This window comes from Dactylosporangium sp. NPDC000521 (assembly GCF_042898305.1).
Classification (GTDB): domain Bacteria; phylum Actinomycetota; class Actinomycetes; order Mycobacteriales; family Micromonosporaceae; genus Dactylosporangium.
Genome location: NZ_JBIAYW010000008.1, coordinates 259,768 through 375,110, shown reverse-complemented (window position 1 = coordinate 375,110; position 115,343 = coordinate 259,768). Strand labels below are relative to the sequence as shown.

Here is a 115,343-nt window from a genome sequence, read left to right as displayed (position 1 = left end):
CCGGACGTCGACGCCGCATGGTTGGTGCAACTCGCCGACGTCGCGCCTGCCGCCGAGCTCGTTTCGGAGTACACCCGCATCGTGCTGCAGGCGTCGTTCGACCGGGACGTCGCCGGCTTCGCCCAGCCGTATTACGACGCCGCTGCCCTCACCGCCGACGAGGCCGGCCGCGATGTGCTGACCCGGCTCGGGCAGGCCCTCGATGCGCAAGCCGCCGCGTTCTCGACGGCCGCGACCGTGGACGTCACTGCCGACGCGCGAGTGAGCGTCGACCTCGTCCTCGCCCGGACAGACGTCCGCGTCGAGTTGCACCGCGAGGACCTGATCATCGCTGACATCGTCCAGCACCCCGAACAGGCCGTCGAGGTCGCCGCCTGGCTCGACCCGGCCGTGTTCACCACCGGCCAGCGCAGACTCACCTTCGAACTGGCCGTTTCCCTGGCCTACGACGGCGACCTGTTCGACACCGTCACCCTCGCCTGGCACGTGCAACGCGCCCGCGACTTCGCCAGCTACGACGCATCCGTCACCGCGCTCCCCTCGGGCGACGGGGTGGAGTTCGGTGCGGGGCTGTACCTGGCCGAGCCGCCGGCCGAGCCGGATTTCGTCTACCTCACCCGGCTGCACGCGGTCACCGTCACCACCGGCACCGCGGTCGTCATCGGCCGGGAACTGCTCACCGAACACGTCCACACGACGCTCGCGCTCAGCGCGACCGCGGTGGCCGAACGCGCCACCACCAGTGACGCTGCTTCCCACACCACCGCACCACCGGCGCGGCGCATCACCGCCAGTCCGCCACCGGTGACGTCGGAGACGGCAGCCCCAATCCGCCCCATCGAGCTGTGAACGCGGGACCAGCCATGAACGAGCAGACCCAGCCGATCACCGCCACGAGCGACCCGGCGCCCGGCCCGGTGCCGCGGACCATCACCCACCCAGACATGCGGGCGCACCTGGACAGCCAGACCGCCACCGTCCTGTCCGCCAGCGACCGGCACCGCATCTTCGTGCGCTACGACAACGTCTGGTGGGTCAGCGACGGCGACGGCTTCATCGAAATCATCGACGCCAACCAGAACACCCGCCTCGACCGCTGGCATCAGCGGCTCAACCACGGCGCGCTCTGGCAGTGACAGCGACCGGGTACGGGTGGCCCAGGTGCGCCCTGACCCGCGTTCCCGTCCTGTGTCGGCGCCGCGCTGTGCCGGGGGTTACAGTCCCCGGCCCCGACCGCCGGAGGTCGACGGACGCGCCGTGCATCAGAACAGGCGCTGCTGAACCACGTCGGCAGTCGTTGGCGCCGGCGGCGTCCGGCGGACACCGGGCAGGACAGCACGTCGTTGCCCGGGGTCGGTGCATCTGAGATTGTCGACGTGGACGCGGTAGCGCGGCCCGCCGTCGGTGGCGCCGCGGCGGGGCTGCGGTTTGATGATCGCGTAGGGCCAGCAGACCGCGAGGACGACACAGCGGGGCTGCCGGTAGCAGATCGTCGGGGCGGTCATCGTTCGCGGCGTCGGCCACACGATCGAATACAGCCCGATGTCGCCGGGATGGACGCGACGGGTCAACAGCCGGTGCTCCTTCCTGGACGGGCCGGGCAGCGGACGACAATGCGGTGCTGAACACGAAGCGGCCGAACCTATGGCGGAGGCTCGCCGCCGCCGCGACGAACCGCGTACAGCAGTGCACGGGCAGGACGCGATGGACTACCAGGTGATGTGGGTTCCGGGCTGGGGTTGCTGCTGTTCCATGGGTGCGGTGGAGCGGATCTGCCGGACGATGTGCGGGGCCGGCGGTGGCGGCGCGGGCGGGGTCGGCAACGGCTCGGTGATCGCGTGCAGGTGGCGGCGGTGGACGAGTTCGGTGTGCAGGTGGGTGGCGTAGATGGGCGCGGTGAGCAGGGTGTCGGCGTCGCCGTGGCGGGGGCCGAGCCAGTCGTTGCCGAGCCGTTCGGCGACGGCGCGGGTGATGGCGTCGCGTTCGGTGTCGGGCAGGGCGAGGTAGATGTCGGCGGCGACCCGCGCGGTGGTCGGGTCGGTTGCCGGGGCGTGTGGGTGCCGGGCGGCGAGGACGGCGTTGGCGGCGTGCAGGTAGGCGCGGTGTGCGGCGGTGTCGGCGGCTGGGTACGCCCCGAGCGGCTGGGTCGGGTCGTTGGTGCTGATCTGGTGCTGGTCGCGGTAGGCGGCGACGGTGCCGGCGTGGCGCAGCCAGGTGGTGAGTTCGGGGGCGGTGGTGGGCATGTGTCCGAGGCCGGCGAGCCACGCGGGGCGAGTGCCGATCGCGGTGGTGGACAGGTGTTGGACGCGGTGGTGCACGAGGTCGCCGGTGGCGTCCATGTAGGCGGCCAGTTCGGCGTTCGGGGTGGCCGGGTTCGCCGCCAGCCACGGCAGTACACCAGTGGCGGGCCGGGGGCGGGTGTAGGTGTGGATCTGCTGGCGGACGCCGTCGAGGTCGCTGCCGGCCCGGACCGGGGCGAGGAGGAGTTCGGCGGGCTGACCGTGGTGTTCGGCAGCTTTGAGGGTCCAGGCCAGGGCACGCCACGCGTCGCCGGTGTCCGGTTCGGTGGGTGCTGGGGTGTTGGCGAGGTGGTCGTTGATGCGCCAGGCAAGGACCTGCGAGGTTGACCGGGCGCCGGTCAGCGGCCGGGACAGTGCGGCGGTGGCGACGGCGGTGAGTGGGTGGTGGCCGGTGTGTTCGGCGCGGCGGATCGCGGCGCGCAGCGCCGGCCACGCCGTCTCCTGGGCGGCTGTGGCGGCGGTGGTGTCGCCGAGGACGAGGGCGAGGAGCCGCTGCGGGTCGGTGTCGCCGGTGATCGGGTCGGTGTGCAGCAGCCGCGGTGCCTTGACGGCTTCGGCGGGGTCGAGGGGTTCGATGTCGCCGATCGCGGCGTGCAGCAGCGCGGCGTATCGGGTGGCGTCGTGGAGGGTTGGTTGGGCGAGCGGTGCGGGCGGGGTCCGGCCGTCGATGTGTTCGTTGATGCGCCAGGTGAGGAGCTGGGCTGGGGAGTCGCCGCGGGTGAGCGGGCCTCGGCGGGCGGTGCCGGCGAGGACCTGCGGCAGGTCCCAGCCGTCGCCTTCGATGCTGCGCAACGTCCGGACGACGGTCGGCCAGGCGGGGTCGCGTTGCACGGCGCGGGCGTCGTCGCCGAGGGCCGTGCTGACGATCGCGCGGAGGCGTAGGTCGTCGGCCTTTTCGGCGGCGTAGCGCAGGCGGGGCAGCAGGGTGGCGAGGCTGCGGGCGTCGTCGTGCGCCTTCGCGATGGCCTCGGTCGCCGAAGGTTGGGCGCCTTCGCGGGCCAGGACGGTCTCGAGGACTTCCTGGGCGGCGCGGGCGTGCCGGTCGTAGACGGTGCGGTCGAGGCGGGCGTCTTCGTCTTGGGGCAGGATGCGGTGGGTGACCGTGTAGAGGATGGTGCGCAGCCGGGCGCGGGTGGCGGCGACGTACAGGGTTTCGCGGGTCATGTCGTCGCTGATCAGGGCGTGGGCGGTGTCGACGGTGGCGCCTTGGGCGCGGTGCACGGTGGTGGCGTAGAGCAGTTCGACGTGCGCGGCGACGTAGGCGGCGGGCAGGGTGATGGTGCCGCCGTGTTGCTGGTGGCGGACCTTGAGGGCGCCGTCGCGGCTGCGGCCGGTGACGGTCCAGGCGTCGCCGTTGCGGACCCAGTCCTTGCCGCGGTTGCAGGTCATGGTGCGGTCGTTGACGCGGGTGACGATCCAGTCCCCGCGGCCGGCGCGGTTGCCGTCGTGCAGGTCGACGCCGTCGGGTTCGACCTGTCCGGCGGCGACGCGGTCGGCGCGGGCACGCGCGGACAGGGCGGTGACCCCGGTACCGGTGGCGGCGAGCATGAGGGTGCGGGAGCCGGCGGTCATGTCGGCGTGCCAGCCGGTGTATGCCTGCTCGATCATCGCCTCGGCGGAACCGCCGAGGACGCGCCGGTGCTGCAGGTAGTAATCGAGTGCGGTCGCGTCGCCGTCGCGCAGGCGGCGGGTGACGTCGGCCTCGGCCGGGCTGGCGAAACGGTGCAGCTGGGTGAGTTCGACCGCACCGGCCTCGGTGGCGAGCAGGCGCAGCGCACCGCCGGACTCGACGGCCGACAGCTGCCGGTGATCACCGAGCAACCGCACCGTCGCCCCGTACCGAGCGGCGATGTCGCGCAGGGTGTCGAGGTTGCGGGTGCCGGCCAGCCCCGCCTCGTCGACGAGAATGACGTCCCCGGAACGGACGTGGAAGAACGCCTTCTTCGGCGGGGCGGCGCGGTCGGCGCGAGGCTCAGCCTGGTCATCGGTGAGGTGTTCGTAGACGAACTTGTGCACGTTCTCCGCGGCCACACCGAGGTCGGCGGCGAGGACGGCCGCCGCCGCGGCCGATGTCGCCAGGGGGATGAGCCGCCGCCCGGACGCAGATAGCACGTGCTGGTAGGCGTGCATCGTGGTGGTCTTCCCGGCGCCGGCCGGGCCGAGCCCGACGCTGATCAGGTACGGGTCGGTGACGAACGCGACGACCATCGCCCGCTGTCCGGCGTCGAGGGTCTTACCGTGCAGCGCTTCGTACCCGTCCAGCAGCGCCTCGACGCTGAGCGTGGACGGTGGTGGGGTGGAGGCCGGGGTCTGGGCGGCGGTGAGGAGGCGCTGTTCGGCGGCCAGGATGCCGCGGCTGGTGTAGCGGGTCGCGGCGTGTTCAGCGAAGACGGAGACACCGTCCGCGCGGCGCAGCAGCGCCGGTTCCTTCACCAGCGGGGCGACGGTGACCGGCTCGCAGTCCGCCTGCACCGCCGCCGCGACGACCTGTTCCAGCACACGGGTGCGCTCGCCGGGGCTGTCGAAGCGCAGCCCGTGCGGGAACAGCCCGGCCGGTGGTTGCCGCAGCAGCCGGTCGGCCTCGGCGCGCAGGTTCCACACCGTCCAGGTCGACCGTGACCCCTCCGCATGCCCGACGGTGAGCTCGCCCAGCGCCGTGATCTGGGCGACGGACAGCGTGGTGGACGGCTGCGGCTGCACGTCCTCGGCGCGGGCGGCGGTGACGACAGCGGCGAGGACCCTCCGGGCGCGGCGGCCGTGGACGTCGGTCAACCGGGTCGCCCATTCCGCGCGCAGCGCGGCCAGGCCACGCGGTGCCGGTTTGGGTCCGCGGGTGTCCAGGTTGGCCTGTTCGGCGAGGCCGAACGCCGCGAGCTGGTCCGGGTCGCGGCCGTGGAGACGCCGGTACTGCACGATCAGGTCCTCGTAGCGGGCCTCGATCTGCGTCCGCCGGGACGAGAACGACCGGATGTACTCCAGGGGGATGCCGGCGACCTCCCGGACAGGGTGCCGTTTGCCGACGGTGTCGGGCCGGACCTCGAAGTCGACGCCAAGCAGCTGCCCGGCGAGGGTCTCGACGGTGGAGTTGTAGTGCTCCGACGCGGCGACCGCGATCCGGTACAACGCCCGCCCATCCAGGGCCCGCCAGCCGCCGTCGACGCCGCGGATCTTGTTGGCGATCGCGACGTGAGTGTGCAGGTTCGGGTCGCCGTCGCGGGAGTCGAAGTGGTCGAACATCGCATACACGAGGCCCTTCGTGGACAGCTGCGCCTGCCCGACGTCCCCGGCCCGGGTGTACGCCGCATGCTGCTCCAGCAGCGCGAGCGCCGAGTCGCGGGCCTGCTCGTGCGCGGCGAGGACCGCATCACGGACCCACTGCCGCTCATCGAGCGCCCACAGCAGCACCAAAGATTTGACCGGCGTGAACACAAGGTCGTACCCGGCCACCCCACCACGGGGACGGCGGGCCTCGTCGGCGCGGACCTTCCCGACCTCCGCCTGCGTCGGTTCCCGCCCGGTCTCGGCCCGGATCACCTGCAACCGCTGCGCAACCCGGGCGTCGAAGTGCTCCAACGTCTCATACACGGGGAACCGGCGGCCGAGCGTGGCGGCCCGCAGCGCGGTCTGCATCACCGCGTCGAGTTGCTCGTCGGTCATCCCCGCCTTGGTGTGCCGGTGCAGGTACTCAGCGATGATCCGGTCGGCGTCCGGGTGCATCCCGGACCCGAACAGGTGCCGCATCTGCGCCTCGTCGACCTGACCGGCAAGCCCGAGCTCGGACGCGCCGAGCCCGCCCCACCGGCCCGGCGGGGTGCCGTGCGCGGTGTAGTAGTCGACCGGGTCCTGGCCCGTCTCCCGGTCGCAGTCGCCACCGGCGACGTGCCGGGTGAGGTAGGTGTAGCCGTCGCCGACGCTGAGTTTGTGCAGCGTCATCACGACGGTTTCACCTCCATTCCAACGGCGCGGCGATGCCCGCGGATCAACGATCCACGGGCAGCTTTCGGCGGCTGCTAACCATAGCTTTTCGCGGTCGTTTTTCCAACGCTTTCATCCATGGCCAGAGCATCTGCAAGAGGTGTGTCGGTGTTCTTCTCGCCACCGATGAGGTTGCTGTTTTGGCTGCTGGGAGGTGGTATTGTGTCGTTTTGGCCTGCTGCTGTTTTCGGTTATCTGCGGTTATCTGAATGTGGCTTGATTATTGGACATGACCTTGAGCTGGATGGTTTCTCCCCGTTATGTTTTGCGGCATGACGAAGCGTGTTTCGGGTGCAGGTGTGAATCGTTCGGCGGCCCGGCGGGCGGCGGAAGTGGCGGCGCTGCGGCAGGCGCGTCTGGCGGCGCATGAGGCGGCGGTGACCGAGCAGGTGGCGGCGTTCTTCGACCGGTCCGGCCGTGCTGGCGCGCTCCGTGAGGAGGCGCGGGTGAAGGCGCAGCGGGTCCTCGACGACGCCGACCGTGCGGCGCGGGACCTGGAGGACGCGGCGGACGCCGCGCTGGATCGGCTGCGCCGGTTGGACGAGCCGGTAGCGGAGATCGCGGCGATGACCGACCAGTCGGTGGGCACGGTCCGGGCGGCCCTGGCACGGGCAGCCGGTCGCAGCGCACCGCCCGGCGGCGCCGGCGCCGGCGCCGGCGCCGATAACCGGGGCGAACCACCCGCACCGCAACGACCAGGGGCGTTGACCGACGCTGCACCAGCGGTGGCCGACGGGTGAGTGAGCACGACGAACGGCCGGACCCATGGCGGGCCCGGCCGTTCGTTGCTTCGTGGCGGCTGGCGGGCCGCTGGTGGCGCGTGGGCTGAGCGTGCCGGTTGGACCGCACCGCCTTGACGAGGCGGCCCTCCGGCGGTGCGGGTGGGTCAGCGCTGCCGGTAGCCCAGGACGGTGCGGTACTCGGCGGCGTCGGCGGGGTCGTTCCAGTTGTAGACCTCCTTCTCGCCGACGGCGACGTACGGGGTGATGCCGCTGCCGCGGCGGGAGGGGAGGCTGCTGCGCGGGGCTTCGGCGAGGTCAAGGTGGTGGATCATGGCGGGCCTCCAGCGTCTCGGGTCGTGGGTGCGGCACCCGGTCCGGATTCGGTTGCGGGTGTCGCGCTGACAGGACTGGGGAGGGACCGGCCGAGCCGCAGCGGTGGGCAAGCAGGCCGAAGGCCAGCCCGGACCCGGGTGGCAGCGCAGCGGACGGCGACGCGAAGCGAGCCGGGCCGGCCGGGTGCGGGCGGTGCTTGCCGCCGCAGGCTGGTCGGTCATCTTCACGGACTGGCGAGCGCGGCCCCCGGCAACCGAGACCCGGCCGACGCCCACGACCCGGCTGAAGGCCCGCCGGGCCGCCACCGCAGACCCGCCGGAGCCACAGCAGCCGACCCGACCGCTGCGGCCAGCACTCTCACCGACGCTCGCCCGGCGTGAAGGACCGCGTGGAGGTCTGCGACTGGCGGCGCCGCCACGCGTCGTAAGCAACGGCCGGGGGCGGACGCGATGACGGCCGTGACGTCGAACAGGTGCGGCTCGTGGCGGTGCGGGCCGTACCGGTCGAAGCCGGTGACCAGGTACCAGACGCCGGGTACGGCGTGTACGCCGCGGAACCACACGTCCTGCACTGTGGTGGCGCCGTGCCAGCACACGGACGCCTTCGTCCCCGTGCAGGCACGCTGGTGCACGGCCACGACCTGCCCGAGCCGGGCGTCCGGCAGCCGGTCCGCGGTGGTGATGATCCGTTCCCAGGACTCGGCGGCACGGCGGCGGCGTGCACGGCGACGGGCGAGCCACAGCGCGAGCGCGGCCGGCGGCCCGGTCGCGGCGATCCACGAGCCATACGTCGCGCAGTTGGTGGGGTCCATGTTGGGCTGCCTTCCGGTATCGAGTCGGGGGTGCGGCGGAACATGCGACGAGCCCGACCCGGCTCGCGGAGGAAGGCTCCGCCAGCCGGACCGGGCTGGGACGTGCGACAGAACGGTTCGGCGCGACGGCCGGTGGTCGCCGCCGCGTAGCCGGTCACGTGGCGGCGCGACCGGCCGGTGTGCGGCCTGTGTGCGGTTGGTCAGTGGTGCAGCAGTTCGCGGTCGGGTGATGGCGTCGGGGTAGGCGTCGGCGGCGAACTGGTCGCCGTCGGGGGTGGTGATGATGTCGCCGCGGCGGCTGCGGGTGTTCGGGCCGGCGTGCGCTTCGGTGAACCGCATCGAGACGGACACGTTGCGGGCGCTGAGCTTGAGGGTGGGCAGGTCGGATTCGTTGAGGTACGGCAGCAGCTGCCCGGCCTCGACGAGGACCTGATCGCCGCGGTTGAGGTGGCGGACGCGGGAGGCGAGGTCGCCCCAGCACAGCACGTCGAACCACATGGCCTTGGCGTCCTTCCACTGACCGGTGTGGTCGCGGTACCGGTCGCGGTGCACGATCGGGAACTGGACGTACTCGCGGCCTTCACGGGTGCGCCCGGTGGTCGGAGATGCGGTGAGGCGGCCTTCGATGACAACGTTGAACAACATGACGGTGAGCTCCAAGCTTCGACGAGGGTGAGGGGTGCGACTGGGCCGGCCCAGGGGGTGGGCCGGCCCGAAGCGGGTGGCTAGAGCGCGGGCTCGAGTGCGCCGGCGAGCGCCGGGTCGGTCTGCCACGGGTCGTCGAAGTTGCCGCTGGCGGTGGTGTTGGTGGCGTCGATGGCGGTGGCGGCGTTGAAGCGCATGCTCAGCGCGACGTTGGAGGCGGTGACCTGCAGCTGGCCGGCGGGCTTGTCGGTGTGCTGGTTGTGGTACGCCCACACGGACAGGTCGTCCCTGCAGTCGACGATCACGGTGTCGCCCGTGCGCAGGTGCTCCGCGACCCGCTCGGCGAGGTCCTCCCAGACCGTGACGGTCACCCACATCGTGGGGCCGTTGACCCATTCGCCGGCGGTGTTGCGGCGGCGGGTGTTGTGCCCGACCCGCATCTTCGCCACGGCCTTGCCCGACGGGGTAAACCGCAGCTCGGGCGCTTCGGCGAGGTTGCCTTCGAAAGAGAAGTTGAACAGCATGACGGTGGCTCCCGTTTCGGTGACCTGTGGTGCGGCACCGGATGGGTGGGGCCGGATCGGGTGATCCGGGCGTCCGGGGTGCCGCGCTGACGGGCCGGTCGGAGCCCGCCCGGGATCGGGGGTGCAAGCCACCGGGACCGGCATGTTGGCGTCGAGCGCAGCGAGACACGGTTGCCAAGATGCCGGGCACGGGCGGCTTAGCGACCTCGGTCCGGGTGGGCTGACCATCGGGTCCTTCAGCAGCGACGCCCCGGCCCGCCCACGGATCGCCAGCAGCCGGCAACCCTGCTGCTGTGACTGAGCACGCTTGATGGCGGTTGGGCATACTTGTTGGCGGCGATGGCAGTAGCGCGGTCGGCTGCGCCCAAGTGCGTTCGGCGACCGACGCGGATCGTTCGTTAACCGCGGCTGAGTTGGCTGGCAAACTGGGTTCGTGATTGAGGTAAACCCGGGTGCTGTGATGCGCAGGCATGTGGATGCCTTCAACGCGCGGGATCTTGACGCCTTGATGACCGGTTTCACTGAGGACGCTGTGTGGATCACCGGATCGAGCATCGCTCGAGGGATCGGTGAGCTCACTGAGCTCTTTGCTGGTGCGATGACGGGGTTGCTGCCGACGTTGGTGGTCCACGATTTGCTCGCCGACGGGGATCGGGCCGCCTGTCAGATGATCGAGACACTGACGGTGGCCGGTGAAGAGCGGACGTTCTTTATCGCGGGGTTCTATCGACTCCGTGGCGAACGCATCGCGTGGGCAAAGATTTATCGTGAGGGCAGCGCTGAGATCTCGTGAGCGGTTCTGCTGCTGTGGACAGTGCAGCAGCGTTGGCCTTCGTCGACGTGTGGCGAACGGGTCAGTCTTGTCCTCAGCGCGGTGGATGAGCACGGACTGCGATAGCCAGCTGCTCGCGGTTGCGTACGCAACCGCCAACTGCCGTGCCCAGCAACCGTCATCTACGCCGCCCACACCAGCGGAATCACCTGCTGACACCAACCCCGACCGCCAACATGGCTGCTCAGTCATAGCTGCCCGGACCACTCCCGCCACCGGATCGGCCGGGCACGATGCTGTTCGCCGCCTACCGCAGTACGGCAAGCCGGCTGGGTCGCGCGACGCGACATACGCGCGGGGCGCTTGCCGGCGGGATGCGGTGGTTAGCCGCCGATGACGACGGTGTCGATGTAGAAGATGCCGACACGCGGGTCGGCCTGGTCGTGGTTGACGGCCTCCCAGACCGCGAGCGCCTCGTCGGGGCCGGCGGGGGGCGGCTCCTCTGGGTAGCCGTTATAGCAGCTGACCTTGTCCCAGTACTCGCGGATGAGCTGGTCACGCAGGTCGGCCGCGCCACGCCGACTGGCTCGTACGTAGCTGTGGGTGCCGTCCTCGCCGCGCTCCCAGATCAGCACGTGCACGGTCCGGCCGGTCAGCCCGTCGTCGGGCAGCAGCGGGGTGTCGGCGGCGACGCGGACGCGCTGCTCGGCCTCGAAGGTCAGGCCGTGGCGGCGCGCCCAGGCGATCGCGGCGTCCAGGTCGTAGCCGCCGTGCAGATGCTTCGGCATGTCTGCCGCCCACTCCTTGAACCGGCCGAGCGAATAGCGGCGCAACCCGAGCGCGGCTTCGAGGTCACGCCACATCGCTTCGGTGGTGATCCCCTCGATGCTGACCGTGCGCTCGACAAGCTGCCCCGCCGGGAGCGGAAGATGCCACACCGCGCTCCCAGCGGCGGACACCGGCCCGCACACTGGTCCGGATGCCGGTGCGGGCAGCGCGTCGATGGTGGCGTTGACGCGGGCGGCGACGGCCGCCAGGGCCTGGACCGCAGCGTCGTGCCCACTGGCCCGGACGGTGCCGGTCCGCTCGTGGTACCGCTGCGGAATGAGGTCTTCAGCGGTCAGGTCCCGGCGCTGAGGTCGACGCCGCCGTACCGGATGGTGATGACCGCGCCGCCGTCACCGGCGGCGGACGCTTCGGGGTCGGTGGTGGGCCAGACGTTCACCGCGGCGACCCCCGTGCCGAGCTTCCACACGCCGCCGGGCAGGTCGTGATCGAGCAGCAGCTGCACGCGCAGCCCGGCGCCGTCGTCTGGGTCCGCGCTGTCGTAGCGGCCGGTGACGCTGCCGGGCAGCGTCTGCTGGGTCGGCGGTGCGGTGAACCAGTCGGTGAACGCGTCCGAATTGAACGTGACGCCGGCCCCGGTCACCGGCTCGACGGCCGCGAGACGGCTGGCGGTGCGCTCGTGGACCGGCAGCCACACGACGGGTTCGGCGTCGTCGGCGTTGTCTGGGTCGTCGCTGGCGGAGATGTACAGGTGCGTGTCGGCGACGTCCCCGTCGACCGATGGGCACAGGTACACGTACCGGGTGCCGTGCAGCCCGGCGAGGCGCCAGCCGACGCTGTGCCCGTCCGTCCACGGCCACGCCGTGACCGGACCCGGCAGGTCCACTGTCGCGGTGGACGTGACGGCGTCGTCGGGGTCGTCCTCGGCGGTGGTGTCCGGGCGGCTGTGCGCGGTGACGACGAGCGGCGGGCCGTTGCCCGGGTCGTGCGGCGCTGCGAGGTAGACGAGGTCGGTCAGGCCGTCGCGGACGGCACGGAACCCGACCCGGCTGACCTGCTCAATCTGTCCGGCCGGGTCGTGCCTTGCCGGGTCGTAGAAGGGGGTGAAGGTGACGCCCCACCCGGTGGTGAGCTGCTGGTCGGCGGGGAACGCCTGGTTGCTGGTGGTCACGGTGCGATGTCCTCCGGGGGGTGCGGTTTGGCGGCGGGGTGGTTATCGGTTGTGGTGCCGTCGCTGCGGTGACGGCCGGCGTGGGTGGCGCAGTCCGGCCCGCCATCCGGAGGCGATGGTGCGGCGGGTTTCGGCGGGGCCGAGGCCGATGTCGAGGGCGGCGTCGGTGAGCCGCGGCCAGACGGCGGCGCGGTCGAGCAGCCCGGCGGCGGCGAGCTGCCCGAGCCGGAACGCAGCCCGGACAAGGGCGTTGTTCCGACCGCCGCCGCTGACACGTTGCCCGTGCCGCACGAGCGGGCGCGGCGCCGAACGCAGCCGGGCGATCTCGCCGTCAACCGCGGCGGCGGCGTACCGGTCCAGGCCAGCGATGCCATCGGCGATGTCACCGGCCCGCGCCACCACCACGGTCGGCGGTGGTGGCGGAGGCAGGACGAGCCGGCGCAGGGTCGGCGGGCACCCGGGCAGGGCGGCGCCGACATTCCACGGTTGCTGGAATCGGTAGCGGACGCCGGATGCGTGCAGCGACGGAGGGGCGACGGCTGAACCGCCTCGGCCGCGCCAGTCGACGCCGGGCACGAACCCGATCCGGCTGGGCAGCTGGGACGCGGCGAACCACAGGTGCCAGCCGAGTCCGGTCCGCACGAGCGGTCCGGCGGGCCGGACGACGTCGAGCACGTCGAGGACCAGGTGCAGGCCGTCGTTGGTGTCGACGTCACAGACGTCCAGGACGGTGCCGGTGACCACGCCGATGTTCGCCGTCGGCCATCGTCGCCACCAGCCACGGATCAGCGCCGGTGCGGTGGACGCGCCGTGGATGCCGTGCTCCAGCCGGGGGTGTTTGCCGGGTGACGCGCAGGCGCTGTGCTCGCGGCAGCTGCACCCGTCGAGGTGTGGGGTGTGCAACGGGTGCACTGGGATGCCGGCGGCGGCGTACCGCAGCGCTGCGGCGACGAGGACGCACGGGTCGGCTGGCTGCCCCGCGGGCGGCGGCGACGCCTCGCCGGGCCGGTGTGGGTGGCGTGCGGGAGGCGTCATCGCGGGTCACCGGGTCCCGCCGGTCAGGTGGGCGAAGGCGGCGAGGAGCCGGTCGCGGTCGACCTCGGTCACCCACGCGCGGGCGACGCGGGGCCAGAACTTGAAGTTGTCGCCGCCGAGGACGGCGACCTTGACGGTGGGTCCGTTGTCGGCGAGCACGACGTAGGGTCCGCTGTTGCCGCGCCATTGCGCGTCGGCGATGGTGACGACCGCACCGACGGTCAGTGGCGGGGGCGGCGGCGCCACCGTCACGAGTGTCACCGAGGCGCCATCGCCGGTGGGGGCGGGCAGCAGCAGCGACGGTCGGATCCGCAGCCTCGGTCCACCGGCGACGGGTGCGAGTGCGACGTTGACGCGGTCGACGCGCTCCACGGTGTAGACGGTGCCGTGAAACCTCGCCGGCGTCGTGGCGGGGTCGCAGATCACTCGGTCGCCGACGGCGACGGTGTGTTCGGACATGACGTGGAAGCCCTTCCGGTACGAGGAATGGAACGAAACCGGCCCGCACCCCGGGATGGGGTGTGGGCTGGCGAGGTGCGGTGCGGGTGCCGGTCAGCAGGGTGGGCAGCAGTGCACTGCGAGCCATTGGCTGGTCCTCAGTTCGCGGCTGGTGCCGTCGGTGAGGGCGACGGTGACCCAGTCCCCGGCCTCCCGGCGGCGGTCGATGCCGCTGACCGTGGCGACGGGCCCGGCGAAGTGCGGCCACAGCCGGCGCCCGTCGTAACCGCGGTCCCAGATCCCGGCGATGATGTCCCCAGGGTGCAGGTCCTGCGGGTGCCGGTCGACCGGGTCACCGGCGGGCATCCGCCACACCGGCGGCCGCTCATCGACGGTCAGCGACGCGGCGATGTCCGGCACCGTCTCCCCGGCTTCGAGACGCTCGAACACCGCGAGGGACGCAGCGGCCAGCCGCCGCCGGTCCGCGAGAGTTGCGGGATCGTCCGGGTCAGGTCGGAACGCCGCGACCTCGGCGTCGGACGCCGTCAGGGACAGGCCGTGGACGAGCCGCTGCGCATAGCCGACGTGCCGGGCCGGGGTCCGCGCCGGTTCGTCATAGCCGGCCGCCGCCGCAGTGCGCAGGTACCGGTGCCAGCGTGCGACCGCGACCGCGAGCTCGACCGGCCACGGCTCGCCGTTGGGGGTGTCCCACTGCTGGCCGTCGCGGCGGCGGCCGAACAGCTCGTCGAAGGTGATCCGCTGCGGCCACTGGTCGTTGTCCAGGCTGACCGTCTTGCGGTTGACGCGGGTGACCCGGTACCAGCCGTGCCCACCGACCTTGACCAGGTCACCTTTGGCGACGTTGGCGGAGCTCCACGCGACGAACGCGCCCGTCGCGGCGGCGGCGCCGAGTTTCGCCTGCTGGTGGACGATGTCCTCGCCGAGCCGGTCGAGCTCCCGCTGCGCGCGCTGCCGATAAGCGTCTCCGGCGCCCGGGTGGTCGTGTTCGCGCTGCCACCGCCGCTGGTCGGCCTGCAGCCGCTCGATGCGGCGCATCACCGCGCGCGGGTTCTCCTTCGCGGCGTCGTGGGCGCGGACCGCGTCAGCGCGGCCGGCCAGCAGGCCGGCGGTGCGGTCTTCGACGAGCGCCTGATCCAGGTTGTTCCAGGCGCGTTCGCGGCGGCGCCGGTCGGCGGGGTAGGAGTGGTGGCCGGGCAACTCCGGCTGCCCGGCGGGGATACCGTCCAGGACCCGGTCGGCGGCGGCCTGCCGGGCATCACGCCGCCCGACCGCCGCGCCGGCGCGGTCGTCGAGCCGGTCGGCGCGTTCCTCGGCCCGCTCGCTGCGCGCGGCTTCCCGATCGGCGGCGGGCCGCCACACGTCGTCGATATCGACGGTGACCTCGTGCCCGCGCTCGCGCAGTGCTGCGGCGGCGGCGTCGATCCGCCACCGCTGCGCGTCCTTGTCCCGGCTGCCCCGGATATGGATACCGACCTGCGACGAGTACCGGAACCCATGCAGTTTGACGATGTCGTAGACGCCGTCGCCTCTGCGGGAACCGGACAGGATGGTGCCCTCGGCGTGGGTGTGCGAAATGACGATCACAGCGGGTACTCCCTTGGACGGGGTCGTGCGATGGGCATGCCGAACGCCCGACCCCGCAGACGGCGGGGCCGGGCTTGGCGGTGATGCGGTTGATCCCGGTCACGTCCGGGTGTGCCGCTACGCCGGGCGGCCGAGTGCCGGAACCCGACGTGAGCGGCCGTTCAGTGCCCGCCCGGCTCGGCGATGACACCACCGCAACGGCGGCGACCCGCTTCAGGCGGCTAGGGTCGCGGGGGTCGCTGGGGTTTGGGTGCGGCGGAACACGGCGATGCGGTGGTCGGGCAGGTTGACGTCGTGGGCGCCGCCGTCGAACAGGTGGTGGGTGAACGCCGGCAGGTCGAAGAACCGGCTGTCGATCCCAGCCGCTTCGAGGAGGGCGGTCCAGCCGCGCCGGTCCCGTTCCGCCGTCGCGTACGTGTGCCGGCTGGCGTGGATGCCGTCGAACGCGGCGCTGAACGCGGCCCGCACCTCGGATGGTGTCGGTGCGCGGTGGCTGGCGCCTTCCAGGTGCAGCCATTCCCCGACGGCCGTGGCGGGCAGCTGCGCGGCGGCGGCGAGGTCCTCGATCGTGCACAGCAGGTCCAGGTCGAGGACGTCGGTGTGCAGCCCGTACCGGCCGTACCCGACGACGTCGACCAGCAGCACCCGGCCGGCGGCGCCGGTGACGCGGCGTAAGTGCTCGGCAGAGGCGGCCGGGTCGGCGCTGATCCGGGTCCACCAGGTGCGGGTGACCGCCGCCGGGTCCGCGGCCAGGACCGAGGTGTCCGGCCCGTCGACAGGCGGGTGCCCGGTCCCGCCGTCGGCGCGGTCGTGGGCGGTGTCATGCCGCTGGGCGAGGGTGCGCACCGCCCGCCGGTGCAGGTTCGACAGCGCCTGCACGGCGCGGGGCTGCTGGCGCAGCTGGGCCGTGGTGAGGTCGGCGGCCGGGGTGACCACGGTGCCGTCTGTCTCCAGCCACGCCACCGGCGTGCGGTCGTAGGCGACCACGAAGCAGACGGTGTGCGGGGCCGGTGGGGCGCCGGGTTCGGGGTAGGCGCTGACCCGCAACCGTTCGGCCGCGCCCGGATGCAGGCCCGCGTAGGACAGCGGGGCGCCGTAGCGGTTGCCGACCGACTGGCCGCGCAGCCGACCGGCGTTGACGTCCCGGAGCCGCCGGAACGCCTCGAAGGCTTCGGCCTGCGTGGACTGGCTCACCAGGCCACCCGCCGGGTCCCTGCCGCGTCCGCGATGAACACGGCCGCGCCGGCGGTGTGATCGGCGGTGCCGGAGACGGTGCGGCCGGCGAGGTCGTCAGCGAGGACGCTGAGCTCGAACCCCGCACCGCGCAGCACGCCGATCGCAACGCCGATCGGGTCTAGGCCCGCAATTGGCACGCCGTCCATCAGCGGGCACCGCCCGGCGCAGTCTGCGGCGCCACGCCCGGACCGGCCTCGCCCGGAGCAGCCTCGGCGGCCGGGCTGGCGTCGCGCTCGGCGGCGAACTGCAGGTCGGTGATGGCGATCCACACCGTGCGGGCGAGTTGCCGGTCCACGTCGCGGTACGTGTACGGCTCGAACGGCAGCCGCTGCCCGTCGAGGTGGATCGCGTAGGCGGGCATAGTCCCGCGGCGCAGCGGGTGCGTCGCTTCGAAGCAGGTGATCACCACCTGGTGGCCGGCGGCGGTGAACGTGTACTCCTGCGCGGTCGGGCAGGGCCGCCGGTCGGTGGGGTTGCACCGGTAGCTCGGCGGGTCGACCGGTGTGCCGAGCAGCCGCTGCAGGCCGCTGGTGATCTGCCGGCCGAACGTGTGCGCGCCGTACTCGGCCGACGCCGGCTCAGGGGTGATCTGCTGCTGGTAGGCGTCCGGCTCCAGCTGTGGAGGCTCAGGGGTAGACAGCACGCGGGAACGTTCCTTTCGATCGAGACAGCAATGTCGGGCGGTCTGCGGCATCCGTCCGTTCAGGCACGGCCGCGGAACAGTTGTCGGCGGGTTTCTTCGGTGAGTTGCAGATCGGACGGGACGGTGCTGCGCCAGGTGCAGGTCATCGGGTCCAGGACCGGCCGGCCGTCGACGGTGATCGCGAGGCCGAAGTCGTCGGCTTCGGCTGGGTCGTCGTGGCTGCGCACGTCGATTCGCAGCTCACCGCTGTCGTCGGTGGGCTGCGTGACCCGGATGGTGTAGGGGCCGGCGGTGATCGTGGCGGTGAGCAGCCCGTGCCGGTCCTCGGTCACGTCGGCGGTGAAGTCCCACGTCTCGGACAGCAGCGGCCGGCCGCTGCGGCGGATCAGCGTCCACAGCAGCTCGATCACGTCCGCGCCGGACGGCTCGTGGGTGCCGTTGAGGTACGCGGTGACCTCGTCCACGAGTACCGTGTCCGGATGCCGCTTGCCGGTCGCGCCATCACCGCCGTTGCCGCCGAGGGTCATGCTCATACGGCGGCGCCGACGAGGTCACGGTTGCGCCGCTCGCCGCTGAGGATCCGGAACGTTGGAGTCTGGCCGGAGATGGCTTCGACGAGCGCGGCGATCAGGTCCCTCGCGGCGGGTGGGGTGACCGCGTTGCCGGCCTGCCGAACGCGTTCGCGGCGGGTGCCGAGGATCTGGTAGTCCGGCGCGAACGCCATCCCGGCGGCGATCTCGGCGGGTTCGAGCATCCGGAACAGGCAGTCCAGCAGATCGACCCGCAACGCCGCATTGACATCCACGGCGGCGGAACCGATCACCGTGTCGATGTCGGGGTCGACGACGGCGTACCGGTCGCGGGTGCTGAGGGTGCCCATCGGCTCCTCGAGCGGGCGGGCGCGGCCGGTGCTGTAGTACGGCACGAGCAGCCCGTGGTGGTTCCCGGCGGCGGTGACCGCCGGGAGCGGTTCGGTGTGGGCGGAGCGGGCGACGCCGTGGTTGCGCAGCGGGACGACGAGGGCGTCCTGGTGCCGGCCGGTCAGCCCGCGCAGCGGCTGGTCGACCGGCCGCACGTGCGCGACCGTCGCGCGGCCTTCCAGCGCGACCACCAGCGGCGGCTGCCCGACCTGGGCCCAGCCATCCGCGCCGCTCGGCTCCCCGGCTGCAGCTGCGGGGCTGGGGACGGCGAGGGCGTCGTTCTCGCGGGTGGTCCGGGCCGGCATCGGCAGGTCCAGGGGTGTGGCGTCGGTGCGCCAGGTGCCGCCGGTCGGGACCATCATCGGCCGGGCGTAGCGGGTCAGGCCAGCCTCGATGCGCTGCATCGTCTTCGCCGCGAGCGGCTGGGCCCGGTCACCGATACGGGTCCCGGGCAGCGTCCAGTCGATCGCCACGGCCGCGGGCAACACTGCAGGGTAGACGCGGTTGCCGCGGCACGCGGTGGTGGCGCAGCGCCACACGTACTGGCCGTGGTCGCCGTAGCGCCCCCACGCCTTGTCCGGCTGCTTCCACGCCTGGATCGGTCGTTGGGTGCGTCCGCACCGGTCACAGGTAGCGTCCGGTCGCGCCCAGCGGCGCAGGTCCGGGCACCGGCCGAGCCGCTCCAGGTGGCCGATGGTGTACCAGCGGTCCCTCGACTGCGGCGCCCCATCCCCGCCCGCCTGCGCATGCATCGAGTTGAGGAAGACAGTGTGCAGGCAGTACCTCAAGGACCGCAGCGCCATTCGCCAGGCCGGGTATGGCAGCCACTTCTCGACCTCGATGACGTTCTCGACGATCACCCCGAGGTACGGACGCCCGGCCAGGATCTTCGCCTCGAGGAACCGGGGGACGTCCCACATCGTCGCCCTGGAGCGTTCGGCGGCGTCGTCGGGCAGGACCTCGTCGAACAGGTCCGGGATGCGGTCGGCAAGCCGGACGCCCTTGGCCTGGGAGTGATTGGTGCACTCGGGCGAGGCCCACAACAGGTCGCTGGCGGGATAGCGGCGCGGGTCGACCTGGGAGATGTCAGCGCAGTCGTGCGCGGCGTGCGTGAGGTTGTGCGCGTGGGTATCCACGGCTCGCCGCCAGTGGTTGACGGCCATGACAGTGGTGACGCCGTCGACGAGTTCGGCGCCGGACGATGAGCCGCCGGCGCCGCAGAACAGATCGGTCAGGGTGTAGCCCACCCGGAATCTCCTCCAGAAACGCAAACAGCGGCGGGAACCCGGGCACGGCGTGCATGCTGGGGGTTCCCGCCGCTGCGAAGGGCAGAAGCAGGCCAGAAAGGTGAGGGTCAGAGAAGGCGGTGGGTCAGCCGGTCGTCAGCGACTCGGCCTCGGTCAGCGCCGCGAGTTCCTTGTCGAGATCGCCAGGACCGGAGCCAGTGGCGTCGGCGCCGCGTTCCTCGTCGAGCTCTGCCAGAAGCTGGCGGCGGTCCTCGTCGTCGACCTCACCATCGAGGTCCTCGTCCACATCTACGTCAGCCTCAGCCTCTGTCTCGGCTTCGCTGTCGGGGTCGGCGGGGTTGAGCTGCTGGTGGAGGGTGGTTTCGGCGGGTGAGAGCTGGTAGCCGTCGGCGACGAGCCGGTTCAGCCAGGCCAGGGCTGCGGTGTCGTCGAAGCCGCTGTACGGCTGGATGGCGAGGGTGAGGTTGTGCTCGTGGGCGCAGATCCACTGCGCGACCATGCAGCGGCGCAGCCGGTCCTCACCGGCCGTGGCGATCACGGCGCCGTCGACGCCGCCGAGCGCGGTGTACAGGGCGATGTCCTCGGTGGCGAACCGGTCGGGGCAGCGACCGGTGACCAGGTCCCGCAGCACGTCGGCGTTCAGCTGTTTCGCCGCCTTCGCCGTGCTGTACGTGGCGCGGTAGAACTGCTGCCGCACCGTGGCCGCGACGGTCAGGCCGTCGATGTACTCCTGCCGTGCCTGTTCGCGGGCTTCCCGCTCGGCCTGCTCGGCTTCGGACAGCACCGCCGGCACGGCCGGGTTACGGGCGCCGGTGTTGCGGGTGTAGCCGTACTTGGCCGGGTCGGTGCAGTACACGACCACCCTCGGCTCGTCGCCGATCTTCTCGATGAACGCCGCGAACCCGGGCCATGCGCGAACCTGCTGCAGGTCGAGGCGCTCACCGTCGGCGTCGCACAGCTGGCGGGCCTCGACCTCGACGCTGCCCCACCCGAACTGCTTGGGCTTGCCGGTCACCTTGACCCCGGCCAGGATCAGCTCGGCCCGCGCCCGCTCCTTCGCCGCCGCGAACTTCCGCTTGGCCCGCTCGCCGATCACCGCGTGCTGCATCCCCCACGTCGAGCTGGCGGAGGCGACGAGACGTTCCACGACCGCGGGTTCGTCGGCAAACTCCTTGAGCTCCGCCAAGGCGACGAGGTCCACGGTGCCGGCGTCAGCGACGGTCCTCGCGGCCTGCGGCAGCTCGCGCAGCAGCAGCGTCTGCTGGACCTTCGCCGCGGGCACGGCCCGGAACCCCGCGATCCGCTCCGGCGTCCAGTCCAGCAGGGTCAGCTGGTGGTACAGCTCGGCTTCCTCGGTCAGGGCCAACCCGACCCGGTGCCCGTTCTCGGCCAGCTGCGCCAGGATCTGCGCGGCGGCGTCCTCATCGGCCGCGACCCAGCACGGCACCAGATCCAGGCCGAGGTCGATCGCGGCCTGCTTCCTGCGGTGGCCGATGACGATCTGGAACCGCTCGACCTCCACCTGCGTCTGCACCTCGATCTCGACGCCGTCGACGAGGACCGTGTCGGTGACGGTCTCGGTGACGGTGACCGGGACGACGATCAGCGGGCAGAGGATGCCGACCTGCGTAATCGACGCCTTGAGGTCCTCGACGTCGTACGGCTTGACCCGCGCGTTGCGCGGGTTGTCCACCAGATCCCGCGGGTCCAGATCGACGTCCCGGGATCGCCGACTCGGCACGGTCACCGACCCGGCGGCGTCCAAGACGTCACCGGCGAAGACGGACGCGTCCACGGTTTCGGGTTCGGCGGGCAGGAGTGCTGTGGTCATGGCAGGTCCTCTTTTCAAGCCGGATCTCGATCACCGACCCGGTCCGGCGCGGGTGGCCGGATGAGCGGTGCTGGCCCGATCCGTCCGGCCGGCCGATCGGCGCAGCGCGCAAGACCCACCCGCACCCGTCACTACGCACTCAGCACGCGGGTGACCGGGTGGGTCTTGCGCAGCAAGCCGCGGTCGGTCAGGATCACGGGCCTAGCAACCGCCTCCGGCACTCGCACCGGCCATCACCAACCCCATCCACTCCGTGCCGCAGCGGGTTCGAGACCGGTCGTAGCTACGCCCCGTACCGCCGCGCAGGGATGCATCGGATCTCGCGTGGACGCGTGACACCCGCCGTACGGCTCGGCCTGGATCAGGCGCTTGGAGGCTGCGATGGCGGGCTACGATGGGCTGTTCGCCTCTGGCCCGTTGGGAGCCGTCATGCAGCTGTCGGTGAGTGAGTCACGCGGCACGGCGGTGGTGTCGGTGTCCGGGGAACTGGATGTCGCCACGACTCCTGAGCTGCGGCAGTTTCTGCATGCCTGCATCGACAACGGCGCCTCGGTACTGATCGTTGATCTGACCGCAGTGGCGTTTCTAGATTCCACCGCGCTGAGCGTGTTCGTGGGCGTGCACAAGCGTCTGCGGGACGAGCCCGGGGGCCTGACCCTGGTCAGCCCGTACGAGCGGCTGCTTCGTATCTTCCGGATGACGGGCCTGGATCGCGTGTTCACCATCGTTGCCGAGCTGCCGGACGCCCCCGCGACCGAGCAAGCTGCCCGTCCGGCGAATCCAAACTGACCAAACTGACCGAGCTGACCGAGCTGACCGAGCTGACTAGGCTGACCGGGCTGACCCTCCAAGGTTCCTGTTGCGGTATCAGCGACAGGTCACCCGCCCGGCATCGTGTTTGCCGTGATGGCGTTGTCGCAGTCTCGGTTCAGCGATCGCGGACAAGTAGTGGACGGCACAGCTAGCCCATAATCAAATGACGGCGGGTGGAATTGCCGCCACAGCTATGATCACCATTTTGTCTGTTGCTGCGCATTGTTCCTGCGAAGGGATTCCGATGGCAAAACGCGTCATCCATGAACTCATCGACGACCTCGACGGCAAGCCAGCAGATGAGACCGTGACCTTTGGCGTCGATGGCGTCGAGTATCGGATTGACTTGTCCGCATCCAACGCATCGAGACTGCGTGACGTGTTATCGCCGTTTGTTTCGGCCGGCACCCGAGTCCGTGCTGATGGTCCCGGATCCGCACGTGCCAGGTCCCAGCCGGCGAAGCCGAGCGAGCCCCTTCGCGCCGAACGTGCCCGTAATCAGGCGATCCGTGAATGGGCGGCAGCAAACGGTATCTTCGTTTCCCCTCGCGGACGCATCGCCCAGCAGGTCATCGATCAATACCGAGCGGAGAACCCGAAGTAGCCGGCTGATGAGGACACCCTGGATCATGGGCGCAGACGTTCCGGTGCGTTGCATCCCCCGACATCTCTGCGTTCATCCGTGCGCTCGTCTCTGCGGTGCGGCCGGCCGCCGGCAACCGGGGGTGAACGAGCCGGCACTGGCGCAAGCCCTGGATGCTGGCGATCAATGGATGCGGTTGCTGCCGCGATGTGCACGATGCTCCAACAGGACGAGCCGATGCGTCGCCGCCGTGTCACCGGGTACCGGCTGCCGGTCGGCGTGGCGGCGGGGTGGCATCCGCCGGAGCCACTGCCTACCGCAGCACGGCAGCCGCCGCGCCGACCAACAAGCCAACACGTGACGCCTGCATACAGCTCGCGGCTTGGAGCGTCGAGCGGTGAGCCGACATCGACATCGCCGGACAACCCGGCGGGCGCGAGTTCCGGCTCGCGCCCGCCGGCATCCGTACATCAGTGCTGGCAACACTGCGTGGGCAGAGCTGTGGATGGCGTGATCTCGGCCCGGTGCGGCAGATCCCTGGTCGTCAGGACGACATGGGTCAGCGTTTCGCCTGCCGTGACAGCAGATGGGGCACGTAGGCCACAGTCAGGATGGCGAAGTGCCCGCCGTCGGCGTCCGGTTCCAGCGTCAGCTCGTAGGTCCGTGAGCACAGCCGGCACACCGCGACGGCGTTGACCGTGTGCCGGCTGGCGGTGACGACCTGTCGTTCATGGCACGGCATCGGCACCCGGACCGTCGAGGTGCTGGTGTCGGTCCAGCGTTCGATGATCCGGCCCGGGGTGAGGTCGGCGACCGTGACATGTTCACCGGCCCCGATCGCTCGCGGTGCAGCCGGATCGTCGTGGCTGTCGCTGGTTCTCGGCTCCGCCATCAGTGCCGCGTCACCAGGTCGCACGCGCCGGGGGTCCGGGCGGCGGCGGCCGTGCCGTGCGCTGGGGTGGACCAGTGGGTGCGGGCGCGGGTCAGGCCGGCGGTGTACAGGTCGCCGTCGTTGCCGCACCGGCAGCACAGCCCGACCTGCGGGCCGGCCTGGTCGTAGTCGTGGGGGTCGAGGCTGAACCCGACGGTGAAGTCGCCGAGGATGCCGCGGGGGTCGTTCTCGCCGTCATCAGCCCCCCACAACAGCCAACCGCAGCCGATGCATCGGCCGTGGAAGCGCAGGATCCGGTCCCGGGAGCGCCATCCGTCCCACCACACCTGCACCGGCGTCCCGGCCGCCGCCGCCCCCGTGAACACCGGGTCATCCACCCGGACCGGCGCACCGTCGGCAGGTTGCAGGAAGTGGTCCGGGCCGCCGGCGCGGACCGGCTTGCTGAGCTGGACGCGGCGGGTGGCGAACATCGTCCCGGACCCCGCGAACGCGTCCGGAGGCAGCGAGGCGTGGCTGCCGTGGTGTTCCACGAACTGCCGCACCGCCCGGTGGCTGTCGCTGCCGCGGTAGGCCAGGCCGGCCGGGGCGACCGCTACGAGCCGGCTGCCGGGGCGCAGCAGATGCCACGCCAGCCGCAGGTGCTCGACCCACGGTTCCGGGTCGGTAGGCAGCGCGAACGGCGGGTTCATCACGATCCCGTCGAACAGCGTCCTCGCGCGGATCGCGGTCGCCGCGTACTGCTCGAACGTGCCGACGTGGACCTCGACGCGGGCGCCGATGTCGCGGATGCGGTCGGCGCGGGCCTGGTTCGGTTCGACCGCGACGATGCCGACGTGCGGGTTGATCCGCCCGATCGCGGCGACGAGCGCACCGTCCCCGGCGGACGGCTCCAGGACCGTCGCGCCAGCGGGAAGCCACCGCAGGTCGCTGTACGGGTAGTCGCACAGATCGTCGGCGAGGCCGCGTGGGGTGCGGACGAACCCTTCGCCGGTCCGCGGGGGTAGCGGGATGACGCCGGCGGTGAGCACGTCGGCGATCTGCCCGGCAGGGTCGCTGTAGGGCGGGAACACGAACGCCCGCTCGGCGGCCCGCCACTGGGCGCCGAGCGCGGTCAGGACCGCCCCGACGGGCTCGAACGCGGCCGGGGTGAGCTGCTCGGCCAGCCGCAGCCGCCGCCCGTCGGGGCCGACTTCGGCGGTGGACAGGATGTCGCGGGTCGTGTCGTCGAGCAGACGTGGGGCGGACAGGACGGTACTGCGCATACGGCGTCTCAACTCCGGAGCTGGTGCCAGGACAGACACGGCGACGGCCGCCCCCGGCGCGGCACCGCGAATAGGCTGCGGTGACCGGCCGGGGACGGCCGTGATGGAGCAAGCCGACATGGAGCAGGTCGGCGCTGCGATGCGTGGACGGTCAGTCGTCGTCGCTGATCTCGTCGGCGCCGTCGATGGTGACGTCGAAGTCTTCGGAGTCCTCGACGACGTCGTCGACGCGGCTCAGGTCGATGCCGGCGTAGCTGCCGTCGCGGATGATGTCGCGTTCGCTGTCGCCGCGGACGAGGTAGCTGCCGGTGATCGTGAACCGGACCCGGAACGTCGGCTCGTACGGGGCCAGGTTGAACTCGGCCAGGAACTTGTCGAGGCCGTCGCGGCAGATGTCGTCGCCGCGGTGGCGTTCGATGGCGTAGGCGCGGATCTCCGCCAGGACCCGGCCGTGTTCCCGCCGCTCGTGCCCGAGCCGATGCTGGTCGAGCCGGGACCGTTCAGCGATGGCCCCGAGGGCGCTGCGCAGCAGACCGGCCTGCCGGGCCGGGTCGGTGACCGCGACCGCAGGCTGGTCAAGGGTCTCGGTGCGGGTGATCCCGGCGAACGCGATCTCGGCGGTCATGGTGGTCCGGCCCATGACGATGCCCTCGGCGCCGCTGCCGGTCAGGCGGACCGCCGGGAACGCCGCAGTGCCGGCGTCGGCGAGGACGTCGCCAAGCGTGCGCTGCGGTTCCGGCTGGTCGTCAGCCGGGGTGTCGGTCGTCGGCTCGCCCGACACCACGTCGGCGGAGGGGGTGAGGATTGCAGTGAGGGTGTCCATGGTGCGGGCCTTTCGAACGTACGGTTGGACATGGGGCATCGGCTCGGCGGCAGGCCGGGCTGATGAGGTCAGGAAGGACCAGCTGCTTGCACCGGCCGGATGTCACGGGGCTCGGCGGCGACGGCGCGCCGCACCGTGCGATGCGTCCTGTGTGGACGGTTGTGCGGTTACAGGCGCACGACGGCGGGTGTGCCGCCGACGTGATCCAGGACCTGACGCAGCAGATCAGCCCGGTTGTGGTCGCTGTGCCAGCTCCCGGCGGCTCGTCCGTCGCGGATGGCGTGGACCACCCACCCGTACGACTCGGCCAGGATCAGGTGCACGCAGCCCGTGTAGCCGTCGCCGCCGCCGATGACCACGACCGGCCGCTGCGCCTGGCGCAGCAACGCGCCGCTGACGGCCTCAGCCAGTTCGCCGCGGGCCGCACCCGCCGACCGGGCGGTGGCCGTGTAGGGCGCTGACCGGGCCAGGTCCAGGTCGAGGCTCGCCCGCCACCACCCACCACGGCCACTGGGGCTGACCCGGTCGACGGCGACCGGTAGCCGGATCGCTGCGACCCGGCCGGCACCGCCGCTCGTGCCGGTGCTCATTCCGGGCCCCGGTCGCGGCGGACAGCGGCGCGCAGCCGTCGTTGCTCGGCGAGCAGCCGATGCGCGAACGCGGGCACGAGCCGGTCCAGCGGCCATCGGATCCGGCGCAGGTCGTGCTCGGGCATCGCCTCGGTGCCCTCGACGGTCTGCCACCACAGCAGGTCCTGCGTGTCCTGGTCGAGGGCATCCCAGACTGCCCGCGCCCGCGGGCCGAGCATGGCGGCGACGTCGGCGGCGACCCACTGCCGCCACGAGTCGACCATCTCGTCCTCCCACACGGTGGACAGTTCGTCCTCGTCGAACACCAGGTGTTGCTGCGCGAGGCGGCACAACACGTCCACGACGTTCGGTGGCAGGTCGGCGGCGAACGCGCCGAGCCCGCGCCCGTTGCTGTAGACGAGGTCGGTGAACACATCCGGGAACGCGCGGCGCAGGGCGCGGTAGTTGGACCGCTGCACGGTCGTGGACTGCCCGGCCGTGCAGGCACCGCGAGCGACGGCGGACAGGTCGACGAACACGTGCGGATACGCCCCGTCCTGGCGGTCGCGCCAGTCCTGGCGCCATACCGCGTCGAACTGCGTCGCGGTGCTGCGGTCGGCGTAGCCGATGGTGTAGCCCGCCGCCCGCAACCGGTCCAGCGACGCACGGCCGTGCCGGCGCAGCCGCGCGACGAGGTGATCCCGGCCGGTCGGCAACGCCACCACGCTCGACGCGGCAACCGCGTCAGCGACCGCGAGGAGCGAGCGGTCGACGCGGTGGCCGGCGCTGACCACGATCGTCACACCACGGCGGCGCGGTCGCCGGTACCGGTGCGCCGCGTTGGCGGCGTCGACGCCGAGGACCAGCAGCTGCGCGTCCGTCCACGCCCGGTGGGCCTGCACGGCACTGGCATAGCAGGGCAGGTGCAGCCCGGCCCGCGAGGCGGCGTCGGCCAGCAGCTCGCGTAACCTCGGGTCTGCGGTGACGGCGAGGACCTCGCTCACGGGCGGTCCCGCTCGGCCTGCGGCGCCGCTGCAGGCGACCGCATCGCGAGGAACTCCGTCGCCGGGATGTGGGCCGCGACCGCGGTGCCGATCAGCCCGGCCAGGCGGTACCGCGGGTCCGCTTGCAGGGCTCGGCGCACCGCCGCCATGGCGAGGACCTCGTCACCGCGCATCCACGCGCACCAGGCCACCAGCGACGCCGGCGCCGCCACGTGCCCGTCCGGGACGCGGCGGGTGACGTCGAGCCACAGGTCCCGCTGCCACATCAACCCCGTCGTCGCCTCAATGGCCACGTCCCGCACCTGGACGTCATGCAGCACCAGCGCGAGGCGGGCGAGCTCCGGCACCGACAACCGGTGCCCGTCCGCCGACCTGTCCAGCACCTCCCGGACCACCGCCGCGCCGTCCCCGCGGACATACGGCGCCGCCGCCGTCACCGCCGCCGCGATGGCCGCGGAGACGGCGGCCTGGTCGGCCTCGTCGGGGTCGAGCAGCGCCAGGACCGATGCCCGGTCCGGCAGCGCCACCATCCCCGACACCGTCGCCCGCGCCGCGGACACGGTCGTAGCAGGATCGAACGGCTCACCAGCCATGGCCAGGCAGCGGCAGCCGAGGCAGAACCACCGGCCCTCGCCGACCAGCAGCACGTCAAGCACCTCGGTGTGCTCGCTCAACGCCGCAGCGACCGCCGTGACCCGGCTGCGGACGGTGGGCGTGCCGTAGCCGACCACGACGACCGCGGTGACTTCGCGGTGCGCGGCGACCCGCTGCAACGCCGCCACCGTCACGACCGTCGGCGCCTCCAGGTCGTGCCGCAGCATGGCAGCGACCCGCCGATCCGGACCGACGAACGCCGTCACGAGACTGCCCTCGGCCGGGTGGAACCCCAGCAGATACGGGACCATCCCGAGCAGGTCGCGGCGGGACGGCACCGCCATCCGGACGTGATGTGCACACATGACGCAACAGCTCCTTCACGCAAGCAAATTGACAGCGATGATCGCCGCTGCGGCCGGGTGGCCGCAGCGGCGCAAGGGGGTGCTCACCTGCCGCCCCGGGCTTGGAGGCGGCAGGTGAGCACCCGAGCGATGGTTACGCGGAAGCCCGCAGGGCGGTCAGCCGCTCATACACGGCGGCAGCGGTACCACGCGGACCGCTGCGGGAGAACGGTTCGGCGATCGGCCGCCACTCGTTGCGGTCACAGGCCAGCCAGACATCGGCGGTGCCGTCGGGGCCGTCGGTGTCGTTGCGGACGTGGATGACGTCGCCGACGGACAGCGACCGGCACCCCAGCAGCCGGTACACGCACGCGGCCAGAAACAGCACCTCGCGGTCGTCGCCGCCACGCCGTGGTTCGAGGAACTCCAGGTCCGCGTTGAAGAACTGGAAGGCGTCCTCAGCGACGCCCTGCGGGCCCAGCTCGGCGCCGCAGGCCAGCCGGTAGGACAGCACCAGCAGCAGCGGCTGCCCCTCCTGGTACGGCTCGAACCGGCCCTCGACGTTGTGATAGATCGTGACCGCCACCATGGGCATGTGCTCCTTCGCGGCATCTGGGTTCGCACCGGAGACGAAGCGGTCGACGCCCGTCGCCGGCCCACCCGGTGGATGAGCGGCCCCGGGGTGGCGGGTGCCGTCCCGGGCCGTGCTGACCCGATGCGCGGACCGTCCCGAAGGCCGAGGGCAGGCACAGGCCGCCGAACCCGCCACCGCACGCGAGGCGCAGATCAGCAGCTGACGGCAGCATCGATCAGCGGCGGCCCGGCGTGCCTTGCCGGGCAAGGCCGGGACGGTACAAGCGCAGCAGGGCAGCCGAGCCCGGACGGTCCTGCCAGGTACCCGGCCAGGTGCCGTCCCGGTCAGGCGGGAAGCGGCGCCAAGGGCCGGGGTAGGCTCTCACGCCCGGCTACTGCAGGTCACGGACCTTGAACACTGCCGCGGCGCAGCCGAGGAGGTTCCACGCACAGCAGATCGATTCGGGTCATCGACGTCGGTGTCATGGGTACCGTGCCGACGTGCTGTCGCGCGTTCCTGCGACGAGTGCGTGTGCCTGCGTGTATGCCCGTGTGGGAAGGCCAGACGGGGTCGCCGACGTGGTGCTGTCGCCGTAGCGTGGCGTCATGACTGCCGAACACATTGACGGCGCGCCGATCGGTGCGGGCACCGTCGACATGGACGCCGAGCAGGTGCAGGTCACGGTCCACGGTGCACCCGACGACTCAGCGGACGGTGCGGCGCGGGTCAGCGGCCGGGCGGCCGTGATGCGCGTGCTGGAGGCGTTCAGCAACCGGCCATTCGTCGGCTCGGCGCGGATCATGATGGATCGCGGCGCCGACCGGCCCGCGCAGCACGCCACCCTGTACCGGCCGGCGCACGGCAATGCAGTGGTCGTCGTCGGTGGCGGCACACTTGCCGCCGCCGTCCGCGGCCTGTTCCCGCACCAGGGCTGGCACGTGCGTGCCGAACCGTCACCAGGCACCGACCTCGCCACGATCCGAGGCGCGCTCGGCCCGCGGGTCTACAACACGCTCGTGCGTGACGGCATCACCACGGTCGAAGACCTCGCCGCCATCCCTGACATGGGGCTGCTCGACCTACGGCTGATGGGCCCTGGCTCGATCGAACGCATCCGTACCGCCGTCGTCCTGCACACCAGTACCCCAGCCAATTCCTCAGCCGGCAGTGCCGGTCCGGTCACGCTGACCCCTGGCCAGGCCCGTGAGGCCCGTACGCTACTGGGCGTCCTGGCCGTCATGAGCCAGGCACGGGGCGACGACGCGACCGCTGTGCGGGCCGACGCGGTTTGCGCAGCCCTCGATACGTCCGGCGCCGACGCCGCCACCGGACACTGAAGCACGGCCAGCATCTGCGGGAGCTGGCACGCGGCACGTTCCTGACCGCGCAACGGGACGCGGACAGTGCCCCGCATCCGTTCGCGGCCAACATCGGCAGATGCGGCAGGCCGGTGCGATCACCGGCCACGCCGGGTGGCGGCGGTGGCGGTCAGGAACGTGGCGTACGTCGTGCACACGACGTCAGCGACCGTGCTGAGCACGTCGACGGCGACCTGCCTGCCGGAGCCGCCGAACCGCTGCCGCACGATCTGGGGCGAGGCGAGCAGGAGCTGCCCGTGGCGCACGACGATTAGGAACCCGCCGTCGCTGCGCTTACGCACGGTCGTCGGCTCGATGACCACATCGTCCAGCGGCGCGGCCAGCCGGAGCACGTCCAGCGCGAAACAGATGGACACCAGGTCGGCGACGTTGGCGCCGAAGTCCCGTGCACGCGGACCCAGGACGTACAGGACGTCCGCCAAACTCGTCAATGAGTTCGTCGGATGCCGGCACCGCCGCCGACCGCGCAGCGTCCTCATGAGCGAGACCAGCGACGTGGGTGAACCGGCTGGCTATGACGGAGCTGGTCGGCCCCACCAATACGGAGGTCCCCGGATCTGTCCGTTGCCAACGAAGTCTGTCCACGTGTCAGTGAACTTTGTTCGCGGCGACTCGCAGGAGTGACAGCACGGACATCGGTACCCGGCACGCGAAGGCGCTGCGTCCGTTCCTATCGTCTCTTGCAACTCCTCCGGGCGGTGCCGGTTGGCCTCATGTCCCGTTGCTGCTGCCTGACCGGGAGGCGTTCGGCGACTACGTCGTGGAGGCGTCCAAGGGTCAGCGTCGCGATCAGGTGTTGGTTCGCGGATCCGACGGCCGGGAAGCATCGATGACTTGTCGGGAGGTAATCGACTCCACGAACCAGTACATGTCGCCGGGTGCGGCAGGTCCGGGTGCGGCTCCCGTGATGCGGTTGGGGTCTTCGCCGCGCTTTGGCAGGCGGGGGACGAGACCGTCTGGTGCGGGGTCGGTCGTCTGAGAGCGCCGGTAGGAGGTGGCGGTCAGACACATACCGGCGTTGTTGTACAGCGGTCCGAGCCGAGCGTTGTCGCGTATCGAGTTCTCCGGGTGGGGCCAGTACGGCTCGCCGTATGAGATGACCAAGTCGATATCGGCTGCACCGTTGGGAGGCAGCTGGTGCGAGAGACGTGCGCCGGAGCGGTTGTCGGTGATATCCGGTATCCGGCTGGTGTTGGCGGCGGCGCTTCGGTACTTGGGACGTTGCAGATCCCAGTTCCACCGGATGCGGGCGACCCGAAAGACACCAGGTGCAAGTTCCGTCCCGTCGAACGCGAACCCCTCCGAAGGCACGTCGTGGACAAAGAAGTCGCCGCGCCGGTCCGCAGCGGCAGCTGCCCGGCCGTCGACCTTGACGTGGAAACGGTGACCGGCGGGGAATCGGCTGTTCGGACCGTGTACAGAAAGGTGGAAGGCCCTTTGCGGGTTCGTTGGTTCAAGGTAGAAGTCGGTGCTCTTGGCGGTAATGCGCCAAATGTTGCCAAGCGACCGACTGTCACTGGTGCTGAACGCGACCAAAATCTGCTCTACCACGCTGTCAGCGTAGGAGCACCCGGCCCGGAACGAGACAGCATTTCCCACGCCGGCCACCTCGTAGTCCCTCGTTAGACGTGCAGTTGGCAAGGAACCGCTACGCGGTCATCGGCATGTCCGAATTCAGCGAGGCGGCCCCAACGTGACTCCGAGTCGCTAGAAGTGCAGCGGGGCGAGCGCCGCCATCCCTGGCGGACACACGACGCTTGGCGGTGTTGGTCCGGTCCGAGCGAGGACGGCCCACATCTGCTCGCAGCTGCCTGTGGCGAGGGTGCGGACGGCGCGCATGGCCCAGTTCGGGGCGAGGCAGGCGCGCCGAACCTTCTACACGGCCCAGCGGGCGGTGGCGAGCCGGCGCCTGACGATCGTGAGCGGCTCGTTGAGGCCGTGCTCGGCGGCCAGGTCGCACGCCGCGGTGGCACCGAACAGCCGCGCCCGCGGGTTCAGGGCGAGGTTATGTGGCGGATTTGAAGGCGTTCAGTGGTCAAATTCTAGCCTGCGATTCGAGATGGTGTCGGCGTACGGCGTACAGGTAGTTCCAGTGCAGAATCAGGTACGCGAAATGTGCAAGCTCCGGACGGGAGCGCACGGGACGCAGCGACGGCGGCCAGCCGAACAGCCTGCATCCGACGCTCACGCTCAGTAGTTGACGAGCGTGGGGCCGGGCGCTCGGATCGCGACAAAAGAGCGCCGATCGAGAACTGCTGCCCGTACGATTGGCGGATGGGCAGCGTCATCCTAGTAAGCAACTTAGAGTCCCAGCCGGGGCCAGCCCCAAGGAGCACTGGATGAATACGTTGGCAGCGCCGGAACAGCTGTTTCGCTGGATCCGGGAAGCTCAATTTGGCGACTACTCGAAAAACTCCTCGTCCTGGGTGCGCAGCTTTCACCAGAAGCTTTGGGCGACCGCGAGCCTCACACGTCCTACTGCATCCATCTCGTGGCCGAAGGAGCTTCGGGCGGAGAATTTGGCCGGCAGCGACAAGGCTACAGGCGAATTTTTGCGAAGATCGCGAGAGGTCGAGGCAATGGCGCGAGGAGTAACGGAGGCTTTAGCTCAGATAAAATTGACTGAAAATCTGCTTGTTGGCTCGCTCGCCGAGGACGTCGTACAGGAATTCACCAGGAGGCGAAACTCGTCTAGCGGAACTGGTTTCCTCGACTGCCGGGTGGAGGCGAACAACGACATTGACCTGGTCGCAGCCGTCGCCTGCGTAGCGGCAGTCTTAATCATAGTTCGGCGCTGCCAGCACGATGGCGAACAACCCCCCACCGGATTCGGCGATATGCTCGACAGTCAAGGACTTGCAGGCATCGCGGCCGACGTCGATGAGCTATTGACGACTTCTATCTACGGCTACGGCGAGGCGTTATCAGCGTGTCACAAGGCCCACCTTAAGGCCAAACGAGCCGCGGCGGTCGGGTTCCATGAGTTCGAGCAAAACCTCTGGTTACGCGTCCTTATCGTGGTCCGCAATCAGATTGAGTACGTGCGCCAGAAGGATTTTACCTTCACGTCCGTGCTTGTCGAAGGAGACCTCGACTACGCCAGCCATGACGACAGCGCGGAAATGGAATTTTACAGCCTTCCCGTGGATGAGCAGGAATTGGAGGAAAATTCCCCCAAGATTACGCTTCAGCAGTACTGCGATGGACATGATGCCCGGCTTCGAGGTTTAAAGGGGCCGCATGGGGCCGCAAGGTTCCGCTTCGACTTCATGCTCGTCTCAATGGGCTGGCAGAACCGCATTTACTTGATCGAGTTCAAGAGCACACAGTCGAAGACGTGCCAAGGGGAATGGCCCAATATGATCAGGTATGAGAACTTCCTCAAACGCTTCGCCAGTCGGGACCACGGAACGGCGGAGTTGCGTCATGTGAGTTCACTCGTTACTCCATCCGACGTCGTTTGCAAATGTCGACGCCTGTGGCACTGATGAGCTCGCTCGGGCTGGCTGAGACACCGTAGGGCGCTCAGTACAAGGAACGCACCATCGTACGCACTGCTGCCGCCCACCAAAGGCAACAGCGACGCACTGTTCTCAGATCCGGGCGCTGGCGGAGAGGGCACCCATCACCCTGGGTAGCTGAGGACTCTGGCGGCGCCTCGGCCGCCAGCTTTGCTGCCCGGCCTTACGGATGTCGATGGCTACTGTGTACTCGACGGCGTACACGGCTCTGCACTGCGACTGGAACCCGCACGTCGCCGGATGGCCGAAACGCCGGCCCGCTCTTCAATGAAGTCTCGCAAGCGCTTGTTTTCTGTGGTCAACATGCGTAGCTGTTCCTCGTAGATTTCGAGGTGGCGGCGGAGGTCTTCGTTCTTCCTTCGTAGGCGGCGGAGGGCCTGCTCGGGCGCGGTGGTCTGGCGCGGCGGGCGGCGACGCTTCGGGCCGTCGGTGTGTTGTTGGCCTGCGGCGTCGAGCACGGCGTCAGTGATCGCGGCGAAGTGCCGGTAGAAGGTTGTTCGGTTGACGCTGAACTGGTTGGCGAGCGCGGTGACGCTGGGGAAGGCGCCGCCGCTCCGATGGTCGGTGAGTAGTTGCTCCGCTGCCGTCCGGACCTCGTCGTCGGCAGGCAGCGCGGGACGGTTCATCGGTTCTCCGGTAATGGTGGCTGGTGTCCGGCGCCGACAGCAGGGTGAGCAGGTCCTGGCGCTGCTGATTGAGGCGGTCGACGACGTAGGGGGCGATCGCGTCGGCGTTGCTGAGCAACTCATCGAGTCTTCCGAGCCGGTCGACGAGAGCTTGCCGATTTTCGGCGGTGAGCGCGACGTTGCGGCAACGCAACGGCTGGCAGTTGTTCAGGTCGGGACCCTCGGGCCTGAGTTGTCGCCGGCGGAGCGCTCGGTCGGGGTTAAAGACGCAGGTCACGAACTTCCCGAGGTAGACGTTCGGGTCGTTGCGGCGCATGATCAGCGCGAGCCGCTTCGGGTCGGTGACCACGCTGCCGACATAGGCAACCTTGCGTTCGAAGTTCGCGAGTCGGCTTGCTACTTCCTCGGCGGCGGGCCGCGTAGGTCGTGGTGCTGGTGTCTCTCGGTCATGGTGAGCAGTCGCTCGCCGCGCTCCAGCAGCAACGCGTCCGCGGCTGAAGTGGGGGGTGCGTTCCAGCGGGCGGTCCAGGCGGCTCGTCCGGCCCGGAAGCCGGGCGCTGATATCCCGGGTCCAGTTCCACCAGTGCAGCGGGTAGTCGGGGCGGCGGCCGTGCCGGTCGATGGCCCGGTCGCGGTCGATGCGGCGTTGCTCGTTGGCCGCGAACCCCAGCACATGGCTGGTACCCGGCCGGGATGTGCTCGGCGATCCACGCATCAATCGGCTCACCCTTCCAACGAAGGCTGCTTCTCTGCACCAGATGGAACCGGTAGCTCAAGGTGAGTTCGACTCGTTTCCTTGGTAGGAGAGGGGAATGTTTCGTATGGATGCGCTGCGAGAGCGGCTAATGAACGGCCGAATGGACCTGCCGCGGATCGGATTGGTCGAGCCAGGCCTAGGCACCTTGCCGCCGTACGTGGTGATCGACGATTCGGGCATCGAATTGGAGCCCGTGACTCGGTACCTGCGGGACCTGGCGTTGACAGGGCCGGTGGCACGCCGGCCGGGATGGTGAATCTGCGGACGGGCAGCCGGCATTGGGCTCACGGGTTTCCTCGCTGGTCTGCTGATCTCGATCGTCGGCGTGTCCGGTGCCGTGTTCCTGTTCCTGTTCCTGTTCCCAGTGCAGCTCAGCGTCTTGCACGTGCCCAGCCCGGCCGTCACGCCAACCAACCTGCTGTTCAACGTCGTCTCCGGCCCCGGCGCGCTCGCCCGTAAGTTAGTAGATGCCTTCGATCCGCCAATGAGCCGGATTAGGTGACCTCACCGGCGGTGCGGATCGCGCTGTCGGCGAGGTAGCCAGGATTATCAGCCAACGCTTCGTACATGGCGCGCTGCCAGCAGTTGACTGACGTTGCGGCCCAGCTGGACGCGGCGTCGCGGAGATGTTCCCGGAGTGCATCTGGGCCACCATGCTGGCGCAGCTTGATCAGCCACTCTCGCTCACCGTTGACCTGCCGTGACGCCTGGGTGCCGTACAGCGTAGCGAGATGGAACTGTGTGAACTGATGCCGGATCCGCGCTTGCATTGTCGCGCTGAATGTCGGGTCCGGTTCGGCGAAGAAGGCGAAGGCAACGGGATCGAGCGACACGACCCGCGCGAACAACCACCGGCCGCGATCCGCATGTTCGAAGTACGGATGCAGGGTCTGTGTGCTGGTGCTGGTCGCGACCATGTCGTTCTTGCGGTGGTTGCAGACCGAGCAGGCGGGGACAAGGTTGTCGGGAACGACGGCCAGCAGCGGATAGGACGCCTTCGGTAGCTGGTGGTCGAGGGTGTCCACGTCCCGGTGTCCGCAGAACGGGCAACGGCCATCCGGGGCCCGGCTGAGAAGCTCGTTGTAGCGTCGCCTACCGACCTCGTTCTGGACCAAGCCCCCGTTGTATGCCCATAGCAGTGCTGACCGGACGGCTTCGTCATCCGGTTTGTCCTTGAGATCCTTCAGCAGGTGCAACTCGCCGAAGAGAGCTGCTCGCTCATAACGCTCGGCGACCTCAAGAACAACCATGTTGAGCCGAGAGAGCCGGTCGAGTCGGTCTTTCGAGCGGGAACTGCAGATAACGTCCACGTAGAAGGTCAAGACCTCCCAGCCGGCATACAGAGGGCGCGGGACAGGCCACATCAGGGCTCTCCGCCGCTGTCCCGCACCGCGATCAGTGTCCGTGCGATGGCCTTCGCTTCCGTGCCGAGCTGGCCGCCAAATTCGCCCAGCACTGCCTCGTACGACATGCCGTCGCGCACGGCGGCGCGGATCATCCGGTGGTAGCCGGAGTCGGTTACTTCCAGGGAAAAGACCTCATGGGTCAGAATGCCGACGTTCTCCCCGAAGGTCTGCAACGAGGGCCGTTGCGCAACAACGACCGTGCCATGGCGACGGATCAGCCACACGCAGGACGAGGGCACCTCCTGCAACACGACCGGCGAGTGGGTAGCGACGATCGCGACACCGTTGCGGTCTAGCAGCAGGTCGGACAGCGCCCGCACGAAAGCGGCAAGCAGCGGCGGGTGTAGATGCGCTTCCGGCTCGTCCAGGACTACGAGGGTGCGTTCGTGAACCCGCTCGACAAGGCTGGTGATTGTGAGCAGGACGATTGCGTGGCCCGAGCTCAAGGACGCGAAAAGGCCCGTGGCCATCGTGCGGCGCTGTTCGGCTGATGCGCCGCCAAACTCGGCCGTCCAGGAGTCATCCTCTAGGAACCCGGAGCCCGAGTATCGCAGCGTGGCCACGGCTGTTCTCCACCGTTCGGCAGCCGGGCCTGTCAGGCATGCTTCCAGGCTGAGGGAGAACATGTCGGCCAGCTGGTGTCGGTCGAGACGAGCCGAACGATAGTCTCCTTCAGGCCAGTGCGCCCCGATATGAACATAGGGCACGGCCTGGTGCTCCGTTGGAATGGATACGAACTCGTCGAAGGCGCTGAAAGAGACGGCGACTACGCCGCGGAAGGTGGCTCCGGATGTGGTGCCACGCTCGATGATCCGTCCGACCTCGGTCGGATCTGCGCGGCGGTCAGCGACCGCGCGGACCACATTTCGCAGCAGATACGACTTGCCGGCGGCATTGCGGCCGATGAGTACGTGAGTGTTCGTCGGTGGCTGCTGGCCAGGAAGCACGGTGAACTCGAGGCTCCGCTCCCATGTCGGGCTCACATTGAATGATCGCTCGGCGGGCTGATACTCGAACTCGTAGGGCGTCACCCGGGCTCCGCCGCGCGCGATACGGCTGAACTGATTCTGCACAACGCTCACCGGAACACCGCGCAGCAGAGACGTGGTGGTCACATCGAGAGTTTCGGCACGCCGCAACAGCGCCGGGTAATAGGCCAGGTCACGCAAAGCCGTGAGTACCTCGACCCGGATGGCCGGTCCGAGGTCGTTCAGATTCTCGTAGTAGGTGTCGTCCACACCGAGGGTGAAGTAACTGCCGTCGAGGATCTCGAACTGAGACGGCAGGTCAGACCAGGCGGTCCAGCCCTCCGGCACGCCGAACCCGCCGACCTTGAGGTTGCCGATAGCGTGCCAGGTACCGGCGTCATCGACAATCTGCAGTTGGAACATCGTGACGTACCCGTAGTCGTTCCACCCGTCTCGCACCAGGAACGCCTGCCGGGGAGATCGCGGCGGATGGACCTGTCCGCGGACGATCTGGGTGAACAGCATGCGGCCTCCAAGGGGCTGCCGTCAGGGAGAATAGGTGGGTCAGGGGCCCGTGATTGCGGGCGTTCCAAGATATCCCGGCACGGCGTAGCCATTCGGAGCACGGCGCGGCACCGGGCCCGACCGGCCTCCGCTGCCGCGACGCACCATCCTCATCCTCGCCATGGGCACCGCGGGGCGCGACATCGCGCCCCGCACTGGGTACCCGGGCAGCTTCACCGCCGCCGCGATCGGCTCCACATTCACCGCCGCCTACTGCTTTGCGGAGCCGGCCGCCGTGAGCCAATTCTGATCAGTTCGTGTATCCGCTTGCGTACGCTTGGTGCAGTCAACTATGCACCGCCGGTTCGACACCTGCGTGACGGTCCCCGTCGCGGCGAGTTCGTCGGAGAGCCGGACCGGCCCGGACCGCACCAGCCGGGTCGGGGATGCGGTGTCGTCGAGCACGAGATAGCGGCGGCCACCCCCGGTGCGCAGCGCCGGCCGTGCGAGTTGCACGGTGCGGACCCGGTTCGCCTTCAGCAGGGGCAGCAGCACCTGCTCAGTGTCGCTGTAGGTGTCCGGGTACTCGTCACCGACCTTGGCGATCGCGACAGTTAGCGCGGACAGCGGGAACGTGCGGCTGGACGCATCGGTCAGCCACCGCACCACCAGCGCGGTCGAGTCCACGCCGGCGCCGACACTCGCCACCACCGGCCCAGTCATGTGGCCGCGTCCGCGTTCGTGCTGGCCGCTGCCGCGGCGTCGCGGAGCAGCTCAAGCGCCCGCCCGGCACCGTACCCGGTGCCGTAGAAGCCCCAGTACGCGTCAAGGTCGCACCACCGTTCCGGTTCGCTGTGCCCGCACACCAGGCAGTGAAGGGCCGGAACGCGCTGCTGGACGAGGACGCCGTAGACGTCGCCGTCGAGCCAGGCCCGCCACTCGGTCTGCTCGGCGGTCAGGTCACAGCCTCCGGTGACGCCGATGTGCGTGCGGTACGCGGCGGTATCGAAGACGAGCACGGTGCAGTCCGGGCCGGTGATCACCGCGACGGTGCTGGTGCCGTGGTGGATGCGCAGGTACCGCGCGAACCGGTCGACGTCGGCGAAGTGCTCGTAGGCGGTCTCGATGCGGTGGCCGTGGGCCGGTTGGTAGACCTCGGCGGCGAGGTGGGCGCGGCCGTCGCGGTCGATCAGCAGCGTCGGGGCGAATGCGTCGCCCCACGGCTGTCCGGCGTCGATGTCGGTGACCAGGACGGCCCGCCATCCGTCGTGGCGCGGGTCGGTGACGATGTCGAGGATGGCGTTCACCGGCCACCGCCGGTCGTGGCGCTGGACGCGGTGTGCAGGATGCTGACGGTGCTGTCGGGCATGCCAGAGCGCCGCAGGGCGGCCGGGAGGGGCGCCGCGTTGCGGTGTTCGAGCACGGACGCCGCTGTCTGGCCGAGTCGGGCGAGCACGTGCTGGCGCGCCTCGACTGCTCCGGTTGCGGCGCACCTGGCTGTGCCGGTGCCGCCACCACCGCTGGCGATACCGCGAAGTGTGCGGTTACTCTGTCGCCGCGGCCACCGCGAACCCGTGCCGGTCGTCGCGGCCGTCATCGTAGCGGACATGGTGTTCACCAGATCGGCGACGACGTCGAGGACCTGCCCGGCGGCGCGCGCGCCTGCGCCGGTGAACCGGTCGGACGCGATCCGGGCGGACGCGAGCGTCACCGGCCCCTGGTGCACCAGCAGCAGAACCCCGCCGTCGCGGGACTCGCCCACGGATGTCGGCTCGACCGTGACTGCCAGGACAGGCGCACGCAGCCGGAGCGCGACGCAGGCCGGCACCAGGACGGCAGCGTCGGTGCCGAAGTCCCGGGCGCCCGGGTCAAGGACCGCAAGAATGCTGGCGAGCTGGTCAAGGTCGTCGGACAGCAGCAGCGTCTCAGGCACGTCGGGGTCCTGCGCCACAAGCTCGCAGAGCTGTCCGAACGTCTCCCGATCCACCGCAGCGACCTCCGCCGTTGCCGTGTCGGGGACACGGGGGCGGCGGGGTCTGCGGGGGTCGTGCGGTCCAACCGCGCCGCCAGCGCGGCGAGCACGACGACCTGCGCGACATCGACCGCAACGACCAGGGCGATGGTGATGGCGATGGTGATGGCAATGCACATGGACAGCTCCAGAAACGGAAGAAGGCCCCACCAGATGGCGGGGGGCGAAGGAGACGAGCACGGACCCGCGAGAGCGGGGCTGGCGATGTTCGGGTCAGGTGGTGGACGAGACTTCGAGGGCTTCGTACGCGCCGGTCGGGTCGAGCAGGCCGGCGGTGAGGGTGTCGCCGCTGGGATACGGCCGAGCCGCGAACACCACCTCGTAGGCGGTGTCCGCGGCAGCGTGGTGGCTGTCGGCGGTGACGTAGAAGACGGGCACCCGGCGGGTCCGCCAGTGGCCGTCGTCCCACGACGCGGTCGCGGTGATCTGGTACAGCCCGGCGACGCGCGCCGTGCCGTGCGGCACGTCGGACGGCAGGTCAGGCGCAAGGGTCAGGATGTCGTCGGCTGACGCGACGAGCCGGGCGCCTTGGGTGGCGATGAGGTCGTGGCAGCCGGCCGACAGCGCCGAGGTGACCGGACCGGGCACCGCGCCGACGGTCCGGCCGGTCTCCGCCGCGGCCCGCGCGACCGTAAGGGTGCCGCCGTGCCGGGCCGCTTCCACGATCACCACCGCCGGGGTGAGCGTGCCGAGCAGCCGCCGCGCCACCGCGGTCCGCGGCAGGGTCGGCTGCGCGCCGGACGGGAACGGCGACACGATCGCGCCGCGGCCGGCGGGCGCGTCCAGGAGCGGGTGCACGGCCGGGTCAGTCCGTTCGGTCGACTCGTCGAGTCCGCGCCCGGCGACCGCCAGCAGCCGCCCGCCTGCCGCGAAGGCTGCCCGTGCGGCGTGGTCGTCGATCCCGAACGGCGATGTGCTGGTCACGACCACTCGCCCGGCTTCGGCTAGGTCGTGTGTCGAAGTCGGGCGTGGGTCTGAGCTGGCCGGACGTGATCGGCCGCGTGTCGGAGATCGACAATGGACGAGGTCTCCGGTAGTTGGTTCATCGACCAAGAAGAACCTGCACCGGAGACCTCGTGGACACCTTAGCGGTGACACGACGGCATGACCTGACCGACGCGCAATGGGCGGCGCTGGAGCCGTTGCTGCCCAAGCCGAAGCGGTCGGGTCGGCCGTCGTTGTTCAGTAAGCGGCAGTTGATCGATGGGATCCGGTGGAGAGTCCGGGTCGGCGCGCCGTGGCGGGACGTGCCGCCCTGTTACGGCTCGTGGCCGGCGGTGGCCGGGCTGTTCCGGCGGTGGCAGCGGGCTGGGGTCTGGGCGCGGCTGCTGACTGCGTTGCAGGCCCTCGCTGATGAGGCCGGGCAGATCACCTGGGACGTGTCGGTGGACTCCACGACCGCTCGGGCGCATCAGCACGCCGCCGGAGCCAGGAAAAGGGGGATCTGCAGGCCGAACCGCCCGGCGGTGTCCGCGACGAGCCAGCCGACCATGCGCTGGGCCGGTCTCGTGGTGGGCTGACCACGAAGGTTCACCTCGGGTGTGAACAGGGGCAGAAACCGCTGTCGCTGGTGTTGACCGCCGGGCAGCGCGGCGACAGCCCGCAGTTCACGGTGGTCCTGGACGGCATCCGGGTACCCAGGTTGCACGGCGGGCGCCCGCGGACCCGCCCGGACCGGGTCCTGGCCGACAAGGCGTACACGTCCCGGGGGAATCGCCGCTACCTGCGCCGCCGCGGGATCAAGGCATGCATCCCGTCCAAGACCGACCAGGACGCCAACCGGCGCAAGCTCGGGTCGAAGGGCGGCCGACCACCGACCTTCGACCCCGAGACCTACAAACAACGCCACGCCGTGGAATGCGGCATCAACCGCCTCAAACGCAACCGCGGCGTCGCCACCAGGTACGACAAGCTCGCCGTGCGATACGAAGCCACCCTCCACATCGCCGCGATCAACGAGTGGCTATGACTTCGACACACGACCTAGCTCCCGGGTCTGCTTCCCATGCGGACCGCCAGGTTTGCGGTACGCCCGCCCGCCCCGGCCGCCGAGCCTCGCGGCCCGGGGCTATTCGCTGTCCAGCACTCATGCCGAACGACCTCGCCGACGACTGCCACTTGCCGGGAGGGTCCAGAATGGGGCCATGACGTCCCAGGATCCCGGCCCGGTGTTGTCACAGCACAGCGGCATGGTCGCCGCATCGGCCGGCCGGGTGCGCGAGCTCGTCCTTGCGGTCCCGACCGGCGAGTTCAGCGGCGCTGAGGTGCCGCTGGTCATCGGCGGGCAGGGTGATCGCCGGGTGCTGATCACCGGCGGACCCGAGGTGTTCCGCGCGATCCTCACCGGCATCCCGATGACGATCGAAGTCGACCAGGACGCCGGCTGGGTGCAGGCCCGCGGCGAGTGGTGGTGGTGCGGCCGGTTCAGCGTGGAGGAGGACAGCTCCGGCCACACCCTTGTGCGCCAGCAGACCTTCAACTGCGCCGCCGGCCTAGCCGGCAGGCTCGTGCCGTTCACGGTCGGGCGTGGACACCGGCAGGCCGGCGAGCAGGCCCTGCGCCGCCTGCTCGACGACCTAGCCCAGCGTCTGGACTGCAAGACCTGGCTGCTGCCGGACCGCTGACCGGAGACCTCGCCCTTTATCGATCAATGACGTGCGTGACTTCTACCGCCGCTGACGACTTCGATACACGCTCTAGGGCGGCGGCGATTTCGGCGGCGAGGTGGGCGCCGTACGCGGTGCAGGCCCGCGCGCCGGTCACGGTCGTCGCCCGCCGCAGCAGCGACGCGACATCCCGGTCGCCGCGTACCCACAGGCACGGCACGTCGACCGCGCCCGTCCCTGCCGGCCATCCGGCATCTCCGGGGACCAGCATGCTCAGCCCTGAGCGGTGCGCGGCATCACGGATCTGCCGCCCGGCGGCGACCGCATCTTCTGGCACCGGGCCGTGCCCGTCTTCGGCGGCCGGGGTGTCATCCTCCCGGCGGGGGAAGACCCAGCTGTCGTCGGGTATGCCGTTGGCGAGTGCGGCACCGCGCAGCTCAATTGGGAGTTCGCCGCCCACGTACCGCGACAGCAACGCCCGCACCGAACGGACCTCATCTTCGACGGCAGAGTCGGGCATCAGGAACCTCCGCAGGGTTGATACGACGGGCTCGCACCGCGCTGGGGCGGTCCGGGCCGGGGACGGTCACGTGGTGCCTGGGCGGGCGCCGACCGGGGTCAAGCCAGGTCGGCAGCCCCCGCGCCGAGGATCGGCGCACGGAGCGCAGCGTTTCCGGCGCTGCGCTGCACGCCGGACGGGTCCGCCGAGCCGGGCGCGGGGCGCCCGCCGGGCGGCTTGACGACGGCAAGACCGGGCAGGACCGTGCCGGCTCCCCGGTCCGGCCGCGACGGTGGTGGGAACGGTCAGGTCGCCGGACCTCCCGGCGGCTCGGCGTTCAGGATGGCGAGCAGGGCCCCGGCCCGGTTCGTGGCGATCGGCACGCCGGCGTCGCGTAAGCGACTGCTGAGGGCAGCTCTGGACACGGCGATGCCATGCTCGGCGAGTTCGTCGCGGATCTGCCGCCCGACTGGCAGCAGGTCCGACACGTCCAGGTCCGCGGCACGGCGCCGACGCCCGTGCGGCCGGTCCACCGGGGGCACGGTCCGCATGCCGTCGGATGGGCGGTCCGAGGTCGCGGCCTTTGGCCCGGCGGGAGGACCGTACTGGTCCGGCTGGCCGCCGGGGAGGTCCAGTGGTGCGTGGTCGACCTCGTCCGCGCTCTGGTCCGGCTGATGCGGCGGCTGCGGTGTCCGGTCCGGGTCCGATCCGGACATCCCGCTGGTCACGCAGGCGGCTGACCGAGGCGCGGTGAGGTCACGGCCGGCAGCCGCGACGGCAGCGGCGGGCGATGGAGCGCCAGTCGCCGGTCCGTTCCCACGGTCGGCGGGGTCCCGGTCCGCCGGCAGCGGGCGGACGGGTCGGGGGCTGCCGTGTTGGGCTAACCAGGTCAGTGAGGTCAGAGCCGCGCCGGTGTCACCGCGTCGGACCGCGGCCCGGACGGCGCGGCGAGCCAGTCGGCGGACCTCGGCCTGGACCGCGGCCCGGTCGCCGGCGAGGCCCCGTTCGGTCCGTTCGGTTTCAGCGAGGTCCAACAGGTGGCGGCTGCGGGGACTGACCCGGTCGCGGATGTCGAGGGACCAGGCTGCGGCGGTCGAGCGCGGGTAGCGCAGCCAGCGCCGCCAACCGAAGGTGGCGGGAGGGTCGGGCAGCAGTTGCCGGGCGCGGAGCTCGGCGCGGTGCTTCGCGCCGGACCGGATCTCCCACACGACGATCCCGGCGGCGGACAGCACGGCGAGGAGCGCGGCGCCGGTGCGGGTGGTGTGCGCATGCCCGGCGTAGTTGATGCCGGCGGCGAGCCCGGCGCAGGCCCAGGTGAGGGCTCGTGGGGTGCGGGCCGCCTCGCCGTGCAGGCGTAGCCGCTGCGCGGTCAGCGCCATGACGAGGGCCAGCCCTTCGATCGCCGCGGCGATGACGATCCCGACCGGCAGCGGCCAGCCCCGGCTCGTCGCTGCGGTGACCTGCCCGTACACCGCGCCGCCGACGGCGAGGGCGTAGATGCCTGCGGCGTACACGGCGTCGCCGTGTGTGCGGGCGTAGCGAGCCGTGGTGCTGACGCGCTGCAGGACGGCGGCACGGCGTTGCCGGCGCGTGTCGCGGCGAGCGTCGCGGCGGGCACGGGCTTCGTCGGCGGTGCGAAGCCGGTCGGTCCGGGCCTGGGCGGCGAGGCGCTGCCGCTGCTCGGCCAGGTGCAGCTCGCGGGCGGCAGCGGCGTCGGCGGCCTCGATCTGGGCCAGGGTCGCGGCGCGGTTCTGTTCGGCAGCGGCGAGCATGCGCGCCGCCCGTGGGTCGTGTGCCAGGTGGGTCGCCGCATCGGCGTGGCTGGTGGTGGGGCTCACGCGGCCCCACTCGTGCGGTGTGATGCCGCGGCGGCAGCGCCGCGGTGGGGATGGTGGGACATTCGTTCTCCTGACATGCAAAAACGCCCGCTGAATGGCGGGCGTCGGTGGTCGTCTGGACGGCGGTGGCCGGGCAACGCGGGTGGGTTCATGCGTCGTCGTCCGGATGTGCGACGTTGCGGAAGAGCACCGCGAGCGTGGTGGGGCCGGCGTCGGCGTCCAACGCGCGGCCGAGTTCGCGGAGCGGGGCGATTGAGCGGTGGTGCGCGGGCCGTCCGGCATTTCCGGCAGACGGCACGGGCACGGAGGTGGGTGCCCGGTACTGCGTGGCGCGACGGCGCTGGGCGGTACGCAGGCCGGTGATGAACGCCTCGGCGTGCTGGCGGGTGCGGAACGTCTGGCGGTGGCGGCGTTGCCGCGAATCGGTCCAGGTGACCGTGCTGCGGCCGTCGGGGCGGATGCGGCAGGTGGGACCGGGCATGATCGAGGTCCTTTCCGGGGTGATGGTGTTCAGGAGGTTCCGAGACGGTGACGGTGGCGGCGGCGCTGCGTGCTACGGTCGGGGTGCGGACCTGCCCCACGCCTGTGGATCGGCAGGTCCGGCCATGTTTCAGGCGGCTTCCGGCCACACCGACTCGTCAGCTGCCGGAACATCGGCTGCCGCAGCGGCGGCGGGCTCAGTGGGCGCGGCGGGCTCGGCGTCGCCGCCGGTGGCCGTACGTTTCGTTCGGGTTTTGAGCGGGCTCATGGCGATGTCGATGGCGGTCCGGCCGCGGTCCGGGGCGTCGGGCATGAGGTGGCGGTAGTACTCATAGGTGACCTCGACGTTGCCGTGGCCGAGCCATTCACACACGTCGGTGATCGGCACACCGTTGCTGAGCATGGATGAGGCGAAGAAGTGCCGCAGGGCGTGCGTCTTGGCCAGGACGAGGACGAGGTTGGCCTGCTGCAGGGCGGGCAGCCACACCCGGTTGCGGAAGTAGTACTGGTACAGCAGCCCGGTGCGGGTGTGGTTGGGGAACAGCAGTTGGTCCGGCCCGCACGTGCCGTGGGTCTTGAGGTGCCAGCGGAGCACGTCGGCGACGATCTTCGGGAGCGGCGCAGTTCGGCCCGGGGACTCCGGGTCGCGGTGTTTGGTGTAGCGCTTGAGCTGGACGCGGGCGTTCTTGCCGCTGTCGGTTTCACCGTCCTCGGTGATCTGCCGGTCGACGTGCAGCAGCTTCTTGCGGAAGTCGATCTGGTCCAGGCACAGGCCCATCGCTTCGCCGATGCGCAGGCCGCAGCCGGCCATCAGCCAGATCATCGCGACGTAGCGGGGGTCGAACGCGTCGATGAGCGCCTCGACCTCGGCCAGGGAGGGCACGACGACCTTCTCCTTGACCCGGCGGCGGACGTTGGCGCGCCGGCCGGGCAGTTTGGCGCCCTTGGCGGGGTTGCGGCCGAGTTCCTGGTTGGCGACCGCCCACTGCAACGCCGAGGACAGGAACCCGAACCGGGTCTGGATGGTCTGCGGTTTGTAGTGCTTGGTGTCCTGCATCCACAGGATCCATTCCTGGATCTGGGCGAGTTTGAGCGATCCGATCGTGCGGTCCTGGAAGAACGGCAGGATTGCCTGGTTGAGCATGCTGCGGTACGTCCGAACGCTGGAGTTCTCCAGGCCGCGGCTGGTCGCCCACCGTTCGAACAACGCCGCGACCGTCTCGGCGCCGCGTTCGGCCTCGATGTAGACACCGGTGAGCAGGTCTCGTTCGATCTTGGCGCGGAACACGTCGGCGTCACGTTTGAGGCGGAAGGTCCGCTGCCGCTGCCGCTTGCTGGGGTCACGCCAGAAACAGGTGAAGCCGGGACCGTCGCTGCTGGGTTTGACCCATGCACGTGCCATGCGTTGCTCCTTGCTGTACCGCCGGGCACCGGGCCGAGGCGCGTGTCATCGCCCCGGCACGCCGGGGCGGCGGCCGGGTCGCGGACAGGGGTGATCGCCCCGGCTGCCGGACACGGCAGCGGGTTACGGGTATGGGGTATCGGCCGCGGACGCCACTCGGCGCCCCGGTGGATGGATACGAGGTATCGGCTCGCGTGCCGGTCCGGCGTCACGAGCTGGGTGTTGATCGGTCTAGCAAGGGGTCAGCGCGGACGGCTGGCCGCGCTGCGGTTCGTGGCTATTCCAGGCGGCTGAGGAAGCCGTCGATCGTGGCGAGCAGGTCCTGCGTCGACGCGCCCGAGGTGATGGCGTCACGGACTTCACCGAGGACGTCGTGGACCTGCTTGCGGGTCTTGCGATGGATCTCTTCGCTGTCGGCGAAGAACCCGTCGAACGCCGCCGTGGCTTTCGCCAGGAACTCCGCTCGCAGCTGCTGCGACAGCGGCCGTTCGCCACCTCCCGGGATCTCGGCGGCGACGGCGGCGTAGTGGTGCCCGTCAGTGCCCTCGAGAGCCTCCTGGCCGCGCATCCAGCGCAGGAACCGCGCCGGGTCGACCACGACACCGGGCGCCACCTGGACCGGGCCGGACGCGGCGACCAGCAGCGCCTCCGGCGGCACGTCGAGGACGTAGGCGAGCCGGATGAGCTCGTCGACGGTGGTCGCGGTCTGCCGGCGCCCGGCCTCGATATTCATCAGCACCGTCGCCGACATCGCTGGGTCGTCGTACAGCTCAGCGGTCCGGGTCGGGTTGAGCTTGCGGCGCTTGCGCAGCTCCTTCAGCCGCTCCCGGACCACCTCGCCCAGCGTCCGCGGCGCACCCTCCACCTGCCCACTTGTCATGTTCGTAAGTTTTACTCGCGCCCTTGACAAAGATCAAGCCCTCCAGCCACGCTCGCTTTCCACAGACGTAAGCAAGTGCGAATCACTTGCTGAATCAGAAAGTAGGCGACTTGGCGGACGAGGTGAAGGGGTTGTGGTCGCACGAACAGGCTGCGGCCTACCTCGGCATCACCGAACAGACCCTGCACTACATGAACTACAAGGGCGAAGGCCCCAAGTCGTACAAGGTCGGTAAATACCGCCGGTACCGGCAGCGCGAGATTGACGCGTGGCTGGAGACCCGCAGCAGCCAACGGTGACCTGCACCACATCACATCCCATTTGTCCAGAACGTACGACCAGTTGGAGCACACCCCCCGGTCATGGTCACCACATGTAACTTCGCCGTGTTCTACGTCGACGACTCCGGCAGCGAAAACGCCGGCTACACCACGTTCACCTGGATCCGGGTCAACCCCGCCCACTGGGCTGCGGCGACCAGTCGGTGGCTGGGCTTCCGCGCAACACTTCGCCAGCGCCACGGCATCCCGGCCTCGGTCCGGCTACACGCCACCGAACTCGCCGGCGGTCGTGGCCGCACCGCCCACGAGCACGCCTGGCGCCCCGGCAGAACCGGCCTGGCCATCATCCGCGCCGGCCTCGACGCGATCGCCACGCTGCCCGGGATCACGATCGGCACCGCCTACCGGCGCACCACCGCCCGCGGCCGTGCCTTCGAAGCCGACAAGCAGAGCCTGTACCAGCGGTTGACCGCCACGCTCAACACCGCCCTGGACGACGAGGACGCCTACGGCACCGTCGTGATGGACGGCGACGGCACCAACACCGGCTACACCCAAGGACACCGCAGCCTCCCCCGCCAGGGGCGCCGCCTCATTGAGGACCCGTTCTTCCGCCACGCCAGTGCCAGCCAATGGGTCCAAATCGCCGACTTCGCCGCCTGGAGCGCCTACCGCTCCCTGAACGCCACCGAGCGCCGGGCCAGAACCGCGTCCTGGTACGAGCAGATCCTCGGCCGCCTCGACGTCAACGGCGGCCCGATCCCACTGTGAACAGCGCTCGCTCATCGTCCAGCGGCCCGACGGCGGCACCGCCAGGCAGCGCGGCCGGCCCGGACCTGACTTTGCATCTGCCCCCGTCCCCCAGCCCGTCGCGCGCGTAACGCTCGTCGGCCCGCAGCACGCCGAGCCGTCGATGCGAACTCGCGCGACATGATGCTGGTGCTGTGCGACCACTCGGGGCGACGACCCGAATCGATCACTTCGCCAGGTGGGCAATGTCTGGCGCCAAGGATGATCCGGGCAATCCACCCCACCCGGTCGTCCATCGCCACCCCCAGATCTGCTCGTCAGACAGGACCGGCGCCATCGAGGCCGGTTCCGTCAACAGGTCCCAACGCTCCGCGTATGGCTTCCAGACACGCACGTTAACCCAGGGCTGCTCGACAGGCGTGTTGCGCTGCCCGACCGGAATGCTCGGATCGGTCAGCCAGTCCTGATGCACGATCCACACGACCGCAGCGACATGTTCGCGAGCAACGATAAGGGTACGCGGCGCCGCCCACGGCTCAGTTGCCGGAAGCTCCACGAACGAAAACCACTCCCGCTCTGGCACCGCAATCTGCTGCGCCATCGTGTTGACCAGCTAGTTCGTTACCGCGCTCCGGCGGGTCGCAATCTTGACCTGCAACTCGACCATCCAGCGAGGCGGCTGCATCTGCACTGCCAGCACATTGGTGCGTTTCAGACCGTCCCTGGTCAACGCCGCCGCCCAACCCAGCCGGTCAAGGACCGCGCACGCCCAATGCTCACCGGCTGACTTTTGGCATCTTCGGTATCGGTTACCGCGTCACCATGCTCAACGCAACGGCAACGGACAACCCCGCACGGCCGCCCCACAGAACCAGCAGACCGACGTCGGCTCCGTGTCTCACCCCTCGGCCGCCGCCTTCATGGCCCGGCGCCCAGTCGGGCTTATGCGAGTACGGCCCCCATGCTGGGTGAGCACGGTGTTGCAGCGCTCACCGGGAACGACCTGGTGAGCGCTGCAGGTGTTTGCCGCGAGACACATGACTTCGACCACCGCATCGATCAGCGCTGGTGACCGACCATCAGCAAGGTACACGACCCGGAAGACCGCGATCGTGACGCTGCCTGCCGATGCTGCGAGATTCACTGGCGCCGGACGCAGCTAGAACACGACAACGACGGGCTGGCCGCCGACGTGATCAAGGACTTGGCGCATGACCCTGTCCCGCTCGTGGCTGCTCGACCAACTGGTTGCGTACCGCCCGTCGCGTACGACGCGGACCACCCAGCCGTGCGACTCTGGAAGGATCAGGTGAACGCAGTTCGCGTAGTAGTCGCTACCACCGATTACCACGACCGGGCCCTGGCCCATCCGGGCAAGAGCCGCTGTCAGCAACTGGGCGAGCGCGCGCCTGGCCTCAGCCGCGTTCTCGCCCTGCACCCGCCATGCGCCGTGGACGTCGGCGGGGCCGACATCGAGTTCGGCGTGCCACGGCGCCAATCGCCGGGACGGACGGGTGAGCAGAATCGGCAGCCGGACGGTGGACTGTTGTTGACGGTCGCCGTTCACACCTTCACCCGCCCGATCCGCACCCGCCCGATCCGGCCTTTCGCTGTCGGGTGGCCTACGCGGCCGACCATGTCGCCCTGTGGACCCGACGGGCGGGGAATCACCATCCGTGATCTGACAGTGACCGCTCTACCTCCGACCATCTGGATGGGATGAAGATCGCTGCTGAGCATGCTGGATGTTCTCCTCACTATGGATGGCATCGCGTCAGCGCACGCAGGGCTGCGATACTGGCCTGCGCCTGCAGGCGTACCGAGGGTGGTGAAGTAGCCGGGGGGCGTGTCACCGTCGGCCGCGCTGACCGCGCCGCCAACCGACCCACGCCCGCAGCCGGGCAAGGGAACGCAGCCGGCATGAGCTGTCCTTGCCACGGCAACGGTCTGCAGAGGCGGCACCGGCAGGGCGGCGGGGCGGCGCGCCCTTGCCGGACCAGGGCGGGGCCGGTACAAGGCGCAGAAGGCAGCGCGGCCGGCGAGACGGCCGAGACTCGAACCCACTCGACCGCCGACATGCGGCAGAACTACATGCCGCTGCCTGCAACCGTTCGGGACCAAAGGGTCCGCACAGGGGCATGTCCGGGCCGGTCCACCCGGAAATGTCGGTGGGTCCCGGTAAGCTTCTGCAGGCTATCGAGGTGGAGGTAGTCGATGCGGCTTGAAGATCTTGCGTCCGGCGTCCGGGTCGCCGGCGTGGTGCCGGGCGAGACGGTCTCCGTGGTCGCCGTGCAATGGCACGGCTCCGACGCCTTGGAGCTCACGTACAAGACGCTCGGGGGCAAGCTGCGTCAGCAGGTCTTGTTCCGGGCCGACGAAGACCGTCTGGACCTGTCCGACGCGGGCAGCCGGCCGTTCGACGGCGACGCTGCACAGTTCCGGCTGGTTGCCGAGGCGCAACGGATCTCGCTGGCCGGCTTGTTCGACCCGATGCTCGCCGCGGCCACCAGTGACGTCCGCCCGCTGCCGCATCAGATCAGGGCCGTCTACGGTGAGATGCTCGATCGGACACCACTGCGGTTCCTGCTCGCCGACGACCCGGGCGCGGGGAAAACCATCATGGCGGGCCTCTACATCAAGGAGCTCCTGCTTCGCGACGACGTCAGGCGATGCCTGATCGTTGCCCCCGGGGGCCTGGTCGAGCAGTGGCAGGACGAGTTGTTCTTCAAGTTCGGGCTGCGCTTCGAGATCCTCGCCACGTCGATGGTGGAGGCAGCACTTGGAGCAACCGTCTTTGAGCGGCATCCGCTGCTGATCGCCCGGATGGACCAGATGGCGCGCAACGCGGACCTGCTGGCGCAGCTCGGCGATGCCGAGTTCGACCTGGTGGTCGTGGACGAGGCGCACCGGATGGGAGCGCGCTACTTCGGTAACAAGGTCACCAAGACGCGTCGCTTCCAGCTCGGTGAGACATTACGGGATCGCACGCGGCATTTCCTGCTCATGACCGCGACCCCGCACGCAGGCAAGGAGGAAGACTTCCAGCTGTTCCTGACGTTGCTCGACCGGGATGGCTTTGAAGGCCGACTGCGGGCAGGAGGGCAACGACCGGACACAACCGGGCTGATGCGCCGCATGGTGAAGGAGGATCTGCTCACCTTCGACGGCAAGCCGCTGTTTCCGGAGCGCATCGCACAAACCGTGCCCTACGACCTGACCGCTGAGGAACAGCGCCTCTACGAGCGGGTGACCGCATACGTCCGGGATGGCATGAACCGGGCTGAGCGGCTTGATGACAAACGCCGCAACACGGTCGGGTTCGCCTTGACAGTGCTACAGCGACGTCTGGCCTCCAGCCCTGAGGCGATCTACCAGTCACTCGTCCGCCGCGCCGAACGCCTCCGCGGCCGACGCGACGACCTGGTCCTGGGCCGTGGCGTCACCGATGAACCGGCCCCGATCGACCCGGACGCGTGGGACGACGACGAGCACAGCGCGGAGGAGGTCGAGCGGATCGAAGAGGAGTTGCTCGACGCGGCAACGGCGGCCCGGACGGTCGAGGAACTCACCGCAGAGCTGGCCGACCTCGACCGGCTCATCGAGGTCGCCCGGCGGGTCCGCAACCTCGACACCGACCGCAAGTGGGTCGAGCTGCGACAAATCCTGGAAGACAACGACCTCATCGGCTCCGCGGCCGAGAACCCACGCAAGCTGATCATCTTCACCGAGCACCGCGACACCCTCAACTACCTGGCCCGCAAGATCCGGTCGCTATTCGGCAGACAGCAGACGGTGCAGACGATCCACGGCGGGGTCCGCCGCAACGACCGGCGAGCCGTCACTGAGGAGTTCACGAAGAACCCGGTATGCCAGATCCTGCTGGCCACCGACGCTGCCGGTGAAGGCCTCAACCTCCAGGTCGCCCATCTGATGGTCAACTACGACCTGCCGTGGAACCCGAACCGCATCGAGCAGCGGTTCGGGCGGATTCACCGCATCGGGCAGACGGAAGTGTGTCGGCTGTGGAACCTGGTGGCGGCGAACACCAGGGAAGGCGAGGTGTTCACGCAGCTGTTGTTCAAGGTCGAAGAGCAGCGCAAGGCGTACGGCGGCAAGGTCTTCGACGTCCTTGGTGCCGCCTTCGACGAGACACCGCTGCGCGACCTGCTGATCGAAGCCATCCGCTATGGCGACCTGCCCGAAACCCGGGCCAGGATGCAGAAGGTCATCGACGAGTCCGTCGCCCACGGGCTCAAGGAACTGCTCGAGGAGCGGGCACTGGCCCACGACACCATGTCGCAGGCCGACCTAGCCCGCATCCAGCGGCTCATGGAGGAAGCCCGGGCCCGCCGGCTGCAGCCGCACTACATCGAATGGGCGTTCCGCCACGCCTTCCAGCGGCTAGGCGGCCGCCTTGCGCGCCGCGAACGCGGACGCCAGGAGATCACGCACGTCCCCGCCGCGATCCGCGCTGTCACGAAGTTCGGACCGATCGCGACTCGTTATGAACGGGTCTGCTTCGATCTTCGGCACGTCGAACTCGACGGCAGGCCACGAGCGGACCTGCTCGCCCCCGGGCACCCGTTGCACGACGCTGTCGCCGAGCTGACCATCAGCCAGTTACGACCTGTCCTCGAGCGTGGAACCGTGCTCGTGTCGCCGAACGTCGAAGCGCCCACCCTGCTCGTCGGCGTGGTCGAAGACGTCGTCGACGGTACGGGCGCCTCAGTCGCGCGGCGGTTCGGGTACGCCTACGTCGATCCGGCCGGCCAGGTCAGACCTGCCGGTCCCGCCCCGTACCTCGATTGCGTCGCCGCACCACGCGCGACCGCTGCGGCTGCCGCAACCAGGCTAGCGTGGCTCAATGACGCCGAGGCGCGGGCGCGCACCTGGATCATCGGTCATCAGTTGCAGGAGTACCTCGCCGAGGTCGGACCCCGCAGGATTGCGGAGGTCGAACGGATTCGTAACCGTGTCGACCAGCGCCTGGCGACCGAATCGAACCGGCTCATCGGTGAGGCGATGGCGGCACAGGAAAAGGAACGCGCAGGGACGAAGCCGAGGGAGAGCTCGGACAGTCTTACCCGCAAGGCCGAGGATCTCATGGCCCGGCGCACGAGCCGGCTCGCGGTCCTCGCCCAGCAGGCGCAGCTCGCCACGAAACCGCCAAGGATCATGACGGCCGCGCTGGTGCTTCCACTGACCGCGGTCGGTGACAAGCTCGCGCCGGACGCACCGATGCACGCCAAGGAGACGAAAGAGGTCGAACGGCGAGGCATTGACCTCGTGCTGGCGACCGAACATGCGCTCGGCCGGGACGCCCAAGAGCAGGCCTTCAACAATCCCGGCTACGACGTGCTGTCCATTCCCGCCGACGGTGGCCCGTCTATCCGTATCGAGGTCAAGGCACGCATCGAGGGATCCGACGACTTCTACGCCACTCACAACGAGGTCATCACCGGTAAGAACGCCGTGCCGCACTACCGGCTCGCCCTCGTCACGGTCAGTAAGGCCGGCCCCGAACATGACGAGGTACGGTACGTTGCCGACCCGTTCGCCGGCGTTGAGTTCGGTGACCTCGCCACGACCGGCGTGCGCGCCAACTGGGCGAGAACGTGGGCCGCCGGCACCGCACCCTTCTGAACCAGAGGCAAGAGGAAGTTGATGAAGCGCAAGCTGATCGAGGTCGCGCTCCCGCTGGAAGCGATCAACCGAGAGTCGGCGAGGGAGAAGTCGATCCGTCACGGCCACCCGTCCACCCTGCATCTGTGGTGGGCACGCCGGCCGCTGGCCGCAGCGCGCGCAGTCCTCTTCGCCCAGCTTGTCGACGACCCGTCAGCACATCCGGACAGGTTCCCGACCGATCAGGAGCAGCGCGCGGAGCGCGAGCGGCTGCACCGGATCATCGAGCGTCTGGTGGTGTGGGAAGACATCCGGGACGAAGATCTGTTGCGCGACGCGCACGCCGAGATCATGCAATCCTGCGACGGAGAACCTCCGGCGATCCTCGACCCGTTCGCCGGTGGCGCCACCATCCCGCTCGAGGCGCAACGGCTGGGCCTTAAGGCACGCGCCTCCGACCTCAACCCTGTCGCTGTGCTGATCAACAAGGCGCTCATCGAGTTGCCTCCGAAATTCCGTGACCGGAAACCCGTGTTCCCCGGCCTTGCGGAGTCGCAGCTCCGACCGTGGATGCGAGCGCAGGGCTTGGCGGCGGACGTTCAGGCGTACGGAACATGGATACGGAACGAGGCCGAGAAGCGGATCGGCCACCTGTACCCGAAGGTCGTGTCGTCAGAGGGCGTCACGGCGACGGCGATTGCGTGGATCTGGGCGCGCACCATCACGTGCACCAACCCGGCATGTGGCATTACCATGCCACTGGTCCGTACATGGTGGCTGGGTAAGAAGCAGGGCAAAGAGGCGTACATCGTCCCTTCGGTCGTCAAGGACGATGCGCATCCCTCTGGTCTGCGCGTTCGGTTCGGCGTGGTTCATGACAAGCGGCAGGCGCCGACGGCGAGCAATGACGGCACCGTGTCCGGACGGGCAGGAGCGGTCTGCGTGTCCTGCGACGCTTTGGCGCCGATGGCGTACATCCGTAAGGAGTTCAAGGAAGGCCGGGGCGGTGCCACCCTGATGGCCGTGGTCGCCGAAGGCCACCGCCGACGCATCTACAACGCTCCGGATGTCACGCACGCGGCCGCCGCCCAGATCGACCCACCGGACGATGTTCCTGATGGCGTGATCGCGAGCAATCCTCGCTGGTTCTCCCCGCCTGCGTACGGGTTGACGCACTTCTCTGATCTGTTCACCAACCGGCAACTCGTCGCGCTTACCACGTTCAGCGATCTTGTCGTTGAGGCCCGCCAGCTGGTGCTTCAGGACGCGATGGCGGGAGGTATGCAGGAAGGCGATCGCCTGGAGTCCGGCGGTGTCGACGCTGCCGCTTATGCCGACGCCGTCGCGACGTATCTGGGCTGCGCCGTCAGCAGGGTGGCGGATTACGGTTCCACGATCGCAACGTGGATGCCGGACCCGAAGAACGAGGGGCTTCGCAACACGTTCGCTCGGCAGGCGCTGCCTATGACGTGGGACTTCGCGGAGGCAAACCCCTTCTCCGACGCTTCGGGCAACTTCAACTTCATGCTCCGCGGCGTCGTGCGGGTGATTGAACGGCTGGACGGCGCCATCCCGGCTGTCGTGCATCAGGCGGACGCCGTCGAGGCGGTCTCACAGCCCGCGGTGATCTCAACCGATCCCCCGTACTACGACAACATCGGGTATTCGGACCTGTCGGACTACTTCTACGTATGGCTGCGCCGCTCGCTGCGAGCGATCCACCCGAGGCTGCTGAGCACGATGCTGGTGCCGAAGGCGAAGGAGCTGGTGGCCAACCCGTACCGGCAGGACGGCAAGGACGGCGCGAAGAAGTTCTTCGAGGACGGATTCCGTAGTGTTTTCGCCAATGCGCGGGTTAACGCGCATGCGGACTTCCCGATCACCGTGTGGTATGCATTCAAACAGTCCGACGTGTCGGATGAGGGCACCGTCTCCTCGGGGTGGGAGACGCTGCTCGACGGCATGGTCAGCGGCGGCTGGACGATCACCGCGACGTGGCCGAGCAGAAGCGAGCGCGGCGGCAGGATGATCAGTATCGGCACGAACGCCCTGGCATCCTCAATCGTGCTGGCGCTGCGCCCCAGGCCTGCGAACGCACCCACCACGGATCGGCGCGGCTTCACCGCCGCGCTGCAGCGGGAGCTGCCCGACGCCCTACGCAAGCTTCAGCAGGGCGCAATCGCCCCGGTCGACTTCCCACAGGCGGCGATCGGGCCAGGCATGGCCGTGTTCAGCCGGTACGCGAAGGTGCTCGAGCCGGACGGTTCGCCGATGGCGGTACGGTCGGCGTTGGCCCGAATCAACGAAATCCTGGACCAGGTGCTGAACGAGCAGGAGGGCGACTTCGACGCGACGACCCGGTTCGCGATCGCCTGGTACCGGCAGTATGGCTACACAACGGGAGGATTCGGCGACGCGGACAATCTCGCACGCGCCCGCAACACGTCCGTTGAGCGGATGGACCGTGCCGGCATCCTGATCAGCCGGGCCGGAAAGGTCGCGCTCATCAAGCCAGCCGACACACCCGAGGACTACGACGTGGTCGGCGACGAACATCCATCGGTGTGGGAGAGCCTGCACCACACGATTCGGACCCTGGAGTCGGAGGGCGTCCCGGCGGCTGGCGCGTTCCTGTCTGCTGCGCAGCGCCGCGCCGACGGCACCGTGGACCCGGACCTCATCAAGGAGCTGGCGTTCCTGCTGTTCTCCATCGCTGAACGGAACGGCTGGGCTAAAGACGCCATCGCGTTCAACACAGTCGCGCAGTCGTGGGGCGACGTGGTCGACGCGGCGAGGACGGCACCAGCTCCACACGTGCAGGGTGAACTTGACTTCACCGACGCCGAGCTGTGATGTCGTCACGTACGGATACACTCCTGCCGCGATCGGTGACAAGACCGGCATCATTGAACTCTCGTTGAACACCCGGGCAGATCAAGGAGAAAGCAACGCTCATGGCGACCAGTAACCGCGATCGCATCGGAGAGATGTTCGACGTCCTCGCTCCAGCGCTGAACCGGTTCATCGCCCGGGCCGTCGAACCCGAGCTGCCGGATGGCGCCGGATGGGTGCGGATCGTCGCCGCAGTCGACAACACGATGGACCGTGAGCACAATCCAGACGACCCGTATCTGCAGTTGAAGCTGCTGTCCCAGAACTACACCGGGCGGTTCAAGAAGGGCTGGTACCCGTTCCGGGGACAGCTGAATCGGCTCCACGAGGCCTATGCGGGCGAGTTGTTCGACGTCCGTAACGCGTGGGCGCACATGAAGTCGTTCACCGATGATGACGCCTACCGCGCGCTGGACACGGCCGAGCGTCTCGCGAACGCGATCGGCGCTGGAGACGCCGCGGTGCGGATCGAGCGCATCAGGCTCAACCTGCGCCGCGTCACCGCTGATAAGGACGACCGCAGGACCCTCAAGACCGCCGCCGAGACGGCAGAGTCGACGGGGCTGAAACCGTGGCGTGAAGTGCTCCGGCCACACGACGACGTCGCAACGGGCAATTTCCAAGCTTCGGAGTTCGCCGCTGACCTGTTCAAGGTGGCGCAGGGCGCAGCTGCCAACGACTACGCCGACCCAGTGCAGTTCTTCGCCCGTACGTATCTCACGGAAGGGTTGCGGGACCTCGTCCAGCGTGCCGTGCGACGGCTCCGCGGCGACGACAACGCCTCACCAGTAATCAACCTGCAGACCAACTTCGGCGGCGGCAAGACCCACTCCATGCTGGCCCTGTGGCATCTCGCGGGCGGCACCGAACTGACAGCGCTGCCACAGGAGACGCAGGACCTGCTCGGCCCGCTTGGCTATGAGCAGATCACCAACGCCAGACGGGTCGCGATCGTCGGCAACCACTTCGCCCCGACCGGCGAGGTCAAGACGGACGGCACGATCGTTCGCACGCTGTGGGGCGAACTCGCGTGGCAGCTCGGCGGGGCACCGTCGTACGCGCTCGTCGCCGACGCCGACCGGGCCGGCACCAACCCCGGTCGAGCGCTGCACGACCTCCTCGCCGCCCACGCCCCGGCCGTGATCCTCATCGACGAGTGGGTGGCGTACGCCCGGCAACTGCCCGACGATCCCGACGACGCCGCGGCAGCGGGCATCACCGGCGGCACCTTCGACACTCAGTTCACGTTCGCCCAGTCCCTGACCGAGGCAGCGAAGTCGACCAAGGGCGTGCTGCTGGCGATCTCTATCCCGGCGGCAGAGACCGGCGACGACCCCGACGAGCCGGTCGCCGGCAATGTCGAAGAGGTCGGCGGCCGCCGAGGGCTGGACGCACTGCAGAGGTTGCAGAACGTCGTACGCCGGGTCGCTGACCAGTGGCGGCCCGCCTCATCGGACGAGGCATACCACATCGTCCGGCAGCGCCTATTCGTCACGCCGGACGCGGCGGCGCTGGCATCGATCCGAGCGGCCGCCCGAGCGTTCGTCGAGTTCTACCGCAGATATGCCGACGAGTTCCCGCGAGAGGCCCGAGACTCAGACTACGAGGACCGGATCAAGCGGACGTTCCCGATCCATCCCGAACTGTTCGACCGGCTCTACGAGGACTGGTCCAGCCTCGAGCGGTTCCAGCGGACCCGCGGCGTCCTGCGTCTGATGAACACTGTGATCCATGCCCTGTGGGTCGGCGAGGACAGCGGCCCGCTGATCATGCCGGGCTCGATACCGATCGCAGCGTCGTCGGTGAACTCGGAACTGACGCAGTATCTGCAGGACTCCTGGAAAGCGGTCATCGACGCCGACGTCGACGGCCCGAACGCAGAACCCACCAAGATCGACCATGAGAAGCCGTTGCTGCAGAGCCGCCGGGTCACCAAACGGCTGGCCCGAACCGTCTTCTTCGGCGCCGCCCCGACTCTCGGCTCAGCACACAAGGGCCTGGAACGGCAGCGCGTGTTCCTCGGCACCGCCATACCCGGTGACATCCCAGGCAACTTCCACTCCGCCCTCGCCGCCCTCACCGACCGCGCCACCTACTTCTACTCCGGCGCAGGGAAATACTGGTACGACCTGCAAGCCAATATCACCCGGCGCGCCAGGGACCAGGCGGAACGCCTGCACGACGAAGACGTCTGGGCGGAAATCTGCGCCAGACTCGTCGTCCAGGAAAAACACCCGGGCGACTTCGCCGCCGTCCACATCTGCCCCGACGACAGCGGAGACATCTCCAACATCGATGAGGCACGGCTGGTCATCCTGCATCCAAAGGCCGTCTACAAAAAAGCAGAATCCGAGTCGAAAGCGATGACGTTCGCGCAGGCGGCTCTGGAATACTACGGCGCCAAGCACCGGACACGGCGCAACATGTTGGTGTTCCTCGCTCCTGACGTCAACCGCATGGAAGAACTCGATTCGGCTGTCCGCGACTATCTGGCGTGGTCCCGGGTCCTGGACGACGCCGATGAACTTGACCTGACCCAGAATCAGAAGAACCAGGCGGCAGAGCGGAAAGCGTCGGCGAACGACACCGTGCACAGTCGACTTCTCGGGACCTACCACTGGGCACTTGTGCCCAGAGCGTCAGACCCAGCTGCAGCGTCGGTAATCGAGCCCGTCAAGGCGGAGGGGCAGTCACCGTGGCTTGCTGAACGCGTGTCGAAGCGCCTCGCCGCCGACGGGGACCTTGCCACCCAGCAAGCCGCTGCAGCGATCTCGCACTGGCTGATGCGGCTGCCGCGGCTCTGGGAAGCCGGGCATGTCAGGGTCGGTGACCTTTGGGAACAGTACGCGACCTATCCCTACATGCCGCGCCTGCGAGACCGGTCGGTGCTGATCCAGGGCATCGCAGAACAGCCACTGCTTTGGGAGAACGAGGGTTTCGCGGTGGCACTGGCATTCGACGGCGAACGCTACGAAGGCCTCCGACTGCCATCCGACGGAAGGTTCGGCCAGGTCACCGACTCGATGCTCCTGGTCAAGCCCAGCGTTGCCGTCGAACAGCGGCGACGCGAGCTGGCAGAAAGGACCGATTTCGGCGGCGAGGGAAGCCCAAATGCCGACCGCAGCGCCGGAACCGGCGACGAAGAGCGGGAGGGACACGGCACGGACTCCGCCCCCGGATGTGACCCGGGGTCCGGCGCGGGATCCGCACCGAACCCGAAGGTCGACTATTTCTTCGGGAGCAAGACGCTCGACCCCGCGCACTATGGGCTTGACTTCAAGCGGTTGATGGACGAGGTGATTCAGCACCTCGCAGGCACGCCGGGCGTCGACCTCAAAGTTCGCGTTGAAATCGAGGCAACCACCTCGCTCGGATTCTCGGAGTTCCGAGTTCGCACCATATCCGAGAACAGTAGCGCACTGAAATTCGATCAGGCCGGCTTCGAAGAGGGAACGCTGGGTGGAGCAGGCTAAAAGAATTCGTACGTAACAGTGACAAAACATAGGTTCGACCGCGCCACCGTCTACGCCCGGCTACGGCCCCATGCGCTACCCGGCGGTGGATGCCGCGCCGGCGCTGGTGGCGGAGGCTGGTTGCCGTGGCACCCGGCGACTGACGGCTGGTTGAACAGATACGGGGCACCATCCAGCTGGCTCTCCGGTCACTTTCGGTGACACCCCCGAAAGTCAACGAGCCTAGCAATGATCGAAAGTCTTCGAGCTACACAGGTCGCAAGGTCGTGGTCCACCCTTGCAGCGCCCTTTGCGGACACAGCGAGTCCAGCAAGAAGGCCGGATCCGAACTCACAAGAGTTCTGGGCAAATGCTGGGCCAGCCGGTCGATCAGGAAGGTTTTCGCAGCTCAGAGCTAATTCAACCCGAGATCACCCAGATCTACGAGGGCACCAACCAGGTCCAGCGCATTGTCATGGCCCGCCAGCTGCTCAACGGCTAGATCGGTCACATTGTCGCAGATGAATGGCGCAATCAGTAAAAAACGATTCTTCCGGTCGACTTCGGACGATTCCGGCCGGCTCGGCTGGCTGCTCCGCAATGATGCCGTTGCGTCCGTTCGTGGCGTTCTAGCAGGCCGAGCCCGTGACCGGCGGGGTCCGGCAGGGCCGCGATGCGCGACGCTGCCGGACCCGCCGGCTCAGGTCAGCGCACCTCCTCGGTGGACTCGTGGCCCTCGTTGTAGCCGAGAATGATCATCGGACTGGTCTCCCACGCGACCCGCCCGGTGTACCCCTCGATCACCCTGATCCGCCGGGCGACGCAGTGCTGCAGGGTGAGCTTGTACGTCTCGCCGGGGTTGAGCTCGGCGACCTGCTCCAACGGCCAGCCGTCGCGGTCGTAGTACCAGACGTACATCTTGTTCGTCCTGTTGGTGTTCTTGAACTCGATGCTCTTGTACAGCGGCAGGCTGGTCGTCCGGGCGACGGTGACGGTCTTCGTCGTCGTGCGGCCGTCCGGGCCGTAAGCGGTCAGCGTGTAGGTGACGTTGCCGTCGTGGGTGCCGCCCCCGACCTCGTCCGACCACTGGAACAGGTCCCTGGTCTGGTCGTACAGGACGGTGCCGCCCCGCGAGACCACGACCCGGCTCGCGCCGGAGGTCTGCCACTTCAGGGTGACCGAACGCGGTGCACACGCCTCGACCGACCCAGTCGACGAGGTGAACGTGTCGACCACCGGCGGCCCGCTCGTGCCCCCGGTGCCCGACACGGTGTCACCGTTGTCGTAGCCGGCCTTGACCGGGAGCACGTAGAACCGGTACCCGGTCAGGGCCGGCAGGCCGGTGATCGTGTACGTCATCTCGCCGCCGGTGCCCGGACGAGCCGGCACGGTCGCGGTGCTGGTCGCGCCGGAGTCGGTGGAGCGGCCCCACCCGACCAGGTAGTGGTCCTCGCCGTCGGCGTTGTCGGTCCACCGGAAGGTGATGCTGTTGTCGGTCCGGCCGGCCATCGTCACGCCGGTCGGGCGGGGCAGCGCCGGGAACTTGGTGGTCGCGCAGACCTCGGCCGCCGCCTCGCTGATGTCGTTGAACGCGATGACCCGGTAGCAGTACCGCGTGTTCGGCGTGACGGCATTGTCGGCGTACGTCCGTCTGACGTTGCGGTCGTCCCGCCAGATCTCCTGCCATGGCCCGCCGGCCACCGACCGCTCGATGCGGTGACCGGTCTCGCTGGTCGAGTTGTCCGTCCACTCCAGATCGACCAGTTTGGACGTCAGGTCCCACTCCTGGAAGGGCAGGATCGTCGGGGCCACGACCGGCGCCGGCACGTTGTAGGTGCGGCATCCCAGCTGGGTGTTGTTGCTGCCGTACGAGCGGTTGATGGCGTACGCGCAGACCGAGTGGTCGCCCGCCGTCATGCGCACCGGCAGGGTCAGGTCGTAGCCGTGCGCCGGCCCGTACTCGCCGGGCAGGTCCGTCCGGTTCCCGTTCGCGGTCACCGAGCCGACGAAGACACCGCTGTCGTAGAAGTGCACGTCGGTCGGGGTGCGCGGCTCGTCCGGGTCGACCGACCAGCCCCATACGCGCAGCTTGTCCCCGGTGCGGGTCACGCCGTCGAGCGCGCCGAACGGGTCGTGCTTCACGGTGTACTGCCGGCAGCCCAGCAGCGTGTTCATACTGCCCGCCCCGACGTTGATGGCGTAGAGGCAGATCGTGTGCGCCCCGTCGCCCGGCCGCTCCGGAGTCCGGACCGTGTAGCCGTGCGCGGTGCCGTAGTTGGGGTAGCCGACCGGCGGCGAGGCCAGCGGCCCGTCGGCCCGGGCCGTGCCGGCGAAGGCCCCGTCGTGGTACAGGTGCAGGTCCACCGCGCCTGTCGTGTCGCCGTCGATCGCCCAGCCCTTGAGGACCAGGTCGGTCCCGGACCGTTCGAACGAGTCGAGCCCGCCGACCGGGTTGAGCGCGACGGCCAGGCTGACACAGCCGAGGTGGGTGCTCCCGCCGGCCGGGCTGGTGGTGACCGCCAGGGCGCACACGTTCGCGCCGGCCCACGCCGGCACAGTACCGGAGAAGCTCCCGCTCCGGGCCGCGTCCAGCGTGCCGACGATGATGTTGTCGATCATGACGCTGACCCGGACCAGATAGCCGCCCGGATCAGTGGCCCAGCCGACCACCGCCACCCCGCCCGGCACCCGGGTCGCACTGGTCAGCACGCCCTCCGGATCGACCGGCTCGGTCGGGTTACAGCGCGGGGGCGGCTTCGGCACATCGCAGTTCAGTGCCGCCTGCGCCGGACTCCCCGGCACCACCAGCCCCACCCCCAGGGCCAGCAGCGCCGCGAGCGCGGCATGCAATAGTCGTCTCAATCGAAGCTCCTCGAAGTGTCGGGTCCACACTGCCGCTTGCGCCGACAGCGTGACCCCGCCCACATTCAGAAGCCGTGCATTCCGCGTGCAACCGATCCACGCCCAGCTATGGGGGCGGTCCCGGCGGCCAGAGTGACGGCGGCATGGCGCCGGAGACGCGCCCTTGGCCTTGCCCAGCCAGCCGGGGCGGTGGGGCCGACGGGTCGCGCCGGCCCCACCGCGTGCAATTCGCGTCAGGCGTCGTCGTCGACGACCGTCAGCCAGGCGAAGCCGTCGCCGATCACGACACCGGTGGGGGCCGAGATCGTGATCTTGTATCGCAGCGACGCCGTGTTGGCGACCGTGTTGCCGTTGAGCGGCACCTGGATCGTCGCCTCGCTCGCGCCCTTGGGGATGGTGACCGGGAACGACAGCAGCGGCACCTGCCCGGCCGACGAGGACCCGCTTGCCGCCGTCTGCACCTGCACGGTCGCCGCCTCCTGGAGCTTTCCGCTCAGCGACAGCCGCATCGCCGCGGTGCCGGGTCCGTTGCCTTCGGACACCGTCACGTCGGCGATGCTGGCGTGCACCGCCGAGGTGGCGCCGCCGCCGCCGACACCCGGGGTGTCGAAGGCGATGTCGGACAGGTAGGCGCCGCCGGCCGGGGTGGCCGGCCGCACGATCACGGAACGGATGCCGGTCAGGTCCACCCCGGACATCGAGGTGATCGGCAGCCGGACCGTGCGCAGCCAGGTCTTGCCCAGCCTGCTGATCCCGTTGGCCGTGTTCGTCGACGCCGGGAACGGCGTGAGCGCCGGACTGACGTCGCCGACCCGGACGGTCGCGGTGCCGCCCGCTTTGTCGACGAGCGTGACCTCGAGCTCGACGTCGCCGACCGCCGTCTCGTCCCGTGCCACCCGGAAGGTGAGCGCGTCGTACTTCTTGACGTTCCACTCACCCGGCCCGAGCGCCACCCGTACCTCCGGCGACACCGACGCCGCGCTCCACTGCAGCCGCAGGACCGGGCTGACCGGCACCGACGGGGCGAACGTCGCCGGCGTCCAGTGCGGGATCTTCGAGGTCGCGGTGGTCGCCGAGCACGGGGTGTCCCCGGGGAGCACCCGCGCGGTCACGCTGTAGCAGTACGCGCCCAGGTCGAAGCCGGAGACTGAGACGTTGCCGGCCGGGCGCTCCAGCGGTGCGAGATCCAGCCGGCGCGACCCGGGCTGCTGGGCCTGGGCGTGGACGACGGCCCGGCCGGCCGACGGCACCGTGCCGTTCGTGCCGTCGAACAGCGGGAGGAACACCGTCTCGCCGCCCTGCACGAGCCGGAAGAAGCCGGCCATGTACGCGGTGCCGACGGCACGCTGCTCGGCGCTGGTCAGCCGGGTCGGGCTGGCGCTGCCGCACACCTCGTCGTTGGCCGGCGACCAGTCGTCGCTGGACGGCGCTACGGACACGCCGGGCGTCCACTCGGTGTTGAAGAAGTTGTGGTCGGCTCCCATGATCATGAGGGACGACCGCAGCACGTTGTCCCGCACCGAATACCGGGTGTCGTCGAAGAAGTGCTGCCCCTGCTGGTTGGAGACGTCGCCGTCGCAGTACGGCAGCAGCACCGCCATCGGCACGTCCGGCAGCGTCGGCCGGCCGAAGTCGACCGGGGCGAGCGGCAGGACCGCCTTGACGCCGAACGGGTGCTGCCGTTCGGCGTTGAGCAGCGCGGCTTCGACCACGCCTTCGCCACCGCGCGAGTGGCCCATCAGCCCGACGTTCGACATGTCCAGCCGGCCGGCGAGCGGGTGACCCGCGGTCCTGGTCCACTGCGCCAGCAGGTCCAGGTGGTCCATGACCAACTGCCCGCGGGCCAGGGCCCCGTTGTCGTCGGTGAAACTGGCGTCCTTGGCGTTGATGCCGTTGGCGCTGATCGACACGACCACGTACCCGTGGGTGGCCAGGGCCTCCGCGGTCTCGGTGTACCCGAGATAGCTGTCGATCGGAACGAACCCGGCCGCGCACGGCCAGTTGGTGTTGTTCGTCGCCCGGCTGGTCGGGTTGTAGCAGGCCGAGTGGCGGCCGTGCAGGAAGATCACGACCGGGCGGGCGCCCTTCGCGCCGGCCGGTGCGTAGACCGCGGCCCGGATCTCGGCCGGCAGGTCGCTCAGGCCGGACAGCGTCGTCGCCGTGTCACCGAGGTCGTAGTCGACCCGCTCGACCCGGAACGGACCGGGCTGCGCCGGGTCCGTGTACAGCTGCTTCTTGAGCAGGCCTTTGGGCGTGGTGGGGGCGGCCGCGGACTTCGGCGGCGCCGCCTTGGATCCGGGCACCACGCCGTTCCAGGCGACGTCGACGCGTTGCGCGCCGGCGACGGTGGCGTCGGTGGTCTCCACGGTGAGACTCAGCCCGTCAGCCGATTCCTTCGCCGCCCCGATGACGCGCCCGTCGACAGCGAGCTCCGGCACGGCGTCGCGGACCGGCAGCGGCTCGTCGAGACGCAGCGTCACCCGCGTGCCGCCGTCCGGCAAGGTGTCGACGGTGAAGCCGTTGGAAACGACCGGTTCGCCGGGATCCGCGGCGGCGGAGGGTACGAAAAGGCCGGCTGCGGCGATGCAGCCGGCGAGTATCGCGGACGGAAGACGGACTCGCCCCCGGAGGGGTGCCAAACGGACCATGTGCTGCTCTCCCTGTTTCGCATTGAAAGCTTCAATGCGAAATGGAAGATAGGAACGGCCTGTTCCAGCGGGACGCCGATGAAGAATCGGTCCGGTTACCGCACGGCACAGCATTGTTTCGACGGTCACGATTGATATCAGGCAATGAGCCATATTTCGATGTGCTCGGTGGCTGATACGCATTCGGAGGAAGGCGGCGCCCGCGGCCCGGCGAGGGCCTGCCTCGGGTGGCCCCGCGAGCGCGCTCGCGGGGCCACCACCCGGGCGTCATCCGGGCGTCATCCGAACAGCCGGCCGACGAATCCTGAGACGGTGTTGCCCGGGTCCCAGGTCATGCCGGTGAGGTCCTCGCGTTTGCCGGGCAGGAACCCGCCGACGCCGCCCGCGGCGACGGCGTTGCCGAAGTTGGCCTTCATGACCGAACCGTAGAACTTCGCCCCGACGCCCATGGCTGGGCCTTTGGCGCCCCGGGTCACCAGGCGGGACAGCCCCGCCGCCACGATCTTGGTGCCCTCCTTGGCGGCCGTGGGTGTGGAGAGGACGTCGGTGAAGAACTGCTTCGTCGTCGTGACCGCGGCCGCGGTCCCCTGGCTCATGCCCTGCTTGATCGCCGTGCCGCCGAACGCGCCCTTGAAGAAGCCGGCGACGCCTTGCGTGGCCGCCCGGTTGGTTCCCTTCAAGGCCATCCATCCGACGGTCTTGGCGGCGAACGTCCCGCCGGCACCACCGACGGCGCCACCGGCGATGCCCAGCAGGCCGCCGATGCCGGCGTCGAGCGCCACCTCGCCCCAGCTGTTGCCCTTGAGCTTCGAGGTCAGCCCGGCCCCGACCGCGCCGGCCAGCGCGCCGCACGCCAGGGCACCGACACCCATGGTCAGCGCGGAACACCCGAGCGTCAGGCCGATGCCGACGAGCGTGCCGATGCCTTCGGGGCTCTTCACCCACCGGACGCTCGCGTCGACCGCGCCCTTGGCCTTGTTCTTGGCCTTGCACAGCCAGCTGTCGCAGGAGCTCTTCTTCTTCGGCGGCGGGCCGCCGGCCGGCGGGGTCCACGTCTTCGGGGGCTTCGTCCAGCCGTTGGCGGCGTTGTTCGTCGCGTTCTCGGTGGCCGTGTCGGACCGGTCGACGTTGGCGGGCCCGCAGTTGTAGATGCGGCAGGGTGTGGACAGGTCGTAGGAGTTGGTGCCCTCCGGGTCGGACCGGTTGACGGGGTCGTTGCCGGCGTAGCTGTAGCCGCCGAGCTGGTTGGGGTCGGCCGTGTTCAGGACCGGGTCGACGCTGGCGAACCGGCCGCTCACCGGGTCGTAGTGCCGGGCCCCGAGCACCGTGTACCCGGTCGTGGCGTCGGTGGGCTTGCCGAGGTATCCGTGCGTGTCGGGCCAGGTGGCCGGCTGGGTGCCGCGCGGCGCGCCGAATGGGGTGTAGGCCCGCCAGCTCGGGTTCTGGCCCCGGTAGTCCAGCGTCATCGTGGCCGTGCCGAGCTTGTCGTTGAACAGGTAGCTGTAGGCGGTCGACGTCGTGGCGGAGCGGACGCACAGGGTGCCGTCGGTGGCGGCGTAGTACCGCTTGCCGGAGACGGTGTTCGTCGACGTGTTGAGCGTCAGCTCCTGGCCCGGCAGGTACAGCGTGGTGGTGTTCGCGCTCGGGTTGCGCTGCAGCAGCAGGTCACCGTCGGCGTCGTACACGTACTGCGCGTTGACGGTCGTGCCGGTCTTCACGGTGTCGAGGCGGCCGCCGCCGTCCCAGGTCAGGGTCTGTGTGCCCCGCTCGGGTGTGGTCCGGCCGACCGTGTTGCCGTCGGTGTCGTACTGGAACGTCCGGGTCCGCGTGCCGCCCGGGCCGGTGACGGTCTCCGCCGAGACGGTGTGCGGCTGGGCGTTCCCGGCGCCCGGGTACGTGTACGTGGTCGTGGTGTCCGCGACGCCGGCGAGGCCGTGCTGCACCTCCTTGGTCCGGTCGCCGATGGTGTTGTACGTCCAGCTGGTCCAGTACGGGTTGATGCCGCCGACGGTGGCGTCGCTGCCGCCGCCGCCCAGGTTGACGGCGCACTGGTCGGTGGCCGTCCACGCGGTGGTCAACCGGCCGAGCAGGTCGTAGGTGAAGCACTGCGTCTCGGTGGCCGCGCCGCTGTTGCGCGCGCTGCCGATCTTCTCGATCTTGCCGAAGGCGTCGTACGTGTAGGTGAGGTCGTTGATCCGGGACGCGCCGGTGCCGCTGCGGTCGATGTACGTGTTGAGCAGCTTGCCGTCGTGCTCGTCATAGATGTAGGTCGCCCAGGACACGTTCGTCGTGCCGAAGCCGAACTTGGTCTGCGACACCTGCCCGAACGGGGTGTAGCGGGTCGAGTCGACGTACGGGCCGAGCGCGCTGCCGATGCCGGACGGCAGGTCGGTCGCCGTGTACGTGCGGTTGACGGTCTCCGCGGGCAGGCCGCCACCGGACGGGAAGAGCGTCTTCTGCAGCAGCTCGTTCGTGGCCGTGTACTGGCTGGTGAAGGTGTACGTGCCAGCGAGCGACCCGTTGGCGGGCGTGGCCGGGATGACGACGGTCGTGCCGGTCGGGTTGCCGCGCACGGTGTACCCCGTGGTCCGGGTCTCGTACACCGCCCCCGTCCCGTCGTAGCTGAACTGCGCCGACAGGCGGCCGATGCCGTTGGGGACCGTGACCGAGTCGTACGTCCAGCGGGCCGACAGCGGCGAGGACGTCGTCGGCCCGTCGTACTCGGCGACCTTGCGGGCCAGCTTGTCGTAGACGGACGTGGTCGTGTTGCCGCGCGAGTCGGTCGACGAGGTGACGTTGCCGTGCTCGTCGTACCTGGTGTAGGACGTGCCCGCGTCCGGGTCGATCTTCTGCACCGCCCGGCCCCGGATGTCGAACACGGTCCGCCAGCTGTTGCCCTGGTTGTCGGTGATCCGGTCCTGGTTGCCCCGCCGGTCGTAGCCGTAGGTCATCTGGACCGGGTTGCCGCCGCTGACGACCGGGCCGTTGACCGTGGGCATCGACGTGTAGTGCAGCAGCTGGGTGGTCCGGCCACGCGCGTCGCTGACGGTGGTGGTCGGGGTGCCGCCGGTCGGCGGGATGCTGGTGACCCGGTCACCGCCGTGGACGTTGCGCGTCACGTCGCGGACCTGGCCCTTGTACAGCGCGGTCACCTGGACCTTGCGGCCCAGCCCGTCGAAGGTGGTCAGCTCCTGGCTGGGCACCTGCTGGTCCTTGCCGACCATGTCGAGCATCGTGGTCGTCGGCTCGCTGGACGCGTCGTAGTAGGCGGCGTTGGTCTTGACCACCCAGCCGTGCGAGTCGTAGAAGGAGTCGGTCACCGTCCGCCCGCCGACCGGCGTCGCCGTCTGCGTCTGCCGGGGCCGGGTCCGCGCGTCGAAGAACTCGACCTGCAGCCGGTAGGAGCCGTCGTCGTTGAGGTTCCACGTGCTGACGGTGAGCGGTGCGGTCTTGCTGACGCCGTACGCGTACTTCTCGTTCGCGCCGAGGTTGAGCGCGCGGCCGGGCACCCACACGCCGGTCCGCCGGCCGAGCGCGTCGTAGGCCTGCGTGGTGGTCTGGTTGTTGACGTCGGTGTCCTGGACGGTCAGGCCCCGGGTCGGTTCGAGCGTGCCGCGGACCGTCTGGTTCAGCGGGTTCGTCGTCGCCACGCCGGTCGTGAGGCCGTTCGTCATCGTGTACGCGGTCGTCGTGCGGTTGCCGAGCGCGTCGTCGACCTGCACCGGCCGGCCGTACTCGTCGTACAGCGTCTTGGCGATCGTGGTGAACCCGAACGTGCCGTCGGTGTCGGTCGCCTGCTGCGACATGCTCAGGTCACCGACCGCCGCCGGGCCCGGCGGCCAGGTGGCCGAGAACGCCGGGTCGTCGTAGAAGGACCGCGTGCTGCTGATGACGTCGGCCGGGCGGTTCACGGCCGCCGGTGCGGTGAGGCCGTTCGCGCCGGAGCCGCCGCAGGGCAGGGCGAGCCGCTCGGTGCTCGCGGTCAGGCCGACGAGGTGGACGCTCGTGTTCGCCGGCACGTACGTGGTGACCATGCAGGTCGCCTGGCTCGGCTGCGTCACGTCGCCGTAGTCGTACACGACGGTGGGCAGGCCGGTCGCCGGGTCGAACGTGGTGTCCGTCCGCGTCGTGCGCCACGTGGCCGGGCTGGTCGAGGTGATCGCCGAGGTGGTCCGGGACGAGACCGTGCGCACGATCCGTGCGGTCAGGTCACCGACCTCCGGGCGGGCCCGGGTCGCGGTCGGCGGGCTCACCCAGTAGTCGCTGACGGTGGCGTTGTCGGCGGGGCCGCCGTCCACGGTGTACGTGACGGTCTGCCGCACCGAGCCGGCCAGCTCCTCCACGTCGGGCACCGTGACGATGGCGCCCGGGACCGGCACGGCCGAGGACAGCGTCACCGACGCGCTCCGGCGTGCGCCGCCGGGCAGCTTGTCGCCGTCCATGCCCCGGTAGTAGATCGTCTCGGACAGGGTCTTGAGGTCGGTGCCGGAGCCTTCGCGGATCCGGACCCGGCCGAAGCCGCGCCACTGCCCGTACGTGCGGTGTTTGGCCTTGACCAGCTCACTGTCGTCGAAGTGCCAGGCGCCGCCGTCGAGGTACTCGTAGCGGGTGGTCTCCGGTGGCGAGCCGCCGGTCGGGTCCTGCTCGGTGACCTCGGTGACGACGTACTTGTGGAACCAGTCCAGCGTCGGGTCGGTGAAGCCTTCCCGGGTCCAGTACACCGGATAGCACAGGCTGGTGTTGGTGGCCGGGTCGAGCGAGACCGGCGCGGCACACTCGGTCCGGTAGCCGACGCCGATGACGGATCCGGTCTCGGTGCTGATCGTGGAGATCCGGTTGTGGTTCATCGCCGGGGCGTTGTCGATCCCGTCGGCGCGGTTGGCCAGCTTCGTCGGCTCGAACGTGACCGGCGGCAGGGTGATGGCCGAGGCGCCGGTGCCGCCGGTGTGCTGGATCGACTGGAGCCACAGGGCGGGCGTGGTGCCGTCACCGGGCGCCGGGAACGTGTGCGTCAGCGCCCAGCTGTCCACGGTGGAGTACCCGGAGCCGTTGTTGATCTGGGTCGCGATGCCGGTCAGGCGCAGCCGGGTCCAGAACGTCACCGCGTGGTTGTTGCAGGTGGCGCCCACGTCGCAGTTCAGGTCGTACGGCGTGTCGGGCCAGCGGGTGGGCGCGGACGCGATGTTGCCGGGCGCGCAGGCGCTCGCCGACTCGATGCAGCGCTCGCCGTAGCTGAACTGCACGCGGGCCGGCGCGCGGCCGTTGTACGGGTTCGGGTCACGCAGGCCGTAGTCGACGTGGTCGAGCCAGCCGCCGCGCACGAACTGCACACCCGTGGTGCCCTTGTTCGCGCCGTACCGGTTGAGTTCCTTGCCGTAGTAGAACGCGACGGCATTGTGGTGGGTGTCGACGATGTAGTCGAGGTTCCATTTCCACGCCATGTCGCAATGCGAGGACGAGAAGCCGGCCGCGTTGTAGCACGGGTCGCTCGTGCGCGGGCTGTACACGCGCTGGGTCCAGGCGGAATTGGTCTCGGGGTTCCCACTGGCGAAACCGGGCAGCTTGTTCAGGCCGAAGAAGTATTGCGTGCCGTTCTGGGTGGTGATCTTCCAGTACTCACCGTTCTTCGTGCCGTTGTCGGCACCGGTGAGCAGTTCGACGCGGGCACCCTCGTCGTTGGAGATCTTCCATTTCGTCGGGGTGCTCGGGTCGTTCACCAGATCACCCGAGCCGGCGATCGACGAGATGCTGGCGATCTGCCCGGCCCAGCAGGAGTCGTTGACCTTCGGCGCCGTGCCGGTGGGGTCGTCCGCGCAGGTGCGGTAGGTGCGCTGGATGAAGCCGGCGGCGTAGTTCCAGCCGTCGCCGATCGCGGACGTCTGGTTGTTCGTCGACACCTGCTGGCCGTCGACGGACTGCGCGGAGTACGACAGCGAGACCGACGGCTCCAGGCCGCCCGGCACCGGCGGCGTGTCGATCGGGTAGCTGTAGCCGAAGTCGCCGGAGTGCCCGCCGGCCGTCCACGAGCCGACCGGCTTGAACGGCGTGGCGCTGTAGTCGCCGGTGGAGCCGCTCGGCGCCGCCGCGACCGCGAACGCGGCGCCGCTCGCACCCGCCGCGCCGAGGTCGAGCACCGTGCTCAGCTCCGCGCCGGACCGGGTGGTGGGCAGCGGCGTCTGGGCCTGGCATTCGGCCAGCTCAGGGGTGCGCAGGGCACAGCCGGGCAGCGAGACGAGGCGCAGCCGGTTGGGCCAGTCACCGCCGTACGCGCCCAGGATGCCCGACGGGTCGACCCAGACCCGCATCCGGCCGCGGGCCTCGAGCCCTGCCCCTGCGGTGGCCTGCAGCAGCAGGCCGTTGACGCCGGCGCGCTGCGCGGCGGGCCGGTCGGCGAGCGTGACGCGGACCTGCGCTGGCGCGTCGGCGGTCTCCTTGGCGGCGGACACCGGCAGCCTCCCGGCCGGCGCCCGGCGGGTCGCGCCACTGCGCAGGTCCCGCTGCGTCGGGTCGCCCATGACGGCGGGGAGATCGACGAGGGCGGTGCCGCCGGCCGGCCAGGACACCGGCGGGGCGGCCCACGGGTCGCCGCCGGACAGGGCCGGCGCCTGCACCGGCTTGGCCGGCGCCCCGCTCACGCCCGGCCACTGCTGGGTCGGCGGTGGCGTCGTCCGGGGCCTTTCGGTCGCCGGGAGCACGACGCCGGCGAGCGCTGTCAGCATGAGGACGGCGATCGGCAGAGCAAACCGTTGCCGCGCCATGGAACGAATCCGGACAGATTTGTGCACGACAATTCTCACGGCGCTCGACCCCCGTATGATCGCCTCCGCTGTCGACCGGACCATACACCGAAAAAAGTCGATGTGGAACTCTCGATTTTCGTCGTTCGGAGGCCTTATGGTGCGCCCGCGGAGGCTCGCTGAATTGATCATCACGCGATGATCAATGTCATTGCGTGATTCGCAACGAACGGGGGATGTCAATGCGAAGTACACGTATGTCCAAATCACGCCTGATTCGCGCCGTCGCTGCCGGTTGCTGTGCGGTGTCCGCCGGCACGGTGCTCAGCGCGACCGCGTCACCGGCGCTGGCGGACCCGGTCCGTGACCCCGCGCCGGCGCGGCCGGGGAGCGCCGCGGGCGACATGGCACAGGCGGCCGCGCGGGCCCGGCTCACCGGGCGGCCGGTCGAGATCACGTCGGTGACGACGCCGACCCAGCGGACGCTCGCCAACGCCGACGGCACGCTCACCATGGAGCTCAACCCGCAGCCGGTGCGCGTCAAGCACGACGGCGCGTGGGTCCCGCTCGACGCCACGCTGCGGCGCAACGCCGACGGCACCTTCAGTCCCGCCGCCTCGGCCGCCCCGCTGGTGCTGTCCGGCGGCGGCGACGCCGCGTTCGCCACGATGACCAACGGCGCCAGCCGGCTCGGGCTGCGCTGGCCGGGCCGGCTGCCCTCACCCACGGTCTCCGGCGCCACCGCCACCTACGCCGGCGTGCTGCCCGGCGTCGACCTGATGGTCACCGCCACCGTGCAGGGCGGCTTCTCGCACGTGCTGGTGATCCACGACGCGACGGCCGCCGCCCAGCCCGCCCTGGCCGAGCTGACGCTGCCGATCGTCGCCCAGGACGCCACGCCGAAGGTCAACCCGGGCGGCGACATGGTCGTCGTCGACCGGCAGGGCCGCAGCGTGTTCACCGCGCCGCCCGCGCAGGTGTGGGACTCGTCCGAGCCGGTCGAGGGCGCCGGCGCGGCGGCACTGACCGGCGCGGCCGTGCCCGCCCGCAACGCCGCTGGTGAGCCGCGCGTGTCCACCGCGCACGAGCCGGGCTACGCCGCGAAGCGAGCCGGTGTCGGGGTGCGCGTGTCCGGCGGCGGCCTGACCCTCACCCCCGGTGCGGGCGCGCTCAAGGGCCCGGGCGTCAAGTACCCCGTCTTCCTGGACCCGTCGTGGAACCCCAACTCGACCTCGACGTCCCGCAACGCCTGGGCCTACGTCAACAGCAACCACTCGACCACCCCGTACTTCAACAGCGGCGACGTGGCCCGGGCCGGCTACGCCGGCTGGGAGACGCCGTACTACAGGGCCCGGTCGTTCTTCCAGTTCCCGATCCCGTCGGGGCTGTGGGGCGCCTCCATCATCAGCGCCACCCTGCAGACGAAGTCGGTGTGGTCGGCGACGAACACCGCCTACTCGTTCGCGATCCACCACACCTGCGGCATCAGCAGCAGCACGACGTGGGACAGCCAGCCGTGCAAGGACTACTTCATCGACCGGCGGACGCTGCCCGGCAACTGGCGCAGCAACGGCAGCTACAACCCGATGCAGCACGACTTCGACGTCACCGGCGAGATCCGTAACGCCGCCGCGGGCCGCTGGTCGGCCACCACCATGGGCCTGTACAACGACACCGAGACCGACCGCAACGCGTGGCGCAAGTTCGAGAACAACCCGAGCATCGCGGTCACGTTCAACTCCACTCCCAACACCCCGGACCGGGCCGTCACCAGCCCGTCGGCGCCGTGCACGGGCGGGCAGATCGGCAACACCGCGGTCACGTTCTCGGCGCACCTGTCCGACCCGGACGGCACGCAGGGCCTGCTCGAGGGGCAGTTCACGATCGTGGACCAGACGGCCGGCACGACGCTCGCCACGCCGGCGGTGACGGTCAGCAACAACCAGACCGCCTCGACGAGCCTCGCCGCGGCGCAGTTCGCCGACGGCCACACGTACGCCTGGAGCGTCCGTGCCACCGACGGGCGGGACACCGGCCCGGCGACGCCGACGTGCACGTTCACCGTCAACAAGCGCCAGCCGGCACCGCCGGTCGTCACGTCCGCGACCTACCCGGACGGGCTGACCGGCGCGCCGGTCGGCACCGCCGGCACGTTCACCTTCAAGCCGCCGACCGGCTCCGACCTGCCGATCAGCTACGTGTACAGCCTCAACGTCGCCCCACCGGCGACGGTGCCCGGGCAGTACGGCCCGTTCCGGGGCGGCACGCTGCTCATCGCCGAGGCCGGGGGCGCACCGACGGCGGTGTCGCTGACCCCGCGGCGGTTCGGCCCGAACATCCTGTACGTCTACTCGATCAACGCGGCGGGCAACCCCAGCCCGGTGACCGTGTACCGGTTCACCACCGACGCGCCCGCCCGTCCCGCCGTGGCCGGCGACGTGACCGGCGACGGCGTTCCCGACCACATCGAGGCCGGCACCGCCGCCCGGCCGGGCGCCTGGCTGTACCCCGGCACCGACAAGGCCGGGCACCTCGGCGCGCCCGTGCAGGTCGGCGCCCTCAGCACCGGCGGCGCGGGCGGCACCGGCGGCGCGGGCGGCACCGGCGGCGCGGGCGGCACCGGCGGGCTCACCGACTGGACCGGCACGACCGTCGGCACGACCGACCTCACCGGTGACGGTGCGCTCGACCTCGTGGTGAAGCTGCCGGTCGGCACCGCCGAAGGCAACGTGACGGTGATCCCGGGCCCCGGTGACGGGTCCGGCTTCGACCCGGTCGACCGGATCCAGATCCGGCTGCCGAAGGTCGACGGCTCGGCCGGCAACCAGGTCACCGACCAGGTCGTCGCGTCACCGAACCCGAGCGTCACCGGTTCGCCGATGCCCGACCTGTACGTCGTCGTCGGCGCCAGCCTGTACCTGTACCCGCCGGGCTTCCCGCCCGGGGCGTACGAGACGCCGATCCTGCTCAGCGGCGGCTGGGCCGGCAAGACCCTCACCGCCGCGGCCGTCGGGGCGGACCCGGCGCTGTTCGCCCGCACCGCGAGCACCGGCAAGCTGGAGCTCTTCACGGGCAACACCGCCACCGGGACCCCGGCCGGCACCGGCACGCCGGTGGTCTACGCGGCCTCGGGCTTCGAGGCGGCGTCGGCACCGGCGATCGCGGGCGCCGACATCAACGTCGACGGCAGGCCGGACCTGTGGGTCAACCGCGGCAACGTCGCCGTGCACGCGCACCTGAACACCGGCGCGAACGCGCTCGGCGCGGCGGTCGCCAACGCCAGCGGCAACCAGGGCCTGCTCCGCTCCGACAACGCCGGCTTCTGCCTGGACGACTCGCTCGGCCGTGACGTCGACGGCAACGTCATCTGGGCATGGAGCTGCAACGCCGGCTCGAGGTCGCAGATGTTCACGATGCCCGGCGACGGCACCATCCGGATCAACGGCAAGTGCGTCGACGTCCTCAGCAGCGGGCTCGCCAACGGCACCAAGGTGCAGCTGTGGACCTGCAACAACGGCGGCGCACAGCAGTGGCGGCCGGGCCCGAACAAGTCACTGGTCAACCCGCAGTCCGGCCGCTGCCTCGACGTGCCGATGCCGATGGGCAACCAGGCGCAGGCGACGATCTTCGACTGCAACGGCGGCGTGAACCAGACGTGGACGCTCGACGCGACCGGTATCGGCCTGGTGCGGTCGGCGTTCCCCGGCAAGTGCCTGGACAACAACACGGGCGGGCTCGCCAACGGCAACCAGATCCAGATCTGGGACTGCAACGGCGGGGTCAACTCCCAGCTCTGGGCGATCCTCGGCGACGGCACCGTCCAGATCGCCGCGTACTGCCTCGACGTGACCAGCGGCGGCACGGCCACCGGCACCCCGGTGCAGCTGTGGACCTGCAACGGCGGCGGCGCGCAGCAGTGGGTCGTCGGGCCGTACCAGTCGCTGATGAACCCCCAGTCGGGCAAGTGCCTCGACGTCCCCAACTCGAACTCCGCCAACGGCACGCGGCTGCAGATCTGGGACTGCAACCAGGGCGCGGCGCAGCGCTGGACCCTGCCGTGACAGTCCTGACCTGACGATCGCACCGCACGGCCGGTGGTGCTCCTGCCGCGGAGCACCACCGGCACGGTCAGTTCGCCGGGACGACGTCCGTGGGGCGGTCCACGTGGACGGGAACGCCGTAGTCGGACAGCTCCAGCGTGGTGAAGGACTGACCGGACATGACGGTCCGCTTGATCGTCGACTGCCACCAGTCCTGCATCGTCACCTTCGCGATCCGCCCGTCGGCGTTGAGGGTGACGTCACCGGAGACCCTCGTCTCCAGGGTCGGATCGCCCGGGGCGCCGTGGGTCGAGTACTCGAAGTGCAGGGTCCCGTCGGGGTACTGCGTGACCGCCGCGTTCACCCCCTGCAGCGCCTTGAACAGCGTCGCCGGGTCCGGCCCGGCCGAGCCGAGGGCCCCCATGCCGTTGCCGGCCAGGGACAGGCGGTCGAACCTGCCCGGATACTGGCCGTAGCGCCCGTACACCTCGCCGCCCGGCGTCTTGTCCGGCGGCAGCGGCGCGAGGGGCGGTTCGGCGCCCATGTACCGGACCCCGTCGATGAGCAGCTCCACCATCACCGAGTCGTCCTGCGGGCGGCGGATGTAGCCGGTGGCCGTCATCGGATCGAACGCCCCCTCCGACTCGCCGACCGTCTTCCCGTCCGCGCTGCGCATCGTCAGCTTCATCCGGTAGCTGATGTTGTCGCTGGCCGCGGCCGCCTTCGACAGCTTGAGGGACGCCGGCGGCTCCGCCTGCACGACCGGCGACTGCCGCCCGTCCTGCTCGCCACCGCCCGCGCCGGTCGTCAGGCCGACGGCCAGGGCACCGGCGAGGCCCGCGACGCCCAGCGCGTACCCCGTGCGGATCACCGCGGTGCGACGCCGGTGGCGTCTCGTCGCCCGCGCCAGGACGTCCCCGCCGCCGGTGATCCCGGCGACGTGCGCCCGCATGCCGGCCGCGAGCTGCTCCGCGAGGTCTTCAGGCTTCTCGATGTCGATGCTCATCGCCGCGCTCCATTCGGGACGGGAAACGGTTGAAGGTCCCAGTTGGCGGTCAGCTCGCGAAGGCGGGACAGACCCCGCGAGGCGGTGGACTTGACCGTGCCGACGGAGCAGCCGAGCACGTCGGCGGCCTCGGCCTCGCTGAGCTGCTCCCAGTACCGCAGCACCAGCACGGCCCGCTGCCGCGGCGGCAACTGCGCGAGCGCCTGCAGCAACGCCTGCCGCAGCGCCACGGCGTCCGCACCGTCCGGCTCCCCCGGCGGCTCCGCGAACAGCGCCACCTCCGACCGCCGCCGCCGCAACCGCCACTGGTCGACGGCCAGGTGGTACATCGTGCGCCGTAGATACCGTTCGGGGTCCTCGCGCACCCTTCCCCACGAGCGCATCAACCGCTCCAGCGCCCCCTGCAGCAGGTCCTCGCCCGCCACCTTGCTGCCCGTGAGCAGCACCGCCGTGGCGAGCAAGGCACTGCCACGCTCCGCGACGAGGGCATCCAGCCCGTCGAAGCCGCGTTTCCAGAACACAGGCTCTCCTTTCGTCGCGGTCAAGACGACCCCGCCGCCCGAAAGGTTGAGCCGCCCCGCGCGAAATCCCGTCGCACCCGTCAGGTAAGGTTGAGAAACCGACGCGGGGTGGAGCAGCTCGGTAGCTCGCTGGGCTCATAACCCAGAGGTCGCAGGTTCAAATCCTGTCCCCGCTACAACCTTGGCGGCCCCTGCTTCGCGGCGGGGGCCGCTTGCCGTTCAGGTTTCCGCATTCCCCGCGCGAGCGGAGCTCGCTCCCCACAGGGGGAGCTTCGCTCCACCCTCGCCCCCTCAAGACCGTGGCCGCGTGCTCTGGTTGCGGAGATGCTCACCGTTGGTCTCGGCTGAGCCGCATCGCTTCGCTTGCGGTTTGTAGGGGGCTTCGCCCCCTTCCCCCCGATTGTGCCGACGTGCGTTACGAAGGGCGGCGCGGCATCGTCCGTGGGGTCGGTGCTGCGACCGACGCATGGATCCGGCTTTCCTGCGTCGGTCGTGAGGTTCGTGGCGCTGCCACGTCTTGTCGTGCCTGACCACGGGGGTGGCGATGGTTGTGGTGCTGGGCCTGGTCGGGGAGGAATTCGGCGATCGCTTGGATCGGGCTTGAGCGGCTCGGTTTCGGCAACGTGTAGTTCCCTGGCTTCGGAAGTCCGCTGGCTGTGCTGGTGCAGGGCTGCTCGGGGTCGGTGCGAGGCCGCCCGGTGTCGGAACGAGGCTGCCCGGCGTCGGTGCGAGGCTGCCCGGTGTCGGTGCGAGGCTGCTCGGCGTCGGTGCGAGGCTGCCCGGTGTCGGTGCGAGGCTGCTCGGGGACACGGTGGTGTCTGCGCGGCCGACGGCAGCGTCGGTGTGGGGCGCCGTCGGCGTTGGTGGGACCTGCTCGGCGTCAGTGTGCGAGCCATGGCGGCGTGGAGACAGGGGCGATGGCGACGAGCGACCTGGAGCGATGGCCGCGCCATGGTGCGAGCGACGGCGGCGTGGAGGTAGGGGCGATGGCGACGTGTGCGCTGGAGCGATGGCTGCGCCGGGGTGCGAGCGACGGGGCGTCGGGATGAAAGCCGTGGAGACGGGGCGATGGCGACGCGTGTGCTGGAGCGATGGCGGCGGCGGGGTGGGGCGGGCTTGAGTGGTGAGTTGGGCGCGGTGGCGGGGTGGCCGGGGGTGCACCGCGGTGTGGGTGGGTTGGTGGTGTCGGGGGGGTGGGTGCTTGGTTGTCATTGCTCGTTGATGACTGTTACGGCGCCGGGGGCGATCGTGACGCCCTGTACGTCGGCGGGGGTTTCTCCGTGGTTGATCGCGAACAGGAAGGGTGGGCGGCGCACCACCTCCAGGGTGTCCGGAAGGTCCTGCAGCTGGGTCAAAAGTGGGGTCAGGCCCGCTGCGTCGTACGCCTGGTGCAGCAGCCATCCGAGGTCGGCCGGGCGGGTGGAGACATACCAGGCGACGCCCCGACCGTGCCGGTGGCGGGTGACGGCCGGGCCGCCCGGTGCGGGTCCGTCCACATAGGACAGGATGGTGTCCGCGCCCGAAGGGATCACGTGCTCGGCCCAGACGTCGGCGGTGGAGCCGTCGCTCAGGGTGACCCGCTCGCCGGCGCGCAGGGGCAGGAACTCCTCGACGGTGAGGCCGAGCAGGTCGCGCAGCGCGCCCGGGTACGGCCCGTCGGGCACGGTGTCGTTGGTGTCGACGATGCCGGAGAAGTACGACACGACGAGCGTCCCGCCGCCGGACACGTACCGGTCGAGGTTCGCCGCCGCGGCAGGGGTCGTCAGGTACAGCGACGGCACCACGACCAGCGGGTATCCGTCGAGGTCGGCGGTGGGGTGCACGAAGTCGACGGTCAGGTGGTCGCGCCACAGCCGGCCGTAGAAGGCCTCGACCCGCTCGCGGAACGCGAGGTCCACCGACGGCCGCCACTCCAGCTCGAGCGCCCACCACGACTCCCAGTCCCAGACGACGGCGACGTCCGCCGCGACCCGGGTGCCGCGCACCGCGCCCAGGCCGGCGAGGCGCCCGCCGAGCTCGGTGACCTCGCGCCAGATCCTGGTGCCGGTGCCGCCCTGCGGCAGCATCGCGGAGTGGAACTTCTCGGCGCCGGACCGCGACGCCCGCCACTGGAAGAAGAGCACCCCGTCGGCGCCGCGGGCGACGTGCGCCAGGCTGTTGCGGGCCAGCTCGCCCGGGCGCTTGGCGATATTGCGCGGCTGCCAGTTGACGGCGCCGGTCGAGTGCTCCATGAGCAGCCACGGCGCGCCACCGGCGAGGCTGCGGGTCAGGTCTGCGCACATGGCCAGCTCGACGTGCCGGTCGTCGCGCTCGGCGGTCAGGTAGTGGTCGTTGGCGACGACGTCGACCTCACGCGCCCACTTCCAGTAGTCCAGCCACTTGCAGTTGGCGATCATGAAGTTCGTGGTGACCGGGACGCCGGGCGAGTGCCGCTTCAGCGCGTCGCGCTCCCGCCGGTAGTTGGCGAGGTGCGTGTCGGAGCAGAACCGCAGGAAGTCCAGCTGCTGAGCGGGGTTGACGGCGGTCGGCGCGAGCCGCGGCAGGTCGATCTCCTCCCAGTCGCCATACCGCTGCCCCCAGAACGCGGTGCCCCACGCGGTGTTCAACGCGGGCAGGTCGCCGTGCCGGTCGCGCAGCCACTCGCGGAACGCCGCCGCGCACGTGTCGCAGTAGCAGTGGGCGTTGACCCCGGCGTACTCGTTGTGGACGTGCCACAGCGCGAGCGCCGGATGCCCGCCATAGCGCTGGGCGAGCCGCTCGGCGATCGCCCGCGACGCCCGGGCGTAGTCGGGAGAGCTGGGGCAGAAGCTCTGCCGGCCGCCCTGCCCCAGCACGTGCCCGGCCCGGTCGACGAGCCGCGCGCCCGGGTGCTGCCGGATGAACCACGGCGGCGGCACGGCGGTCGGCGTCCCCAGGTCGACCCGTATCCCGGCGGCGTGCAGCAGGTCCAGCACGCGATCGAGCCATTCGAACGTGTGCCGCCCCTCGGCCGGCTCGACCAGCGCCCAGTTGAACATGCCGACGCTGACGAGGTTGACGCCGGCGACACGCATCAGCTCGACGTCCTGCGCCCAGACCTCTTCGGGCCACTGCTCAGGCGTGTAGTCGCCCCCGTACGCGAGCATCTAACGCTCCAGGATCCTCGCCAGGGCGTCGAGGTCGGCCTGGACCGCAGCGCAGTCCCGGTCGAACTCCTCGTCCGTCATGCCCGGCTGCCGGCGCACGCTGAACACGACCTCGCTGCCCTCCCCATTGGCGGTGACCCGCATCGGGTTGTAGAACGTCTCGCCGGACGGCACCGTCACGTGGTGGTCCATGACGCCGAACGGGTTGTCCGGCGCCCAGTCGAGCAGGATCCGCCCCATGTCCGAGTCGGCGACCCACTGCCCGTCGACCCACTCGACGGACTTCAGCAGCCCGGGCGCCCAGGCCGGCAGGTTCGCCGGGTTCGACGCGTATGCGTAGACGTCCCCGGCGGATCGGTTGATGCTGCGGCTGACGTGTCGGGACTCCATCATGGGTCCGATTCTGCCCGGCGGGTACGACAGTTTCGCGGCCACGCCGCCGACTGCCACACCGTCGCGATCCGCCGCGCCCCGAGCCGGTCGAAGTACGCGATGAACTCGTCGAGCCACTGTCACAGCCGCGATCATCGATACGCCACCCCGGCAGCCGGCGCGGCATAGGGTTGGGGCATGGCCAACCGTCTCGCCGACGCGACCTCGCCGTACCTGCAGCAGCACAAGGACAACCCGGTCGACTGGTGGCAGTGGTCGCCGGAGGCGTTCGAGGAGGCGCGGAGGCGGGACGTTCCCGTCCTCATCTCCGTCGGCTATGCCGCCTGCCACTGGTGTCATGTGATGGCGCACGAGTCGTTCGAGCACGAGGGCGTCGCGGCGCTGGTCAACGAGCTGACGGTGCCGGTGAAGGTGGACCGGGAGGAGCGGCCGGACGTCGACGCGGTGTACATGACGGCCACGCAGGCGATGACCGGGCAGGGCGGCTGGCCGATGACGGTGTTCGCCACGCCCGACGGGGAGCCGTTCTACTGCGGCACCTACTTCCCGCGGGACGCGTTCCAGCGGCTCGTCCACGCCGTGTCGGACGCGTGGAGGACCCAGCGCGACGCGGTGCTCACACAGAGCGCCGCGGTGGTCGACGCGATCAGGCAGGTCGCCGCGAAGCCGCCGGCCGGCCCGATGCACGAGGGCGTCCTCGACGCGGCCGCGCAGAGCCTGGTGAAGGCCTACGACAAGGAGCACGGCGGGTTCGGCGGGGCGCCCAAGTTCCCACCGCACATGAACCTGCTGTTCCTGCTGCGGCACTACCAGCGCACCCGCGACGACGAGGTGCTGGGCATCGTGCGGTACACCGCCGAGCGGATGGCCCGGGGCGGCATGTACGACCAGCTCGCCGGCGGCTTCGCGCGCTACTCGGTGGACGAGACGTGGACGGTGCCGCACTTCGAGAAGATGCTCTACGACAACGCGCTGCTGCTGCGGATGTACGTGCAGCTCGACCGCATCGCCGGCGGCGGCACCGCGCGGCGGGTGGCCGGGGAGGTCGCCGACTTCCTGCGCCGCGACCTGCACGACGGCCACGGGTTCATCTCGGCGCTGGACGCCGACACCGACGGCGTCGAGGGCCTCACGTACGTGTGGACGCCGAAGCAGATCGACGAGGTCCTCGGCGAGATCGACGGCGCCTGGGCGCGCTACCTGCTGGAGGTGACCGCCGACGGCACGTTCGAGCACGGCGCCTCCGTGCTGCAGCTGCCGGAGGACCCGCTCAACCTGGAGCGCTGGCTCGACATCAAGCGGCGCCTGCGGGAGGCCAGGGACGCCCGGCCGCAGCCCAGCCGCGACGGCAAGATCGTCGCGGCGTGGAACGGGCTGGCGATCACCGCGCTGGTCGAGTTCGGCCAGGTGTACGGCGACCGGCAGGCCGTCCAGCTGGCCGTGGACACCGCGCGGTACCTGGCGGAGACCCACCTCGTCGACGGCCGCCTGCGCCGGGTGTCCCGCGACGGCGTCGCCGGCGCTCCGGCCGGCGTCCTGGAGGACTACGGCGCCGTCGCGGAGGCGTTCTGCGCGGTGCACCAGGCGACCGGCGACGGCGAGTGGCTGACCCTCGCGGGCCGGCTCCTCGACGTGGCGCTGGAGCGGTTCGCCGACCCGGCCGGCGGCTTCTTCGACACGGCCGACGACGCGGAGCAGCTGGTCAGCCGCCCCGCCGACGTGACCGACAACGCGACCCCGTCCGGCCTGTCCGCGATCGCGGCGGCGCTCGTCGCCTACTCGGCGCTGACGGCGGACGTCGCGAAACGGGAGGCGGCGGAGCGCGCCCTGGCCACGGTCGCCATGGTGGCGGCCACCCACGGCCGGTTCACCGGCTACGCGTGCGCGGTCGGCGAGGCGCTGCTGTCCGGCCCGTACGAGATCGCGATCGCCACCCACGACCGCCACGACCCACTCGTCACCGCCGCCTGGTGGCACGCCCCGCCCGGCGCCGTGGTCGTCGCCGGCCCGCCGGACACGCCGGGGGCGCCGCTGCTGGAGGGCCGGGGCCTGCGCGACGGCCGGCCCACGGCGTACGTCTGCCGCGACTTCGTGTGCGACGCGCCGGTCACCGAGCTGGAGGACCTGGTCTCAGGCCTCGGCTAGCGGCGCCGTTCTCCTCTGGGCGAACACGCCCTCCTTTGGCATGCTCTTGTAACGGTGTAATCATGTAATCAGCGTTGCAGGAGCAAGCAAGTAAGGGAGTAAGCAGATGCGACGAGGAGAATGGGGCCGCGCCGGCGGTCCGCGCAGCGAGCCCCCGCCCGCCAACGACGCGCCCGCCTGGATCGGCGGCGCGCTGCCCGACGGCTGGTTCACCGGACCCGCCGAGATCACCATCGACCGCGACGAGATCACCATCGTCGGCCGGCTCAGCGACCCGGCCCTCCCCGACGACGCGACCGACGCCGACCGGTCCGCCGCCGAGCAGGGCCGCATCGCCGGGTTCCGGGAGACCACCCGCGACCAGCGGATCGGCATCGCCCAGCAGCTGGAGCGGCGCTACCAGCGCAAGGTCGCGTGGGGCGTGCGGGTCGGCGAGACCCGGGAGCTGTTCACCACGTTCTCCGCACCGGTCATGACCCGGCTGCGGCAGGCCGAGCGGCAGGTCCTGGACACCCTCGTGGACTCCGGCGTGGCCCGGTCCCGCTCGGAGGCGCTCGCCTGGTGCGTCGCCCTCGTCGGCCAGCACGCCGAGTCGTGGCTGGCCGAGCTCCGCCAGGCAATGACCCAGGTCGACGAGCTCCGCAAGCAGGGCCCGTCGGTGTGATCCGCACCGGCGACCGGTGCCACGCGACGCGGCAGGACCCGTCGGTGTGATCCGCATCGGCGGCCGGTGCCACGCGACGCGGCAGGGCCCGTCGGTGTGATCCGTGCCGGTCGCGGTGCCCGGGGCTCGGGTGCCGCGGCCGGAAAACGCTAGGCTCACCAGCCTATGGACTCGCGAACCGGACTCCCCGTCGTGGGCATGGTGGGCGGCGGCCAGCTGGCCCGCATGACCCACCAGGCCGCCATCGCCCTCGGCCAGTCGCTGCGGGTGCTCGCCGTCTCCGCCGACGACGGGGCCGCGCTCGTCGCCGCCGACGTCGTCATCGGCCGGCATGACGACATCGACGCGGTGCGAGCGTTCGCGAAGGGGTGCGACGTGGTCACCTTCGACCACGAGCACGTGCCCGGCGACCTCATCCGCACGCTCGCCGCGGAGGGCGTCACGCTGCTGCCGGGGGCCGACGCCCTCCGGTACGCGCAGAACAAGCGCGACATGCGCACGCACCTCGCGGAGCTCGGCTTCCCCGTGCCCCGCTGGACGGACGGTGACCTGCAGCGGTTCGGCGACGAGGTCGGCTGGCCGATCATCGTCAAGACCGCCACGGGTGGCTACGACGGCCGCGGCGTCTTCGTCGCCCACTCGGTCGCCGACATCCCGGCCGTGGACGGGCTGATCGGCGAGGAGCGCGTCCAGCTCAAGCGGGAGCTCGCCGCCGTCGTCGCCAGGTCGCCGCTCGGCCAGGTGGCCGCCTACCCGGTCGTCGAGACCGTGCAGAAGGACGGCATCTGCGTCGAGGTGCTCGCGCCGGCGCCCGGGCTCGACGACGAGGTGGCGGTCGAGGCGCAGCGGCTCGCCATCGACATCGCCACCCGGCTCGGCGTGGTCGGCGTGCTCGCCGTGGAGCTGTTCGAGACGACGACCGGGAAGATCCTGGTCAACGAGCTGGCGATGCGCCCGCACAACTCCGCGCACTGGACGATCGAGGGCGCCAGGACGTCGCAGTTCGAGCAGCACCTGCGGGCCGTGCTCGACTACCCGATGGGCGACACCAGGCTCACCGCCCCCGCGGTCGTGATGGCCAACGTGCTCGGCGGCGCGCCCGGCGGGATGCCGATCGACGAGCGGCTGCACCACCTGTTCGCCGAGGAGCCGGGTGCCAAGGTCCACCTGTACGGCAAGCAGGTCCGGCCCGGGCGCAAGATCGGCCACGTGACGGTCCTCGGCGACGACATGGAAGACTGCCGCCGGCGCGCCGCGCGGGCCGCCCGGATCCTCGAAGAAGGGTATGAGCATTGACCGACGTCGGCATCATCATGGGCAGCGACTCCGACTGGCCCGTGATGCGGCTCGCCGCCGAGGCGCTGGACGAGTTCGGCGTCTCCCATGAGGTACGGGTCGTCTCCGCCCACCGCACGCCGCACCTGATGCTCGACTACGCCGGCGAGGCCGTCGCCCGTGGCTTGAAGGTCATCATCGCCGGGGCGGGCGGCGCGGCGCACCTGCCGGGCATGGTCGCCTCCGCCACTCCCCTGCCGGTCATCGGGGTGCCCGTACCGCTGAAGTACCTCGACGGCATGGACTCGCTGATGTCGATCGTGCAGATGCCGGCCGGCATCCCGGTCGCCACCATGGCGATCGGTGGCGCCCGCAACGCCGGGCTGATGGCCGCCCGGATCCTCGCCGTCGCCGACCCCGCGCTGCTGGCGAAGGTCCGCGACTTCCAGGAGTCGCTGCGCGCGATGGTGGCGGAGAAGGACGCCGCCCTCTCCGCCACGATCGCGGGACTGAACGCTTAGGGCCTTACGGGGCCCACGGTGCGGCCAGGTTCCAGCTGCTGTCGGCGCTGAGCGCCTGCGGCCGCTGGAACCCGGTGCCGTTGCCGGCGGAGATGTACACCTGCGAGTCGTAGTGCCGCAGGTACGAGCCGACGATGTTGATCGACTCGAACGTGATGCCGGTGCCGCCGATGCCCGGGCGGGCACAGAACGTGGCGTCGGCGAGGAACAGCGCCGATCCGTCGTTCACCGAGTTGCGGACCCGGCTGTCGGCGTGCCGCAGGAACTGGCCGGGGAAGTTCACCGACTCGAACGAGTAGCACGACGAGTCGGCCAGCCCGCGCCGCACCGTGTACGTGGCGTCGGCCTTCAGCAGGGCGCTGCTGCCGCCGTTGACGATCTCGGTGTAGGCGAGGCTGTCCGAGTGCCGCAGGTAGCGGTCGGTGAAGCCCCACGTGGTGACCTGCAGCGACTTGCGCACGTCGGTCTGCAGCAGCACCGAACTGCGCCACAGCGCCGGGTTCGCCATGTTCCAGGTCGCGTCGGCGGCGAAGCCCGACGCGGTGTCCCACGCGTTGGGGCCGCCGCTGCGTGCCAGGTAGACGTTGTCGGCGTAGTGGCGCATGTACGAGCCGGGGAAGTTGTACGACTCGAACGACGTGCCGCCCGCCGCCAGCCCGGCCCGGCTGCACCAGGTCGCGTCCGCGGCGAAGCTGCCGCCCGTGTTGGCGTCGATGCGGACGCGGGAGCTGGCGTGCCGCAGGTACTGGCCGGGGAAGTTCACGGACTCGAACGAGTAGCACCGCGGGTCGGCCAGGCCGGCCACCGTGCGGAACGACGCGTCCTGCCGCGCCCCGTCGGCGCTCGCCGAGCTGAGCACGTCGGTGCGGGCGAAGCTGTTCGAGTGCCGCAGGTAGCGGTTCGTCAGCCCGGCCGTCGTCACCTGGAACGACCTGACGTGCCCGAGGGTCATCGGCACGGCCGCGTTCAGGTTCTTCGACGCGTTGATGAGGTTGGTGTTCGCGGCGCGGACCAGGTTGGTGTCGACCTTCTGGATCCGCCGGTCGTAGGTGAGCAGCCCGTTGTACTCGCCCTCGACGTCGGTGATCTCGGTGTACACGTACGCCGACAACCCCCGCGTCGTCATGAGCGCCTGCGTGTCGCGGATCATGCCGGTGAACCGGTCGTTGAGCTGCGCGTTGCTGAACACCTGCTCGTACGCGAAGAACTGCCCGTTCGGGCTCCACTCGTGCCCCGGCGTGTGCAGGCCGATCCCGCCGAACTCACCGAGGACCGAGACGCGGGTCGGCGACGGCAGCGGGGCGTCGGGGCCGGTGTAGATGTGCCAGTCGATGATGTCGCCGGTGCCGGGGTCCCCCTTGGACGCGCAGCAGTTGTAGCCGCTGTGCGGGTTCACCAGGCGGGTCGGGTCGTAGTTCTTCAGGTCCGTGGTGATCCGCTGGGTGTCGGCGAGGCTCCACTCGCCCCAGCCCTCGTTGAACGGTACATAGGTGACGACCGCCGGCGAGAACCGGTGCTCGTCGATGATCTCGCGGGCCTCGGCCTCCAGCTCGGCGATCTGCGCCGGGGTCCGGTTCGCGTCGAACGCCTGCGTCGACGGGATGTCCTGCCACACCAGCAGGCCCAGGCGGTCGGCGTGGTAGTACCAGCGCGCGGGCTCGACCTTGATGTGCTTACGGACCATGTTGAACCCGAGGTCCTTGTGCTTCTGCAGGTCGGACGCGAGCGCGGCGTCGGTCGGCGCGGTGTAGAGCCCGTCGGGCCAGAAGCCCTGGTCGAGCGTGCCGGCCTGGAAGACGAACTCGCCGTTGAGGGTCGGCCGGAGCACGCCGTTGACCAGCTTCTTGCCGATCTCCCGCATGCCGAAGTAGCTCACGACCTGGTCCACGGTCGCGCCGGCGCTGTTGCGCAGCGAGACCCGCAGGTTGTACAGGAACGGGTCGTCCGGCGACCACCGCCGCGCGTTGGGCACCGGCACGCTGAACTCGGTGAACCCGCCGACCGCGCTGCCGACGACCGTCGCGCCGTTCATCGCCTCGGCGAGCACGGTGTGCCCGGTGACGTTGCCGCGGGTGAAGACCCTGACCCGCGCGGTGTTGCCGGCCAGGTTGGCGTAGATGTCGACGGAGTAGATCGACGACACCGGCGTCGGCTCCAGCCACACCGTCTGCCAGATCCCGGACGTCGGCGTGTAGAAGATGCCGCTCGGGCTGTTGGTCTGCTTGCCGATCGGCTGCTTCTCGCCGCGGCCGTCGGTCGGGTCGTACACCCGCACGACGATCTCGTTGACGCCCCCGTTGAGCTGCGGCGTGATGTCGACCTCGAACCGGTCGTAGCCGCCCTTGTGGGTGGTGACCTGCACCCCGTTGACCCAGACGGTGGCCTCGTAGTCCACTGCGCCGAAGTGCAGCTGGACGCGCCGCCCGTTCCACCCGGCGGGCACGGTGAAGGTCCGCCGGTAGAACATCAGGTCACGGTTGTCGTTGCGCATGATGCCGGACAGCGCCGACTCGACCGGGAACGGCACCAGGATCCGCTCCGGCAGCGTCTGCCCCAGTGGCGGTGCCGCGTACCGGTTCACGTTGCCGGCGCTGTCGGTGGCGGGGTTCAGGAACTCCCACTCCCCGTTGAGCGACTGCCACTCGTTGCGGGTCATCTGCGGCCGCGGGTATTCGGGCAGCGGGTTCGTCGTGGACACCTGACTGGTCCACGGCGTCGTCAGCGGCGGCGTCTTCGGCACGACGGCCGAGGCCGGCGCACCCGACGCCACCAGCCCCCCGGCGACGACGGTCAGCACGGCCAGGGTGCGGGCGAGGAGGTGGCGCATCGAACTCCTTCTGGCGGGAAAGAGCACGCAGAACCGGCCCGCGGCCGGTTGGCGATCGGCCGCGCGCTGGTAGCGAGCCTTGAGACGAGCACTGGGGCGGGCATCGACGGGCTTGGGTAGGGCCCAGGTTCCGGGAACGTAACATGAAACATTCCCGAACGGAACAGCTCACATGCGCCCACTAATCAAACAGAATCCATCACAACAACGCCTCACCGCACCGGGCCTCAGTCACGAGCCTTCGCGTGGCGGCTGAGCTGCCCTGCGGGGCGTGCCGCGGGCATCGCCTGCGACGGCACCATCGCCTGCGACTGCGCAACCGCCTGCGACGGCACAACCGTGTGCGGCGACACCGCGGGTGCCGGGGCGGCCGCGGCGGCGGAGCCCGCCCGGTGGAGCTTGTGCCAGCGGAGCCGGGCGCCGGTGAGGGCCGTGCCGAGGGACTGGAGGAGCACGAGGTACATGAGCTGCCGGTAGACGATCTGCTGGAGCGGCAGCACCCACAGGACGCGGAGCTTCTCCTTGTCGAGGCGGAAAGCGACGACGGCGGTGAGGACCTGCATGGCGAACATGACGAGCCAGGCGCCGGTGGTGACCATCCAGCTGGAGAAGCACAGGCCGTAGACGAGCAGGATGTCGATGAGCGGGGCGAGCAGCGGAAGCGCGATGCCGAAGAACGCGATGAAGGGCAGACCGACCCGGCCGAACCGGCCCGAGGGGCCGCGGTCCACGATCGACCGGCGGTGCTTCCACATCGCCTGCATGGTGCCGTAGCTCCAGCGGTAGCGCTGCAGCCACAGCTGCCGCAGGGTGGCGGGGGCCTCGGTCCAGGCGCGGGCGCGCTCCTCGTACACGACGCGCCAGCCGGTGCGGCACAGCGCCATGGTGGCGTCGGTGTCCTCGGCCAGGGTGTCGTGGCTGATCCCGCCGATGTCCTGCAACGCCTCGCGGCGGAACGCGCCGATCGCGCCCGGGATGGTGGGCATGCAGCGCAGGATGTCGTACAGCCTGCGGTCCAGGTTGAACCCGATGACGTACTCGATGTGCTGCCACCGGGCGACGATCGAACGACGGTTGCCGACCTTGACGTTGCCCGCGACCGCACCGACCGAAGGATCGGCGAAGGGCTGCACCAGGTGCCGGATCGAATCCGGCTCGAAGACGGTGTCACCGTCGACCATGACGATCAGGTCGTGCTGCGCCATCGCCACCCCGACGTTGAGCGCATTCGGCTTGCCGCCGTTGGGGACCCGCACCACCCGGACGTTCGGCAGTCGCAGCGCCTCCACCAGCGCCGCCGTGTCATCGGTCGAACCGTCGTCGACGACCACCACCTCGATCCCGCCCGGATGATCGCCACCCGCCAGGGACCGCACCGCCGCCTCGATCCCCTCCTTCTCGTTGTAGGCCGGCACGATCACCGACACCGGCAGGAGCACCGGCGGGCCCCACCGCCACGACGCGGCCCGCCGCCGCCGCGCATGCCGGCCCGCGAGCACGAACAGCGCCACGGTACGGGCGATCGTCAGCAGGCCGGCGACCAGGAACAGCACGCGGAGGGTGGCCGCCACCCAGTCGGCCAGCACGACGGCCGTGGCCAGCGCGAACGCGCGCCGCTTGTCGACCGCGCCCGCCGGCGCCTCGACGACGACCGCCTGACCCGCGAGCGTGCGCGCCAGGCCCTCCGACACGGTGGTGAAGGTGTAGCCGCGCCGCTGCATCAGGGGAATGAACTTGTCCAGCGCCGCGACGGTCTGCGCACGGTCGCCGCCGCCGTCGTGCATGGGCACGATCGCGCCCGAGTCGCCCGGCGGGGTCGCGCCGGCGATGATCGCGTCGACGCCGGGATTGCTCCAGTCCCGGCTGTCCGTGTCCGCCATGATCGACAGGTAGCCGAGCCCGCCGGCCTCCAGGATCAGCGGCCACTCGGCGTTGTCGATGGCCCGGGCGCTGGACGAGTACGGCAGCCGCAGCAGCGCCGACTTGGTGCCGGTGGCGTGGACGACGGCGAGCTGGGTCTGGGAGTACTCCAGCTCGCGCTGCCGCCGGGACAGGCGGTCGAGCTGCGGGTGCGTGAAGGTGTGCACGCCGATCTCGTCGCCGTCCCGGGCCAGCTCGGTGACGATGCCCGGGTGCCGGATCACCTGGGAGCCGACGACGAAGAACGTGGCGTTGACGTGGTGCCGGCGCAGCACCTCAACGACCCGCGGCGTCCACTCCGGGTCCGGACCGTCGTCGAAGATGAGGGCGATGGTGCGGGCCGGCAGCCGGTAGGAGCGCACCGTGCCCTTACGGGTGTCGATGATCGGGCCGCCGCTGATGACCTCGGCCGGGACCTTGGTGTGCTGCCCCGCACTCGCGATGTGGTCGGGGTGGAACTCGGCGTTGACATAGGCCTCGATCAGCAGCGTGCCGATGAGCACGCTGAGCGCGATCCCACCGAAGACCAGGCGACTGAACGACACCCGCTTCCGCGTACGGGTCACGCCGGGCCCACAACGACGACCACGGTGACGCCGGGGGCGGCGTTCTGCGAGGCGCTCGGCTCCGGCGTGGTCGACGCGGTCGGCGTGGTCGACGCGGACGGCCTGGTCGGCGCGGTCGACGGTGATGCGGAAGGCGCCGCGCTCGCCGCCTCAGGCGTCGGGGTGGTGGTCACGGAACCACTCGGCCCGGCGGGCGCGCTCGCCGCACTGGGCGTGAGGCTGCTGCGGGTGGACCCGGCGCCGGTGGTCCGTTTGCCGATGCTGCCGGGCTGGCCGGGCGCGGGTGGGTTCTTCTTGGCCGGCGTCGTCGCGGACGGGGACGGTCCCGGCGCCGGAAACGACAGCAGGTCCAGCGGGCCTGTGATGAGGAGCGCGGCGACCAGCACCAGCACCGCATAGGCCAATGCCGCTACACCACCCAGGTGGAAGAAGAATCGGATCCGCCGTCCACGACGGCCCGTGGAATCGACGAATACAGGCGCTGACACGTCACCAGCGGCGGCGACGTCGACCGCCGCACCGACGGCCGGGGCTTTGACAGACACCACGGAAGCATAGGAGCGGCCTGCCGCCGAAATCACCAAAAGAACGGCCTGGGTGAATGACTCCGCCGAATCTCCCACCCTGCTCACCCTGCGGTTTCCCCGGTCTCACCCGACCATCCCACAGCGTCGGCGCCGAATTCACACGGTGATGGAGTCTCCCTTCCAGAGCTGGCTACCCCGGTATTGCCGGAATCAACGTCACTGCGATCTTCCCCAACGCATCAGGACACCGACACTCCACATCGGACCCACCAGATATTGGACCTGATCGCTGACCCCGTCACCGGTCCGACATGGGCGCGGCCTCAGCGTGGTCTACGTTCCAGATGGCACGCTGGCGATGAACGCCCGCTTGTCCACAGTGGCCGGTCCGAGCCGCCGGCCGAACCGGCCTTCCCGGAGCGCCACTTCCTCTGTCCGGCGGCCAGCGATCATCGAGCCGGCGACACGCTACTCACGCGGCGCGGCCCCCCGTCACCACCGGCGGCACGGTGCTCAGGCGGCATGGCGGCGCGAGACTCACGACTCGGGCCACGACCCGGAAGCCGAGGGCCGCCCCGCACGCGGACGGCCGTACAGCCCGCCAGGTCTCCACGGTCGCTCCCGCCTGACCCAGCGAACCTGACCAGCGAACGTCGCGTATGGCGGCGGCCCAGCAACGCAGCCGGCCATGCACGGTTGCTGGCGAACCCCGTCAAGGCGGTCCCACGACAACGAGCGCAACCGGATGGCGAAGCGCGGAGACGAGGCTCAGGCTCGGTGACCTCCCGGTATGGCGGTGCGGACGGTGTCCCAGGGCATGGCGGCGACGGCGCGGGTCAGGCGGCCGGACCAGGCGACGACCACGTCCAGGTCGCCGGGGCCCTCGCACAGCAGATACTGGCCCTCGATCCACCACGGCGGGACGGTCATGAATAACTCGGGGACCGGGACGCGGCCGGCGAAGAGGCTCGCAAGGGCGGGGTCGGGCGCGTCGGGAGTGACCTGGCCGGCCTGGTCGAAGGCGGTGTGCGGCAGGTGCGGCACCGGGGTGGGCAGCGGCACCATCCAGATGGTCTGCACCGGGTCCGAGCGGCGGGGTTTGCGCCGGTACCGGTCGCCGACGAGCACCGGCACGCCGTCCACGTTGCCCCTGAGCACGTCGTACAGGTCGACGGACTGGGCCTGCTCCTGGACGCCGATGACGGCACGGGCGGTGTGCGGGCCGGGGATGGGCACGGTGAGCGAGGGCAGGAACTCCCAGCCGCGCTGGGCGGCCAGCCGCTGCCTGGCGCGGGTCGGGCGCAGAGCGGGCAGGCGCCGGTACGCGTTGAGCACCACCGACAGGACGCCCATCTCCACGGCGAGGACCACGGTCGCCGTCACGTACTTGTTGACCTGCGGGATCAGGGCGGCCACGGCGATCATCGTGACGAGACCGCCGATGGCGGCGAAGATCGCGCCGACGACGGCGATCCGGCCGTCGAAGCGGGTCCCGAGCAGGCCGACGGTGACGCCGATGGCGAGGAAGCCGATGACCGCGGCCATCGCGCCGGGCAGGCCGGCCCTGGACAGCGGGACGGCGATGGCGGCGACGAGAAGACCGCCGACGATGACGGCGAGGACCGCGATGGCACGGTCGCTGAGTCCGACGCCGGCCGGTCCGCGGCCGACCTCTCGGCGTGCCGGCAGGATCTGGCACCGGCGGGCGACGAGCTCGGCTTCGATCCGCTCGACGAAGGCCTTGTAGTCCGTCTTGTCGGCGCCGGTGATGTCCACGGCGCGGCCGTCGAGCGTGACCAGGCCGGCGGCGGTGATCTTGTCGTCCTTGCGGGCGACGTACATCTCGTCGATCCACGAGAACGGGGCGGCGTCGACGCTGCGGTTGCGGCTCCACACCAGGCCGTGCTCGAAGTGGTGGACGACGACATAGGCGCCGAAGAGCCGGTAGAAGGCATAGCCGGCCGCGGCCAGGCCGGCGATCGCCAGCAGCACGACGACCAGGGCGAGCGCCTTCACCTGGAGGAACTCGATGGACGAGACGATCCAGCTGATGCCCGCGGCGGCACCGAAGAGGATCGCCGAGATGACGAGGCCGATGACGCACTCCACCACTGGATGGTCGCCCTTGTGCGTGGCCACGTGCCTGCCGAGCTGCTGTCGTTCCGCGAGTGCGACCACCCGTGGCGGCACGCTGACGGTCGATGCGTCCATGGCTTCCCCCGTACTGGTCAATCGACGCAGGACGCTACGCCATGTGGCGTCCCCCTCGCGACCCCGGCTGCGTTGACTTCCGTCATGGAGTCTGTCACTGTTCTAGAACTGTCGCAACTGTTCTAGAACTCTGGAGTGGGCCATGGGTGATCTGCTGATCCGGCCGAGCCGCACGCCGTCGCGCGTCCGGCTGATGGACGACCCGGGACCGCTGGGCAGGTTCGGGGACTATGGCGGGCGTTACGTCCCCGAGTCCCTGATCCCCGCCTGCCGGCGGATCGAGGAGGCGTTCCGGAATGCGTGGGCCGACCCCGCGTTCCAGCACCAGCTGGCCGGCCTCCTCGCCACGCACGCCGGCCGGCCGACGCCGCTGACCCCGGCGGTGCGGCTGTCCGCCGAGCTCGGCGTGACGCTGCTGCTCAAGCGGGAGGACCTCACCCACACGGGCTCACACAAGATCAACAACGTGATCGGTCAGGCGCTGCTCGCGAGCAGGATGGGGCACAGGCGGCTGATCGCCGAGACGGGCGCCGGGCAGCACGGGGTGGCGACCGCGACCGCGGCGGCGATGTTCGGCATGGCGGCGACCGTGTTCATGGGCGAGCGTGACATCGAGCGGCAGGCGCTCAACGTGTTCCGGATGCGGATGCTCGGCGCCGAGGTCGTGCCCGTCCGCACCGGCGCGAGGACGTTGAAGGACGCCACCAGCGAGGCGATGCGGCACTGGGTCGGCTCGACCGCCGACAGCTACTACTGCATGGGATCCGTGCTCGGTCCGATGCCCTATCCGTGGATGGTGCGCGAGTTCCAGCGGGTCATCGGCGACGAGGCGCGCCGGCAGTGCGCCACCGCGCTGCCCGCGGCGGTGCCCGATTACGTCGTGGCGTGCGTCGGCGGTGGGTCCAACGCGGCCGGGACGTTCGCCGGGTTCGTCGACACCACGGCGAAGCTGATCGGGGTCGAGGCCGAGGGCGGCGCCGGCGCGACCCGCGGCAGCCTCGGCGTGCTGCACGGGGTGCGGTCGATGTTCCTGCAGGACGACGACGGCCAGGTCCTGGAGGCCCACTCGATCGCCGCCGGGCTCGACTACCCGGGCATCGGCCCCGAGCACGTGCACCTGCGGGACCTCGGCCGCGCCCGGTATGTGACGGTCACCGACGCCGAGGTGGTCGACGCCGTCGTCCGGCTCGCCCGCACCGAGGGGATCGTGGCGGCGCTCGAGTCCGCGCACGCGGTCGCCTGGGTGATCCGCGCCGCCGCCGACGGCACGCTGCCCGCCGGCTCGACCGTGCTGCTGACCCTCTCCGGTCGCGGCGACAAGGACATCTCCGCGCTGAAGGAGCTGCTGTGAAGCTGCCGACCGACCGCAAGGTCCTGATGCCGTACCTCACCGGCGGCGCCGTCGCCGAGTGGACCGACCACCTCCGGGCACTCGTCGACAACGGCGCCGACGCGATCGAGGTCGGCCTGCCGTTCTCCGACCCGACGCTCGACGGCGCCACGATCCAGGAGGCCACCCACGCGGCCCTGACCCGGGGCGCGACACTGCGCGGCATCCTGACGCGTGTGCCGGAGGTCGCCGGCGCCGTGCCGCTCGTCGCCAGCACGTATGCCAATCTCCTCGTCCGCGACGACACGTTCTGCCGCCGCCTCCGCGACGCCGGGTTCGACGGGCTGATCGTCCCCGACCTGCCGCTGGAGGAGTGCGCCGAGGCGAGCGCCGAGGCGGAGGAGCAGGACCTGGACCTGGTGCTGCTGGCGTCCCCGGCCACCCCTGACGAGCGGCTCGACGAGATCGCGCGGCGCAGCCGCGGCTTCGTGTATGCGGTCACGGTCATGGGCACGACCGGCGAGCGGGAGACCCTCGCCGCGTCCGCCGCCGATCTGGCGGGGCGGCTCGCCGGCCGCTGCGACCTGCCGGTGTTGCTAGGATTCGGCATCTCCACCCCGGCCCAGGCGGCCGAGGCCGCCCGCCTCGCCGACGGTGTCGTCATCGGCGCCGCGATCATGCGCCGGGTGCTCGACGGCGCCACGCCGGCCGAGATCGGGGCCTACCTCCGGTCGATCCGGGAGGCCATGGACGAAGGGTGAGCCATCAACGCCGAGCCGCGGTATCGCAGCATCGCCGCCGACCTGGCCGAGAAGATCCGCGCCGGGGAGTATGCGCCTGGCGCGGCGCTGCCCGGGCAGCGCGACCTCAGCCACAGCTACGGCGTGACCCTGATGACGCTGCGGCAGGCGCTGCGGCATCTCAGCGACGAGGGGCTGATCGTCCAGCGCGCGGGGAAGGGCACGTATGTGGCGCCGCCGCACTTGGCGTACCGGCTGGGCCCGCTGCGCAACCTCGCCGACGACCTGCGCGAGCAGGGCCTCGAGGTGCAGACCAGGGTGCTCGACCAGGCGCTGCGCCGCCCCCCGTCGCCGGTCGCGGTCTTACTGGGGGCACCGGCGCTGCGGCTCGAGCGGGTCAGGGCGTTCGCCGGGCGGCCGGCCGTGCATCAGGTGTCGTGGGTCCGCAAGCCGTTCGGCAACCGCATCCGGTCGGCCGACTTCGCCACGGCGTCGCTGTACCTGACGCTGGCCGACGCGGGGGTGGCCGTCGCCAGGGCCAGCGAGACGATCCGGCCCGCGGTGCTGGAGGAGGAGCTGGCCGGGCACCTGCACGCCGCGGTTGGCACGCCGGTGTTCGTCAGTGAGCGGATCACGTACTCGCTCGACGACACCCCCATCGTTGCCGACCGCGCCGTGATCCTCGGCGACATGATGGAGATCCGCGCCGCCCGGGCCGCGTCCGGACTGTCGCTGACCTGGTCGGACGTGGCCGCCGAGGTGACCCCTCGCCGGCAACCGTAACGGCTTGGACGCGACCGGTCGGACACAGCCGCTGAGTGACCCCCGCCGGCAACCGTGGCGGCTTGGACACGACCGGTCGAGACACAGTCGCTGAGTGACCCCCGCCGGCAACCGTGGCGGCTTGGACACGACCAGTCGGGACACAGCCGCTGAGTGACACCCGCCGGCAACCGTGGCCGTTTGGACTCGACTGGTCGGAGGCGGCCGGTGACTGACCCCTCGCCGGCTACCCGTAGTGGCTCCGACGCGATCAGGCCGGCCTACCACGACGCTGGTCTCGGTCTCAGGGTCGGCGAGGCCAGCGAGGCGGTGAGGTCGGTGACGGTCGTGGGCGGCGGCGCGTCGAGCGTTGAGGTGCACGTAGGCGGCCGGTGGTGCGCAGCGCTTCGCCGTGCGCGTTGCCGGCGCCCGGCTCGGCCGGCCCGGGCAGGCGATGCCAGGGCAGACCGGCGACGGCGCGACTCTCGCCCACCCGCCCCAGAGCAGACCGATGACGGCGCGACTCTCGCCCACCCGCCTCAGGACAGACCGGCGACGGCGCGACTCTCGCCCGCCCGCCTCAGGACAGATCGGCGACGGTGCGCTCCTTCGCGCAGTCCCGGGACCGTTCGGCGATCGTGCGGCGTGCGGTGGATCACGGTGCCGGGCTGGGGAAGGAACAGCGGCGGCAGTCAGACGTGGCCGCGGAGGGACTCGTCGTAGATGACGGTGGGGGGTGGGTTCAGCAGGTCGTGGGCGGCTCTGCTGAACGTGCTCGCGTCGCGGCGGCGGCGGAGCTCGACCGTCACCGACTCGCAGGACGCCTCGCCGTCCAGGGCGGCGACCGCGCCCGACGGGAGCAGGAACACCGGGGCGCTCGGGCCGACGGCGGTGTCACCGGGGCGGCCCGCGATGCCGACGACGGTGGCGTTGACCACGGCCTGGCCACGGGACAGGGTTGCCCGCTCGCCGAGGCGGATGTCGTGGGCGGCGGCGGTGCGCTCGTCGACGAGGACCTGCGCGTCGGAGGCCGGGTAGGCGCCCGAGCGCACCGCCGACCAGCGCAGGCCAGGCCGGCTGGCGGCCGTCAGCACCGTCGCGCCGTTGAGCAGGCCGCGGGAGGTGACGACGGTGACGCCGTAGAGGGTGGTGCCGCACTCGACGGCGGCGGCCTGGGGCAGGGACGCGAGACGGTCGACCTGCTTCGGCGTGAACCTGCCGACGAGGCGCACGTCCGCGTCGCCGGGCAGGTCCGCGAACTGGGTGGATCTTTCGTACCGGTCGAGGACCACGAACGCCCCGACCGCGACCGCACCGATGACGAAGCCGGCGACGATCGTCCGCTCCCCGCGCATGCCGCAGACGGTACCGGAGCGGTCACCCACGGTCGGGAAGCCACGCAGGGGGCCGCGCAGGGGCCACCCGACCGGGCAGCCCCAACCACGAAGAACCGCGCAGCCCCCAACCACGAAGGCCGGGCAGCCCCCAACCACGAAGCGGGTCAAGCCGCGCGACCGAGGTAGCGCAGCAGGGTCACCGCCGGGCCGGAGTCGTCGCCGGTCGGCAGGGCGGGTGCGTAGGCACCGTAGGCCCGCAGCGGCTCGACGAGCTCGCGCGCCACCGGCAGCAGCCGCTCGGCGAGGTCGTCGGACAGCGGCGACGGCTGCCCGGTCGCGACCGCGACGTCCCACGCGTGGACGGCGGCGTCCAGACCGCACGCCCCGGCGCCGAGCCAACCGGCCATCTTGCCCTGCGGCAGCGGCGTGGGCGCGTCGGTCGCGTCGGCGGGGACGGTCGCCCAGGCCGCGGCGGACGCCCGCATCGTGTGCTCGACGAAGGACTTGAACGCGTCGAGGTCGCCGTCCAGCTCGCCCGACGGCGCGAACGGGTCGAACGCCGGCCAGCCCTCGCCGGTGATCGTGGCGGCGAAGCCGAGCTGGTCGCCCGCGGCGTGCTGGAGGACCTGGGTGACATTCCACAGCTCGCACGGCGTCGGCAGCAGCAGGTCCGACGGGCGCAGCCCGGCAAGCACCGCCCGCAGCGCCACATGCGACTCGTCCAGGACGGTCCAGGTGTTCGAGCTCATCCGACACTCCCTCAACTCGGTGACTGCGTCCAGTCTATCAGAACGGAATACTCCATTCCACTATTGGGGCACGCTGAGATGTCCATCAGGGCCGGACGAACTACCCCGCGCCCTCGGCGCGCAGGTGGCGGCGCTGCACCTGGCGGCGCTCGCGCAGGACGGCCGCCAGGCGGTCGGCGGCCAGCGGCGGATGGAACAGGAAACCCTGCGCGGAGGTGCAGCCCAGCGCGGCCAGGGCGGCGCGCTGATCGGGGTTCTCCACGCCCTCGGCGACGACCCGCAGCTTGAGCCGCAGCCCGAGCTCGACCGTGGCCCGGACGATCGCCTCGGCCTTCGGGGAGTCGATCATCTGCGCGACGAACTCCCGGTCGATCTTCACCTCTTGTACGGGCAGCCGCGTGAGCACGGTGAACGAGGAGAACCCGGTGCCGAAGTCGTCGACCGCGAGCTGGACGCCGAGCCGCCGGATGCGGGCGAGGACGTCGTCGATGACGGTCGACTGCGACAGCATCACGGTCTCGGTGATCTCCAGGACGAGCAGCTCGGCCGGGAGGCGGTGGCGGGCGAGCAGATCGCCGATCGCCTCGGGCAGCTGCCGCTCCAGGAGGCTGCGGGCGGAGATGTTGACCGACACGGGGACGGCGAGACCGGCACGCCGCCAGCTGGACGCGAGCCCGATCGCCCGGTCGAGGACCCACCGGGTGAGCGGGCCCATCAGCTCACTGGCCTCCACGACCGGCAGGAACTGGCCGGGGGTGAGCGGACCTCGCCGCGGGTGCTTCCACCGCACGAGCGCCTCGACGCCGGTGATCTGCTGCGCGCCGGGCGCCAGCGAGACGGCCGGCTGCAGCTCGACGCTGAGCTGCTCGCCGGTGTGCAGCGCCTCCCGCAGCTCGGCGAGCAGGGCGAGCCGGTCGGTGCTGGCGTCGTCGCGACCGGCGTCGTACCAGGCGACCGGCTGCACGGCGCGCTTCGCCTGGTACATGGCGATGTCGGCGCGGCGCAGCAGCTCGATGAGGTCGACCTCGCCGGCGGTGGCGACGACCACGCCGATGGACGGCTCCTTCGACAGGAGCACCCCGTCGATCCGCATCGGCACGGCGACCTGCGCGCCGAGCTTGCGGGCCCGCTCGACGGCGGCGGCGAGGGCGAGATCGGCGCCGCCGGCGTCGAGGTCGGTGATGAGCAGCGCGAACTCGTCGCCGCCGAGGCGGGCGAGCAGGTCGCCGGCGCCGCCGGCCTCGGCGACCCGGCCGGCGATCACGCGGAGCACCTCGTCGCCGGCCGCGTGGCCGAGGGCGTTGTTGACCTCTTTGAAGTCGTTGACGTCCAGCAGCAGCATGGCGACGGGGTCGTCCGGCCCGCGGCGGCGGAGCAGGGCGTTCCCGCGCGACAGCAGCGCCGCTCGGTTGAACAGGCCCGTCAGGGGGTCGTGGATCGCGTCGTACGTGGTGCGTTCGCTCATCGAGCGCAGCTCGTCCTGGCTGATCGCGTCGTGCAGGGCGGCGGCGAGGGCGTCCCCGTACGCGTCGAGCATCCGCTGGTTGCGGGGCCTGAGCCGGCCGAGGCCGGACAGCCGCAGCTCGCCGACCGTGACTGCGCCGACGACCAGGTGGTGAGCCGCCGGGACCCCGCCGGGACTCGCGCCGAAGACAGTGCCGTCCGCCAGCACGACCTGCGCGCCCGAAGCGCCGAAGAGCCGCCGGGCGCCCTCGCTGCCGGCCTCGGCGGTGCCGCGCACGTCGAGCCGGTTGAGGTCGCGGGTCGCCTCGGCGAACTCGTGCCAGGTGCGGCGCTCTTCGCGGTCGCCGATGCGGCTCGCGTAGAGCTGCTGGAGCAGCAGCAGGACCGGCGGCAGGAGCAGCAGCAGGAGCGCGTCGGTGAGGCAGGCCCAGACGATGGCCAGGCCGATGGCGACGTTGCCGACGACCATGAGCAGCTTGCCGCGCAGCAGCTCGGCGGCGACGGTGACGATCCGGCCGCCGCGGGTGGTGGCGACGTGCGCGGCGGTGGCGGTGATCGAGACGACGCAGTACACGAGCGCGCCGGCGCTCAGGGCGAGGACGCCGTGCGGCGTGAGGGGCGCGCCGTGCACCGGTGCGACGAGGGCGGCGGTGGCGGCGCCGAGCGTGCCGGCCAGGGTGAGCGCGGAGACGGTGAAGAGCAGGTCACGCCCGCTGCGGACGCGGCCGGCGCGGGCGTCGACGGCGCGCAGGATGCTGTGCGACACGGCGGCGCCGGGCAGGACGACGAGCGGGATCAGCTGGGCCGGCAGGCTGACGCAGAGGATCACGATCGCGGCCTCGCCCCAGGCGATGGCGGCCTGACCGGCGCCGGCCCGCACTTTCAGGCGGGCGAGCTGGGCGAGGATCACCACGCCGAGGCTCGCCGCGATCGCGCCCCACAGGCCCGGCAGCCCGGGCGGCCGCATGGCGGTCAGCGCCGCCGCGACGGCCACACCGGCGAAGGCAGCGGACGCCACGGCGGCGGTGAGGCGCGCCGGAACGGGCGTCATCGATGCACCGCATCGACCGACGACAATGACGCTAAGCGGCGATCCGAATGCGCAGCGTGAGCAGATCCGCGGGCAAACGGGGTGTCCACCATCTGCCCCCCTTCCCTGCCCCACAGGGAGACGCGCCCGGCATGAGGAACGCGCACCCCGTGAAGGCTAAAGCACGGAAGAAAGGCACAACAGTGGTCAGTGCCGCGATTCTAGGTCGGAGCCCTCGTCGCTGCGGTCACCGTCGGACGAGGTGGAGGGTTTGTCGGGATCCGGGAACTCGGCGGGCAGACGGCGGATCCGCGCGCTCATGTTGCGGATCAACAACACTGTCGCGATCGCGAGCAGGACGACGATGAGCAGCCCCATTGGGCCGGCCAGACCGCCCGAGCGGGTGTCACCGAAGTTGTTCTCGGCGAGGAACTGCCACGCTTGCATACGACCTACCTTACGCCCGCGAAAAGATCGTCTTCAGGCGTGCGGGTGTCGACGTGCGACTTCACGAGCTCGTAGTCCTCGGTGGGCCAGATCTTCTGCTGGATGTCGAGCGGGACGGCGAACCAGAAGCCGTCGGGGTCGACCTGCGTGGCGTGCGCGCGCAGCGCGTCGTCGCGGGCCTCGAAGTACTCACCGCAGGGCACGCGGGTGGTGACCCGGTCGCCCTTGTCCGGGCGCTCCTCCCACTGCTTCACCCACTCCGTGTAGGGCGACTCGCCGGTCGTCTCCAGCATCGCCTCGTGCAGCGCGAGCATGCGGGCGCGGGACCAGCCCATGTTGTAGTACAGCTTCAGCGGCTGCCACGGCTCGCCCTTGTCCGGATAGCGGGCCGGGTCGCCGGCGGCGTCGAACGCCACCATGCTCACCTTGTGCGTCATGACGTGGTCGGGGTGCGGGTAGCCGCCCTCCTCGTCATACGTGGTGATCACGTGCGGGCGGAACCTGCGGATCAGCTCGACCAGCGGCGCCGCCGCCTCTTCGGGGTCCATCAGGCCGAAGCAGCCCTCGGGCAGCGGCGGCAGCGGGTCGCCCTCCGGGAACCCCGAGTCGACGAAGCCCAGCCACGCCTGGTCGACGCCAAGGATCTCCCGTGCCCGGTCCATCTCCGCGCGGCGGATGGTGGCGATGTTCTCCCAGACCTCGGGGCGGTCGAGCTTCGGGTTGAGCACGCTGCCCCGCTCGCCGCCGGTGCACGTGACGACCAGCACCTCGACGCCTTCTGCGGCGTAGCGCGCCATCGCGGCCGCGCCCTTGCTCGACTCATCGTCGGGATGCGCGTGCACCGCCATCAATCGCAGTTGCTCGCTCACGAGCTCTCCTCAAGATCTCCGTCAACCCCGCGGTGGGGGCGCCCCGGGTTACGACCCTATTGTGGTCGGTACCTCCGACGAAACGACGAGGACCGTCATCCCGTGACCGAGACGCACGCCACAGGTAAATACCCGCCGGGCCGCTACGGCCGCCGACGGGAGCACCGGCCACGCCGCACCTGGCTGGTCGTGCTCCTCGCCGCCGTGGCGGGGGTCGCGGGCGTGCTCATCGCGGTGAAGCTCTTCCAGCAGTACGGGCCGCAGGAGTACGAGCCGCAGGTCCAGCGCTTCTACGCGATCAGCGACGACGGCATCACGGTGGACTTCGTGGTCCGCAAGGACGCGTCGAAGGAGGCGACCTGCCGGGTCCGGGCCCGCTCCGCCAGCGGCGAGGAGGTCGGCCTGGCCGAGGTCGACGTCCCGAAAGGCGCCGAGGCACCGGTCACCTACCGCCTCGCGACGAGCGCTCGGCCGGTCACCGTGGAGGTCCCGGCCTGCGGCCCGCGCCGCATCCGCTGAGCACCCCGCAATTTCCATGCCGACGGTGATGCGGCTCACTGGTACTTTGGTGGTTTGACCGAGCGTGCCCGTAAGGAGATCTTCAGTGTCGACGACCGACGGCGACCAGGGGACAACCTGGCTGTCGCAGGAAGCATATGACCGGCTGCAGGCCGAGCTGGACGAGCACATCGCCAACCGGCCGGCGCTCGCTGCGGAGATCAACGCTCGCCGCGAAGAGGGTGACCTGCGCGAGAACGGCGGCTATCACGCCGCCCGTGAGGAGCAGGGCAAGGCCGAGGGCCGCATCCTGTATTTGAAGGAGTTCCTGCGCAAGGCGGTCGTCGGCGAGGCGCCGACGAGCAACAAGGTCGCGCCCGGCACCGTCGTCACGATCCAGTTCGACGACGACGAGGACGACACCGAGACGTTCCTGCTGGGTTCCCGGGAGATCGCGGCGACGACGGACCTGACCGTCTACAGCCCCGAGTCCGCGCTGGGCAAGGCGATCCTGGGCGCAGGCAAGGGTGACCAGGTGAAGTACACCGCCCCGAGCGGCGCGCAGATCGCCGTGAAGGTCATCTCGTTCGAGCCGTTCGCCGGCTGAGCATCACAACGCTTTGAGGGTCCGCGCCGAGCTGGCACTGTGTCGTGCCAGCTCGGCGTCGATCCGCTCGTTGCGCGCGCTGTCGAGCACGACCGCCGCCGACTCCGGCGCGGTCGCCTCGACCAGCCGGGCCCGCAACCCCGATGGCGGGTGGGTGGCGAAGAGCGAGATCTCGCGCTCCGTCTCCGCCTCGCGCCGCGCCGCCACCTGCGGCCGCACCTCGTCGAGCAGCCGCCGGGTGGTCCCCGGCCACTCCGCGGGCGGCCGCCCGGCCCGGGCGTCCCGCATGATCAGCATCCCCAGGCTCTCGAGCACGACCAGGACGTCGAGCAGGTCGACGGTGGCCGCGCGGCCGGCCAGCCGCGCCGCGACCCGGTCGGCGCGGTACTCGGCACGCTGCCCCTCCCGCAGCACCAGGACGGCGAGGACGGTCCTGGGCAGCCACAGCAGGCCGCGCAGGACCAACTTGACCAGGTTCAGCAGTGGCCTGACGACCCAGACGACCAGGAACCCCTCGCCTGTCCAGACGTCGCCCTCCCGTCTGGACTCCGGCTGGAGCAGCGTGTCGAACTCGGCCAGGGTCGTCCACGACGGCTGGACCAGCAGCCCGCGCCGCGGGTCGCCGTTGACGAAGTGGCCGAGCTCGTGGCCGAGCAGCGCCACCCGGGACTGCCGCGGGAGCGCGTTCCACAGCGGCAGTCCCAGCACCAGGACCGGGCGGCGCCGCAGGCCGACCATGAAGGCCGCCGCGTCGAACAGGTCGCCCTCGACGTAGACCCGCGGGACCGGCGCGCCGACCGCGGCGGCCGCCTCCCCGACCAGTGCGTGCAGCTGCGGCGCCTCGGCCGCGGTGACCTCGGTCGCGTACTTCGGCACCCGGGCCAGGCGGGGGCGCAGGAGGACCGCGAGGGCGATCACCACCAGCCCCACGACGATGCCGGGGGCCGAGACGGTGCACAGCCAGATCCCGGTGGCGAGCAGGCCCAGGACCAGCCCGTACAGCAGCAGCGACGACACCAGGAGCACGCCCGAGCCGGCCGTCGTGGCGCGGTCCGCCCCGCGGCTGAAGGCGTCGAAGGTGGCGAAGGTGTGGCGGTGCGCGAGCCGCTTGCCGAAGGTCACAAGGATCTTCTACGCGCCGAAGGTCACCGTGTATCCGGCCGAACGGAGGACGTTGACCAGCCGGTCGGAGTGTTCCGAGCCGCGGGTCTCGACGGACAGGTGGATCTCGACCTCGCCGAGCTGCAGGCGCGGGTCCTGGCGGCGGTGGGCGACGTCGACGACGTTGGCGCCGTGCTCGGCGATCTGCGAGAGGATCTTCGCCAGGTGACCGGGGCGGTCGGTGCAGCGGACGGTGAAGGTCAGGTAGCGGCCGGCGGCGGCGAGGCCGTGCTCGATCACCCGGAGCATGAGCATCGGGTCGATGTTGCCGCCGGAGAGGACCGCGGCGGTGGGCGTCTCGACCTGGGCGGTGCCGGCGAGCAGGGCCGCGACGCCGACGCTGCCGGCGGGCTCGACGACGGTCTTGCCGCGTTCGAGGAGCATGAGCAGCGCCCGGGAGATGTCCTCGTCGGTGACCGTGACGACCTCGTCGACGAGCTTGCTGACGTGGGCGAACGTGAGGTCGCCGGGGCGGCCGACCGCGATGCCGTCGGCGATCGTGCCGAGTGCGGCCAGGCGGACGGGGCGTCCGGCGCGCAGCGACTCGGGGAAGGCCGCCGCGCCCGCCGCCTGCACGCCGATGATGCGCACGTCGGGGCGCAGCGCCTTGACCGCGACGGCGAGGCCGGAGATGAGGCCGCCGCCGCCGATGCCGGTGACGATGCTCCGCACGTCGGGCAGCTGCTCGAGCAGTTCCAGGCCGAGGGTGCCCTGCCCGGCGATGATGTCGGGGTGGTCGAAGGGGTGGATCAGCACCGCGCCGGTGCGGTCCGCGAACTCCTGCGCGGCGATGAGCGCCTCGTCGACGGTGGCGCCGGCGAACTGGACCGCGGCGCCGTAGTTCTTGGTGGCGGCGATCTTCGGCAGCGGCGCGCCGACGGGCATGAAGACGGTGCTGGTGGTGCCGAGCAGGCCGGCCGCGAGGGCGACGCCCTGCGCGTGGTTGCCGGCGCTGGCGGCGACCACCCCGCGGCGGCGTTCGTCCGCGCTGAGGCGGGCGATCCGCACGTACGCGCCGCGGACCTTGAACGATCCGGCCCGTTGCAGGTTCTCGCACTTGAGCCAGGCCGGGCCGCCGAGCTTCGCGGTGAGCGGCCGGTTGGGCTCGACCGGGGTCCGGCGGATCACGCCGGCCAGCAGGTCGCGTGCCGCCTCGATGTCAGCGAGCGTCACAAGCCCCGAGGAAGGTTCCGTCATTCCCTGATCGTGCCACCCGCCGTGACCGGCAGCACGACCGTCCAGTCCTCGTTCGTGGAGCGCAGCGCCCGCAGGGTCGCCGAGGGCACGAGAGATCCCCTGAGGCGGGCTACGCGGCCGTACTGCGCGCTGGTCACCCGGGCGATGAGGATCAGCGCGACCACCGCGGCGGCGATGCCGAGCGCCGCCCCAGGCAGGCGCAGCAGCAGCTGCCGGCCGAACAGGTGCGACACGAGCGCCCGGTCGACGGTCCCACCGGCGGCGACCCGCTCCCGGACGTCGTCGATCTCCCGCAGGTTGTCGAGGCCGGCCAGGACGGCGAAGCCGACGGCGATCAGGGTGAGGAGCAGGCCGAGCCACCACAGCCAGGTGAGCACCGTCATCCTCCGCCGCAGCAGCGGTGACCGGCCCACGCTGCCGACGGCGACGTCCATGAGCGGCACCGCGGACGTGGCACGGATGCCGAACGCCGCCAGGTTGGACCGGGCCCGGCGGGCCCAGCCGGCGAACGCGACCCATGCGGCCAGCACCGCGGCGGCGAGGGCGGCCCAGCCGGCGAGGCGCACCGCCGAGGCGTCGGTGCCGGGGCGGTGCGCGGCCCAGATGTCGGCGAGGGGCAGGAACGCCACGCACAGGTGGGTGAGGGCCGCCCCGGCGACCGCGAGCATCGCCACGGTCGCCCAGCCGGAGATCGCCCTGATCCGCCGCATCGCCCTGGCCTAGCGCCGCGCCGCGACGCGAGGCCAGCCGGGCGCGTGCCGCCGCCACGGCGCGGCCTGCTCGACCTGGCCGGCGAGGGCGAGCAGCAGCAGCTCGGAGCCGGGCGGCCCGACGAACTGGACCGCGGCGGGCAGCCCGTCGGCCCGCACGCCGACCGGGATCACGATCGCGGGGAAGCCGGCGAAGTTCCACGGCGCGCTGTAGGGCGCGTAGCGGGTGTTGACCAGCATGTTGGCCGACCAGGAACGCTCCGACCAGCGCAGGGCACGCGGCGGGGCGCTCGCGAGGGCCGGGGTGACGAGGACGTCGTAGCCGCCGTGCAGGAACCAGTTGCGGCAGCGCTCCCGCCACTCGTCCCGGTCGGCGGGCTTGACCAGGCCGCGCCGCAGGGCCCGCTCGCCGAGCGCCGCGTGCCGGCGGGTGCGTGGCTGCAGCCGCGGCACGTCCAGATCAGCGGCGTCGGCGGCCGCGCCGGCGAACCAGGTGGCGAGGACCTTCGCGGCGAGCGCCGGCGGGTAGGCGGGGTCGGCGCGCACCGCGTCGTGGCCGAGGCCGAGCAGCAGGCGGCCGGCGTCGCTGAGCCCCTTGCGGGCGCCCGCGTCGGGGAACACGCCGGCGGCGGGGCTGCGCGAGGACACGGCGATCCGCAGCTTCCCCGGCGTCCGCAGCGCCTCGGGGGTACGGCCGGCGATGACCGAGAAGCCCAGCGACGCGTCGCCGACGGTGGTCGCGAGGATGCCGTTCTCGGCGAGCCCGTGCCAGTCGTTGGCGCCGATGCCGGCGGGGACGACGCCCCGGCCGGGCTTGAGCCCGACGAGCCCGCAGCAGGCGGCCGGGATCCGGATCGAGCCGAGCCCGTCGTTGCCGTGCGCGATCGGCACCAGGCCGGCGGCGACCGCGGCGGCCGACCCGCCCGACGAGCCGCCCGGGGTCCGGTCGGTGCGCCACGGGTTGCGGGTGATGCCGTCGGCGTCGTCGGTGAGCGCCCAGAGGCCGAGCTCCGGCATCCTCGTCACGCCGGTGACGATGGCGCCCGCGCCGCGCAGCCGCCGGACGACCTCGTGGTCGCGCTCGGCGACGGGCCCGCGGGCGGCCGCCGAGCCGTTCCACGTGGGCAGGCCGGTGACCGCGATGTTCTCCTTCACCGCGATGGGCACGCCCGCCAGGGACAGGTTGCGCAGCTCCGGCTGGTCGTCGACGATCTCCGCCTCGGCGATCGCCTCGCCGGCCCGGACCTGCCGGAACGCGCCGACGATCCGGTCATAGGCGCGGATCGAATCGAGGTGGTCGGCGACGACCTCCGTCGCTGACGTGTCACCGCGGCGCACCGCGCGGGCGATCTCCCGCGCGGTGGTGCCGACCCAGGTGGTGGAGCGGTGCAGCATGGTGAGACACCTTCCGGCCGATGGGCGTTCAGTGTCTCAACGAGCGAGGGCTTGCTCCAGGTCCGCGAGAAGATCGTCGATCGTCTCGATGCCGACGGACAGCCGGACGAGGTCGCCGGGGACCTCCAGCGGCGAGCCGGCCGCGCTGGCGTGGGTCATGCGGCCCGGGTGCTCGATCAGCGACTCGACGCCGCCGAGGGACTCGCCCAGCACGAACAGCTTCGCCCGGTTGCAGATCTCCACGGCGGCCTCCTCGCCGCCGGCGGCCCGGAAGCTCACCATGCCGCCGAAGCGCCGCATCTGCTTGGCCGCGACCTCGTGGCCGTGGTGGTCGGGCAGCCCCGGGTACAGGACCTGGCGCACGGCCTTGTTCCTGGACAGGAACTCGACGACCTTCTCCGCGTTGTCGCAGTGCCGGTCCATGCGCACGCCGAGGGTCTTGATGCCGCGCATCGTCAGCCACGCGTCGAACGGGCCACAGACGGCGCCCATCGCGTTCTGGTGGAAGGCGAGGCGCTCCAGCAGCTCGTCGTCGCTGCCGACGAGGGCGCCGCCGACGACGTCGGAGTGCCCGCCGATGTACTTCGTGGTGGAGTGCACGACGATGTCGGCGCCCAGGTGCAGCGGCTGCTGCAGGTACGGCGAGGCGAACGTGTTGTCCACGACCAGCAGCGCGCCGCGGTCGTGGGCGACCTGGGCGAGCGCGGCGATGTCGGCGATGCCGAGCAGCGGGTTGGTCGGCGTCTCCAGCCAGACGATCTTCGTGCGGTCGGTGATCGCGTCGCGGACCGCCTCGACGCTGTGGATCGACGCCGGCGTGAAGTCCAGGCCCCACCGCTGCGCGACCTTCGAGAAGAGCCGGTAGGTGCCGCCGTAGGCGTCGTCCGGGATGACCACGTGGTCGCCGGGCACGCACACCGTGCGCAGCAGCGTGTCCTCGGCGGCGAGGCCGGAGGCGAAGGCGAGGGCCCGGCGGCCGCCCTCGATCGCGGCGAGGCACTCCTGCAGCGCGTCACGGGTCGGGTTGGTGGTCCTGCTGTACTCGTAGCCGCGCCGGGGGTGGCCCACCGCGTCCTGCGCGTACGTGCTGGTCTGGAAGATCGGCGGGACCACCGCTCCGGTGGCGGGGTCCGGCTCCTGGCCGGCGTGGATGGCGAGGGTCTCGAAGCCGTGCGTCATGGACCGACCATAGTGCGGGACAGGGTGAGCCGGGTCACGGGCCACCCAATCCCACCGTCAGGATGCAGTCCGGCGGCCGGCAGGGCCGGGCGAAGTGGTACCCCTGGGCGAGCCGGTAGCCGATCTCGTGCAGCCGGGCGGCCTGCGCGGCGGTCTCGACGCCCTCCGCCACCGCCTCGATGCCCATCGCCTGGGCCAGCTGCAGCACGGTGACCGCGATGGCGTCCGGGCCGGGCACGGGCACGAACGAGCGGTCCAGCTTGATCTGGTCCACCGGGCAGCTCGCCAGCAGGCTGAGCGTCGACTGGCCGGTGCCGAAGTCGTCGAGGGCGAGCCGCACGCCCATCGCCCGCAGCTCGCGCAGCGTCTCCCCGGTGGCGCCGCCGCCGACCGCGGCCGACTCGGTGATCTCGATCGTGAGCCGCCGTGCGGGTAGCCCGCTGTCGCGCAGCGCGGCGGCGACGTCGGCGACGAAGTCGTCGCGCTGGAGCTGCCGCGCCGACACGTTGACCGCGACCGTGCCGTCCCCGCCACCTGAACGGCCCCACGCAGCGGCCTGGCGGGTCGCCTCGCGCAGCACGTGCCGGCCGAGCGGCACGATGAGGCCGGTCTCCTCGGCGGCGGGGACGAACTCGCCGGGGCCGAGCAGCCCGCGCTCCGGGTGCTGCCAGCGCACCAGCGCCTCGGCGCCGGTCACCCGCCCGTCGGGCAGCGCCACGACCGGCTGGTAGTGCAGCACGAACTGCTCCTCCTCGACCGCGATGCCCAGGTCGGCGGCGAGCCGCACCCGCCGGCCGGCTTGGGCCTCCATGCCCGGCCGGTACCGCTGGAAGCCGCCCTCACCGAGCGCCTTCGCCTGGTACATGGCGATGTCGGCGCGGCGCAGCAGGTCGCCGCCCCCGTCGCCCGATCCGGCTTCGGCGCCGGCCTCGACCACGCCGAAACTGGCCCGCGCGACCAGGAGGTGGCCGTCGACCTCGACCGGGACCTGGACCGCCTCGGCGATGCGGGCCAGGGCGCCGTCGACGGCGGCGCCGTCGCACTGCTCGAAGAGGATCGCGAACTCGTCGCCGCCGAGGCGGGCCACGGTGTCGCCGCCACGGACGTTGGCCCGCATCCGGCCGGCGACCGCGACCAGCAGCCCGTCGCCGACGGCGTGGCCGAGCGTGTCGTTGACGGACTTGAAATCGTCGAGGTCCACGAGCGCGACGCTGACCCGGCGCCGCCGCTCCGGGTCGCGCAGCGCCGCCTCGACGCGCTCGGCGAAGAGCACCCGGTTCGCCAGGCCGGTGAGCGCGTCGTGGGTCGCGTCGTGGCGCAGCTGCCGCTCCTGGTGGCCGAGGCGGGTGAGCAGCGTGTCGTTCTCGCCGAACGCGACGAGCTGCCGCACCACGACGAGCCCGGTGAGCAGGACGGCGGCGCCGACGACCAGCAGACGGTCGGCGGTGTTGTGGACCACCGTGTGGACGAGCAGCGCGTCGACCCCCGCGACGGCGAAGTAGGGCAGCACGCTGTACCGGCGCCGGCGGCCCTTCCGGGCGTCCGCCGCGGGACCGGCCTCGTCGGCGAGGTGCCAGTACGCGCTCAGGCCGGTCGCGAACGACGCGAGGGGGAAGAGCAGCGTCTGCGCGTCCACGTCCGGGCGGGTGGTCAGCAGGACCGTGACCGCCGAGCCCAGCCCGCCGATCAGAGCGGCGACCGCCCGCCACGACAGCGCCCGGCGGGACAGCTGCTCGGTGCCGGCGAGTGCCGCCTTCGCGCCCAGGAACACCGCGACCAGCGCCGCACCCATGATCGGCCCGACGTTGGCGGCGGCGCCGCCGGTGAACGCGGCCAGCGCGGTGGTGCCGAAGAAGTGCCACAGCAGCACCGCGGCGCCCACCAGCAGGGTGCAGAGGTCCAGGGCGAGGGCGAACCGCTCGGCGCGGGTGCGCAGGCCCAGCGGCACGCGCAGCACCGCCCAGCTGAGCAGTACGGCACCCACGGTCTGCAGGCCGGTCCACACCGGTGCCAGCGCCGGAAGCGACACCAGGACGATGCCGGCCCGGACGGCGAGCGCGGCCGCGATGCACCCCATGCCCCAGGCGGACTGCCGCCAGAAGCGGCGCACCCACGGCACCGTCGACTGCCGGCAGGCGTCGCGGCACAGCAGCGCCGCGAGCAGCGCTACGAACGGGCTCAGCAGATGGTCGGCGGGGCGGGGCCACAACTCGCCCACGGCCAGCTTCACGCCGAACGCGGCGGTGTTCACGAGCACCAGCGCAGCCATGGTCCACAGCAGTCGCCAGCCCCGCACGTACGCCCGTCGGCGGCCCGGCGGCAGATCTGAGCACTCCGATACCGTGGGGCTGCCCGTGCTGGACGATCGCGTCGAGGGCGGCGCCGGGGTTCGAGGTCGCGCCGAAGGAGACGGGCTGCGCGGCTTCTTCCGGCCCCGCACGAAGGACGGCTCCGACGAGGCGGCGAGGAGTTCACTGCGGGTCGCAGCCGTAATGACCTGATAAGGCGGACGGGCCTGTCGCGAGGCAGACTTGAGCCCACGAGCTTTGTAAGGAGCTGATCGTGTTCCCCTGGTCCCGTAAGCCGCTCGACCTGCCCACCGCCGACACCGCACTCGCCGGCCGCGACATCGAGATGCCGGTCGCGGCGACCCACACTGTGCTCGGCACCCCGCTGCGCGGGCCGTGGCCGGCCGGCCTGGAGGTCGCGTACTTCGGCATGGGCTGCTTCTGGGGTGCGGAGCGCATCTTCTGGCGCATCCCCGGCGTCCACTCCACCGCCGTCGGCTACCAGGGCGGGTTCACCGCCAACCCGACCTATGAGGAGACGTGCTCCGGCCGGACCGGTCACACCGAGGCCGTCCAGGTCGTGTACGACCCGCAGAAGGTCTCCTACGAGACGCTGCTGAAGGCGTTCTGGGAGAACCACGACCCGACCCAGGGCATGCGCCAGGGCAACGACGTCGGCACCCAGTACCGCTCGGCGATCTACACAACCACGCCGGCGCAGGCCACGGCCGCGGCCGCCTCGCGGGACGCGTTCGCCCCGGTCGTCCGCGCCGCCGGCAAGGGCGAGATCACCACCGAGATCGGCCAGGCCGGCCCGTTCTACTACGCCGAGGACTACCACCAGCAGTACCTGTCGGACGTGAAGAACCCGTACGGCTACTGCAACCACGGCCCCAACGGCATGACCTGCCCGATCGGCGTCGGCTCGATGCCGACACCCTGACCTCCGCGACGACGGGCGTCCCGGCTTCGGGGCGCCCGTCGTCTTGTCCGCGAAGTGTGAGCAACCTTCGAGTTTTTCGTCACGTTCAGCAACCTTGCTGATACTTTGAGTGACGATCCGGCATGCATATCCCCTGTTTCAGGTGATCCGTGTCCATCGATTGCTCCCATCCCGCGGTCTGACGGAGGAGACGACCAAAGTGCAAGTCAAGACAAAGCAACGCGGTGTCGCCGCGGCGCGCATAGGCGCCGTACTGACGCTCGCGACGGCCGGCCTGGTCGCGGTCGGGACGCCGGCGTTCGCGGCCACGACGATCTCACCGACCACCGGCCCCGTCGGCACGGTGATCACAGTGACCGACTCCGGCACGAACTTCACCGGCGCGACGCGCGTGCAGTTCCAGTGGAAGTCGGCCGGCAACACCGCGTGTTCGGCCACCGCCCTGACCCCGACGCCACCCAGCGCCTCGGACCCGACCACACAGACCGGCGGCGTCATCGAGGTGCCGGCGGCCAACATCAAGGTGACCTCCTCCAGCGTGCTGGACGTGACCGTCCCGACGTCACTGACACTGCTCGGCAACCCGTCGCAGATCACCGCCGACTACTTCGTCTGCACCTACAACGCGGCCGGCACGACGCTGCAGAACGCCTCCGACGCGGTGTTCACGCTCAACGGCAACCTCGTCCCGAGCGCGACCTCCGGCCCGACCGGCGGCGGCAACACGATCACCGCCACGGCCATCGGCAAGGTCTTCAACACCGGCACCGTGTACGTCCAGTTCCAGGACAACACCGGGTGCACCACGACCTACTCGGCCGTCAGCAGCACGATCATCGCCGTGCCGACCGCCAACGTGAAGATCCTCAACGGCACGCCACCGACCAACAAGCTGTCGATCGCCGTCCCTGCCGGCGTGGTCAACGCGGGTGGCTTCACGACCGAGGACTGGTACATCTGCGTGTACAGCGGCAACACCGCCGGTAACGCGAACAGCCCGCTGATCGCCGGCTCCGGCGTGCAGTACACCGTCGGCCCGGTCCCGACGATCTCGACCGTGTCGCCGACCACCGGCCCCGCCGAGGGCGGCACGACGATCACCGTCACGGGCACGAACATCCCGACCGGCGGCGTCGGCATGACGGCGACCCTCGGCGGCGAGCCGCTGACCAACATCGTGGTCGCCGCCAACAACCTGTCCTTCACCGCGACCGTCCCGGCGCACGCCGCCGGCGGCCCCTTCGCCCTGTCGGTGACCACCACCGGCGGCACGGTCACGAAGCCCGCCGTCTTCAGCTACACCAACGGCATCACCGTCACGCCCAAGAATTCGCCGAACACCCGGAACCAGGGCACCGACCTCGACATCACCGGTGTCGGCTTCTCCGCGCTCGACTTCAGCGGCAACTCCTCCGGTGGCCTGACGCCCGACAACGCCAAGGCGCACGTCTACCTGGTCCGGGGTGCCTACAACCCGGCGGCGGGCACCAGCCCGACGGTCAAGACCAACGGGCAGGTCGCGGAGTGCCTCGACGTCACGGTCGTGGACGACAACGAGCTCATCTGCACGCTCTACACGGCCGGCACCGGCTTCGCCGGCGCCAACTCCACCCGCGCGCTCACCGGCTGCACCGTCGCCTCGGGCTCCGCCGCCGTGGTCGGCTCGGCCACCACCACCGCGTGCACCTTCTCGGCCTCGGACGTCGGCATGGCGGTGACCGGCACGGGCATCCCGACCGGCACGAGCATCCTGTCGTTCACCGACTCGACGCACGTGACGCTGTCGAAGAACACCACGGCCGCGGTGACCGCGATGACGCTGAACACGAACCGGGTCATCTCCGACGCCGCGACCACGGCCGGCAGCACCACGCTCGGCACCTCGGCGGCAGCCGCCTTCAACGCCGGTGACGTCGGCCGGGCGATCAGCGGCCCGGGCATCCCGAACGGCACCAGGATCGTCAGCGTCAGCGCCGGCGTGCCGACGCTGTCGAACGCGGCCACGGCGACCGCGACGACGCCGACCCTGACGCTGCACTCCGGCATCCCGATCCCGAACGGCACCTACACCGTGACGGTCGTCAGCAACGGCACCGTGGGCGCACAGCTCACCGCCGGCTACTCGCAGACGATCATCTCCAGCGGCTCCACCTTCACCGTCGCCGATTACCTCATGGCGATGAACTGACACACCACGCGAAATGGGCGGCCCGGAGTGCGGTTTTCGACTCCGGGCCGCCGTCGCATTCCTGAAGGATTCTCACTACTGAAAGCATTTGTGCTGTTACTTTTAGTGAGCATC

The 115,343-nt window shown here is 70.7% G+C and carries 91 protein-coding genes, 1 tRNA gene and 1 pseudogene (1 of these 93 running past the window's edge); 32 read left to right on the top strand and 61 right to left on the bottom strand.

Features of this window, described 5'->3' with window-relative positions; translation table 11 throughout:
• Together ACFY3L_RS27230 and ACFY3L_RS27225 are read left to right on the top strand one after the other, a co-directional pair.
• Nucleotides 1-849 carry the 3' portion of a DnaB-like helicase N-terminal domain-containing protein gene (locus ACFY3L_RS27230; protein ID WP_389329700.1) on the top strand. 210 nt of this gene lie to the left of the window's left edge, so only the last 849 of its 1,059 coding nucleotides appear in the window; its start codon lies beyond the left edge, outside the window; the stop codon is at nt 847-849.
• Nucleotides 850-863: 14 nt separating this feature from the next.
• Entirely contained in the window at nt 864-1,136 is a 273-nt protein-coding gene (locus ACFY3L_RS27225; RefSeq protein ID WP_389329697.1) for a hypothetical protein, read from the top strand.
• 126 nt (nt 1,137-1,262) lie between these two features.
• Here ACFY3L_RS27225 and ACFY3L_RS27220 read toward each other — a convergent pair whose 3' ends face one another.
• Together ACFY3L_RS27220 and mobF are read right to left on the bottom strand one after the other, a co-directional pair.
• Nucleotides 1,263-1,571, bottom strand: a complete 309-nt coding sequence (locus ACFY3L_RS27220) for a hypothetical protein (RefSeq protein WP_389329694.1) — start codon at nt 1,569-1,571, stop codon at nt 1,263-1,265.
• Nucleotides 1,572-1,709: 138 nt separating this feature from the next.
• The gene (gene mobF / locus ACFY3L_RS27215) at nt 1,710-6,233 is read right to left on the bottom strand and encodes a MobF family relaxase (protein ID WP_389329691.1); all 4,524 of its coding nucleotides are present in this window, start codon (nt 6,231-6,233) and stop codon (nt 1,710-1,712) included.
• Nucleotides 6,234-6,383: 150 nt separating this feature from the next.
• Between mobF and ACFY3L_RS27210 the strand changes: the two genes are divergently transcribed.
• Nucleotides 6,384-6,551, top strand: coding sequence for a hypothetical protein (locus tag ACFY3L_RS27210; protein ID WP_389329688.1), 168 nt, complete (start codon nt 6,384-6,386; stop codon nt 6,549-6,551).
• Nucleotides 6,548-7,015, top strand: coding sequence for a hypothetical protein (locus tag ACFY3L_RS27205; protein ID WP_389329685.1), 468 nt, complete (start codon nt 6,548-6,550; stop codon nt 7,013-7,015). Before ACFY3L_RS27210 ends, ACFY3L_RS27205 begins: the two co-directional genes overlap by 4 nt.
• Nucleotides 7,016-7,161: 146 nt before the next feature.
• Here ACFY3L_RS27205 and ACFY3L_RS27200 read toward each other — a convergent pair whose 3' ends face one another.
• The 3 genes from ACFY3L_RS27200 to ssb all read right to left on the bottom strand — a co-directional run bounded on the left by ACFY3L_RS27200 (nt 7,162) and on the right by ssb (nt 9,310).
• Nucleotides 7,162-7,329 (bottom strand): hypothetical protein, encoded by a 168-nt coding sequence (locus ACFY3L_RS27200; RefSeq protein ID WP_389329682.1) that lies wholly within the window; start codon nt 7,327-7,329, stop codon nt 7,162-7,164.
• 224 nt (nt 7,330-7,553) lie between these two features.
• Nucleotides 7,554-8,786, bottom strand: coding sequence for a single-stranded DNA-binding protein (locus ACFY3L_RS27195; RefSeq protein ID WP_389329679.1), 1,233 nt, complete (start codon nt 8,784-8,786; stop codon nt 7,554-7,556).
• 80 nt (nt 8,787-8,866) lie between these two features.
• Nucleotides 8,867-9,310, bottom strand: a complete 444-nt coding sequence (gene ssb / locus ACFY3L_RS27190; RefSeq protein ID WP_389329676.1) for a single-stranded DNA-binding protein — start codon at nt 9,308-9,310, stop codon at nt 8,867-8,869.
• 433 nt (nt 9,311-9,743) lie between these two features.
• On the opposite strand from ssb, the gene ACFY3L_RS27185 reads away from it, so the two are divergent.
• On the top strand, nt 9,744-10,103 hold the full coding sequence (locus ACFY3L_RS27185; protein WP_389329673.1) for a nuclear transport factor 2 family protein: 360 nt from the start codon (nt 9,744-9,746) through the stop codon (nt 10,101-10,103).
• Nucleotides 10,104-10,465: 362 nt separating this feature from the next.
• On the opposite strand, the gene ACFY3L_RS27180 is transcribed toward ACFY3L_RS27185, so the two are convergent.
• From ACFY3L_RS27180 to ACFY3L_RS27130, 11 genes are all read right to left on the bottom strand, one after another.
• Entirely contained in the window at nt 10,466-11,020 is a 555-nt protein-coding gene (locus ACFY3L_RS27180) for a hypothetical protein (protein ID WP_389329670.1), read from the bottom strand.
• Between the two features lie 182 nt (nt 11,021-11,202).
• On the bottom strand, nt 11,203-12,039 hold the full coding sequence (locus ACFY3L_RS27175; protein WP_389329667.1) for a hypothetical protein: 837 nt from the start codon (nt 12,037-12,039) through the stop codon (nt 11,203-11,205).
• A gap of 42 nt (nt 12,040-12,081) precedes the next feature.
• Entirely contained in the window at nt 12,082-13,074 is a 993-nt protein-coding gene (locus ACFY3L_RS27170) for a bifunctional DNA primase/polymerase (RefSeq protein WP_389329664.1), read from the bottom strand.
• Between the two features lie 6 nt (nt 13,075-13,080).
• Nucleotides 13,081-13,533 (bottom strand): hypothetical protein, encoded by a 453-nt coding sequence (locus tag ACFY3L_RS27165; protein WP_389329661.1) that lies wholly within the window; start codon nt 13,531-13,533, stop codon nt 13,081-13,083.
• 93 nt (nt 13,534-13,626) lie between these two features.
• Nucleotides 13,627-15,117 (bottom strand): DUF3560 domain-containing protein, encoded by a 1,491-nt coding sequence (locus ACFY3L_RS27160; protein ID WP_389329658.1) that lies wholly within the window; start codon nt 15,115-15,117, stop codon nt 13,627-13,629.
• A gap of 213 nt (nt 15,118-15,330) precedes the next feature.
• Entirely contained in the window at nt 15,331-16,311 is a 981-nt protein-coding gene (locus ACFY3L_RS27155) for a hypothetical protein (protein WP_389329655.1), read from the bottom strand.
• Entirely contained in the window at nt 16,308-16,499 is a 192-nt protein-coding gene (locus ACFY3L_RS27150) for a hypothetical protein (RefSeq protein WP_389329652.1), read from the bottom strand. Before ACFY3L_RS27150 ends, ACFY3L_RS27155 begins: the two co-directional genes overlap by 4 nt.
• Nucleotides 16,499-16,996 (bottom strand): hypothetical protein, encoded by a 498-nt coding sequence (locus tag ACFY3L_RS27145; RefSeq protein ID WP_389329649.1) that lies wholly within the window; start codon nt 16,994-16,996, stop codon nt 16,499-16,501. The genes ACFY3L_RS27150 and ACFY3L_RS27145 overlap by 1 nt, the downstream gene beginning before the upstream one ends.
• 59 nt (nt 16,997-17,055) lie before the next feature.
• Nucleotides 17,056-17,529, bottom strand: coding sequence for a hypothetical protein (locus tag ACFY3L_RS27140; RefSeq protein ID WP_389329646.1), 474 nt, complete (start codon nt 17,527-17,529; stop codon nt 17,056-17,058).
• Complete coding sequence (locus ACFY3L_RS27135; protein WP_389329643.1) at nt 17,526-19,163, bottom strand: DNA cytosine methyltransferase; 1,638 nt, start codon at nt 19,161-19,163, stop codon at nt 17,526-17,528. The genes ACFY3L_RS27140 and ACFY3L_RS27135 overlap by 4 nt, the downstream gene beginning before the upstream one ends.
• A 124-nt stretch (nt 19,164-19,287) precedes the next feature.
• Nucleotides 19,288-20,994 (bottom strand): ParB/RepB/Spo0J family partition protein, encoded by a 1,707-nt coding sequence (locus ACFY3L_RS27130; protein ID WP_389329640.1) that lies wholly within the window; start codon nt 20,992-20,994, stop codon nt 19,288-19,290.
• A 381-nt stretch (nt 20,995-21,375) separates the two neighbouring features.
• On the opposite strand from ACFY3L_RS27130, the gene ACFY3L_RS27125 reads away from it, so the two are divergent.
• Both ACFY3L_RS27125 and ACFY3L_RS27120 read left to right on the top strand, forming a co-directional pair.
• Nucleotides 21,376-21,783, top strand: coding sequence for an STAS domain-containing protein (locus ACFY3L_RS27125; RefSeq protein ID WP_389329637.1), 408 nt, complete (start codon nt 21,376-21,378; stop codon nt 21,781-21,783).
• A gap of 217 nt (nt 21,784-22,000) precedes the next feature.
• Nucleotides 22,001-22,411, top strand: a complete 411-nt coding sequence (locus ACFY3L_RS27120) for an Lsr2 family protein (RefSeq protein WP_389329634.1) — start codon at nt 22,001-22,003, stop codon at nt 22,409-22,411.
• Nucleotides 22,412-22,949: 538 nt separating this feature from the next.
• Here the strand turns inward: ACFY3L_RS27120 and ACFY3L_RS27115 are convergent.
• The 7 genes from ACFY3L_RS27115 to ACFY3L_RS27085 all read right to left on the bottom strand — a co-directional run bounded on the left by ACFY3L_RS27115 (nt 22,950) and on the right by ACFY3L_RS27085 (nt 28,473).
• Nucleotides 22,950-23,282 (bottom strand): hypothetical protein, encoded by a 333-nt coding sequence (locus ACFY3L_RS27115; protein ID WP_389329631.1) that lies wholly within the window; start codon nt 23,280-23,282, stop codon nt 22,950-22,952.
• The gene (locus ACFY3L_RS27110) at nt 23,282-24,544 is read right to left on the bottom strand and encodes a hypothetical protein (RefSeq protein ID WP_389329628.1); all 1,263 of its coding nucleotides are present in this window, start codon (nt 24,542-24,544) and stop codon (nt 23,282-23,284) included. Before ACFY3L_RS27110 ends, ACFY3L_RS27115 begins: the two co-directional genes overlap by 1 nt.
• A 151-nt stretch (nt 24,545-24,695) precedes the next feature.
• Nucleotides 24,696-25,367 carry a hypothetical protein gene (locus ACFY3L_RS27105; protein WP_389329625.1) on the bottom strand — a complete coding sequence of 224 codons (672 nt, stop codon included), beginning with the start codon at nt 25,365-25,367 and terminating at the stop codon, nt 24,696-24,698.
• Nucleotides 25,368-25,534: 167 nt separating this feature from the next.
• Nucleotides 25,535-25,957 carry a hypothetical protein gene (locus ACFY3L_RS27100; protein ID WP_389329622.1) on the bottom strand — a complete coding sequence of 141 codons (423 nt, stop codon included), beginning with the start codon at nt 25,955-25,957 and terminating at the stop codon, nt 25,535-25,537.
• Nucleotides 25,954-26,940, bottom strand: coding sequence for a hypothetical protein (locus ACFY3L_RS27095; RefSeq protein ID WP_389329619.1), 987 nt, complete (start codon nt 26,938-26,940; stop codon nt 25,954-25,956). Before ACFY3L_RS27095 ends, ACFY3L_RS27100 begins: the two co-directional genes overlap by 4 nt.
• The gene (locus tag ACFY3L_RS27090) at nt 26,937-27,899 is read right to left on the bottom strand and encodes a DUF4192 domain-containing protein (protein WP_389329616.1); all 963 of its coding nucleotides are present in this window, start codon (nt 27,897-27,899) and stop codon (nt 26,937-26,939) included. Before ACFY3L_RS27090 ends, ACFY3L_RS27095 begins: the two co-directional genes overlap by 4 nt.
• Before the next feature lie 133 nt (nt 27,900-28,032).
• Nucleotides 28,033-28,473 carry a hypothetical protein gene (locus ACFY3L_RS27085; protein ID WP_389329613.1) on the bottom strand — a complete coding sequence of 147 codons (441 nt, stop codon included), beginning with the start codon at nt 28,471-28,473 and terminating at the stop codon, nt 28,033-28,035.
• 584 nt (nt 28,474-29,057) lie between these two features.
• Here ACFY3L_RS27085 and ACFY3L_RS27080 point away from each other — a divergent pair.
• On the top strand, nt 29,058-29,789 hold the full coding sequence (locus ACFY3L_RS27080) for a hypothetical protein (RefSeq protein ID WP_389329610.1): 732 nt from the start codon (nt 29,058-29,060) through the stop codon (nt 29,787-29,789).
• A gap of 119 nt (nt 29,790-29,908) precedes the next feature.
• On the opposite strand, the gene ACFY3L_RS27075 is transcribed toward ACFY3L_RS27080, so the two are convergent.
• Together ACFY3L_RS27075 and ACFY3L_RS27070 are read right to left on the bottom strand one after the other, a co-directional pair.
• Nucleotides 29,909-30,262, bottom strand: coding sequence for a hypothetical protein (locus ACFY3L_RS27075; protein ID WP_389329607.1), 354 nt, complete (start codon nt 30,260-30,262; stop codon nt 29,909-29,911).
• Nucleotides 30,263-30,620: 358 nt separating this feature from the next.
• Nucleotides 30,621-31,382 (bottom strand): hypothetical protein, encoded by a 762-nt coding sequence (locus tag ACFY3L_RS27070; RefSeq protein ID WP_389329604.1) that lies wholly within the window; start codon nt 31,380-31,382, stop codon nt 30,621-30,623.
• A 788-nt stretch (nt 31,383-32,170) separates the two neighbouring features.
• Here ACFY3L_RS27070 and ACFY3L_RS27065 point away from each other — a divergent pair.
• A complete protein-coding gene (locus ACFY3L_RS27065; protein WP_389329601.1) occupies nt 32,171-33,319 on the top strand; it encodes a hypothetical protein in 1,149 nt (382 codons plus the stop codon).
• A gap of 495 nt (nt 33,320-33,814) precedes the next feature.
• On the opposite strand, the gene ACFY3L_RS27060 is transcribed toward ACFY3L_RS27065, so the two are convergent.
• Nucleotides 33,815-34,705, bottom strand: a complete 891-nt coding sequence (locus ACFY3L_RS27060) for a hypothetical protein (RefSeq protein ID WP_389329598.1) — start codon at nt 34,703-34,705, stop codon at nt 33,815-33,817.
• A gap of 355 nt (nt 34,706-35,060) precedes the next feature.
• Here ACFY3L_RS27060 and ACFY3L_RS27055 point away from each other — a divergent pair, with 355 nt between their 5' ends.
• Nucleotides 35,061-35,237, top strand: a complete 177-nt coding sequence (locus tag ACFY3L_RS27055; protein ID WP_389329595.1) for a hypothetical protein — start codon at nt 35,061-35,063, stop codon at nt 35,235-35,237.
• Here the strand turns inward: ACFY3L_RS27055 and ACFY3L_RS27050 are convergent.
• The 6 genes from ACFY3L_RS27050 to ACFY3L_RS27025 all read right to left on the bottom strand — a co-directional run bounded on the left by ACFY3L_RS27050 (nt 35,230) and on the right by ACFY3L_RS27025 (nt 40,743).
• Complete coding sequence (locus ACFY3L_RS27050; protein ID WP_389329592.1) at nt 35,230-36,057, bottom strand: HNH endonuclease; 828 nt, start codon at nt 36,055-36,057, stop codon at nt 35,230-35,232. The two genes, ACFY3L_RS27055 and ACFY3L_RS27050, sit on opposite strands and share 8 nt — an antisense overlap.
• A 41-nt stretch (nt 36,058-36,098) precedes the next feature.
• Nucleotides 36,099-37,634, bottom strand: coding sequence for an AAA family ATPase (locus ACFY3L_RS27045; protein ID WP_389329590.1), 1,536 nt, complete (start codon nt 37,632-37,634; stop codon nt 36,099-36,101).
• A 249-nt stretch (nt 37,635-37,883) separates the two neighbouring features.
• Nucleotides 37,884-38,300, bottom strand: coding sequence for a hypothetical protein (locus ACFY3L_RS27040; protein ID WP_389329587.1), 417 nt, complete (start codon nt 38,298-38,300; stop codon nt 37,884-37,886).
• A 32-nt stretch (nt 38,301-38,332) separates the two neighbouring features.
• On the bottom strand, nt 38,333-38,920 hold the full coding sequence (locus ACFY3L_RS27035) for a hypothetical protein (RefSeq protein ID WP_389329584.1): 588 nt from the start codon (nt 38,918-38,920) through the stop codon (nt 38,333-38,335).
• A complete protein-coding gene (locus ACFY3L_RS27030) occupies nt 38,917-39,600 on the bottom strand; it encodes a hypothetical protein (RefSeq protein ID WP_389329582.1) in 684 nt (227 codons plus the stop codon). Before ACFY3L_RS27030 ends, ACFY3L_RS27035 begins: the two co-directional genes overlap by 4 nt.
• A gap of 258 nt (nt 39,601-39,858) precedes the next feature.
• Nucleotides 39,859-40,743: a DNA-processing protein DprA gene (locus ACFY3L_RS27025; protein ID WP_389329579.1), complete on the bottom strand. Its 885-nt coding sequence runs from the start codon at nt 40,741-40,743 to the stop codon at nt 39,859-39,861.
• Here ACFY3L_RS27025 and ACFY3L_RS27020 point away from each other — a divergent pair.
• Both ACFY3L_RS27020 and ACFY3L_RS27015 read left to right on the top strand, forming a co-directional pair.
• Nucleotides 40,737-41,614 (top strand): annotated as a pseudogene (locus ACFY3L_RS27020) (IS5 family transposase). The gene ACFY3L_RS27025 and the pseudogene ACFY3L_RS27020 overlap by 7 nt on opposite strands.
• Nucleotides 41,615-41,789: 175 nt before the next feature.
• On the top strand, nt 41,790-42,269 hold the full coding sequence (locus tag ACFY3L_RS27015; protein ID WP_389329576.1) for a hypothetical protein: 480 nt from the start codon (nt 41,790-41,792) through the stop codon (nt 42,267-42,269).
• A gap of 16 nt (nt 42,270-42,285) precedes the next feature.
• Here the strand turns inward: ACFY3L_RS27015 and ACFY3L_RS27010 are convergent, their stop codons facing one another.
• The 5 genes from ACFY3L_RS27010 to ACFY3L_RS26990 all read right to left on the bottom strand — a co-directional run bounded on the left by ACFY3L_RS27010 (nt 42,286) and on the right by ACFY3L_RS26990 (nt 47,350).
• Nucleotides 42,286-42,771, bottom strand: a complete 486-nt coding sequence (locus ACFY3L_RS27010) for a hypothetical protein (RefSeq protein WP_389329573.1) — start codon at nt 42,769-42,771, stop codon at nt 42,286-42,288.
• Between the two features lie 284 nt (nt 42,772-43,055).
• On the bottom strand, nt 43,056-44,588 hold the full coding sequence (locus tag ACFY3L_RS27005) for a DUF2637 domain-containing protein (protein ID WP_389329570.1): 1,533 nt from the start codon (nt 44,586-44,588) through the stop codon (nt 43,056-43,058).
• 148 nt (nt 44,589-44,736) lie between these two features.
• Nucleotides 44,737-45,069 (bottom strand): hypothetical protein, encoded by a 333-nt coding sequence (locus ACFY3L_RS27000; protein ID WP_389329567.1) that lies wholly within the window; start codon nt 45,067-45,069, stop codon nt 44,737-44,739.
• 129 nt (nt 45,070-45,198) lie between these two features.
• Nucleotides 45,199-46,470, bottom strand: a complete 1,272-nt coding sequence (locus ACFY3L_RS26995) for a tyrosine-type recombinase/integrase (protein ID WP_389329564.1) — start codon at nt 46,468-46,470, stop codon at nt 45,199-45,201.
• A gap of 277 nt (nt 46,471-46,747) precedes the next feature.
• A complete protein-coding gene (locus tag ACFY3L_RS26990; protein ID WP_389329561.1) occupies nt 46,748-47,350 on the bottom strand; it encodes a helix-turn-helix domain-containing protein in 603 nt (200 codons plus the stop codon).
• 110 nt (nt 47,351-47,460) lie between these two features.
• On the opposite strand from ACFY3L_RS26990, the gene ACFY3L_RS26985 reads away from it, so the two are divergent.
• Both ACFY3L_RS26985 and ACFY3L_RS26980 read left to right on the top strand, forming a co-directional pair.
• Complete coding sequence (locus ACFY3L_RS26985) at nt 47,461-47,649, top strand: helix-turn-helix transcriptional regulator (RefSeq protein WP_389329558.1); 189 nt, start codon at nt 47,461-47,463, stop codon at nt 47,647-47,649.
• A gap of 63 nt (nt 47,650-47,712) precedes the next feature.
• Complete coding sequence (locus tag ACFY3L_RS26980) at nt 47,713-48,402, top strand: DUF3800 domain-containing protein (RefSeq protein WP_389329555.1); 690 nt, start codon at nt 47,713-47,715, stop codon at nt 48,400-48,402.
• Between the two features lie 205 nt (nt 48,403-48,607).
• On the opposite strand, the gene ACFY3L_RS26975 is transcribed toward ACFY3L_RS26980, so the two are convergent.
• Entirely contained in the window at nt 48,608-48,982 is a 375-nt protein-coding gene (locus ACFY3L_RS26975) for a hypothetical protein (RefSeq protein ID WP_389329552.1), read from the bottom strand.
• 558 nt (nt 48,983-49,540) lie between these two features.
• Nucleotides 49,541-49,948: a hypothetical protein gene (locus ACFY3L_RS26970; RefSeq protein ID WP_389329549.1), complete on the bottom strand. Its 408-nt coding sequence runs from the start codon at nt 49,946-49,948 to the stop codon at nt 49,541-49,543.
• 647 nt (nt 49,949-50,595) lie between these two features.
• Here ACFY3L_RS26970 and ACFY3L_RS26965 point away from each other — a divergent pair.
• The 4 genes from ACFY3L_RS26965 to ACFY3L_RS26950 all read left to right on the top strand — a co-directional run bounded on the left by ACFY3L_RS26965 (nt 50,596) and on the right by ACFY3L_RS26950 (nt 60,849).
• A complete protein-coding gene (locus ACFY3L_RS26965) occupies nt 50,596-54,024 on the top strand; it encodes a helicase-related protein (protein ID WP_389329546.1) in 3,429 nt (1,142 codons plus the stop codon).
• Nucleotides 54,025-54,045: 21 nt separating this feature from the next.
• Nucleotides 54,046-56,856, top strand: coding sequence for a DUF1156 domain-containing protein (locus ACFY3L_RS26960; RefSeq protein WP_389329544.1), 2,811 nt, complete (start codon nt 54,046-54,048; stop codon nt 56,854-56,856).
• Between the two features lie 101 nt (nt 56,857-56,957).
• A complete protein-coding gene (locus ACFY3L_RS26955) occupies nt 56,958-60,368 on the top strand; it encodes a Swt1 family HEPN domain-containing protein (protein WP_389329541.1) in 3,411 nt (1,136 codons plus the stop codon).
• A 349-nt stretch (nt 60,369-60,717) separates the two neighbouring features.
• On the top strand, nt 60,718-60,849 hold the full coding sequence (locus ACFY3L_RS26950) for a hypothetical protein (RefSeq protein WP_389330126.1): 132 nt from the start codon (nt 60,718-60,720) through the stop codon (nt 60,847-60,849).
• Between the two features lie 203 nt (nt 60,850-61,052).
• On the opposite strand, the gene ACFY3L_RS26945 is transcribed toward ACFY3L_RS26950, so the two are convergent.
• From ACFY3L_RS26945 to ACFY3L_RS26935, 3 genes are all read right to left on the bottom strand, one after another.
• Nucleotides 61,053-63,209 carry a fibronectin type III domain-containing protein gene (locus ACFY3L_RS26945; RefSeq protein ID WP_389329537.1) on the bottom strand — a complete coding sequence of 719 codons (2,157 nt, stop codon included), beginning with the start codon at nt 63,207-63,209 and terminating at the stop codon, nt 61,053-61,055.
• A 233-nt stretch (nt 63,210-63,442) separates the two neighbouring features.
• A complete protein-coding gene (locus ACFY3L_RS26940) occupies nt 63,443-65,710 on the bottom strand; it encodes an alpha/beta hydrolase family protein (RefSeq protein ID WP_389329534.1) in 2,268 nt (755 codons plus the stop codon).
• 425 nt (nt 65,711-66,135) lie between these two features.
• A complete protein-coding gene (locus ACFY3L_RS26935; protein WP_389329531.1) occupies nt 66,136-72,615 on the bottom strand; it encodes an RHS repeat-associated core domain-containing protein in 6,480 nt (2,159 codons plus the stop codon).
• A gap of 284 nt (nt 72,616-72,899) precedes the next feature.
• On the opposite strand from ACFY3L_RS26935, the gene ACFY3L_RS26930 reads away from it, so the two are divergent.
• Nucleotides 72,900-76,655, top strand: a complete 3,756-nt coding sequence (locus ACFY3L_RS26930; protein WP_389329528.1) for a ricin-type beta-trefoil lectin domain protein — start codon at nt 72,900-72,902, stop codon at nt 76,653-76,655.
• A 67-nt stretch (nt 76,656-76,722) separates the two neighbouring features.
• Here the strand turns inward: ACFY3L_RS26930 and ACFY3L_RS26925 are convergent, their stop codons facing one another.
• On the bottom strand, nt 76,723-77,640 hold the full coding sequence (locus ACFY3L_RS26925; protein WP_389329525.1) for a hypothetical protein: 918 nt from the start codon (nt 77,638-77,640) through the stop codon (nt 76,723-76,725).
• On the bottom strand, nt 77,637-78,161 hold the full coding sequence (locus tag ACFY3L_RS26920; RefSeq protein WP_389329522.1) for a SigE family RNA polymerase sigma factor: 525 nt from the start codon (nt 78,159-78,161) through the stop codon (nt 77,637-77,639). Before ACFY3L_RS26920 ends, ACFY3L_RS26925 begins: the two co-directional genes overlap by 4 nt.
• Before the next feature lie 102 nt (nt 78,162-78,263).
• Between ACFY3L_RS26920 and ACFY3L_RS26915 the strand changes: the two genes are divergently transcribed.
• A tRNA-Met gene (locus tag ACFY3L_RS26915) sits at nt 78,264-78,337 on the top strand.
• A 1,032-nt stretch (nt 78,338-79,369) separates the two neighbouring features.
• Here ACFY3L_RS26915 and ACFY3L_RS26910 read toward each other — a convergent pair.
• The gene (locus ACFY3L_RS26910) at nt 79,370-81,286 is read right to left on the bottom strand and encodes a beta-galactosidase (RefSeq protein ID WP_389329519.1); all 1,917 of its coding nucleotides are present in this window, start codon (nt 81,284-81,286) and stop codon (nt 79,370-79,372) included.
• Nucleotides 81,287-81,679 (bottom strand): SRPBCC family protein, encoded by a 393-nt coding sequence (locus tag ACFY3L_RS26905; RefSeq protein ID WP_389329516.1) that lies wholly within the window; start codon nt 81,677-81,679, stop codon nt 81,287-81,289. It lies immediately after the preceding gene.
• A gap of 177 nt (nt 81,680-81,856) precedes the next feature.
• Between ACFY3L_RS26905 and ACFY3L_RS26900 the strand changes: the two genes are divergently transcribed.
• From ACFY3L_RS26900 to purE, 4 genes are all read left to right on the top strand, one after another.
• Nucleotides 81,857-83,824 carry a thioredoxin domain-containing protein gene (locus ACFY3L_RS26900; protein WP_389329513.1) on the top strand — a complete coding sequence of 656 codons (1,968 nt, stop codon included), beginning with the start codon at nt 81,857-81,859 and terminating at the stop codon, nt 83,822-83,824.
• 106 nt (nt 83,825-83,930) lie between these two features.
• Nucleotides 83,931-84,488 (top strand): hypothetical protein, encoded by a 558-nt coding sequence (locus tag ACFY3L_RS26895; protein ID WP_389329510.1) that lies wholly within the window; start codon nt 83,931-83,933, stop codon nt 84,486-84,488.
• 165 nt (nt 84,489-84,653) lie between these two features.
• Complete coding sequence (locus ACFY3L_RS26890; RefSeq protein WP_389329507.1) at nt 84,654-85,784, top strand: 5-(carboxyamino)imidazole ribonucleotide synthase; 1,131 nt, start codon at nt 84,654-84,656, stop codon at nt 85,782-85,784.
• Nucleotides 85,781-86,284, top strand: a complete 504-nt coding sequence (gene purE / locus ACFY3L_RS26885; protein WP_389329504.1) for a 5-(carboxyamino)imidazole ribonucleotide mutase — start codon at nt 85,781-85,783, stop codon at nt 86,282-86,284. Before ACFY3L_RS26890 ends, purE begins: the two co-directional genes overlap by 4 nt.
• A gap of 4 nt (nt 86,285-86,288) precedes the next feature.
• On the opposite strand, the gene ACFY3L_RS26880 is transcribed toward purE, so the two are convergent.
• The 4 genes from ACFY3L_RS26880 to ACFY3L_RS26865 form a co-directional block, all read right to left on the bottom strand.
• Nucleotides 86,289-89,111, bottom strand: a complete 2,823-nt coding sequence (locus ACFY3L_RS26880; RefSeq protein ID WP_389329501.1) for an AbfB domain-containing protein — start codon at nt 89,109-89,111, stop codon at nt 86,289-86,291.
• 227 nt (nt 89,112-89,338) lie between these two features.
• Nucleotides 89,339-91,576: a bifunctional polysaccharide deacetylase/glycosyltransferase family 2 protein gene (locus ACFY3L_RS26875; protein WP_389329498.1), complete on the bottom strand. Its 2,238-nt coding sequence runs from the start codon at nt 91,574-91,576 to the stop codon at nt 89,339-89,341.
• 17 nt (nt 91,577-91,593) lie between these two features.
• The gene (locus ACFY3L_RS26870) at nt 91,594-92,220 is read right to left on the bottom strand and encodes a hypothetical protein (RefSeq protein WP_389329495.1); all 627 of its coding nucleotides are present in this window, start codon (nt 92,218-92,220) and stop codon (nt 91,594-91,596) included.
• A gap of 672 nt (nt 92,221-92,892) precedes the next feature.
• On the bottom strand, nt 92,893-94,335 hold the full coding sequence (locus ACFY3L_RS26865) for a hypothetical protein (RefSeq protein ID WP_389329492.1): 1,443 nt from the start codon (nt 94,333-94,335) through the stop codon (nt 92,893-92,895).
• Between the two features lie 142 nt (nt 94,336-94,477).
• Between ACFY3L_RS26865 and trpB the strand changes: the two genes are divergently transcribed.
• Genes trpB through ACFY3L_RS26850 form a run of 3 tightly spaced genes read left to right on the top strand, consistent with a single transcriptional unit; the run spans nt 94,478 to nt 97,188 of the window.
• Nucleotides 94,478-95,686, top strand: a complete 1,209-nt coding sequence (trpB, locus tag ACFY3L_RS26860; protein WP_389329489.1) for a tryptophan synthase subunit beta — start codon at nt 94,478-94,480, stop codon at nt 95,684-95,686.
• The gene (trpA, locus tag ACFY3L_RS26855) at nt 95,683-96,426 is read left to right on the top strand and encodes a tryptophan synthase subunit alpha (protein WP_389329486.1); all 744 of its coding nucleotides are present in this window, start codon (nt 95,683-95,685) and stop codon (nt 96,424-96,426) included. Before trpB ends, trpA begins: the two co-directional genes overlap by 4 nt.
• 3 nt (nt 96,427-96,429) lie before the next feature.
• Complete coding sequence (locus tag ACFY3L_RS26850; RefSeq protein WP_389330108.1) at nt 96,430-97,188, top strand: GntR family transcriptional regulator; 759 nt, start codon at nt 96,430-96,432, stop codon at nt 97,186-97,188.
• A 671-nt stretch (nt 97,189-97,859) separates the two neighbouring features.
• On the opposite strand, the gene ACFY3L_RS26845 is transcribed toward ACFY3L_RS26850, so the two are convergent.
• The 5 genes from ACFY3L_RS26845 to mca all read right to left on the bottom strand — a co-directional run bounded on the left by ACFY3L_RS26845 (nt 97,860) and on the right by mca (nt 103,063).
• A complete protein-coding gene (locus ACFY3L_RS26845; protein ID WP_389329483.1) occupies nt 97,860-98,522 on the bottom strand; it encodes a hypothetical protein in 663 nt (220 codons plus the stop codon).
• 146 nt (nt 98,523-98,668) lie between these two features.
• The gene (locus ACFY3L_RS26840; protein WP_389329480.1) at nt 98,669-99,253 is read right to left on the bottom strand and encodes a TIGR03086 family metal-binding protein; all 585 of its coding nucleotides are present in this window, start codon (nt 99,251-99,253) and stop codon (nt 98,669-98,671) included.
• A gap of 100 nt (nt 99,254-99,353) precedes the next feature.
• Nucleotides 99,354-101,768 (bottom strand): putative bifunctional diguanylate cyclase/phosphodiesterase, encoded by a 2,415-nt coding sequence (locus tag ACFY3L_RS26835; protein ID WP_389329477.1) that lies wholly within the window; start codon nt 101,766-101,768, stop codon nt 99,354-99,356.
• A gap of 186 nt (nt 101,769-101,954) precedes the next feature.
• On the bottom strand, nt 101,955-102,194 hold the full coding sequence (locus ACFY3L_RS26830) for a hypothetical protein (protein ID WP_389329475.1): 240 nt from the start codon (nt 102,192-102,194) through the stop codon (nt 101,955-101,957).
• A gap of 5 nt (nt 102,195-102,199) precedes the next feature.
• Nucleotides 102,200-103,063, bottom strand: coding sequence for a mycothiol conjugate amidase Mca (gene mca / locus ACFY3L_RS26825; RefSeq protein ID WP_389329472.1), 864 nt, complete (start codon nt 103,061-103,063; stop codon nt 102,200-102,202).
• A 102-nt stretch (nt 103,064-103,165) separates the two neighbouring features.
• Here mca and ACFY3L_RS26820 point away from each other — a divergent pair, with 102 nt between their 5' ends.
• Nucleotides 103,166-103,582 carry a DUF4307 domain-containing protein gene (locus ACFY3L_RS26820; protein ID WP_389329469.1) on the top strand — a complete coding sequence of 139 codons (417 nt, stop codon included), beginning with the start codon at nt 103,166-103,168 and terminating at the stop codon, nt 103,580-103,582.
• A gap of 85 nt (nt 103,583-103,667) precedes the next feature.
• The gene (gene greA / locus ACFY3L_RS26815; RefSeq protein ID WP_389329466.1) at nt 103,668-104,168 is read left to right on the top strand and encodes a transcription elongation factor GreA; all 501 of its coding nucleotides are present in this window, start codon (nt 103,668-103,670) and stop codon (nt 104,166-104,168) included.
• A gap of 3 nt (nt 104,169-104,171) precedes the next feature.
• Here greA and ACFY3L_RS26810 read toward each other — a convergent pair whose 3' ends face one another.
• The 6 genes from ACFY3L_RS26810 to ACFY3L_RS26785 are packed head-to-tail and all read right to left on the bottom strand — an operon-like array spanning nt 104,172 to nt 112,079.
• A complete protein-coding gene (locus ACFY3L_RS26810) occupies nt 104,172-105,290 on the bottom strand; it encodes a M48 family metalloprotease (RefSeq protein ID WP_389329463.1) in 1,119 nt (372 codons plus the stop codon).
• Nucleotides 105,291-105,299: 9 nt separating this feature from the next.
• Complete coding sequence (ilvA, locus tag ACFY3L_RS26805) at nt 105,300-106,526, bottom strand: threonine ammonia-lyase (RefSeq protein ID WP_389329460.1); 1,227 nt, start codon at nt 106,524-106,526, stop codon at nt 105,300-105,302.
• Entirely contained in the window at nt 106,523-107,236 is a 714-nt protein-coding gene (locus ACFY3L_RS26800) for a hypothetical protein (protein ID WP_389329457.1), read from the bottom strand. The genes ilvA and ACFY3L_RS26800 overlap by 4 nt, the downstream gene beginning before the upstream one ends.
• A gap of 9 nt (nt 107,237-107,245) precedes the next feature.
• Entirely contained in the window at nt 107,246-108,631 is a 1,386-nt protein-coding gene (locus ACFY3L_RS26795; protein WP_389329454.1) for an amidase, read from the bottom strand.
• 36 nt (nt 108,632-108,667) lie between these two features.
• Nucleotides 108,668-109,810: a cystathionine gamma-synthase gene (locus ACFY3L_RS26790; RefSeq protein WP_389329451.1), complete on the bottom strand. Its 1,143-nt coding sequence runs from the start codon at nt 109,808-109,810 to the stop codon at nt 108,668-108,670.
• A 34-nt stretch (nt 109,811-109,844) separates the two neighbouring features.
• Entirely contained in the window at nt 109,845-112,079 is a 2,235-nt protein-coding gene (locus ACFY3L_RS26785; protein WP_389329448.1) for a putative bifunctional diguanylate cyclase/phosphodiesterase, read from the bottom strand.
• A gap of 85 nt (nt 112,080-112,164) precedes the next feature.
• Between ACFY3L_RS26785 and ACFY3L_RS26780 the strand changes: the two genes are divergently transcribed.
• From ACFY3L_RS26780 to ACFY3L_RS26770, 3 genes are all read left to right on the top strand, one after another.
• Nucleotides 112,165-112,311, top strand: a complete 147-nt coding sequence (locus tag ACFY3L_RS26780) for a hypothetical protein (protein ID WP_389329446.1) — start codon at nt 112,165-112,167, stop codon at nt 112,309-112,311.
• A 133-nt stretch (nt 112,312-112,444) separates the two neighbouring features.
• Nucleotides 112,445-113,041, top strand: a complete 597-nt coding sequence (gene msrA / locus ACFY3L_RS26775) for a peptide-methionine (S)-S-oxide reductase MsrA (RefSeq protein WP_389330105.1) — start codon at nt 112,445-112,447, stop codon at nt 113,039-113,041.
• A gap of 199 nt (nt 113,042-113,240) precedes the next feature.
• Complete coding sequence (locus ACFY3L_RS26770) at nt 113,241-115,229, top strand: IPT/TIG domain-containing protein (protein WP_389329443.1); 1,989 nt, start codon at nt 113,241-113,243, stop codon at nt 115,227-115,229.
• The last annotated feature ends 114 nt before the right edge of the window (nt 115,230-115,343 follow it).

Coding starts and splice junctions, on each gene's coding strand:
- ACFY3L_RS27170 (WP_389329664.1), bottom strand. CDS start 13,074: ATGACGCCTCCCGCACGCCACCCACACCGGCCCGGCGAGGCGTCGCCG.
- ACFY3L_RS27140 (WP_389329646.1), bottom strand. CDS start 17,529: ATGAGCATGACCCTCGGCGGCAACGGCGGTGATGGCGCGACCGGCAAG.
- ACFY3L_RS26975 (WP_389329552.1), bottom strand. CDS start 48,982: ATGGCGCAGCAGATTGCGGTGCCAGAGCGGGAGTGGTTTTCGTTCGTG.
- ACFY3L_RS26900 (WP_389329513.1), top strand. CDS start 81,857: ATGGCCAACCGTCTCGCCGACGCGACCTCGCCGTACCTGCAGCAGCAC.
- ACFY3L_RS27125 (WP_389329637.1), top strand. CDS start 21,376: ATGGCGGGCTACGATGGGCTGTTCGCCTCTGGCCCGTTGGGAGCCGTC.
- ACFY3L_RS26960 (WP_389329544.1), top strand. CDS start 54,046: ATGAAGCGCAAGCTGATCGAGGTCGCGCTCCCGCTGGAAGCGATCAAC.
- ssb (WP_389329676.1), bottom strand. CDS start 9,310: ATGCTGTTCAACTTCTCTTTCGAAGGCAACCTCGCCGAAGCGCCCGAG.
- ACFY3L_RS26785 (WP_389329448.1), bottom strand. CDS start 112,079: ATGGCTGCGCTGGTGCTCGTGAACACCGCCGCGTTCGGCGTGAAGCTG.
- ACFY3L_RS27015 (WP_389329576.1), top strand. CDS start 41,790: ATGACGTCCCAGGATCCCGGCCCGGTGTTGTCACAGCACAGCGGCATG.
- ACFY3L_RS27150 (WP_389329652.1), bottom strand. CDS start 16,499: ATGGACGGCGTGCCAATTGCGGGCCTAGACCCGATCGGCGTTGCGATC.
- ACFY3L_RS27045 (WP_389329590.1), bottom strand. CDS start 37,634: ATGCTGTTCACCCAGATCGTCCGCGGACAGGTCCATCCGCCGCGATCT.
- ACFY3L_RS27165 (WP_389329661.1), bottom strand. CDS start 13,533: ATGTCCGAACACACCGTCGCCGTCGGCGACCGAGTGATCTGCGACCCC.
- ACFY3L_RS26955 (WP_389329541.1), top strand. CDS start 56,958: ATGGCGACCAGTAACCGCGATCGCATCGGAGAGATGTTCGACGTCCTC.
- ACFY3L_RS26830 (WP_389329475.1), bottom strand. CDS start 102,194: ATGCAAGCGTGGCAGTTCCTCGCCGAGAACAACTTCGGTGACACCCGC.
- ACFY3L_RS27080 (WP_389329610.1), top strand. CDS start 29,058: ATGACTGCCGAACACATTGACGGCGCGCCGATCGGTGCGGGCACCGTC.
- ACFY3L_RS26835 (WP_389329477.1), bottom strand. CDS start 101,768: ATGACGCCCGTTCCGGCGCGCCTCACCGCCGCCGTGGCGTCCGCTGCC.
- ACFY3L_RS27090 (WP_389329616.1), bottom strand. CDS start 27,899: ATGTGTGCACATCACGTCCGGATGGCGGTGCCGTCCCGCCGCGACCTG.
- ACFY3L_RS26925 (WP_389329525.1), bottom strand. CDS start 77,640: ATGAGCATCGACATCGAGAAGCCTGAAGACCTCGCGGAGCAGCTCGCG.
- ACFY3L_RS27130 (WP_389329640.1), bottom strand. CDS start 20,994: ATGACCACAGCACTCCTGCCCGCCGAACCCGAAACCGTGGACGCGTCC.
- ACFY3L_RS27000 (WP_389329567.1), bottom strand. CDS start 45,069: ATGCCCGGTCCCACCTGCCGCATCCGCCCCGACGGCCGCAGCACGGTC.
- ACFY3L_RS26795 (WP_389329454.1), bottom strand. CDS start 108,631: ATGCTGCACCGCTCCACCACCTGGGTCGGCACCACCGCGCGGGAGATC.
- ACFY3L_RS26965 (WP_389329546.1), top strand. CDS start 50,596: ATGCGGCTTGAAGATCTTGCGTCCGGCGTCCGGGTCGCCGGCGTGGTG.
- ACFY3L_RS26895 (WP_389329510.1), top strand. CDS start 83,931: ATGCGACGAGGAGAATGGGGCCGCGCCGGCGGTCCGCGCAGCGAGCCC.
- ACFY3L_RS26865 (WP_389329492.1), bottom strand. CDS start 94,335: ATGGACGCATCGACCGTCAGCGTGCCGCCACGGGTGGTCGCACTCGCG.
- ACFY3L_RS27110 (WP_389329628.1), bottom strand. CDS start 24,544: ATGCGCAGTACCGTCCTGTCCGCCCCACGTCTGCTCGACGACACGACC.
- ACFY3L_RS27205 (WP_389329685.1), top strand. CDS start 6,548: ATGACGAAGCGTGTTTCGGGTGCAGGTGTGAATCGTTCGGCGGCCCGG.
- ACFY3L_RS27085 (WP_389329613.1), bottom strand. CDS start 28,473: ATGCCCATGGTGGCGGTCACGATCTATCACAACGTCGAGGGCCGGTTC.
- ACFY3L_RS26905 (WP_389329516.1), bottom strand. CDS start 81,679: ATGATGGAGTCCCGACACGTCAGCCGCAGCATCAACCGATCCGCCGGG.
- ACFY3L_RS27225 (WP_389329697.1), top strand. CDS start 864: ATGAACGAGCAGACCCAGCCGATCACCGCCACGAGCGACCCGGCGCCC.
- ACFY3L_RS26790 (WP_389329451.1), bottom strand. CDS start 109,810: ATGACGCACGGCTTCGAGACCCTCGCCATCCACGCCGGCCAGGAGCCG.
- ACFY3L_RS26890 (WP_389329507.1), top strand. CDS start 84,654: ATGGACTCGCGAACCGGACTCCCCGTCGTGGGCATGGTGGGCGGCGGC.
- ACFY3L_RS27115 (WP_389329631.1), bottom strand. CDS start 23,282: ATGGCGGAGCCGAGAACCAGCGACAGCCACGACGATCCGGCTGCACCG.
- ACFY3L_RS27120 (WP_389329634.1), top strand. CDS start 22,001: ATGATCACCATTTTGTCTGTTGCTGCGCATTGTTCCTGCGAAGGGATT.
- ACFY3L_RS26800 (WP_389329457.1), bottom strand. CDS start 107,236: ATGCGGCGGATCAGGGCGATCTCCGGCTGGGCGACCGTGGCGATGCTC.
- ACFY3L_RS27105 (WP_389329625.1), bottom strand. CDS start 25,367: ATGGACACCCTCACTGCAATCCTCACCCCCTCCGCCGACGTGGTGTCG.
- ACFY3L_RS27065 (WP_389329601.1), top strand. CDS start 32,171: ATGAATACGTTGGCAGCGCCGGAACAGCTGTTTCGCTGGATCCGGGAA.
- ACFY3L_RS26990 (WP_389329561.1), bottom strand. CDS start 47,350: ATGACAAGTGGGCAGGTGGAGGGTGCGCCGCGGACGCTGGGCGAGGTG.
- ACFY3L_RS27100 (WP_389329622.1), bottom strand. CDS start 25,957: ATGAGCACCGGCACGAGCGGCGGTGCCGGCCGGGTCGCAGCGATCCGG.
- trpB (WP_389329489.1), top strand. CDS start 94,478: ATGGGTGATCTGCTGATCCGGCCGAGCCGCACGCCGTCGCGCGTCCGG.
- ACFY3L_RS27195 (WP_389329679.1), bottom strand. CDS start 8,786: ATGTTGTTCAACGTTGTCATCGAAGGCCGCCTCACCGCATCTCCGACC.
- ACFY3L_RS27200 (WP_389329682.1), bottom strand. CDS start 7,329: ATGATCCACCACCTTGACCTCGCCGAAGCCCCGCGCAGCAGCCTCCCC.
- ACFY3L_RS26935 (WP_389329531.1), bottom strand. CDS start 72,615: ATGGCGCGGCAACGGTTTGCTCTGCCGATCGCCGTCCTCATGCTGACA.
- ACFY3L_RS27010 (WP_389329573.1), bottom strand. CDS start 42,771: ATGCCCGACTCTGCCGTCGAAGATGAGGTCCGTTCGGTGCGGGCGTTG.
- ilvA (WP_389329460.1), bottom strand. CDS start 106,526: ATGACGGAACCTTCCTCGGGGCTTGTGACGCTCGCTGACATCGAGGCG.
- ACFY3L_RS26845 (WP_389329483.1), bottom strand. CDS start 98,522: ATGCGCGGGGAGCGGACGATCGTCGCCGGCTTCGTCATCGGTGCGGTC.
- mobF (WP_389329691.1), bottom strand. CDS start 6,233: ATGACGCTGCACAAACTCAGCGTCGGCGACGGCTACACCTACCTCACC.
- ACFY3L_RS26840 (WP_389329480.1), bottom strand. CDS start 99,253: ATGAGCTCGAACACCTGGACCGTCCTGGACGAGTCGCATGTGGCGCTG.
- ACFY3L_RS26995 (WP_389329564.1), bottom strand. CDS start 46,470: ATGGCACGTGCATGGGTCAAACCCAGCAGCGACGGTCCCGGCTTCACC.
- ACFY3L_RS26980 (WP_389329555.1), top strand. CDS start 47,713: ATGGTCACCACATGTAACTTCGCCGTGTTCTACGTCGACGACTCCGGC.
- ACFY3L_RS26910 (WP_389329519.1), bottom strand. CDS start 81,286: ATGCTCGCGTACGGGGGCGACTACACGCCTGAGCAGTGGCCCGAAGAG.
- ACFY3L_RS26950 (WP_389330126.1), top strand. CDS start 60,718: ATGCTGGGCCAGCCGGTCGATCAGGAAGGTTTTCGCAGCTCAGAGCTA.
- msrA (WP_389330105.1), top strand. CDS start 112,445: ATGCCGGTCGCGGCGACCCACACTGTGCTCGGCACCCCGCTGCGCGGG.
- ACFY3L_RS26880 (WP_389329501.1), bottom strand. CDS start 89,111: ATGCGCCACCTCCTCGCCCGCACCCTGGCCGTGCTGACCGTCGTCGCC.